We start from the raw sequence: 114,484 nt of genomic DNA, 5'->3' as shown, positions 1-114,484 counted from the left end.
TGGACGCTGCAGCGTGCCGACGACATCGCCGTCCTGAAGGCCCTCGGTGCCTCCGACGCGTCGCTCGTGGGCGATGCCCTCGGCCAGGCACTCGTCGTCCTGGCCGCGGGCGTCGGGGTCGGGATCGGTCTCGTGTCGGTCCTGGGGACGCTCGCGAACGGTGTCCTGCCGTTCCTGCTCAGCCCGCTCACCACGCTGCTGCCGGCCGCCGTGATGGTCGTCCTCGGCCTCGCCGGTGCCGCCGTCGCACTCCGCACTGTCACCAAGGCCGACCCCCTCACCGCACTCGGGAGCAACCGATGATCACCCTCGACGACGTCACCCTCACCTTCCCCGACGGCGACTCCCGCATCACGGCGGTGGACCGCGTGTCCCTGACCGCTCCGAGCGGGGTCGTCACGGGCCTCACCGGGCCCTCCGGCTCCGGGAAGTCCTCACTCCTCGCGGTCGCGGCGACCCTGATCCGCCCGGACTCCGGGCACGTGTGGATCAACGACGTCGACGCAGCGACCCTGAGCCGGAACGAGGCGACGACGCTCCGCCGCGGACAGGTCGGCATCGTGTTCCAGCAGTCGAACCTCATCGAGTCGCTCACCGCTCGCGAACAGCTGCTCGTCATGGCGGAGCTCGGCGGCGGCCACCGAGACCGGACCGCGGTGCGCACCCGCGCCGATGCGCTGCTGGCAGCGGTCGGTCTCGCCGAGCACCGCGGCAAGCGACCCGCGCAGCTCTCCGGCGGCCAGCGGCAACGGGTCGCAATCGCCCGAGCCCTGGTGAACACCCCGTCCGTCCTGCTCGTCGACGAACCCACCAGCGCGCTCGACCAGGAGCGAGGCGCCGAGATCATGGCGCTGATCGCGCGCCTCACGCACGAGCAGGGCACGGCGACGATGCTCGTCACGCACGATCTCGTCCACCGCGACGCGCTCGACCGCCTGGTCACCGTCGTCGACGGCCGCCTGACCGATGCCTGAGCGTTCGTCCCCCGAAATTCCCAACTGTGACGTATTCGAGACCTCAGGACGGGCAACGGGTGTCGATCTTCCATCGGTTTATCTCATGAGCGTGTTAGCGTGGCGCGCATGACCGACACCACCACCGTCGTCTCGCCGGCATCTCCGGCGACCGCAGCACCCCTCCGTGAGGTCGGCGCCCTGATCCGGGGCGCCCGCAAGGGCCGCAGCATGACGCAGGCCCAGCTCGCCGAACGCGTCGGCACCAGCCAGAGCGCGATCAACCGCATCGAGCAGGGCGGGCAGAACCTGTCCCTCGAGATGCTCACCCGCATCAGCGACGCCCTCGACCAGCAGATCGTCTCGATCGGCGGTGCCCCGCAGCGGGCCCACCTGCGCGTGCAGGGCGGCCGGAAGCTCAGCGGCTCCATCGCGGTGAACTCGAGCAAGAACGCCGCCGTGGCGCTGCTCTGCGCCTCGCTGCTCAACCGCGGCGTGACCCGTCTGCACAAGGTCGCCCGGATCGTCGAGGTCGACCGCATCATCGACGTGCTCCGCAGCCTCGGCGCGAGCGTCACCTGGTCGGAGGACGGCGAGACCCTCGAGATCGTCGCCCCCGACGACCTGCACCTCGACGCGATCGACGCCGACGCCGCCCGCCGCACCCGCAGCGTGCTCATGTTCCTCGGCCCGCTCAGCGGCCGGTACGAGTCCTTCCGCCTGCCCTACGCCGGCGGCTGCGACCTCGGCACCCGCACGGTCGAGCCGCACCTCATCGCGCTGCGTCCGTTCGGCGTGGACGTCGAGGCGACCTCCGGCTGGTACGAGGTCGACGTCGCGAACCAGGCCGTCCCCACCAAGTCGGTCGTGCTCACCGAGCGCGGCGACACCGTGACCGAGAACGCGATCCTGGCCGCCGCGGCCCGCGACGGCGAGACCGTCATCCGGAACGCCAGCCCCAATTACATGGTGCAGGACCTCTGCTTCTTCCTCGAGCTGCTCGGGGTGCAGATCGAGGGCATCGGCACCACCACGCTCCGCATCACCGGCAAGAGCAAGATCGACGAGGTCGTGGACTACTGGCCGAGCGAGGACCCGGTCGAGGCGATGAGCCTGCTGACCGCCGGCATCGTCACCGCGTCGACCCTCACCGTGACGCGTGCGCCGATCGAGTTCCTGGAGATCGAGCTCGCGACCCTGGCCGAGATGGGCCTGCGCTTCGACGTCAGCGAGGAGTACGCAGCCGCCAACGGCCGTACCCGCCTCGTCGACATCACGGTGCACCCGTCCGAGCTGCACGCGCCGATCGACAAGATCCACGCGATGCCGTTCCCCGGCCTGAACATCGACAACCTGCCGTTCTTCGTCGTCATCGCGGCCATGGCCGAGGGCACCACGCTCGTGCACGACTGGGTGTACGAGGGACGGGCGATCCACCTGCTCGACCTCACTCGCCTGGGCGCGAGCGTCACCCTGCGTGACCCGCACCGCCTCGACGTCACCGGCCCGACGCACTTCTCCGGGGCCGAGATCAGCTGCCCGCCAGCACTGCGGCCTGCCGTGGTGATCCTGCTGGCGATGCTCGCGGCGAAGGGCGAGAGCGTCCTGCGCAACGTCGGCATCATCGCCCGTGGCTACGAGCAGCTGCAGGAGCGGCTCAACTCGCTCGGTGCGTCCATCGAGACGTTCCACGACTGACGCTGAACCCCCGCAAGACACCGGTGTTCGCCGGTTGAACACGCGCAGACCGCGGTTCAACACGCGAACACCGGTGTTTTTCGTTCCCGCGCGACCCGACGGCCCGTCCCCGCAAGTGGGGACGGGCCGTCACCCGAGTGGCGGAGTCCCCACGGGCCTCCAGGCCGATGCCCAGGAGCGCTCCATGCGCCGCCCAGGCCGACCGTGCTGGATGGGCAGATGGCCACGAGATCACTCCTGACCGTCCCCCTGCTCATCACCGTCGCGGCCGCCGCGGCGGCCTGGCTGGTGCTCGGCCCCGCCGCAGCGCTCGCCTTCGTGGCCCTCGCGTTCCTCGAGATCGCGATGGCCGCGGACTCGTCCGTGCCGATGGCCGGCATCGCCGGCCGACTGCACTCCCCCGCCCGGCGGCTGTTCCTGTCGCTCGGCATCGTCGCGGGCGTGCTCGCGATGCGCCTGCTCCTGCCGCCGGCCGCCGTCGCGGTCGGTGACGCGACCGACCCGGCGAGCTCGGTGGAGGAAGCCGTCTTCGCACCCGGCTCGTTCTCCGCGCACCTGGCCGAGGTGCGTCCCGCACTCGCCGCCTTCGGCGCCGCGTTCATCTGGCAGGTCTTCGCCGAGTACCTGTTCAACACCGACCGCGCGTCCCGCAGGTCGTGGCTGGGCAGCCTGGAGGCGCGGCTCGCCTCCGTCGCGCGACCCCGCGTCTGGTCGCTGGTCACCGCTGCGACCGGGGTCGTGGTGACCTCCGTGCTCGTCGGGTCGCGTTCCGGGTGGGCCGCCGGTGCGCTGCTGCCGGTCGCACTCGGCGGGGTGGCCGGCATCGCCGCGTACCTCGTGTCGAAGCGGACCGCGTCGTGGGCGCTGCGCAGCGGCCCCGTCGGCGGCGGGTCGGACACGGCGTCGATCGGGGTCGGCCGCGGAGCCTGGCGCATCCACCTGTACGCGTCGACCGTCGTGTTCGAGCGGGGGCTCGTCGTGTTCATGCTGTTCGAGATCCTCGACGGCGTGTACAGCCTGTCGGGGTCCGGGCCGCTCGGATCGGACGGGCTCGGGGCCCTCGAACAGGCCGCCGTCGCCATCGGGGCGATCGGGGTGGGCGCGGTGTTCCTGGCCCGCCTGACCTCGCGGGTCGACCAGGCTGCGGGGCTCAAGCGGCTGCGGTACCTGAAGGCCGGGGCGGCGTACGTGCTCGGGGTGCTGTCGGTGCTGCTGTGGGCGAGTCTGCTCGTGCCGATCCCGGGCGTCGTCGTGGGGTGGTTCGGGACCGTCGTGATCGGGTCGGCGCTGGTGAGCTCCCTGCCGTGGCGCGCGTGGTGGCGGCGGGTGGTGCGGCGGCCGCGGGCGGTTTGACTCGTCGGCTCGTGACGCGTCGTGCGGCGCGGTGCGGCGCGTCGTCCGGGTGTGGTGCGGCGCGTCGTCCGGCTGTTCTGGAAGGATCCACCGTGGATCGGCGTTGACTGGCGGGTCGGACGACGATCGGAGTGCACGTGCTGGGACCGGAACTGGTGGTCGTGCTCGGCCTCGCCATCGCACTGACGGCGGCCGTGGCCGACCGGATCCGGATCGCACCACCCGTGCTGCTCCTGGTCTTCGGCGCGCTGCTCGGGCTCGTGCCGGAGTTCGCGGACGTCGAGCTCCCTGCCGAGGCCGTGCTGCTGCTGTTCCTGCCGGCGCTGCTCTACTGGGAGAGCCTGACGACGTCGCTCCGCGAGATCCGGAAGAACCTGCGCGGCATCGTCCTGATGGGCACCCTGCTCGTCGTGGTGACCGCCGGTGCCGTCGCCGTGCTGCTGCACCTGCTCGGGATGCCGTGGGGGCCGGCCTGGGTGCTCGGCGCCGCGGTCGCCCCGACGGACGCGACCGCGGTCGGCGTCCTCACGAAGATGCTGCCGCGGCGGAACGTCACGGTGCTCCGCGCCGAGAGCCTGGTGAACGACGGCACCACCCTCGTCGTCTACGGCATCGCGGTGGCCGTCACCGTCGGCACGCAGGAGCTCACGTTCTGGGGCGTGTCCGGCATGCTCGTCCTGTCCTACATCGGCGGGGTCGCCGCCGGGCTCGCCGCCGCCTGGATCGGGACGATGGTGCTGCGGCGCGTCGACACCGTCGTGCTCGAGAACCTCGTCACCCTGCTCGTGCCCTTCGCAGCCTTCCTGGCCGCCGAGGCCATCGGCGCCTCCGGCGTGCTCGCCGTCGTGGCGGCCGGCATCGTCGTCAGCCAGGTCGGCCCCAAGCTCGACCGCGCCGAGACCCGCCAGCAGGTGCGCGCGTTCTGGTCGTTCCTGACCTTCCTGCTCAACGGCGCGCTGTTCGTCCTGGTCGGCATCGAGGCGATGGTCGCCGCACGTGCACTCGACCCGGCCGACCTGCTGCGCGGGACCGGCATCGTCTTCGCCGTCGCGGTGCTGCTCGTGATCGTGCGGTTCGCGTTCCTGAACGCCGCGGGCGGGACCATCTGGCTCGTCACCCGACGCACCGGCGGGAAACCCCGCGAAGGGCACCGCGACCGGCTCGTCAGCGGGTTCGCCGGGTTCCGGGGCGCGGTGTCGCTCGCCATGGCCGTCGCCGTGCCGCGCACCCTGGAGTCCGGTGGCGATTTCCCCGAGCGGGACCTCATCGTCTTCGTCACCGCCGGCGTGGTCATCGTCACGATCGTCGGCCAGGCCCTCGTGCTGCCGGCCGTCCTGCGTCGCGCCGCGCTGCCCGAGGACGAGTCCGTCAGCGAGGAACGTCGCTACGCCGAACGCACCGCGATCGAGGAGGCGCTCGATGCGCTCCCCCGCCTCGCGCGGTCGACCGGAGCCGATCGTGCGACCGTCGATCGCCTGCGGAAGGACTACGAGGCGCACCTCGACGTGATCGAGGCCCGCGAAGGGGACGACGACGACCACCCCGCGCTGCAGCGGCACGACAACGCGGTCGCCCTCGAGCTCGCACTCGTCCAGCACAAGGCGAGGACCCTGTTGCGCCTGCGCGACGCCGACGAGATCGACGACCTGGTGCTGCGTCAGGTGCGCGCCGGGTACGACGCGGAAGAGGCGCGGCTGGACGGCATCGAATCGGTGGCGTCACCGCCCACGTCGTCGTAGGGCGACTCCGGGCACACCTGGTCGAAACGGGCGTACCCGGTCTGTCGTTCTGACCGGGTACGCCCGATTCCCGTTCCCGCCGCACCGGCAACGCTAGCCTGGCCGCAGTGATCCTCCGTCTCTCTCGGTGACCCACCGGTCACCCAGCACCACCGGTTCGCCCCGCCGACGCGCGGGGGTGGTCTCGTGCGCCCGGAGGGGGAACTCCACCAGGAGTTCCCCCGCACCCGGCACACCATCCAGACCACCAGAGGAAGACCACTCCATGACGACCACCGACCGGTCCGCCCTGCGCGCGGACTGCGGCAGCTGCTTCGCGCTCTGCTGCACCGCCTTCGGGTTCCAGCGCTCCGCCGACTTCCCGATCGACAAACCCGCCGGCACCCCTTGCGGCAACCTCGCTGACGACTTCTCCTGCTCCATCCACCAGGCGCTGCGGCCGCGCGGGTTCCGGGGCTGCACCGTCTTCGACTGCTCCGGTGCTGGCCAGTACGTGTCCCAGACCCTCTACGACGGGGTCAGTTGGCGTGACCACCCGGACTCCCGCGCGGAGATGTTCCGGGTGTTCCCGATCGTCCGCAGGTTGCACGAGATGCTCTGGCACCTCGCCGAGGCACAGGACCGCGCGGTGACCCCGGACTCAGCAGGCGACGCTGCCCTCCTCGCGGAGGAGATCCGGCGAAGCCTCGACGCTGGCCGGCCGATGCTCCTCGCGCTGGACGTGGAGCCACTGCACGCTCGAGTGCGCGATGTCCTCGTCGAGGTGAGCGCCGAGGTACGGGGCCGGTACATCGCCGGTGCGGACGACGCACCGGACGGCCTGCTGCGACCGGGGGCGGACCTCGCCGGTTCCGACCTCCGCGCACGCTCGCTGCGCGGGGCCGACCTGCGGGGAGCCACGCTGATCGCGGCGGACCTGCGCGGTGCCGACCTGTCCGGAGTCGACCTGCTCGGCGTCGACCTGCGGGATGCACGGGTCGACGGAGCGGACCTGTCCACGGCGGTGTTCCTCACACAGGCGCAGGTGAACGCGGCACGCGGTGACTCCGCCACTCTGGTGCCCGACGGGATCGACCCACCGTCGCAGTGGTCGTCGACGGCGATCGAGCGCTGAGCGAGCTCGGTCCCGGAGTTGACACCGGTTCTCATCTATAAATGTATTGCTACTTCTGCATATGTGATCTACGCTGAGGGCATCCCAACCGACGATCAGCAGGAGGTCACCATGGCCGAGCACGAGAACAGCGCAGAGCACACCGTCGCCGAGCACACCCACCAGGACGGCTGCGGCCACGAGACGGTCCAGCACGAGGACCACGTCGACTTCGTCCACGACGGACACAAGCACGCCCAGCACGGCGACCACTACGACGAGCACTGATCTCCTGATCAGCGCAGGCCCGTGATCAGCACCGATCGACGGACCTGCACGACGGCCCCGACGCACCGCGCCGGGGCCGTCGTGTTGCATGCACGTATGCGCGTGCGCTTACATGAGTCCATGTCAGACGGGATCGAAGCAGCAGCCGAACTCTTCAAGGCGCTGTCCTCGCCCGCCCGACTCCGGATCCTGTCCGCGCTGATTCCCCAGCCTTCCGACGTCGGCTCCCTCGCCGAAGCGACCGAGCTGTCGCAGCCCCTGGTGTCCCAGCACCTCCGCACGCTGCGGCTCGCGGGCATCGTGCAGGTCGAGCGCATCGGGCGGAACGCCGTCTACTCGCTGCACGACGAGCACATCGCCCACATCGTCGGTGACGCGGTCAGCCACGTCAGCGAGTCCGAAGCCGGCTGAACCGCCGGCCACAGGCAGACTCCGTTCAGCAGCAGTGGCAACCCTCGCGCTCGCGCTCCCCGGTCAGTGCCGACACCGGCTGCTTGCACGCGTCACCGCGCCAGGCTTCGAGACCCTCGCGCACGGCGAACACGACCACGACGAGTCCTGCGAGCGGATCGGCCCACCACCAGCCGAACAGGCTGTTCGCCAGCAGGCCGAGCAGCACCGCCGCCGACAGGTAGCTGCAGATCAGCGTCTGCTTCGAGTCGGCGATCGCCGACGCCGAGCCGAGTTCGCGTCCGGTCCGCCGTTCGACGAAGCTCAGGAACGGCATGACCGCCAGGCTCACCGCGGCCAGGCCGATGCCGACCGGACTGTGCTCCGGCGACCGGAGGCCCGTGAAGGTCAGGACGGCATCGACACTCACCACGACGGCGAGCCCGAGGAACGAGACCGCGATCACTCGCAGTGCCGTTCGTTCCCGGGCCTCTGGGTCACGCCCGGCGAACTGCCACGCGACGGCCGCTGCCGACAGGACCTCGACGATCGAGTCGAGCCCGAAGCCGATCAGCGCGGTGGAGGACGCCACTGAACCGGCGGCGATCGCCACGACGGCCTCGATCACGTTGTAGGCGATGGTCGCCGCGACGATCCACCTGACCCGTCGCCGGAGCGCGCCAACACGAGCCGGTGCGAGCGACACCGCGGTCGTGGTCACCGCTCGACCTCGCATCCGTCGTCGTCGGCGACGTCCACCTCCAGCACCACGTCGACCAGGGACTCGAGCGCACGGGTGAGGTTGCGGTCGGCGATCTCGTAGCGGGTCCGACGGCCCTCGGGGACGGCGACGACGATCCCGCAGCCGCGCAGGCACGCCAGGTGGTTCGACACGTTCGTCCGCGTCAGCTCGAGTTCCTCGGCGAGGCGCGCCGGGTAGCCGGGTTCGTCGAGCAGCCGGAGCAGGATCCGCGCACGCGTGGGGTCGGAGAGCGCCCGCCCGAGACGGTTCAGCACGTCGTGCCGCGAGGCAATGGTCAGCATCTGCTGACCATACGCGTGCCGTGCCCTGGACGCCACCGCTCCGGACGACGCGTGCCGCACCCGGACACCGCTCCGGCTCAGACGTCCGAGAGTCGACGCCCCGTCAGCGCGTCGTTCCAGCTCGTGCGGCTGCCGGGAGCACGCGACTCGTGCACGCCGTCGTGGCCGCGTGGTCGATCACACCGCCAGCGGTCGAAGATGCTGCAGCAGCGGTGGTCGGACTGGTGGTCGGTGTCGGGGTTCTCGCGCATCGCACCGATGAGACGTCACGACGCGCCGTTTCGTCACGGACCGTCGCCGAACTCCCCGCACCACGGACGATGGTGAGCAGGAACGGTCGAGTCCCCCTTCAGCACCCGACCATTCCTGCTCACCAAGCGCCCGGCGACGCAAGCGCCCGCGACGCGAGCCCCGCGCCTAGCGCTTCAGGTTGGTGAGCTCCTGCAGCACCTCGTCCGAGGTGGTGATGATGCGAGCGTTCGCCTGGAACCCACGCTGCGCCACGATCAGGTTCGTGAACTCCTGCGACAGGTCGACGTTCGACATCTCGAGCGTCCCCGCAGCGAGCGAACCGACGCCCGCCGAGCCGGGACCGCCGACCGTCGCACCGCCCGAGTTCGCGGTGGCGCGGTAGCCCGACGCCCCGGTCTTCTCGAGGCCGGCCGGGTTGGCGAACGTGGCGAGGGCGATGCGGCCGAGCGCGAGCGACGCGCCGTTCGAGAACGTGCCGGTGACGGTGCCGTCCTTCGAGATCGAGTAGCCCTGCAGCGCGCCGGCCTCGCGGCCGTTCTGCGAGCCGATCGCCGCGGTGTTGAGCGAGGCGAACCCGGTCAGGTCGCCCATGTCGACCCGGATGCCACCGACGGCGAGGGTGCCGCCGGCGGTCAGCTTGCCGTCGGTGCCGAAGGTCAGCGAGGTCGTCGCCGTGGTGCCCTGGCCGTTGCGCCCGGTGACGTCCCAGCCGTCGGCGGTGCGCGTGTAGGCGAGCGACATCGTGTGCTTGGCACCCGAGGCGTCGTACACGGTGGCCTCGCGCGTGATGGTCTGGCCGACCGCGGTCTCGGACGGCATGTTGCCGGCGACGGTGGCGGCGGTGGTGCGGACCGCCGGGGCCGCTGCTTCGAGCGGCAGCGTGATGTCGGACAGCTGGCCGTTCTCGTTGACGACGCCGTTCGTGGCCGGGTAGCCCTGCACGATCTTGCCGTCGGCGGTGACCAGGCGGCCGTCCGCGTCGAAGTCGAACGCTCCGGCGCGGGTGTAGACGGTGTCGTTGCCCAGGCGGGTGACGAAGAAGCCGTCGCCCGAGATCATCAGGTCGGTCGCCTTGCCGGTGGCCTGCGCCGAGCCCTGCGAGAAGTTCGTGGAGACTCCGGCGACCTGCACGCCCAGGCCGATCTGGGCCGGGTTCGTGCCGCCGATGCCGGTCTGCGGTCCGCCGGCACCCTGCGTCATCTGCGACAGGGTGTCCTGGAACACGGTGGTCGACGACTTGAAACCGACGGTGTTGACGTTGGCGATGTTGTTGCCGGTGACGTCGAGCATCTGCTGGTGGGAGCGGAGGCCGGAGATCCCGGAGTAGAGCGAGCGGAGCATGGTGCGTCCTTTCGGAGAGGCAGGAAGAGCGAGGAAGAACGAGGGAGTACGAGGAAGAACGAGGAAGGAACGAGCGGGCGTCAGGAAGCCGGAGCGGTGGTGGTGATGCCGGAGATCACGTCGAGAGCGACCTCCTTCCCGTTCACGGTGACCGTGGGAACGCTCTTCGCGTACGACACGGCCGAGGCGGCCCCGGTGACGGACTTGCCCGAGTCGGCGTCGGTGTAGCTGACCTGCTTGCCGACGAGGTTCGCTGCGGCGATGCGCATCTGGAGCGAGAAGTTCTCGTTCCCCGTCGTGGTCTGGTTGGTGATCTGCTCCATCATCGCGAGCTGCGTCTGTTGGCTGATCATCTGGTTGGTGTCCATCGGCGAGGACGGGTCCTGGTTGCGCAGCTGCGTGACGAGCAGCTTCATGAAGACCTCGGAGTCCATCGTCTGGGACTTCTGGGCCGTCGAGTTGGCGGCCAGGGCCGCTGCCTGCGCGGTCGGGTCCACGCTGCCGGTGATGCCGTCGATGGGCATGGTGAGTTCCTGTTCGTGAGCCGGATCAGGCGAGGACGTCGAGTCCCGCGGTGCGGATGGAGGGCGTGTGGGCGGTGGGCTGCGCGCGCGGGGTGACCCGCGCCTCCAGGCCGGGTTCGCCAGGCAGGGCACGCGCGGCCGGACGCTCGTCGCGACCCGGCGCGTCCTGCGGCTGGTTCTGCGACGACAGGTCGAGCGTGGTGCTCACACCGGTGCCGGCCGCGTCCCGCCGCAGGTCCGGCAGGACCTGGCGGACGGCCTCACGGCCGGCGTCCGACGCGGCGAACAGCTCGACGTGCATGCCGTGCGCGGTGACGTGCGCGCGGACCGTGACCGGGCCGAGGCTGTCCGGTACGACCTGCACGGTGACGACGTGCTCGCCGGGGCCGGCCTGTGCGAGCGAGAACACCGGTCGCGCCAGCTGCTGGGCGAGCGGGGCCGGGGCCGGCGCGGTCGCCGCGGCGGCCGCGGTGGTCGGCGTCGTCGACATGACGAACGGCGTCTCGCCACCGCGGCTGGGGGCGACGGCCGGGAGGCCCGGATCACCCGGCGTCGACGCCTGCTGCTCCGTCCCGTGGCCGGCTCGGGAGCCGGTGCCGGCCACCGGGGCGGCCGTGACGACCGGCGCCTGGCCCGGGGCCACGGTGGCGGTGTCGCCGTCGGCGGTGCGGGTCGCGGCGGGGGCCACGATCGCGGCAGCGGCCGTCGGGGCGGTGGTCGCGACGTCGGTCGCGGCGGTGGTCGTCGAGACAGCGGTCGTCGCGGCTGTGGTGGTCGCGGGGGTGGCGCCCGCGACGATCGTCGCGGCGGCGGCCGGAGACGCGGTGCCGGCGGGCGGCACGGCGGGGGTCGTCGTGGCTTTGGTCGCCGTGCCCGTCGTCGCTCCGGCAGCGTTCTGGCGTGCACCGCCCGATGCCGGTGTCTGCTGCGGGGCCGCCGTGGCGGAGGCGGTGGTCGGCGCCGGGGTCGACGGGACCGGCGTCGAGGTGTGCTCGTTGACCGACGCCGGTGTCGCGGTCGTTCCGGAGGTCACCCCCGTGGCCACGGCGACGTGCTGGTCGCCAGCGGGCGTCTCGGCGGCGCCGGTGGCCGACTGGTCCTCCGGGCCACTCGTGAGGCCCGCCGGAGCGGTCGGTGCGGCCACGGTCACGAGTCCGGCGGCGAGCAGCGCCTGCGCGTCGACCGACGGGGAACCGGTCGCGAGCACCGACTGGTCCGACGCGGACGCGGACGCGGACGGCGTGGCGGCGGTGCTCGGCGTCGCGGCCGAGCCGTCCGCCGTGCGGCCGTCGGTGTCGTCCCGCCCGGCGGCACCGTCTCCTGGGCGCCGCTCGGTCGCGACGGCGGCGGTCAGTGCCGCGCCGAAGGACCCGGCAGCAGCGGGGTCGGACGAAGCACCCCGGGTGGAGCCCGGTGCGGTGGCCACGGACGGCTGGGGGGCGATGGTCAGGCTCATGCGGCGCTCCCGGACTGCATCATGGACAGCAGCGCGGCGGTCTGCAGGTCGGTCGCGGAACGCGCTGTCGAGGCGGTCGGCGCGGCGACGGCCGCCGGGGCCGCCTGTGCGGGGACGATCCGGCGGATGGTCGCGATGTCGCCCTGGGAGTACCAGTTGTCGACGATCCGGACGTCCTTGCCGGGGCGCGGCGCGTGCAGCACCTTGCCGTCGCCGACGTAGATGACGACGTGGCCCTCGCCCTTCGGGATGATCAGGTCGCCGGGCTGCGCGTCCTTCAGGGAGCCGACCTCGACGCCCATCTTCGCCTGGTCCGGCACGACCCGGGGCATCGTGACCCCGAGGTCCTTGAAGACCGTCTGCACCAGGCCCGAGCAGTCCATGCCCGCGGTCGTCTCCCCGCCGAACACGTACGGCACACCGAGGTACTTCTTCGCGTCGGCCACCACGTCGGCGCCGGTCGCGCCGCTGCCGGTGGCGAGGGTTCCGGCCCCGGCGTCGACCGAGGTCGCGGGGGCACGGGTGCCCGTCGCGGAGGCTGCGGCGGTCGCACCGGCAGCGGTCGCCGCGCCGGTCGTGCCGTCGGCGGTGGCGAGGGCGTCGGCGAAGGCCGAGGACCCCGCGGCACCACCGGTGGTGGAGGCGCTCGGGGCAGCCGTGGCCGTCCCGCCGCGCAGCGTGTCGATCTGGGACCGGATCTCCGAGATCCGGGAGAGCACCGCTTCGACGCTCATCGGGCACCACCTTCCGTGCGGCGTCGTGCCGCGATCTCGTCGAGGGCGTTCTGTTCGGTCCGGAGTTCCTCGGCCGCCTGCTGCTCGGTGTGCTTGCCCTCGAGCTTCTCGAGGCCGACGGCGGCGCGACGGGCGGCGGTGTAGTCATGCTGTGCCCGGTCGGCGTCGGCACGGCGGTTCTGCACCACGGCGTCGAGCTCCTCGAGCATCCCGCGGGTCGCGGCACGTGCTGCGGCGACGGCGCTCAGGGTGGCGGCGTCCTGGATGGGCTGGGCGTCCTCGCTGTCGGCGAGGCTCCGGCGTGCGGCGATCCGGGCGTCGGCTGCGTCACGGACGCGCTCGTTCGCGGTGGCCAGCGTGGCGGCGGCACGGTCCTGTTCGGTGTGACGCAGGCGCAGGAGTCCGGCGAGCGGGAAGCGGCGGGCCATCACGACACCCCCAGCTGCTGCACGAGGCCGCCGAGGCGCTGCCAGGACGCGTCGGCGGTCGCCCGCTCGTCCATGCCCTGGCGCAGGAACGCGTCGATCGATCCCTGGTGGTCGACGGCGGCGTCCACGAGCGGGTTCGACCCGCGCTGGTACGCACCGACGTCGAGCAGGTCCTGGGCGCCGGCACGGGCGGCCATGACCTTCCGCAGCACGGTGGCGGCGGCACGCTGCTCGGGTCGGGTGACCTTCGAGGCGACGCGGGACACCGAGCCGAGGGCGTCGACCGACGGGAAGTGCCCGGTGATCGCGAGCTTGCGGTCGAGCACGACGTGGCCGTCGAGGATGCTGCGGGCCGCGTCGGCGATCGGCTCGTTGTGGTCGTCGCCGTCGACCAGCACGGTGTACATGCCCGTGATGCTGCCGACGCGGTCGGTCCCGGCGCGCTCGAGCAGTCCCGCGAGCACCGAGAACGTCGACGGCGGGTAGCCCCGGGTGGCCGGCGGTTCCCCCACCGACAGCCCGATCTCACGCTGCGCCATCGCGACGCGGGTGAGCGAGTCCATCATGAGCACGACGTCCTGGCCGGCGTCGCGGAACGACTCGGCGATGCGGGTGGCCACGAACGCGGCACGCAGGCGCATGAGCGCCGGCTCGTCGGAGGTCGACACGACGACGATCGAGCGGGCGAGCCCCTCGGGTCCCAGGTCGTCCTCCAGGAACTCGCGCACCTCGCGGCCGCGCTCCCCCACCAGGGCGATGACGTTGACGGCCGCGTCGCTCCCGCGCGCGATCATCGACAGCAGCGACGACTTGCCCACGCCGGAGCCGGCGAACAGGCCCATGCGCTGCCCGCGGCCGACGGTGGTCAGGGTGTCGAGCACACGGACGCCGAGCTGCATCGGGGTGTCGATGCGGGTCCGGGCCATCGCGCTCGGGGTGTCGTGGTCGAGCGGGACCCAGGTCACCGGTTCGCCGCCGGGGCCCTGGAGCGGGCCGCGGTCGTCGATCGGTCGGCCGAGTCCGTCGAGCACGCGGCCGAACAGACCGGATCCGGTCGGCACGAGCACCGGGCGGCCGGTCGGACGCGCCGGCGTGCCCGCGGTCACGCCGGTCAGACGGCCGAGCGGCATGCAGCGGACGCCCGAGGCATCGGTGGCGACGACCTCGACCGCGGTCTGTTCGCCGTCCTCGGCGCCGACCGTGACGACCTCGCCGACGCGGGCGTCGAGCCCGGCGATCGTCAGCCCCAGGCCGACGGCGCTCGTGACGACACCGACCCGCTGGGGTGCGGCACGCAGGAGCGCCTCGTCGAGACCGCGCGGACGGAGCAGCGTGGCGGTCACCGGTCGACTCCCGTCGCGTCGACACCGAGGGCCGTGCGGGCGCGGTCGAGCGCCGTGGCGATGCGCGCATCGAGCATGCCGTCCGGCAGGTCGACGACGGCGTCGCCGTCGCGCAGGGCGCCGTCGGCGACGACCGGCACCGGCAGGTCGAGGCCGGCGACGCGCGCGGTGTCCGCCGGGCTCAGCCGGACGGCCACCGGGACCGCGCGGTCCACGGACGCGAGCGCCCGCCGGACGGTGGCCTCCGCGCCGGACGCGATCCGGGCCTCCCGGCTGCCCTGTCCGTCCGGACCGACGGCGACGGTCGCGTCGTGTGCGAGCCTGGAGGCGCGGACCACGTTCCCGACGATCGCCTCGGCCAGGTCGACTGCCGCGCTCGCGACCGACGCCTCGGCGTCCGCCAGGACGGGTGCGACCGTGGAGAGCATGGCGTTCGTGGCGGCATCGAGGACCGCGATCCGGCGTGCCGTGTCGGCCTGCAGCGCGGTGACGCGCGCGGCGTGCTCGGCCTCGAGTCGGTTGCGCAGGGCGTCGGTCTCGGCCTGAGCGGCCCGCAGGCCGGCGGTGTACCCGGCCGCGTGCCCGCGGACGTCCGCGCTCGACGCGCGCTCGCGTCCGGCGGGGTCGGCGAGCACCGGGAACGCGACGCGGTGCACGACGGTGTCAGTCAACGAGCTCGTCCTCCTCGGCGCGGTGCACGGTGACGACGCCCTGGGCCTCGAGCTCGCGCACGGAGCGGACGACCTCGGCACGGGCTTCCTCGACCTGCGAGACGCGGACCGGGCCCATGGCCTGCAGTTCGTCGTCGAGGAGTTCGCGGTTGCGCTCGGACACGTTCGCGCGGATGGTCTCGACGACGGGTCCGGCTGCGCCCTTCATGGCGGTCGCGAGGATCTTCGAGTCGATGCCGCGCAGCACCTGCTGGATGTCGCGGGACTCGAGCTTCACGATGTCCTCGAAGGTCAGCATGCGGGAGCGGATGTCCTCGGCGAGCTCCGGGTCGCGGGCTTCGAGCCCCTCGAGCACGGCCTTCTCGGTCGCGACGTCCGAGCGGTTGATGATGTCGACCAGGGGTGCGATGCCACCGACGACCTCGACGCTCTCGCGCGGCGACACGACGGCCCCGGCGCGCTGGCGCAGCACACCGGCGACGATGCCGACGGCCTCGGGGGTCGCACTGCCCATGGTCGCGAAGGCCTGTGCGACGTCGGTGCGGACGCGCTCGTCGATCCCGGCGAGCACGGCACTGGCCTGCCCGGGGCCCAGGTGGGCGAGCACGAGCGCGATCGTCTGCGGCAGCTCGCCCTCGAGCAGGGAGATGACCTGGCCGGGTTCGGCGTCGTCGAGGAAGTCGAACGACTGGCCGGCGAGGTTCGAGGCCAGACGGTCCATCACGCCTGCGGCCCGCTCGGCACCGAACGACGCCTCGAGCAGCCCGAGGGCGGTCTCCTTGCCGCCGCGCTTCTGCAGCCGGCCGCTCATCGTGATCCGGTGGAACTCCGACAGCGTCTGGTCGACGACGGTGTCCTCGACGCGGCGCATCCGGACGATCTCGGCGGAGATCTCCTCGGCCTCCATCTCGGTGAACTGCTTCATCACCTCGGCGGCGCGGTCGGTCTCCATCTGCATGAGGATGAGCGCGACCTTCTGCGCACCGGTCAGGGCACGGTCGCTCGGACCGGAACCGCCGCCGGGGCTCGGCATCAGCGCGCTCACACCGGTGCCCGGTCGTCGAGGAGCCCGCGCAGGAGCTCGGCGGTGCGCTTCGGGTCGCGCTCGGCCAGGGCGGAGATGTCCTGACGGCGGCGCTCGGCGGTGATCTCCTCGGTCGTCAGCACCTCGGTGGGGGCGTCCCCGCCGGGCATCGCCGACAGCACCGCGGTCGGGGCGTCACCGGCACCGAGCGTCGCCCGGTCGTCGACGCCGTCCATCGCGAGGGGCAGCTGGAACGTCTCGCCGGCGAAGGCGTCGAGCTCGCCGAGGTCGACGGCCTCGCGCTCCTGCTTCCGGTTGCGGCGGGCGACGAAGAACATGATCGCGATGACGGCGAGGACGATGCCGATCACGATGCCCGCGGTGCGGATCGACGACCACAGTGCTTCCTGCTGGTCGGCCTTCTGCTGGGCCTCGAGGGCCTTCGCGGCCTGGTCGGAGGCGCTCGTGTCGAAGTCCATCATCGCGACCTTGACCTGGTCGCCACGGTTCTGGTCGACACCCGCGGCGGCGGACACCAGGTCGTTGATGCTCTGCAGGTTCGCGTTCTGCACGGCGTCGGCCTTCGAGTTCAGCGCGACCGAGATGGTCTGCCGGTCGAGCCCGCCCGAGGGGATCTGCGTGGTCTCGGTGGTGTGGTCGACGGCGTTGTTCTTCGTCGCCGATTCGTTCTTGTACCCGTCGTCGCCGGTGCCGCTCGTCGCGGTGCCGTTCGGGACGGCGATGTTGTCCGGACCGAGGACCCCGGTCGCGCCGGACCCGGCGCCGGCGCCGGCGCCGTACTCCTCGGTGGTGCTCGACTCGTTCAGCGCGACCGGGCCCGACGTGGGAGACGTGTAGCTCTCGGACGTCCGGGTGCCGGACTCCTGGTTCATGGTGCCGGAGACCACGACGGTCGCGTTGCCGACGCCGAGCGTGGTGTCGAGCAGGTCCTGGATCTTCTTGCTCGTCGCCGCGTCGTAGTCCGCAGCCTGGTCGGCGCCGCTGCCGGTCGCGCCGGTGCCGACGGCGGACAGGGTCTGGCCCTTCGCATCGACGACCGAGACGTCGGTGGGCTGCATGCCCTCGACCGAGGCGCTCGTCAGGTGCACGATGGCCTGCACCTGGTCGGTGCTCAGCTGCGTGCCGTTCTCGGTCGCGATGAACACCGACGCGGTCGGGTCCTTCTCCTCGGAGACGAACACCGACTTCTCCGGGATCGCGAGCTGCACGGTGGCGGTCTGCACGCCGTCCATCGCACCGATGGTCTTGGCGAGCTCGCCCTCCATCGCGCGCTTGTAGGTGACGTCCTGCTGGAACTCCGAGCTCGTCACGCCCATCTTGTCGAGCAGCGAGTAGCCACCCTCGTTCGACGACGGCAGGCCGTTCGACGCCGCCTTGAGCCGCTCCGAGTACACCTGCGCCTGCGGCACGAGGATCGTCGCGCCGCCGTCGGTGAGCTGGAACGGCACACCGTCGGTCTGCAGCTGGTCCGTGATGGAGCTCGCGTCGGCCGCGGCGAGCCCGGTGAAGAGCGGGGCGTAGGACGCCTTGCCGAGCCAGGACGCGAGGGCGATCCCGCCGAGCACGAGCGCCGCGATCGCCAGGATCGCGATGGTGCGCTGGGCGGCGGAGAAGCCCTTCACGTAGGCGCTGAGGCGCGCGAAGACGTTCTTGACGGCGACGGGCATCAGGCCTGCATCCTCATGATCTCGTTGAAGGCGTCGACGCCCTTGTTGCGGACGGCGGAGACGAGCTCGAGCGTGACCTGCGCGCGGGTGGCGGCGATCGTGGCGTCGTGGATGTCGTCGAGGTTGCCGGTCACGGCCTTGAGCGCGAGGGTCTTCGAGTCGCTCTGCAGCGACTGCAGCCCGTCGACGGCGTTGCCGAGGCTCGCGGCGAACCCGCTGCCGTCGGTCGTCGCGCCGGCGGCTGCGGTGGCGTTCGTGCTGTCGCTGGACGTCCCCGAGACACTCGTCAGGGCGTTCGTCATCGCGTTGGTGGTCACACCGTTCACGGCGTCGATGGGCATCAGTTCTTCCCGATCTGCAGTGCCGCCTCGTAGGCGGTCTTGGCACGGTCGACCACGGCGGCGTTCGCCTGGTAGCCGCGCTGGGCCATGATGAGGTCCGCCATCTGCGTGCCGAGGTCGATGTCGGGCATGCGGACGTAGCCCTCCTCGTTCGCGAGCGGGTTGTCCGGGTCGTAGGTCACACGGCCGGCGGCGCTGCCGAACGCCGCGCCCTTGACGTAGGCGCCGGAGACGCCGTTGCCCTCCTGCACCTCGACGTAGCGCGCTTGGAACGCGGTGTCGTCCATCGACTTCACGGTGTTCGCGTTGGCGATGTTGTCCGAGACGGCGTCGAGCCACTTCCGGTGCACGGTCAGGCCGGTGCTCGCGATGCCGATCGCGTCGAAGGTCGTCACGAGTTCGTCCGCATCGCCGCACGGACGCTGGTGAGCTCGGAGTTCATCGCCTGCGTGGCGAACTGGTACCGCAGCACGGTGTCGATGTTCGACAGCGTCTCCTCGTCGAGGTTGACGTTGTTGCCGTTCGTGTTCGTCGGCTCGAGGCTGCGCGCCATCGTCGGCGTGGTGGCACCGTCGCCGTCCACGATCGACTTCGCCAGGGCGTCCTCGAACTGGACCTTCTCGGCGTGGTAGTTCGTCGTGTTGATGTTCGCGATGTTGTTCGCGATCACCTTCTGGCGCATCGACAGACCGTCGAGTGCGCTCTGCAGCGCGACGCTCGTCACGGAATCGAACACGAAGGGTCCCCTCGTCAGGCGTCGTCGGTGCGACGTCGCCGTGCGGTGGTGGCCGATCCCTGGCCGAACTGGTGAGCGATCCGTGCTCGAGTGGCGCTATCGGAGTCCGTCGTCCGCCGCGTTAGGCGTCGCCCCGAACGGGGGGCGGTGGGTGCGGGTGCGGCGTCGGTGTGCGGTGTCGCCCGTTGCGCGCGCTGACAGTTGCACGCGCACGGGAGCGACACCGTCGACGTCGTACGACATCGACATCGTCGCCCCGTGCACGCGCCACCAGTTGCACGCGCTCGGAAGCGACGGAGCCGACGTCGTACGACGACGACATCGTCGCTCCGTGCAGACGCCGCCAGTTGCGCACGCCGGCAGTTGCACGGGCGCGGAAGCGACAGGGTCGCCGTCGTACGACGACGACATCGTCGCTCGGGGCGCGGGTCAGGCGGAAGCGTCGAGGTACACGGAGCCGCGGGGCTCGCGCGTGGCGTCGACGGCGCGCAGGGCACCGAGGTGCTCCAGCGTCGAGCGGCGGTCCGCCTCGAGCACCGTCATCCGGTCCCGCTGCGCGGCGAGCAGCCGGGAGGCCCGTCCCACCAGGTCCCGCGGCAGCGGTCCCAGCCCGGCCGGCTCCGACCACCCGGCCACGGCCGTGGAGTCGGCCGCCTGCCCGGCGGCGTCGTGCTCCAGGGAGGTGAGCAGGGCCTCCCATGCGGCTCGTCCGTCCGGCTGCTCAGGCGACAGCTCTGCGGACGGCTCAGGCGACACCGAGGGCTCCCCCGGTCGGCTGCTGCGTGGTGGGCGTCGCGGGCAGCGACGCGGCTGCCTCGTGCCACGACTGACGCAGCGGCTCGAGGATCCGGATGCAGTCGCGGGTGGCCTGCACGTCGCGGTGCACGTTCGCCGTGATGAGCGAGGTGGAGGCGTAGTTGTAGACGGCGAGCAGACCCTCGCCGCCGTCCCAGACGTCGATCCGGAGTGTGCTGGAGAGCTCACCGACGATCGCCTGGGCGTGCAGGAGCTGCTCGCGGGCCGCCTCCCAGTCGGCGGCGACCTGCGCGGCCTCGGCACGGTGCAGGTCGAGCAGCAGCCGGTCGTAGAGCATCGTCACGAGCTGGGCCGGCGTCGCCGACAGCACGGCCTCGTTCGTGTACTGGGCACGACGCTGGTCGGTGACGGTGCGCGGCTGGGCGGCCTGGCGGAAGGCGGCTGCCTGGAAGTCGAAGGTCATGGTCGTTCCCGTCAGCTCGACGTCGAGGCCAGCTGGCCGGCGAGCCAGCTCGACTGCGACTGGAGCTTGCTGAGGCTGGTCTCGAGGGATGAGTAGAGGGTCTGCAGCGCGGCCCGGCGCCTCGTCAGCCGGTCGGTCCAGCTGTCGATCTGGGTGTTGAGGTCCTTGGCGACGGCCTGCTGCCCGGTGATGGACGTGGTGATTGAGCCGTCGTACTTGTCGGAGGCGGCGCTGGCCGCGGCACCGACGTTCGCGGCGACGCCGGAGAGCATCGCCTGGGTGGCCTTCGGATCGGCGGCGAGTGCCTTCTGGAAGACCTCCGGGTCGAAGGTGAAGCTGCCGTCCCTCGTGATCACGATCCCGATCGTCGACGGCGACTTGCCGTCGACCGGGGCGGACATCGTGCTCGTGAGCCGCTGCACGGCGTCGCGGGACGCACCGTCGCCGAGCAGGACGCCGGCCTTCGTCGTCGTGGTGCCGGACGTCGCGCTGGTCGAGCTCGACACCGCGGTGTTCGTCTTGTAGTAGGCGGCGACCGCGTTCATCGCGTCGACGAGCCCGGAGGCCACGGACTGGGCCTTGGTGGTGTCCTGCGCGACCGTCACGGTGACGGGTTCGGTGGTGGCCTTCGACACGGTGACGTCGAGCCCGGGGACGAGCCCGGTGAAGGTGTTCGTCGCGCTCGTGACCGTCTGCGCGGCGGCGGTGCCGGCCCAGAGCGTGACGCTGGCGTCGGTCGCCGTGGTGACGACGGCGGCACCGGTCTCGGTGAGGACGTTCGTCGCGGTGCCCGCTGCCACGTCGTCGGCGCCGCCCCGGTACACCCGGAAGCCGCCGGCCGCCCCGGTCGTGGCGGACGTGAGCTGCAGGCGGTAGAGCTTGCTGCCGTCGGCGTCGGTGCCGGCGGAGACCTTCGTCGCGGTGACGCCCGCACCGGACTTGTTCAGGGCGGACACGGCGTCGTCGAGCGAACCGGACGCCGGCGTCACGGTGGTCGACTTGCCGTCCGCGCCGACGATCGTGATCGGCTGCGCACCGGTCGACCACGTCGACATCGCGGCCGTGACCCCGACCTGTGCCGAGGCGGTCGAACCGACGGTGAAGCTGATGGAGCCGGCGGTCGCCCCGGTACCGGTGACGGCGGTGACGGTCGGCGCGGTGCTCGTCGCGGCAAAGAGGTCGAGCGACGAGGCCTTCGCGGCATCCGTGGCCTTCGTGGCGAGCCCCTGGATCAACCCGTTGAGCGTCTGCAGTGACGAGATGAACGAGTTGGTGGTGATGAGCTTGTTCTTGAGCAGGGTCTGCGGGACCCCCTCGACGCTCATCAGCGAGTTGATGAGGTCGGTCGTCTTGAGACCGCTGACCAGACCGTCGATCGCGAGGCTGCTGCTCGAGGACACGGACGAGGACATCGTCGACACTCCCTGGCGTCGTGGAGGTGGTCAGGATGGTGGCGTCCGTCCTCCGGGACACCCGATCGGGCCCGGAGGACGGACGTCGTGATGGCTAGCGCAGGAGCGAGAGCACGCCCTGGGTGCTCTGGTTCGCCTGCGCGAGCATCGAGGTGCCGGCCTGGCTGAGGATGTTGTCGCGCGTGTACTTGACCATCTCCTGCGCCATGTCGACGTCGGTGATGCGCGAACCGGCAGCGGTGAGGTTCTCCTTGGCCACGTTCGTCACGTTGATGGCGTGGTCGAAGCGGTTCTGGACCGCACCGAGGTTGGAACGAGCCTCCGAGACCGACTTGATCTGCGCGTCGAGCTCGGTCACCGCGAGGCGAGCGTTGTCGCCCGTGGTGAAGTCGAGCGCCTTGACCGCCGTGGCGACCTTCGAGACGTCCGCGCCGGTGAGGTCGACGTCGATCTTGCTGGCGTCGGAGCCGTCCGCGCCGACCTGGAAGGTCAGCTTGCCGGTACCGGGACCGGCAGCCGTGGTGGAGGCCTTGCCGTCGAGCAGCTTGATCCCGTTGAAGTTGGTCGAGTCCGAGATGCGCTGCAGCTCCTCCTGGAGCTGACCGACCTCGGTCGTGATCGCCTTCCGCGAGTCCTCGTTGTTCGAGTCGTTGCCGGCCTGGACAGCCAGGTCGCGCATGCGCTGGAGGATCGAGTGGGTCTCGGTGAGGCCACCTTCAGCGGTCTGCACGACGGAGATGCCGTCCTGCGCGTTGCGGGCGGCGACCGTGAGGCCACCGACCTGGGACTTCAGCCCCTCGGAGATCGACAGACCGGCAGCGTCGTCGGCAGCACGGTTGATGCGGAGGCCGGTCGAGAGCTTCTCGAGGGACTTCGACAGGTCGTTCTGCGTCGCGTTGAGGTTCCGGTACGTGTTGAGTGCCGAGAGGTTGGTGTTGATGGACATACCCATGGTGGTTTCCTCCGTGAATGTGGGTCGTGCGTCGGCCCGTCCGTGGGCTGACATGGATGACTCTCGGCCGGTTGCCGGGAGTCGTTAGGGGATCGGCGGAGAACTTTCCGCCGACGTCTCAACTCGCCGCGACGGCCGGGCCGGACGCGGCGTCGTGCACGGCACGGGCGACACCGGCGGCGGCGTTCGTGGCGACACGGGCGAGGTAGGCGCTGCGGCGGGCCGCGGTGGTGCGGCTCGCGGGCTCGACGGTGGTGCCGTCGCCGTAGTGGGCGGCGAGACCGTCGTGGAGCAGGCGCATCGCCTCGGAGCGCTGCTGCGAGACGGCCGAGTGCGTGATGCCGAGCTCGGCGGCGACGTCGGTGACCGAGCGGTCGCCGAAGTACACGGCCTCGACGATGAAGCGCATCCGCTCCGGCAGGGCCTCGACCGCGGCGCGGAGGTACCGGCGCTTCTCGGTCTCGAGCAGGCCGTCCCCGGGGAGCGGCAGGTCCGCGGGGACGAGGTCGTGCACGGTCTCGTCCAGCGGCGCGACGGTCCGGGCGGCGTCGCTCATCGCGTCGACGGCGGTCTGCTTGTCGACGCCCATGGCATCGGCGATCTCCTGGGCACCGACGCTCCGACCGAGGCGTGCGGACAGGGCCTCCTGCGTTGCCAGGGTCTCGCGGATCCGCTTCCGGGTGCCGCGGGAGGCCCAGTCGGCCGAACGCATGTCGTCGGCCAGCGCACCGGCGATCCGGGTGCGGGCGTAGGCGCCGAACGGCACGCCGAGGGTGGGGTCGAAGGCCTCGGCGGCTGCGACGAGTGCGAGCGATCCGACGGCGGCGAGGTCGTCGCGGTCCAGGTGCGTCGCCCGGGAGCGGACGTCGGCCACGATGTAGCCCACGAGCGGGAGGTGCTCCACGATCATCGCGTTGCGTTCGGTGCGGTCCATGCTGTTCCCCTGGTCGACCTGACGTGTGTCGGCTCACCCGTCCGTGGGCGCGACGGACGCCGGCCTCGGATGGCCGGTGCGTACGCCGAAGACCCGCCCGGGTCCCTCCGAGCGGTGCACCCCGCATCGTTCCCGAGCGGTTCCGGGTGTCCCCCGGGGTGCGTTCTGAATGTATCGGCTGGCAATGCGCTGAACAGGTGCACAACCGTCCCCAGTGCGGGGGTGTCAGGCCCCGTTTCGGGTCGGCATTTGGGGGGACCCGGGGTCGGGAACGCCCGTTCTTGTCCCCCGACGGGGGTCATCGGGTCACAGAGTCGACGAGTACGGGGGACGGCACTCGGCCGCCGGGGCTTACGGTCGCGGTCACGGAGTCGATAGGTCCGGGTGTCCGCAGGATGACGGACCGGGGACCACCCCGACGAACCACCACCTGGGAGGAGCTGATGAGCGTGAACGACCTGTCCGCCGTGCTCTGGCGCGAACGCGAGCTGCTCGAACTGCTCACCTTCAAGCTCGAGGAGGAACAGCTCCTGCTCACCGCGGGCCGCTCCCGCTGGGTGTCGCACGCCAGCCGTGAGGTCGAGCAGGTCCTCGACCGGCTCCGCAGCACCGGTCTCGAGCGTGCCGCGCAGAGCGCCGAGGTCGCCGAGGAGTGGGGCGTGGCCGCCGACGCTCCCCTGCGCGACGTCGTCGCCGCGGCACCGAACGGGCCGTGGGGCGAGATCTTGTCGTCACACCTCACTGCGATGGTCGAACTGACCACCCAGATCGGTGCCCTGCGCGACGAGAACGACCGGTTCCTCCGTGCCGCCGCCCAGGCCACCGAGGAGACCCTGGCGGGGACCGTCACCGGCGCCGCCACCTACGACGCCAGTGGCACGTCCGGCCCAGGCCAGGACGGCGCCCGCCTGTTCGAGGGGACGCTGTAACACCGTGGTCAGCACCTTCGGATCCCTCGCGACCGCCTACTCCGGCCTCGCAGCCGCCCGTGCCGGCATCGACGTCACCGGCCAGAACATCGCGAACGCCGGCACCGCGGGCTACACGCGGCAGCGCGTCACGCAGAACTCGATCCCCGCGACCCAGACCGGGTTCATGCGGGGCACCGCGGCCCTCGCCGGCCAGGGCGTCTCGGTCGACGGCATCGCCCGCCTGGCGTCCCTGACGCTCGACGCCGGTGTCCGCGTCGCCGCCGGTTCGTCGGCCTACGCCGATGCCCGCGCCACGGCGCTCTCCGCCCTCGAGACCGGGTTGCACGAGCCCGGCAAGGACGGCCTGAGCGCCAAGCTCGACGCGTTCTGGTCGTCCTGGAGCGAGCTCGCCAGCCACCCCGACGACCCGGGTGCCGCCAGTGCCGTGCTCGGGGCCGCCGGCACCGTCGTCGCCGCCCTGGCTGCCGGCTCGAAGGCCGTCGACGCGCAGTGGTCCTCGGTGCGCGGCACCCTGACCGGGCAGGTCGCCCAGCTGAACGGCGCCGCGGAGCAGGTCGCCGACCTGAACGGCCAGATCCGCACCGCGCTCGCCTCGGGCGGCAACGCCAACGAGCTGCTCGACCAGCGCGACCAGCTCACGCAGCAGATCGCCACGCTCGCCGGCGGCACCACCCGGACGAACGCCGACGGCACGGTCGACGTGCTCCTCGGCGGCAACCCGCTCGTGCAGGGCACCGACGCCCGCTCGGTCGCCCTCGGTGGCGGCGAACGTCTCGCCGACGGCACCGCGGTCACCCTGACCTGGACCACCGGCACGGCCGGGGCGGTCGGACTGGGCGGCGGGTCGATCGGTGGCGCCCTCGCGGTCCTCGCACCCGCGTCCGGCACCGGCACGGGCGGCGCACTCGCCGAGGCCTCCGCGTCCTACGACGCCGTGGCCACGCGGCTCGCCACGACCGTGAACGCCCTGCACGCCGCCGGGACCACCCCGGCCGGCACCACCGGCGCCCCCTTCTTCTCCCTGGCGGCCGGCGTCCCCGCCGCCCAGGCACTCGGCGTCGTCCCCACGGACGCCGGTGGGCTGGCGACGCGGAACGCGGCGGGGGAACTCGACGACTCGTTCGCCGACGCGCTCGCGCGACTCGGGGCGTCGTCGGACGGCGCCGACCAGGTCTGGGCGACGTTCGTGGCGGGGGTGGGCACCGCCTCCAGGTCGGCCACGTCGGAATCGACGATGACCGGACTCGCGCTCACCAACGCGCGCAACCAGCAGCAGTCCAGCGCCGGCGTCGACCTCGACGAGGAGAACGTCAACCTGCTGAGCTACCAGCACGCGTACCAGGGCGCGGCGCGCGTCCTGACCGCGGTCGACGAGATGCTCGACACCATCATCAACCGCGTCGGACTCGTCGGGAGGGGCTGATCGTGATCACCCGTGTGACCACCCAGATGTCGATGGCGGCCGCCTCGGCCCGGCTGCAGGCCGGTGCCGCGCGGGTCGCCGAGCTCACCGACCAGGCCACGACGCTGCGTGCGATCCAGAAGCCCTCGGACGACCCGGTCGGCACCGCGTCGTCGATGCAGGTGCGCAAGGAGCAGGCCGCAGCCGCGCAGTACTCGCGGAACGCGAACGACGCCGCGGCGTGGCTCGCGACCACCGACAGTGCGCTGTCCGGCGTGTACTCGGTGCTCAACAACGTCCGCGACCTCACGGTGCGGGCCGCGAACTCCGGCACCATGAGCGACACCGACCGCGACGCGTTCGTCACGCAGTTCCGGTCGCTCAAGGCCGACCTCGAGGCACGCGCCAACACGACCTACGGCACCCGTTCGGTGTTCGCGGGCTCGTCGACCGCCGCTGTCGCCTACCACCCCGCGACGGGCTGGGCGGCCTCGGGCACCGACGTGTCGCGTCGGGTCGGCGACGGCACCACGGTGCGGGTCGACACCTCCGGCGCCGCGGTCTTCGGCTCCGGCGACGACTCGGTGTTCGGCATGATCGACTCCATCGTCAGCGACCTGCAGAACGGGGTGAACGTGAACGCTCGCATCGGGGACGTCGACACGGCGCTCGGGACCGTCCGCGGCGCCCAGGCCGACGTCGGCGTCCGGCACGCCGCTGCACTCGCGGCGCAGGACTCGCTGAAGTCCGCGACCGTCTCGCTCGAGAGCCGCCGCGCCGACATCGAGGACGTCGACCTCGCGAAGGCCGTCCTCGACCTGCAGGTGCAGCAGACCAACTACCAGGCAGCCCTCGCCGTCACCGCGAAGGTCCTGCAGCCGACCCTGATGGACTACCTCCGATGAGCATCTCCCTGACCTTCGCCGTCCCGCCGTTCGGGCTCGCTCCCGCCGCGGCCTTCGAGCTCTCGCCGGTCGACGGCGCCGAGGGGCTGTTCACGCTCGTCGGCGACGACGCACGGCTGTTCCTGCTCGACGCCGCGGTGCACCTGCCGTCGTACGCGCCGGAGCTCACCGACGAGCAGGCCGCCGGGCTCGGGTTGACCGACCCGGCCGATGCGATGCTGCTCGTGGTCGCGAACCCCGGAGCGTCCGGCACCACGGTGAACCTGCTCGCGCCGATCGTCGTGAACGCCCGGACGGCCGTGGGCGCGCAGGTCATCCTCGAGGAGCAGGACCTGCCGCTGCGGGCGGAGCTCGCGCGGGTGTAGGTGGGGGGCTTCGGGCCGGGCCGGGGCCGGTCGACGCGGAACGACGCTGTCGACGTCGTACGACATCGGTGCTGTCGCACCTCCGCGTCTGCAACTGTTGCGCACGCGTGACAGCGACCGAGTCGCCGTCGTACGACATCGACATCGACATCGTCGCAAGTTGCTTCCGCCTCATCCCTCCACAGCCTGGAGGCGCGGCTCGTCATCCACAGATCGGCTCACCGTCGCCCCGTGGTCGGTCCCGGCGATCGATGGTTGATCCATGGACGACCGCGCACGCACCATCCCCCTCATCCGCACGACCGGCAAGCCCAGCGCCGAACGCCGGACCCTGCAACGCCGTGTCCGTCGGGGCGAGTTGGTCGCGGTACGTCCCGGGGTCCTGGTCTCCCCGTCGTCGGTCGTCGGACTCCGGCCCGAGGGCCACCTGTTGCTCCTGGTGCGCGCAACCGCGCCGATGATCCACGCGCCGAGGGCCTTCGCGCGCTCGGCTGCGGCTGCCGTGCACGGACTCCCCTTCGTCCATGCCCCACCGACGAAGGTCGACGTGGTCGATCCGCGCCGCGAACGCTCCGACACGTCAGCACATCTGCGGCTCCATCCCGGACCGCTCGTCCGCGAGCCGACGCCGGACGCACGGTGGGCCGGCCTGCCCGCGACCACCCCCGCGGAGATCGACGGAGCGCCCGTCACGTCATTGGCACGGACCCTCGTCGACATCGCGGGTTCGTCCACCCTCGAGTTCGCGCTGCCGATGATCGACCAGGCGCTCCACGATCGGCATCTCCTGCCCGAGGTCCTGCTCGACGAACTCGCCGCGACGGGGCCCACGGGCCACGACAAGGCGGGGATCGCCGTGGGGATGGGCTCGGCGCTGTCGGGGTCACCGGCGGAGTCAGTGTGCCGCGTGCGCTTCCGCGAGATCGGGGTGCCGGAGCCGGTGCAGCAGCACGTGTTCGCCCGGGCCGGATCGGCCACGGCGATCGTGGACTTCTGGTTCCCCGACCAGGGCGTCGTGGTCGAGGTCGACGGCCGCGCGAAGTACGAGGACCCGGCGCTGATCGACGGGCGATCCACCGCGGACGCGCACTGGCGCGAGAAACGTCGTGAGGACTTCATCCGGTCGTTCCCCGAGGTCCGTGTGGTCGTCCGGCTCTCGTGGTCCGACCTGATGCAGCCCGACCGGGTGCGGGCTGCCCTCCGGCGCGCGGGTGTGCCGTGCTGAGGCTGCGTGTTCGACGATCAGCGCGGACGACGCGGCGCGTCCGGGTGGTACGTGCGCTGACGCTCGATCCGCGGCCGACCGGACGCTTCACCGGCGTGCGCCACCCCACCGACCACGACCTCACCGAGTCCCACGCGCACACCACGGACCGGCCCGGTGCCCTTGACCACCCCGCCGCGGTGGTCGGGGTCGGGCTCCCGGTGGTCGCCGCCGTCCGCCAGTTCGACGTCTCGCAACGAGACCGGCCCGAGCACCTGCGCGCCCTCGCCGATCCGCGCCGGCCCCTCGACGAGACACCCTGCCGTCAGGCGAGCCCGACCACCGATGACGACGTCGGACCCGTCAGCCACGATGGTCACCGGGCCCGGGCCGAGTTCGGCACCCTCGCCGATGTGCACGGCCGACGCCGACGCGACGACGGTCACGGGTCCGGGGCCCAGGCGGGCACCGGCGGCCAGCGTGATCACCCCACCGTGACGGGTCTCGAGCGTCGTGGACGGGTACAGCTCCACGCCGGGCAGGACCGACACGCCCACCCCGATCAGGACGGACGCGGGATCGAGCACCCGGACCTCGGGCGCGAGGGCGGCCACCTGCCGGACGGTCAGGAACCCGGCCGCACGACGGGCGGCGTCGAGGGGTCCCTGCCCCGGATCGGTGTCCACCCAGCGAGCCTCTCACGTGCCCGGCGTACGGTGAACGCATGGCCCGTGCCCCGAAGGACCAGTCGATCGTGCCCCTGCCGACCGCACCGGTCTCCCCCACCTCTTCCGACCCCCGAACGCAGCAGGTCCAGCCCTCGGGCTGGGCCAAGTGGCTCGATCGGGTCATCAGCGTGCAACGTCCCGTCGTGGTCGCGCACGTCAACGCGATCCGTCGCCGCAAGCCCGACGCGACACCCGCCGAGGTGATCCAGATCCTCGAGCGGCAGTACCTTGCCGCCGTCACGACCGGCGGTGCCGCGGTCGGTGCGAGTGCGGTGATCCCCGGGGTCGGGATGGCCGCTGCGCTCGGACTGAGCGGCGCCGAGACGGTCGGGTTCCTCGAGACCACCGCGCTGTTCGCACAGTCGGTGACCGAGGTGCACGGCATCGCGCTGGACGACCCGGAGCGCGCCCGCACGCTGGTGATGGCGATGATCCTCGGCGCACCGGGCACGCAGCTCATCAAGCAGCTCGCCGGACAGGCCGCTGGCGGTCAGGCCCGGACGGCGTTCTGGGGCGAGATGGTGACGTCCTCGCTGCCGAAGCAGGTCGTCAACGGCATCGGCGGACAGGTCCGTGACCAGTTCATCAAGCGCTTCGCCATCCGACAGGGCGGCTCGGTCCTCGGCCGCGCGCTCCCGTTCGGCATCGGAGCGGCCGTCGGCGGTCTGGGGAACCACGCCCTGGGGCGCAAGGTGATCCAGGCGTCGCGGACGGGGTTCGGCATGCCGCCGGCGGAGTTCCCGATCGTGTTGACGGTCACGCCGACTGCCGAGAAGACCCGGCGCGCGCTGCCGTGGAAGCGCGGCGCGGGCAACGACCAGGACCTCTGGACCGAGCCGGGCCAGGACGCCCCCCGCTCGAAGCGCTAGCGGGACGACCGAGCAGGGCCCGGGCACGGTTGCTCAGCAGCCGAGCCCGGGCCGTTCGTGCAACTGCGCCTCAGAAGGACCGCACCGGCGTCGTCACGACCTGCCCGGCGTGGGCGAACCCACCACCGAACCCGAACAGCAGCGCCGGCACCCCCTCTGGCAGATCGCCACGCTCCCACGCCTTCGACAGCCCGAGCGGCACACTCGCGGCCGAGGTGTTCCCGGACTCGACGACGTCGCGGATGACGAACTTCGACTCGCCGCCGAGCGCGGTGACGAGCGGCTCGATGATCCGCAGGTTCGCCTGGTGGAACGCGAACACCTCGATGTCGTCCATCGAGAGCCCGGCGGCCTCGACGACCTTGCGGGCGTGCCCCTCGGCCTCGGTGATGGCCCACCGGTAGATCGAACGGCCCTCCTGGTTGAACCGCCCGGGCGACCCCTCGACACGGACGGCGTCGAGCAGGTGCGGCACGCTCCCCCACGACACCGGGCCGATCTCGGGCGTCTCGGCGACCCCGAGCACGGCGGCACCGGCCCCGTCACCGACGAGCACGCAGGTCGACCGGTCGGTCCAGTCGGCGATGCCGGACAGCACCTCGGACCCGATGACGAGCGCGACGTCGGCCGAACCGGTGCGGATGGACTGGTCGGCGAGCCCGAGCGCGTACTCGAACCCGCTGCACGCGGTGTTGATGTCGATCGGCGCCGGACCGTTCGTCATGCCGAGAGCGGCGGCGACCCGACCTGCCGTGTACGGCGCGCGGTCCTGGTGGGTGGTGGAGGCGACGATGACGAGTCCGACGGCCGAGGGTGACACCCCGGCGTCGGCGAGGGCGCGGCGTCCGGCCTCGATCGCCATCGACGTCACGGTGTCGTCGGGCCCGGCGATCCGACGCGTCTGGATCCCGGTGCGGGTGCGGATCCACTCGTCGTTCGTGTCGACCATCGTCGAGAGCTCATCGTTGGTCAGGACGCGTTCGGGCTGGTGGTGTCCGAACCCGAGGATCCGGCTGCCGCGGAGTGCTGGGATGTTCATCGTCGGCACGTTACCCCCTCACTCCACCGCCGCATGCCGATCGGGGAATGGAGAGCACCGCACCCGCGGTCACTTCCGCGCCGCTGCAGTCGCGCGGTCGTTCGCCTTGCCGATCGCGTCGACCAGCTCGTCCTTGGTCATCTTCGAGCGGCCGCTGACGTCGAGCCGCTTCGCGACGTCCATCAGATGCGCCTTCGAGGCGTTCGCGTCGACGCCGCCCTCGGTCTTCCCCGAAGAACGCGATCCGGAACCGCGGGAGCCAGCGGCGCCGGAGTCGGACGGCCCGAAGGACTCCTTCTCCTCCCAGTGGTCGCCGACCTTCTCGTACTCGTGCTTCACGGCGGCGAACGCCGTGCGGTGCGCCCGCTCGCCCGGGCCGTACGTCTCGTTCGCCGAGTCCAGTGTCTTCTCGAAGACCTCCTGCGCGTGCTCCGGTGACCGCTGCAGGGTGCTGGGGATCTCGTCCTTGGCTGGCATGACTGCTCCTCTCGAGTGGTACCCCCTGACTACTCCCAACCCCTCGACCGGTACTCCCAGGGCCTGGCGTCCGCAGCGCGTCACGAGTAGACCCGTCTCATGGACTACACACACCTCGGACGGACAGGGCTGTCGGTCTCGCGCGCCGTGCTCGGCACGATGAACTTCGGCCCGGAGACCAGCGAGGACGACTCGCACGCGATCATGGACCGGGCCCACGAGCTCGGCGTCAACTTCTTCGACACCGCCAACGGCTACGGCGGCTCGGTGGGCAAGGGCGCCACCGAGGAGATCATCGGCCGCTGGTTCGCCAAGGGCGGCGGACGTCGCGAGAAGACGGTCCTTGCCACCAAGGTCTACGGCGAGATGATCGACTGGCCGAACGGCGGCAAGCTCTCGGCGTACAACATCCGCCAGTCGCTCGACGCTTCGCTGCGCCGCCTGCAGACCGACCACATCGACCTGTACCAGATGCACCACGTCGACCGGGACACCCCGTGGGACGAGATCTGGCAGGCCATGGAACTCGCGGTCGCCCAGGGCAAGGTGCTCTACGTCGGCTCGTCGAACTTCGCCGGCTGGCACATCGCCCAGGCGCAGGAGGCCGCGAAGCACCGCAACTTCCTCGGCCTCGTCAGCGAGCAGTCGATCTACAACCTCGTCGTCCGGGACGTCGAGCGCGAGGTCCTGCCCGCCGCCCGCCACTACGGCCTCGGCGTGATCCCGTGGTCCCCGTTGCAGGGCGGCCTCCTCGGCGGCGTGATCGAGAAGACCGAGAACAGCTCGCGTCGCCTCTCCGGCCGCAGCGCCGAGTACGTCGACTCGCACCGTGACCAGCTCCAGGCCTACGAGTCCTTCGCGAAGGAGCTCGGCCACACTCCCGGCGAGCTCGCCCTCGCGTGGCTGCTGCACCAGCCCGGCGTCACCGCGCCGATCACCGGCCCGCGCACGATGGAGCAGTGGGAGTCCGCGGTCCGGGCCGTCGACATCCGCCTCGACCAGCGTGCGCTGGACCGGCTCGACGAGATCTTCCCGGGGCACAAGACCTCGCCGGAGGACTACGCCTGGTGACGTCGCCGACGGAACCAACGGGTCGCTGACGCGACCATCTGCCTGGAGGCGCGGTGCGGGTCGGACCCGCACCGCGCCTCCAGTGCGTGGTCACGTCCAGAACGCGACCAGCGTCGCGATCAGAGGCGCGCGATCTCGTCGTCCTGCAGGCCGATCGCCCGCAGGTACGCATCGACCGAACCCCAGCGACGCTCGACGTGGTCGATGACCGTGGTCATGATCGCCGGCACGCACCGTTGCGCGATCGCGGTGGCCTCGGGGTCGGCGCTCGCTGCGCGTTCCCGCGCGAAGCGGTCGACGAGCCGCTCCGCACTCATGGCGTAGTCCTCACCGATCGCGTCGATGTCCGCGCCCCAGTGCCGTGCGAGCAGCGCGCTGACGATCCCGGTGCGGTCCTTCCCGGCCGAGCAGCACACCAGCACGTCACCGTCGGTCGCCGCGACGGCGCGAAGTGCTTCGGCGATCCCGGTGCGGTGCCGGTCGAGCCAGTCGATGTACTGGTCCTCGAGGGCGATGGCCTCGGCTGCCGACTCCAGGTCCGACGACGGATCGAACATCGGGACACCTCGGTAGCCGGGCGACGCCGCGAGCGGATGCGGCACGGCGGCGGTCTCGTCGACCCGGCGGAGGTCGATCACTTCGGCGAGACCGGGCGGGTAGGCGTCCGGCCCCACCGGTTCGGTGTTCGCCCGGTACACGGTGCGGGGGTGGTCGGCCTGGAGGGCGGTACCGCCGACGGGGCGGAGGTTGGTGAGGATGTTCGACGTCGTGGTCATGCTTCCAATCTGCCGGGGACGAGCCGTCTGCGAGGATCGAACCATGAGTGAACACACCGAACTCATCGTCGCCCTCGACATCGCCGAGCGTGATCAGCGACGAATGGCTGCCGACGTGAACGATTGGCTCCGCGCGTCCGGCTGGAGCGTCCGATCGGCGTCCGCGAACGGGCCGGATGCTCTCGGTGCGCACGCGGACTCGTTCCGTGAGTCGACGTGGAGCAGCGCACCGTCAAGCGCGATCCTCTGCTCCGTCGAGGACTCGATGTGGGACGCGGTCAGCGACATGGAAGGTCCGCGCTGCTGGCAGTGCGACAGCGAAATCGCCGACGAGGACGTCTCGCACCTCGGCGACTGGATGTCCGGCCCAGAACCGGTGTTCACGTGCGGCCAGTGTGGAGCAGTCGCCCTCGCCGGCGACATGAACGTGGCGAGCAGTGTCGTGTTCGGGAACCCAGGAATCACGATCGAGTGTTTCGGGTACGACGGCATTGCCCTCGCGCGGCGGCTGCTGACCGAGGTCCGTGGATCATTCGCGAACCGATGGGCTTATGTGCACCGCCAGCGGTGACCTCATCTCGAAACTGGCGAGGCCCTGTCGTCCCGGCGCTCACGCGGAGGGCGGTAGCGCTCCTCGCCGCCCCCGTGACCGTCGGAGCGCCGTGATGGCAACGGACAGCTCAATGCCTGAGAACGTCGCCAGTACGAAGGGGAGGTCCTGTTCGGAACTCGGTCGAGTCCGAGTGCTCACCATTCAGTCGAAGACCTTTGGAACCGCGCCGTCGGCGAGCTCCTCTACTCGCTTGCCAACTTCGCGCAACAACGCCCGACCTGACCCGGAACCAAGGCGGTAGTTCGCGTTCATCCGACGAAGAAATGCGTCCACCTCCCGACCCTCGGCGCCGTCAGCACCCAGCGAGACGAACTCCTTCGACATTCCAGCAAGCTCTTCGCGGCTGAACCCGTCGATGTAGAAGTCGACGTAGTCGGCAACGGACGAGTAGTCGTCCCACCAGTATTGGTAGAGGTTCTCCAGGAAGCCCCCAAGGAGAGGAATCGCTTCGGAGTAGTTCTCGTACCCGATCTCGGTCAATCCAGTCATGTCACCCTCCGAGCCGTGTCGGGTACGCGGTCCGGACCACGAAACCGCCTGAACTGTTCTTGTCCCACAACAACTGCATCCACATCTGCTCCTCGTCTGCGAAGACCCCATCACCGAACCGCCGTCCGATCGCCTGATCGAACGTCGCGGTGATGTGAAGATCCTGGGTTTGGGTTTGGGCTTGGGCTTGGGCTTGGGCTTGGGCTTGGGCTTGGGCTTGGGCTCCATGTTCAACCGGTTCGAGGTCTTGTCGACTCAGCTGTCCCGGGTGCGGCCGATCAAACGGTTGAGATCGTCCCCAGGGAGACGGAATCCGTCCCGTCGGGCTCGGCGTCAACACTCGAAGCTCGGCCGCCCGCTGATCAGGATGCCGACTGCACGTTGAGGAGTTCTTGACTGGCAAGAGCTACGAGCGGACGCATCAGGGCCTCGACATTGACCCGGACGACCTCGTCATCGTCGAGCGCCGCGCTCGTTGGCTCCGCTGCATCCGCAGTCGACCCCGGTCTGAACTCGATCAGTCCGCCCTCGGACGCCTCACGACAGAGGCGCAAGACCTGCCCGACATGCGTCGAGCCGGCGAGTTCGCTGGAGACGACCTCAGCAACTTGATCTGCTTCCACTGCAACACCGTCGTCATCGCTACCGGCCTGGATGGCGTCGCGGATCATGTCTCGAACGATCATCCAGTTCTCGCTGCTCGCGAGCGGCGCGAGCACTGGCTGCCAAGCATCCACGAAACGAAGCGGATTGGCTGCGAGGCGCTGGACGAGCCACTCCGGCGTGGTCTTGGCATCCCGCGGGTACTGCTTGAGATCTTCGCGAAACTGCGTGGTCTCGACGCGCTCAGATTGCACGATGCTGCCATCGAGGTCGACCTGGACAGGCCACTGCGGCTCAGTGTCCCAGTCGAAATCGAACCGATAGGCTCCGGAGCTCTCGACCTGGAGTCGCCCCGTGAACCAAGCGCCATGGTCCGCGTCAGACATGAAGGCTCGAAGATCCTTCCAGGCTTGCCACTCCGCCAGGTCGGCGGGAGGGCCGAAAGTCATTCCGCTCGCGGTGAGCACCGCCCGCTGCAGTCGCGACGAGACACCGACGTTCACAAAGACTGAAGTCGCGCGCGACCATGCGCTCGGCATGCGGTCGAAGGTCAAGAGCGCAAGGCGATTCTGCAAGCCGTGCAGATCTTCCACTGAGTTCAACCTTTCAGTCCTCAGGCGCACGGTCGGAAACCTTGATGCCCTCTGCCTCCCAGAGCACCTCGAGAGACTTTGCGAGGTCAACGAATGCTTTGAAACTCGGATCCGACGTGCTCTGGGTCACAGGCTCGCCGAATTCCTCGGAAGAAAAGTCCACTGAGACCGAGTTCGGTGCCACCCGTCGCGTTTGATGTGTGGCACCGGCACGCACGCGGATGGCCGCATAGGTGCCGTCAACCACTGGCGAGAGCAACAAGAAGCTGACCCCCCGAGCCGGATCCGGCTCACCGTCGACACGCAGCACGCTCGATCGCACGAGTTCGGGCGCTCCGCTGTCCCTGTAGTCGACCGAGCCGACCTCGCTGCTCACCTTCCAAGCTCCCTCGAACTCCGGGAACGCTCGGACGAACCGATCGCGACTCTGCGATGCGAGATCCGCGATCTCGTCAGCGGACTGCTGCCGCGCCGCCCACTGCACTTTCATCTGCCAACCCGAAACGTCGATGACGCTGCTCACCATCCTGCAAACTCATCCGGTAGAGGCCGGCATTCCACGACCAGTCCATCGTAGTCGGCGGCGAGTCGAGCGAACTGTGGTGCTCACCACCGAACGGAACTGAATCACTCCTTGATCTTCCTTCATGAAATCGGGTAGTCGCCCGTCGTGTCCACGAAGAACCGCTGACCGTCCTCGACGCGGAAGCCGTCGAGCGCGGTCTATCGGCCGTGTTCGGTGCGGATGACCAGCTCGGGGACCGTGCCGTCACTCGCTGGTTGAATACCCGTAAAGTACTGCTGCTCGGCCATCCCGGCATTGTTGCGCTTCACCAGTTCCCACGTCGCGGTGGCGTGGTCAGACTGCAGTTCGACGTGTCCGATCACCGGCTGGTCCCCGGGAGCGAACGCAAGCAGTTGTTGTTACCGCGGCTGAAACGGATGTCGCTAGGCCGACGACCGGAACACGTGAGTTACGACTTCGTTCGCGATTTTCTTGAGGAACGCCCGCCCGCCCAAGCCGGTGTGGGCCATCGGGTCGACGCTGGCGTTCAGCTTGAGGATGAGAGCCGACACAGCCGCATCGTCCATGTCGGTACTGAGTACTGAGTTGATCTCTGCTCGTACATCAGTCGCGGACTGCACAGAAACTCCTTCAAGAGCATCATCGAATGCTTCAGAAGCATCACGATAGTCCATCTCCCAGGTGGGGTAGAAAATTGCAGGGAGAAGAGACGAAAGCGCAGGAAAGGTTCGACGAATTTCCACTGTACCTAGATCTTCGATGTCAGCCATCTATCACACCTCCGGAGGCGTTAGGACTGCGGTCTTGATGAAGAAGCCCTGCGGTGCAGAAGCGTCGCGTCTGAGGATCACTGTGACCGTGTGGCTATCGACGACTTCATGGAGGTAGTACCGACCAATCGGGTCCCGGAACGTCGCGGTGAACGCTTTAACCTTGTCGGGTCCCGCCAACCACCCACCCACGGAGCCCTTGTTCGCATCGAGCGTCTCACCGAGAACTCTATTGAGATCGTCGGCAGTCAGCCGGAACTCGCCGTGACCGTTCTTCGGCATTGGGTCTCTACCCATGATCGATGAAGCATCACAGCGGGTTGCACCCGGGGAGCTCGGAACCGTACGGCGTCGCTACGAAGCCCGGACCGAGCAAGTCAGCGGGGACTGCGACTCCACGTGCTTCGTGGAGCGAACCGGCGGTCTCGGAACCTCTTGCGAAGACGCTCCGCCGTGGCCTGCGCGTCATCGGGCGTGACGTCGAGCGCGAGGATCTGCTGCCGGTCTTCAGTCACGATCCACCCCCGGAGAGCGATCCCCCATCCACGCCGGGCAAACGCACCACGCTGCGCTCGAACCCGACCAGCCCCTCGAGCGCGTCGCGGAATTGGGCGATCTGCGGTGATAGCTGCGGATACTCAATCAGTGCCTGGCCCGCGTTGACAGAAGGGTCGATTCCACTCCACACGTGATCTTGAGTGGTTCCCTCGCTCGGAATCACCGACACGATGGATCGAAGCCGGCCCACATCGACTTGGTTTAAGACGTCCTGGAGGAGGCCATCGGCAACCTCATCGTCATCCAGCAGGTCGAGTTCATCGTCGAGGATCGCTTCACGTAGAAGCCGCTTCACGCCTTCAGCGATGACCATCCAGTCGGAATTCTCCTGCATCTTCAGCATCGCGCTCGGCCACACGGCGTCTCGGAATTCCGGACCCGGCAGCGACTGCAATTCCTCGAGCCATCGCGGCGTCATCTCCGGAGTTCGCGGGTACCGAAGGAGATCAGCAAGCAACGCGGAGCGCTCGATGTCTCGGCCCTGCTGAACTGCCCCACCCGTACCCACACTGCTCGGCCAGACAGGGCGCTCATCCCACTCGAAATCCATGCTGTAACGACCGTCGCTCGACACCTTCAGGTGACCCGTCAACCATGCTCCGCGGTCGGCACCGGCCATGACGCCGCGAAGCCGCGACCAAGCACCATAGAGCTCGATTGCGGGCGTGGGACGCTGCACAGACTGACCGTCAAAAGTCGAAAGAATGCCGTTGAGCTGCTGGGTGTTCGCGACCTCGACGAAAACGTCATGACAGGTCGCCCAACCTTCACCAAGCGTTCGCATCGTCAGCGCAGCTACTTCATTCTGCGCAGCGAGTTCAGCTTCAATCGATCCCAAGAATCGGCCTCCGTGTCAAAAACTTAAGAAGTTGTTGTTACCGATGATTTGCACCTCGGGCTCTTCACCAAGCTTACCCCAGGTGATTCGGAATTGCGACGGTCGATGGGAGGCAGCGTCGTAGACAATGTCCGTTTCCATGCGAATCGGAGAGTCGGGATCAGCCTTGAGCATCCGACGGATGTCGCGCTCGATCTTCGCGAAAGCCCTCAGGTTCACCGTCCCACCATGCTGAGCGACCAGATTGGCCCCGAACGGTGAACCACCGTGCGCCGTCGCCACGACGTGCCCGCCGTGGTCTCCAGGTAGTCGATCCGCACGCCCAGCGAGGAGTTGCTCGGAGGAGGATCGGACACGCTCACCTTGCGGCACGATCTCGCTGACGATCGAATCTGCGTGGACGGTGCGACCCAACGCATCCGTATCGAGCACGAACGAACGGTCCGTCATGACGTAGCGCGTCGAGGGCTGCAGGTTCTTCTCACGGAGCGCGTCGTCGATGTAGGACACGTGACGCACTTCGTGCGGGTCGTGACGCTCTGACGGGTAGGAGGTCTCCCACGAATCGCGTGACGGTGCGGATGTACCAACGTGCGCAGGACCGACAGACGCTCCTGATGCAGAATCTCCGATGTGACTCGAGGATCGCCCATCCACCCGATCCGCCACCGAGTGCAACCAGTGCCCACCCGACCCCGGGTTTCCCACCTCGATGTGCGGCCGCCCGAGCCCCACTCCGAACCCGTCCGGCGTCGCCATGGCGTGCTCGACGCTGACCTTCACGGTCGGGATCTTGTCCCCGAGCCCTCGGAGCGCATCCGCGAACCCGCCACGCCCCCGCGCCAGCAGGTCCGAGACTCCCGACAACGCCTTGCCCGGCAGGCTCGACAGCGCATCCCCGACCCGCACGATCGTGGTGCCGGTGGCAGCGACCTTGGACCCGATGAGCGCGAGCTTGCTGCCGTCGGCCCCGAGCACCGCGAGCCGCGACCCGAGCGCCGCGACCTTCGCGCCGGCGCCGACCTCGCCCGCGCCGGGGATGAACAGCGTGCCGATGTTGAACGCGGCACCACCGGCGGCGTGCGCGGGGTCGTCCCGCCAGTCCTCCGGCGACCCGACGAAGCCCTCGACGAGGGTCTTCTGCTGATCCATGATGCTGCGGGCGGTGTCGCCGACGACATCCGGCAGGACGCCCTTGGGGAGCGCCGCGGCGATCAGCAGCGGCGGGCTGCCAAGCAGGACGATCAGTCCGAGGGACTCCGCGAAGCCCTTCCAGGACTGCGCCGCCCAGTCGCCGTCGCCCCACTCGCCGGTCTGCGAGTTGTACCCGATCAGTCCGCCGAGTCCCTCGACCGTGCCCTTCGCGGCGTCGTACACGCCGGAGTCGAACGATTCTTGGCACGACTGGTCACCGCGCCCGGTGCTCCCCCACGGCATCGGTTCGTTCGCCTTGACGGCGGCCGTGTAGTCGACGGCCCGCACCGGGGCCAGGCACATGTCGGTGCGCAGCCCGTTGATCGCGTTGACACACTCAGCGGACGCGGCGGAGAGCTTCGTCTCCTGCTCGGCGACCTTGGTGAGCAGCTCGTTGTTCTCGTCGACGTACGGCGTGTACTGGTCCCACGGCAGGTGCACGTCGTCGAGCACCTCGCCGAAGTTCTGGACGAGCCCGACGATGCCCTGGTTGGCCGGGTGCTCGGGGTCCCACGGGCCGACGGTCTTGCCCTTCAGCGCCTTCTCGACGAACGTCGCGGCCTCGGCCTTCAGCTCGACGAGCCGCTTCGCGATGGGCGCGACCGCGGTCGCGTAGTCGCCGATGAACGTCGACGCCTTCTGCAGGGTCGCGGCGAGTGCGGCGGTGTCGGTCTCGACGCCGTCCATGACCGCGAGCAGTTCGGTGGAGTCCGGCGTGGTGTAGCTGCTGCCGAGCTTCGCCCAGGCGGTCTTCACCTCGCCGCCGCGCGTCTCGACGTCGGTGGCCGACGTCGAGAACGCCGTGCCGGCGGTCTCGACCTTCGCCGCGTCGATGTTCGCGCCGGGGATCGCGTCCGGGTCGATCAGGCCGTCGGCGCGGCACTGGCCGCTCACTGGTCACCACCCAGGTCGAAGGCCGAGAAATCACCGGTACTGGAGGCCCGGATCGCGTTGGTCTGCGCCGTCGCGGCCATCTCCTCGTCACCGTGGTAGTAGGCGAGGGTCGCGGTGGCAGCGCCGGCCAGACCGGCGGTGATGTGGTTGCCCACGCGGGTCAGGAGGGCCGAGTGGCTCTCGATGAGTGCCGCGACGGCGCCGGCAACCGCCTGGTCGTCGCCGACGGCGGTCGTGAGCGCCGCGTGCGCGTCGGCGAGACCGTCGAACGCGGTCGAGAGGTTCGTCGCCGCGGTCTCGGTGTCGGTGAGCGTCGTCTGCACGCCCGCGGGCTCGATCTGCCAGCCGTTCCCCATGGCTCCCCCTGGTCGTCGTCCCGCTCGGTCAGAGCGATCGCGTGGTCAGTGCACGGCTCGGGACGCAGCCGTTCCCCCGGCGGCGTCCGCGATGCTGTGCACGATCCGCTCGGCCGTCCCCCGGAACGGGGGTTGCGCGGCCGTGTGGATCTCGGTCCACCATAGCCGATCACCCGCCACCGACAAGGGTCCGGCGAGCAGCCGCTCCGCGTCGGTGACGCTGTCGAGCCGGCGGGACTGGAAGAGCGTGAGGAGCACCACTCCGTCGTCCGACACGAGCTGTAGCGCATCGCCCAGCCAGAGCTGGCGGATGCCGAGCGTCGGGTCGACCGCAGCAGCCCCGGTCAGCACGGCTGCAGCGTCCACGTGGTCGGCGCTGAGGATCGTCCACTCGGCGCTCATCGGTCTGCCCCGAACCCGAGCAGTTCGACGGCACGGGGGCCGAGCGCGGTGCCGAGCTCGGCGAGCCGCCGCCAGCGGGCCTCCACCTCGGCGCCCCCGGTCAGCCCTGCGGTCGGCGGCGAGAAGTCGAGCAGCAGCGACGGCACGCGCGGCGTCCCGACCGGCGTGGCACCCACCGGCACCGAACCGGTGTCGACGCCGAGGTCCCGCACGGCGGCGGCACCCACGACCGCTCCGAGGGGGACGGGCATGCCGCGCTGCCGAGCGGCGAGGGTCGCGTCCGGGTGCCCGCCCGATCGCCAGGCCGTGCCGAGCAGCACTCGCTGTCGACGCGCGAGGTCGGCCAGGACGTCGACGACCGGACCGTCCACCGGAGGCGAGTCGTTCCCGTGGACCGGCACCGTGCCTCCCGGCCGTGGCAGTGCCAACCGTGTCTCCTCGGTGACGCCCGTCGCGGACCGTTCGATGCGGAGTTGCACCGCAGCGAACCCGCCGTCGACCGGGGCGACGGCGACGAGCCGGGTCGGACGGGGCGCGCGCCCGCGGGCGAAGTCGGTGACGGCGCCGACGCTCCAGGCGAGCGTGGCCGGCTCGACCGTGCCCCAGGCCGTGGGCGCACTGCCGGCGAGTCCCTCGAGCAGGAGCTCAGCGGTGCGACCGATGCCGGCCTGCTCGGTGGCGGGGTGGTGGACGGACACGATCAGCTCGACCCAGGGGACCTCGTCGGCGCCGAGCCGGGTGGTGCGCTGGGAGGCCTGCGGGGCGAACATCGCGGTCGCGACGTCGTCGACGACCTCGGTGGAGCCGGCGGCGCGGTAGCGGTCGCCCTCGCGGACGACCCACGCGCTGCTCGTGCGCCGGAGCATCGCGAGCATCGCCGGGGTGAGGCGGCTGGTGGGCGGGGTGAGCAGCACGAACGCGAGGTCGGCGGCCCGTGTCTCGAGCACGAGCCCCATCCGGGCGGAGGAGAGCGACACGATCGCGGCGCCGGTCTCGGAGACGACGAAGCCGGGCCCGACCGCGTCGACGAGCGGGTGCGCGAGGGTGACGTCGTCCACGCCGGAACCCTACCGGCCGGGGATGGTCCCGCACACGACGACGGGCCCCGCGCTGCTGTGTGCGCGGGGCCCGTCGTCGTGCGGTGGTGGAGCGTGTCTAGCGGACGCTGACCGGGCTGTCGTCGGTCTGCTCGTAGAGGACGTAGCCCTCTTCGCCGTGGACCGCGGTGTCGATGCCCGCGACCTCGTCCTCGGTCTTGACGCGGAAGCCCATCGTCTTCTCGATGATCCAACCGATGACGAAGGCCAGGACGAACGAGTACGCGCCGACGGCACCCGCTGCAGCCGCCTGCTTGCCGAGCTGCTCGAACGAGCCGGAGTAGATCAGGCCGGTGTCGTTGGCGAAGAAGCCGAGGAACAGCGTGCCGAAGATGCCGCCGACCAGGTGGACGCCGACCACGTCGAGCGAGTCGTCGAAGCCCAGGCGGTACTTCCAGTCGATGGCGAAGCAGCAGACGATGCCGGCGAGGAAGCCGAGCAGGATGCCCCAGCCCGGGGTGAGGTTGGCGCAGGCCGGGGTGATCGCGACGAGGCCGGTGACGGCTCCCGAGGCGGCACCGACGGAGGTCGCCTTGCCGTCCTTGAGCTTCTCGACGAGCAGCCAGCCGAGGACCGCGGCTGCGGGAGCGGCGAGCGTGTTGATCCAGGCGAGCGACGCGACGCCGTTCGCGGCACCGGCGGAGCCGGCGTTGAAGCCGAACCAGCCGAACCACAGGATGGCGGCGCCGAGCAGGACGAAGGGCGGGTTGTGCGGCTTGTGCGCGCCCTTGGCGAAGCCGACACGCTTGCCGAGGACGATCGCCAGGGCGAGACCCGCCGCACCGGCGTTGATGTGCACCGCGGTGCCACCGGCGAAGTCGATGACGCCCCACGTGGCGGCCCAGCCGGAGGTCAGGTTGAAGACCCACGAGGCGACCGGGAAGTAGACGACCGTGACCCAGATGCCGGCGAAGACCATCCACGCGCCGAACTTGGCGCGGTCGGCGATGGCGCCGGAGATGAGCGCGACGGTGATGATCGCGAACGTCGCCTGGAAGCCGACGAACGCGAGGTCGGGGTAGGTGGCGGCGAGCGTGGTGGCCTGGGACTGTTCGAACGCCTGGCCGAGGCCGATCTGGTTCCAGTCGATGCTGAAGAACCCGACCACGCCGCTGACGGCCGTGTGCGGCCCCGTGTTGGCGAAGGCGATCGCGTAGCCGTACAGCACCCAGAGGACGCCGACGAGCGCGATCGCACCGAAGGACATCATCATCATGCTGATGACGGACTTCGCCTTCACCAAACCGCCGTAGAAGAAGGCCAGGCCGGGTGTCATGAACAACACCAGCGCAGCCATGATCATGATGAAGCCTGTCTGGCCCTGATCAAGCATCTGTTCACCTCTCGATTGCACGAGCGGCTCTTGGACCGCCTCGGGTGTCACCGAGTCTGGCGAGGCGAGGTTTCACGAGGGAGCACGAACTGTTTCGCGGATGTAACGCGACCGCGCCGTTTGTAAACGTCGTGTTTCCGCCGGCCCGATGTCCCCTGCGCGAGGGGCAGGAGACCGCCGTGGACAGATCGGTCTGACGGCGAGGGGTCCTCAGGCGCGGGTGAGCGCCACCACGCGGGACGCCGCGCGCAGGTACTTCTTGCGGTAGCCGCCCTCGAGCATCGCGTCGGGGTACACCTGGTCGAGCGGGGTGCCCGAGGCGACGATCCGCACCTGCGCGTCGTACAGCCGGTCCACCAGGGCGACCCAGCGCAGCGCGTCGGTCTGGTCGGTGAACGCCCGGACGTCGGTGAGTCCGACGGCGTCGAGGTCCTCGACCAGCGCGACGTACTTCGAGGGGTGCACGGAACCCAGGTGTGCGACCACCGCGCCGAAGTCGTCGAGCGTCACGGAGCCGGACGGCAGCGCGGCGGGCACGTCGGACACCACCTGCGCCGACTCGTCCACGGCACGTCGGCGGTAGTCGAGGCCGTCGATGCGCATCGTGTCGAAGCGGTCCGACATCGCCTGGATCTCGCGCAGGAAGTCCTGCGCGGCGAAGCGTCCCTCGCCCAGGGCTCCCGGTGGCGTGTTCGACGTCGCGGCGAAGCGGGTGCCGGTCTCGGTCAGTTCCTTGATGAGCCGGGTCATCACCATCGTGTCGCCCGGGTCGTCGAGCTCGAACTCGTCGATGCACACCAGTGCGGTGCCGCGGAGCAGGTCGACCGTCCCCTGGAACCCCAGGGCGCCCACGAGCGCGGTGTACTCGATGAAGGTGCCGAACGTCTTCCGGCCGGTGGCCGCGTGGTAGGCGGCTGCGAGCAGGTGGGTCTTGCCCACGCCGAACCCGCCGTCCAAGTACACGCCGGACTTCGCCGCGGGTTCCGCCGACTGCTTCCGGCGCCCGAACAGCCCGCGCCGCGGGGCGTCCACGGGACCGGCGGCCACGAACGCGGCGACGGCATCGCGGACCGAGGCCTGCGAGTCGTAGTCCGGGTCCGGCCGGTACGAGTCGAACGACGCGTCCGTGAACTGGGGCGGGGGCACGAGCGCCGCGGCCATCTGCTGCGGGGTCACCCGGGGATCACGGTCGACGAGGTGAGCGGGCAATCGGGGAACCCTTCCGGGAAGCATGTCGTGGGGTGTCACGTTGCGTCAGGGGCACGGTACGTCCGCGTACCGTTGCCCACAGGCACCGACGCCCGATCCTAGTCCGGCGCCAGCAGCACGCTCCCCAGCACCACGCTCCCCCGCACCCCCTGGAGGTACCCCCGATGACCGCACCGGTCGACCCGTCCGAGAAGTTCGCCGCCTACGCGCACCCGGAGCGCCTCGTCTCCACCGACTGGCTGCAGGAGCAACTCGACGCCGGGGCCGGCGCGCCCGACCTGGTGGTCGTCGAGTCCGACGAGGACGTCCTGCTCTACGAGACGGGGCACATCCCGGGCGCCGTGAAGATCGACTGGCACACCGACCTCAACGACCCGGTGCAGCGCGACTACATCGACGGTGCCGCCTTCGCCGAGCTCCTCGGCGGCAAGGGCATCGGCCGCGACACCACGGTCGTGATATACGGCGACAAGAACAACTGGTGGGCGGCGTACGCCCTCTGGGTGTTCACCCTGTTCGGCCACGAAGACGTCCGCCTGCTCGACGGTGGTCGCGGCAAGTGGATCGCCGAGGACCGCGCCCTGACCACCGACGAGACCCCGGTCACGCCCGTCGAGTACCCCGTCGTCGAGCGCCACGACGAGCCCGTCCGCGCGTTCAAGGACGACGTCCTCGCGCACCTCGGCAAGCCGCTCATCGACGTCCGCAGCGCCCCGGAGTACAGCGGGGAGCGCACGACGGCGCCCGACTACCCCGAAGAGGGCGCGCTGCGCGGCGGCCACGTCCCCACCGCCGTGAACATCCCCTGGGCGACGGCCGCAGCCCCCGACGGCACCTTCAAGTCACGCGACGAGCTCGACGCCGTCTACCGCGACGGTGCCGGCATCGGTGACGCCGACGAGGTCATCGCCTACTGCCGCATCGGTGAGCGCTCGAGCCACACCTGGTTCGTCCTGCAGCACCTGCTCGGCTACGACAACGTCCGCAACTACGACGGCTCGTGGACCGAGTGGGGCAGCGCCGTCCGCGTCCCCATCGTGCAGGGATCCGAGCCGGGTACTGTTCCGAACCGATGAACGCCAGCACCGACGCACCACTCCCCGCCACCCTCGCCGAGATCCGCGACGACTTCCTCGCCCTGGGCCAGAAGGACCGCCTGCAGCTCCTGCTCGAGTTCTCGAACGAGCTGCCCGCACTGCCCGAACGCCTGCAGGGGCACGAGGACGAGCTCGAACGCGTCGAGGAGTGCCAGTCCCCCGTCTTCATCACCGTGACGGTGGGCGAGGACGGCGATGCCCCGGACGTGGTCCGGATGCACGCCACCGCCCCGCGCGAGGCGCCGACCACCCGCGGCTTCGCCTCGATCCTGGCGCAGGGACTGTCCGGCCTGACCGTCGAGCAGGTGCTCGCCGTGCCGACGGACTACCCGCTGACCATCGGTCTGTCCGAGGCGGTCAGCCCGCTGCGGATCCGCGGCATGGTGGGCATGCTCGGACGCGTCCAGCGTCAGGTGCAGGCGGCGGTCGCGTAGACGCGACCCGTTGACGGACAGGAGGCGCGGTGCCAGGTGGCACCGCGCCTCCTGTCCGTTGCTCGTTTCGGATGCATGCGGTCCTCTGGCATTTCAGTCGCCGGCCGTGACAGGATGGGCCGGTCAGCACCATGGGGGGAATTGACGATGGCGAAGATCCACGGGAACGATCCGACCGGCTACTCGTACAGCGCGGCGGACACGCTCAAATCGGCTTCGACGGCGCTCGCGTCGTCGATCGGCGGCCAGGCCGGATCGCGGTCGTCGTCGGTGACGACCGCGACTGCGGAGTTCCGGGGGTACTTCTCCGAGGTCTTCGCGGACAACGCCGACATCGGTGCGCGCAGCGCGACGAAGCTCGTCGAGTCGTTGCAGAGCCTGTCGGGGTTCGTGCAGGAACTCCGCGACGCCGCGAAGGACGAGGACGACCGGCGGAAGCAGGCGAAGGCGTGGGACGCCCGCAAGCGTGAACGCGAGGAGAACTTCTTCGTCGGCGCCGGACACGAGATCTCGACGTGGTTCGGCGGCGGTGACGACCCGAAGCCCCCGGAGCCGGAACCGGAGCCGCGGCTGCAGGCGGACGAGGTCAGCGTCAAGGGGCGCGAGATCCCCGCGGGTGGTGGGACCAGCGGTGGGACGTCGTCGGCCGTCCCCGAAGACCTCCGCTCCTTCGAGGCGAACACCCGCACGCTCGACTCCGACCTGTCGGGTGCCGTCTCCACGTTCCGCAACGCCCTGAGCGACTACGAGGCCGAGTGCAACCCCTGCTGGGGCACGCTGAACGCCCAGTCGCTGCTGACCGCCGTCAACGACTGGCTCACCGCGAACGGGCAGGACGCCGACTGGGCGGGCACCGTCGCCGCGCAGTTCGAAGCCGCCGGTGGTGGTGCCGGGCCCGCGACGCTGTCGGACGCGGCGATCGCGGCGGCCCTGTCCGCGGCGGGCATCGACGCCGGACGTGACGACTTCACCATCGGACCGTTCTCGGCGATGGGGACGCCCCCGACGAACGGGTTCGCCGACGATCCCGTCAACACCGCCACGGGCAACTTCCTGGAGCCCGAGACCGACCTGTCGTTCGCCGGGCAGGCGGCGTTGCTCCGGCTCACCCGGATGTACAACTCGCTCGACGGCCGTGCCGGGGTGTTCGGGCTCGGGTGGTCCTCGATCCTCGACACCCGGCTGGAGATCACCGACGACGCCGCGTCGGTCGTGCTCGACGACGGCCGGCAGGTCGACTTCCCGCGGCAGGGCGACGGCTGGGACCGCGCGGTCGGCGAGGACCTGTGGCTCCGGGCCGAGGGGGACGCCCTCGTCGTCCAGGACAACGCCGGTGGTCGCTGGGCGTTCACGCGGTCCGGGCTGTGGTCGAACTTCGGTCGCGGAGCCGGCACCACGGTGACCGTGCGGCGTGACCAGCAGGACCGCATCACCCGCCTGTCGCACGTGTTCGGACGGTTCATCGACGTCGAGCACGGGGGCGACCGCGTGGCGTCGACGAGCGCCTCCGACGGACGCCGCGTGGAGTACCACTACGACGATGCTCGTCGACTCGTCCGTGCGACGGACGCCGTCGGCAGCCGTCGGTACCGCTGGAACGACGACGGGCTGATCGACCGCGTGACCGCTGCCACGGGTGTGGTCGAGTGCGAGAACACCTACGACGCCCGTGGCCGTGTCGTCGAGCAGCGCACGCCGTTCGGACGGCGCGTGCGGTTCGCGTACCTGCCGGGCCGCGTCACCTCGGTCTCCGACGTCGACGGCGACCACACCAACACGTGGATCGCCGACCGCAAGGGCCGGGTCGTCGGGATCATCGACACCGACGGGCGGCGTCAGTCGATGTCGTACGACCCGCACGGCAACCTCGTCTCGGTGACCGAGCGCGACGGGCAGGTGACCGTCCACGGGTACGACGAGCGGGGACGGCGCGTCCGGACCGTGACACCGGAGGGCGCCGACCTGACCTTCGGGTACGACGAGCAGGACCGCATGACCACGGTGGTCACCGCGAACGGCGGGGTCGTCGAGTACGAGTACGCGGGCGACGACCGGAACCCGTCGACCATCGTCGACCCCGTCGGCGGTCGCACCGTGCTCGAGTGGCGGGACGGCCTGTTGGTCCGGACCACCGATCCGACGGGCGTCGTCGTCGTCTTCCACCACGACGCCTCCGGCGAGGTCGTCGGCGTCGAGAACGCCGTCGGTGACACCGCACGTCTGATCCGCGACCCCGGTGGCCGGATCATCGAGGCGGTCACACCGCTCGGCAACCGGACCCGGTACCGCTACGACGCCGCCGGCCTGCTCACCGCGCGTGAGGACCCGGACGGCGGGCTGTGGCGGTTCGAGCACGGCGACGGCGGTCGGGTCACGGCGACGATCGATCCGACCGGTGCCCGCACCGAGGTCGCCTACGGCCAGCACGGCGAGATCGTGTCCACCACGGATCCCCTCGGTCGCGTCGTGACGAAGGACTTCGACGCCATCGGCAACGTCTCGTCGATGACCCTGCCCGACGGTGCCGAGTGGGCGTTCGTGCACGACGCGCTCTCCCGACTCGAAGCCGTGGTCGACCCGGCCGGCGGCACCTGGACACGCGAGCACGACGCGGTCGGAGCCCTCGGCGCGACGGTCGACCCCACCGGTGTCCGCACCGAGGTGGGGCGCTCGCGCGCTGACGGCGTCTCCACGGTCCGGGACGCCTTCGATGCCGTGTCCGTCACGACCGACGAGTTCGGGCGCCCGACCCGGCTCGAGCACACAGACGCCTCCGCCGAACTCACGACGTACGACGCCTGCGGCCGACCGGTCGAACTCGTCGACGCGGACGGTGGACTCACCAGGATCGAGCGTGACCTGGCCGGACGAGTCGTCGGTGTGACCACTCCGGCGGGCCGCACCACCCGGTACGAGTACGACGCGTGCGGCCGCCCGGTCAGCGCGATCGACCCCGCCGGCGCACCCACCACGCTGACCTACGACGCCGATTCACGGGTCGTCGCGCGCACTCTGCCGACCGGCGAGGTCGCCCGGACCGAGTACGACCGCCAGGGTCGGGTCGTCCACGCCGACGTGCCCGGGGTCGGCACCGCCCGGTACCGGTACGACCGCGTGGGTCGGGTCGTGTCGGCGCGCGACACCCGTTTCGGCCAGCGGACCTTCCGCTACGACGCCGCCGGACAACTCATCGCCGCGGTGAACGGGCTCGGCGGCACCACCCGGTACGAGTACGACCAGCGTGGGCGCCTCGTCCGCACCGTCGATCCGCTGGGTGGGGTGACTCTCCGCACGTACACGCAGCTCGACAAGGTGGCCTCGTCCACCGATCAGCTCGGTCGCACGACGACGGCGACCTACGATGCGGCCGGGCGCCAGCTCACCCAGACCGACCCGGACGGGAGCGTCCTTCGGTGGGAGTACGACGCGGCCGGTCGTGAATCCGCGCAGTACGCCGGTGACCGGTTGATCGGCCGCATCGACCGCGATGCGCGTGCTCGCACGGTGACGATCACCGACGAGACCCGTCCCGACTCCCCCGCCACCCACGTCCTCGAGTTCAGCCGACTGGGCCAGCTCGTCCGCCGTGCCACCGGCGCGCGCGAGACCCGGTGGACCCACGATGCCGACGGACTCCGCACCTCGGTGCAGTCCCCTGACGGGTCCACGACCCGGTACGAGCACGACGACACCGGACGGGTCGTCCGCGTCGACCACTCCGCATTCGGCGAGGTCCGGTACGAGCACGACGCGGCGGGGCGGCTCCTGCAGGCCCGCGGCGGCGATCAGCTGCAGACCTGGGAGTACGCGAACGGACAGGTGGTCCGGCACACGCGCATCGACGCGGACGGCACGCACGCCAGCACGATCGAACGCGACGCCGACGGGCGCATCACCCGGGTCGACGGACCCGGTGGGAGCACCACCTACGAGCACGACGATGCCGCGCAGCTGGTGGCGTCCGTCCAGGAAGCCCGTCGCACCGACTGGGTCTACGACGTCGCTGGTCGTCTGGCCGAGGAACGGACGGACTCCGGGGCCCGACGGTTCCGGCACGACGCCGCCGGTCAGCTGATCGGCGTCGACGCCGTGGACGGGTCGCCCGAGGTGGAGTACGCCTACGACGGCGCTGGTCGTCGGGTGCAGGCGCTCCGAGGCGACGGCGTGACGACCACGTACGGCTGGACCCCGCAGAGTCACCTCACCGGGGTGGCGGAGACCACCGCGGCAGGCAGCACCACGACCGACCTGCACGTCGACGCCCTCGGTGAACTCGCCGATGTCGACGGCGTCCAGATCGACTGGGACACCGCCGCGTTCGCGCCGACGCTCCTGGCCGTCGGTGACGAGCCGGTGATCCACGCTCCCGGCGGCCTGACGGGGGTCGACGACGGTTGGACCACCAGCGGTCGGCGCACCACGAGAGCAGCCGACGACGCCGACCCGTGGCAGACGCTCGTCGACCTCGGCGGCTCCGGCCTGCCCGGCGGCATCGCACTCGGCGCCGACGGTTCGCTGCAGGTCGCCGGCCTGGAGTGGATGGGTGCCCGCGCCTACGACCCGTCGTCGCGCGGTTTCCTGTCCGTCGACCCGGTCACCGCGCCCGCCGGAGCAGCCTGGGCCGGCAACCCGTACTCGTTCGCCGGCAACGACCCCCTGCACGCCGTCGATCCACTCGGACTCGCGCCGGTCACCGACGCCGAGCTCGAGGCCTACGCGGCGGCCGAGCAGGGTCCGCTCGCGCGCGCCGCTGCAGCCACCGGTGACTGGTTCGCGGACAACTGGGAGTACGTCGCCGGCGGTGCCATGGTCGTCGCCGGAGGGGTGCTCTTCGCCACCGGGGTGGGTGGTCCGGTCGGCGCGATGCTCATCAGCGCCGGTGCCGACACCATCATCCAGAAGGCCACCACCGGCGAGGTGAACTGGGGCCAGGTCGCCGTCAGCGGGGCCTTCGGTGCCGTCGGTGGTGGTGCCGGAGCCCTGATCGGCAAGCAGCTGGTCAAGAACGCAGCTGAAGGTGCGGCCGAGAACGTCGCGAACTACGCGGTGAGCGGCCAGCCGGTGACCCCCGGTGGCCTGCTCCGGAACGCTGCCGAGGGTGCGGCGACGTCGGCGGCCACCGGCGGCACGATGTCGAAGGTGCACCTGCCGACAGCGGTGAACAAGCTCGGCGACGAGCTCCCGACGCCCTTCGAAGGTCAGAAGATCTACCGTGTCTACGGCGGAGATGCTCAGGCGACCGGTGCCTCATGGTCGCCGTCCCACCCTGGTTCTGTTGCCAACTACCGCGACGTCGCAGGACTACCTTCAGGGAAGACTGAGCCCGATTACAGCGTGAACTCGGGGCGGTTCCTGCTCGAAGGGACGTTGCGCGACCCCAGCGCGGTGGTGAAGACGAGGGCAGCTCTTCCCTTGGACGGCAACCGAGGCGGAATTGACGAGTACATCATCCCGAACGGCATCGAGAAGGGCGCGATCCAGCTCGATCGCGTCAGCGGCATCAATCCGGAGTTCTGACATGCAAGAAGTCTTCTTTCTCTCGTCCATGGACAGCAAGCGGTTCTCGTCTGTCTTCCGGTGCGAAGTGGAACGACCGATCGAGCTACCGAACGGTCACCATGCGCTGATGGTCAGCTGCGATCCGCCGCTGAACGGTCAGGAGCTCGGCCACCCGCTGGGCGTCGAGGAGCTGTTGCTCTGGAGTCGCTTCGAAGACGAAGACCTCTGGACCTTCCCCACTTTCCCGCACTTCGTGCAGATCTGTCTCCCTGACGTCGATCTGCCTGTCCATGTCATGCCTCCGAGCATCGCATGGGGCGAGATCTACAAGACCGAGGCAGACGCGCACGCCCACGAGATGAGCTCTCGCCCGCGCTCCTCGACGAAGTGAACGATTTGGTCGGCAAGCTCCGGCAGACTCGCGAACCGCCCTACGAGCTTGAAGATTGGGACAACATGAAGACAGAAGACGAATCACGTCTGCACGATCTCATCCGCACTTGCTTGGATCACCTACTCCTACCTGAATCAGGACCATTGCAGGACCAAGCGCGAGCAATTCGAGGATTCCGAGCGACTGGTCCACGGATCTGGCAGATAGACCTTGACGACTCACCCGCCGTCAGTTTGCCGGACCAGCCCCTTCCGATCGAAGCCTCTTATGCAGATGAATCTTCTGAGGTTGTCGGCGAAGTTCTCATTTGGACGAAGAACGGGAGGATTGACAGTCTAGAGCTTCCATGGTTCACGGATTCGATGCCAAGAAACATTCCCAGCGCTCAACAACTGCTATTTGACGAATGATGGCCAGCGTCTTCAACCGGAGGACAAGGCGAGGTTGAATCGGATCCTATGCTGCGACTTTATACCCGTGAATCTGAACAGGGCGATAGCGAATGGTTCGACCTCGCCGACGTCGTGTCCTCCCTTCATCTGCCGCAGCTTTCATGGACGGCCGAGGACATATTCGTGAACGTGTCGAGAGATCCCGGACTGGACGTTGCCGAACTGGAGCAGCTCTCGAGCGCGCCCCACTTGCCCAATCCGGTGCTCGACAATGCCTCGTTCATGCGACTCACCGAAACCACGCAGCAGTTCATCGATGGCGAGTTCGTCGGATTCAACCCATCCGAAGTCGGTGATATCGACAGAGCAGTCATCCGCCTCGACATGAGTGACGGCTCGTTGTGGACGATCATCATCGACACAAATCGGGTCGAGATTCGGGACGGATTTGCCCGGGCATTCGGGCCGGGAACGCGAGTGCCGGCGATGACCACCCGCACCACCGGGCCTTCGACCGAAATGCCACCGTGAACACCGCACGGTCGCGAGCCTTGAGCAGAAACAGAGCAACCGGCCCACGAGAACGAAACGTGCTCTCTAGAGTCCACCGATCCACGCGGGGATGGCTCCCCCATCCGTGGACAGCATCACCCGTCAGGCTCGAGCCGCCCGCCGAAGTTTGGGGCGAAGCACCCCCGCGATCGCAATTGTGACGTGTGCAACCGACACCTGAGAGGACCAGGTTGAGTTCACAGCAACAGATCTACCCAGTTGCGGTCGGTGACGTGTTCACCGTGCCGCTCAACGACAGCAAGGTGGTGCTCGGACAGGTGATCGGCAAGTACACGAAGGCGCTCTACATCATCATCTTCGGCCTCGTCGCGCCCGTCAGCTCAGTGCAGAGCCTCCACCTCAGCGAGGTGACCGCAGCGACTCCCATTCTCGCGCGGATGACGTTCGATGCGCGATTCCGACCGGGCATGTGGCAGATCGTGGGCAACAGCATTCCCGACCAACGCCGGTTCCTGCCCGCGTTCAGCCACGGATCGGAGGACTACGACGGGGTGCACGTCACGAACTTCGACAGGTCGAGGATGAGGAGGGCGACGGCTGACGAGGCCCGCCGTGTTCCGCATCTGACCGTCGACTCCCCGATGGTCGTGGAGAAAGCGGTTCGTGCCCACCACGGCTTGGAACCGTGGCGGCCGGTGTACGACGACCTCCGGTACCGCCCCACTCCGACGTCATGGGAACTCTTCGGAGAACCTCGATCTGCTCGAGCAGACTCAGCGAGGGCAGCTCCTGAACAGCAATCCGTACAAGGGAACGATCATGGTCGCTGACACCGCTGACCCCACCGGGGACGCGATGACCGTCGAGCGCGCGGGCACGCTCGACCTCATCGGCGTCGACTTCCGGCTCGAGCTGGGGTTCGGCAACGGCTACCGCGTCCAGCTCGAATCCGAGTGCACCGTCACCGACCGGTCCGGAAGCACCGCGGTCGTCGATCCCGACCGCAAGGACTCACTGCTCCCGGTCCTGCGGCTGTTCGGTGCCGAGCTCGTTCGGAGTTCGACCGAGAACGGCGTACTGACGCTGATCTTCGACGGCGGGGACACCCTCGTCGCCGGTCCCGATGCCGAGTTCGAGTCCTGGCAGGTCTCCGGGCCGAAGGGTCGCCCGGCCCGCACCGAGCCGCCGACCGGAAGCACGGGCACGGGCACGGAAGGAGATCGAGGATGAGCGGCGTTCCGCGCCAGCCCTTCGCGCTGGACATCGCCGGCGACACCGTCGACCTCATCAGCATCGGACCAGACGTGACGATCCGCTTCTCGAGCGGTGCTTCGCTCCGGTTCGAGACCGACTTCGCGCTGAGCTCTGACGGGGAGCACGCGTTCCTCGATCCCGGCGACAAACCGTCCCTGCTCGACCTCCTTGCCCTGCACAACAAGGTCGTCTCGGACGGTGCAGTCACGGGCGGGCGAATCACCATCCGGTTCGCCTCGGGTGCGTTGCTCGAGGGCTGGTCGAACCGCCGAGGTCCGTCCTGGCACTACAGCGAACCGGGCCGCGCACGGGTCGACATCGACGTCCTGCCCGACGGCGAGGTCCGGTACCGACAGGGCCCGTCGTCCGCGGAGATCCGACGGTGACGGACGCGCCCCCGGCCATCTCGATCCACCATCTCCGAGCGGTCACCGATGAATCGACCGTGGAGCTCCCGGACCGTGTCGTCGAGGTCCTCGCCACTGTCGGGCCGGACACGGATGTGCTCGTCTCCGACGTGTCCGCACGCTCGTTCGCAGCGGTCATCCGGCAGTCCTCCTCGAAGCAGGAGCCGAACCTCGTACCGTTCATCGACCCACTCGAAGCCCTCGGAGACGAGCTCGTCCTGATCTGTCAGGTCGAGCACGGCGATGAACTCGTGACGGTCGTGTTGCGCGCGACGGACCGGACGCTCGTGGCTGCCACGGCGGTCGACCGCTCCGTCGGACTCGTCCACATCACCGTCCAGGAGCTGTGCTCGCGCCTGCGCACATCAGACGCCCCGGGGGCCGAACTGGCGCTCGAGGTGGCATCGCAGTGCGCGGCCGAGGAACGGCTCCGTGTCTTCGATCAGGGCGCGCCGGCGACGGCACGGACCTTCCTGACGAAGTACACGATGGCCGCCGAGAAGGGCTTCGACGTCCGCGGACTCGACGGGTTCGCCCGTGCGCTCGTGCCGCTCGGCGACGAGCAGCCGGGGCTCTCCACCGTGCAGGCTGACACCGCAGTCGCGATCATCGCGTTCACGCCGGGCAGGACCGACGTCCTCGCTGCCATGAGCGTGGGCGGCTTCTCGCCACAGGTCGAGACAACAGAGGAGACCGGATGACCACGACGTTGCCGAACGACCTCGAGATGGTCACGTACACGATCCCCGCTGATCACATCGTGCTGCCCGATCTGGTCCAGTTCTTCTCAGAGCTCGATTCACCAGAGCTCGTCTGGGTCCTCACGACCCTGTACGCCGTCACGTCCCCTGACAAGCCGGTCCAAGCGCTCCCACTCGAACGCCGCGTCGACGCGGCGGCGGAACCCGGGCTCATCCTGAGCCATGCCGAGGCGATGGAGATCGCTGACAGCATGCGGCAGCTCATCGACGGCGAGTTCCTCGGCTACCTCCCCGGCTCGGACCTGACCGACGAGTCGAACCTGGTCGTCCGGATCGACGCGTTCGACAGTGGCGAATGGACCGTGACGGTCCGACCGCCGCTCACGACGATGAGCGATGCCTTCGACCGGACGCACGGCCCAGCGCAGCTCGGCCGACCGGCGACTCGTCTCGAGGAGTTCGGGCCGCGACAGCAGACGACGAACGGAACGAATGCCGGACCACCCGCTTCGTGAGCAGGAATGGTCGGGTGTCGGACGGTGACCCGACCATTTCTGCTCACGATGCGACCGAACGGACGCAAGGACGGACGGGAGGCGCGGTGCCAGCTGACACCGCGCCTCCCGTCCGCCCTTCGGTCGCATCTACCGCGCGCTGGTCGCCCCGCGCCGCTGGACCACCTCGGTGAGCCACGCGAGGATGCGGGCGTCGAACCAGTCGGCGTCGTGGTTCCAGAGCTTGGTGTGCCGGGCCGTGGTCTGGATCTCGAGCCGCACCAGATCGGGCCGTGCGCGGGCCAGGTCGTGCGAGGCCGAGGACGGCACGAACCCGTCGTCGTCGCTGTGCAGCAGCAGGATCGGCACCGTGAGCTCGTCGGAGCGCGTGACCATGTCGAGCTCGCGCAGGTCCACAGGGGCCTGGAGCCCGGCGAGCCGGTGCAGCACCGGCGTCCGGAGCAGGCGCTGCGCGACCTTGCGGACCGGACGCGGCAGGCGCAGGAGCTGGCTCTGCGACTTCAGGACGGCGTGCCAGTCGACCACCGGGGACTCGAGCACCACCCCGTCGACCAGGCCGGCGAAGCGCGAGCGGAGCAGGGTCTGCAGCACGACGGCGCCACCCATCGACCAGCCCATGAGCACGACGCTCTGGGCGTCCTGCGCGGTGAGCCAGCGGAGGACGGAGTCGACGTCCTCCCACTCGGTGCTGCCGAGGCCGTAGCGGCCGTCGACGCTCGGCGGGGCGACGCCGTCGTTCCGCCACGAGGCGAGCACCACCGAGTACCCGGCGGCGCGGAAGACGGGGACGGCGCGGATCGTCTCGGCACGCGTGACGCCACGGCCGTGCACCAGGACGGCCCACGGCGCTGCCGGGTCGTCGGCGCGGACGACCCAGGCGGGAGCCGGGCCGTTCGGGGTGGGGATGTCGACGTCCTCGACGGGCACGTCGAGTTCGCCGGGGGTCAGGTAGAACCAGCCGCCCCAGCGACCGCGACGGGCGGCGGTCGGGTCGCCGGCGTCGATCGCGATGATGCGGCGCGTGACGGTGGTGTCGGTCGTGCCGAGGACCTCTCCGACGCGCATGTGGCCGGTGCCGCCGCCGAACCAGAGCGAGTACCGGCCCTGCAGCTCGGTGTCGGCCGTCCGCTCGATCGTGACGGTCTTCCGGACGGGATCGACGGCGTGGATCGGGACGCGCTCGTTGCGCTTGCGGTCGGGCGTGACCACGGCGCGGGCGACGGCGGCGACGAAGCCACCGATGACGGCGGTCCCCACCGCGGCAGCTGCCAGACCGGCGCCGAGTGCGATGAACCCGGCCGATCGAGCGGTCTCCTGGACGACGTCCTCGGCGGGTCGCGCGGATCGGGACATGGCCCGGAGCCTAGTCTGCATGTGTGTCCGAAACCCGAGAGCCCGACGCCTTCGCGCGGCTCCGCGCGTTCGTGTCCGGCGGCAGCGGCCGTGCCGAGACCACCGTCACCGAGATCCCCTCGCCGACCCGGATCGCACCGTTCTCGATCGCCCTGGCGGCGGACGTGTCCGGCACCGCGCACGGCGTCGAGTCGGACCTGGGCACCGGCCGGTTCATCGCCCTGTACGACCCGGAAGAACCCGAGGGCTGGGGCGGCGCGTTCCGCGTCGTCTCGTTCGCCCAGGCACCGCTCGAGCCGGAGATCGGCGTCGACGAGTTCGTCGCCGACGTGACCTGGAGCTGGCTCGTCGACGCGCTCGAGTCGCACGGTGCGACGTACGACCACGCCTCGGGCACGGCCACCAAGATCATCTCGCGCGGGTACGGCGACCTCGCCGCACAGGGCGACGGCGCCCAGCTGGAACTCCGCGCGTCGTGGACACCACGCGGCGACGACCTCACCGCACACGTCCGGGCCTGGCAGGACATCGTCGCCATGCTCGCCGGTCTGCCGCCCGCATCGGACGGCGTGACCCTGCTGGCCCCGAGGAGGCTCGCCAAGTGACCGACCCCGCTCCCCAGGAAGCCGCTGGATCGACCGGCCCGGCTGCGTCCGCAGCCACGGCTGCCGGCTCGACTGCTCCGGCTGCCGCTGCTGGCTCGGCCGCTCCGGCCGCCGCCGCCAGCCCCGCCTTCGAGGCATCGCACGACGCCGTCAAGGTGATCGACACGCACGAGGACTACCTCGAGGCGGTCGCCGCCATCGCCGCCGGCCACGGCCCCGTCGCGGTCGACGCCGAGCGCGCCAGCGGCTACCGCTACTCGCAGCGCGCGTACCTGATCCAGGTGTTCCGCCGTGGTGCCGGTGCGTTCCTGTTCGACCCGATCCCGATCGGCGACTTCTCGGAGCTCCAGGCCGCCATCGTCGACGAGGAGTGGCTGTTCCACGCCGCCTCGCAGGACCTGCCGTGCCTGCAGGAGGTCGGCCTCGTCCCGACGCGCATCTTCGACACCGAACTCGGCGCCCGCATCGCCGGGTTCCCCCGTGTCGGCCTCGGCGCCGTCGTCGAGCAGCTGCTCGGCATCACCCTGGCGAAGGCGCACTCGGCCGCCGACTGGTCGACCCGTCCCCTGCCGCAGTCGTGGCTCGTCTACGCGTCGCTCGACGTCGAGCTGCTGCCCGACCTCCGCGACGCCCTCGCCGAGAAGCTCGACGAGGCGGGCAAGACCCGGATCGCCCAGGAGGAGTTCGACGCGGTCCTGCACCGCGCCCCGAAGCCCGCCCGCGCCGAGCCCTGGCGTCGGCTGTCCGGCATGCACGCGCTCCGTGGTGCTCGAGCACTGGCGATCGCCCGGTCGCTCTGGCTTGCCCGCGACGAGTACGCCCGACAGGCGGACATCGCCCCGGGACGCACGATCCCCGACTCGGCGATCATCGCCGCCGCGGCCGCCGCACCCGAGTCCCGCGCCGAACTCGGTGCGCTGAAGACCTTCACGGGCCGCGCCAGCCGTTCCGAGCTCGACCGCTGGTGGGCCGCCGTCGAGGAAGGCCGCACCACCGAGGACCTCCCCCGTCTCCGCGGTGCCGGCGAGGCCACCCTGCCCCCGCCCCGCGCCTGGGCGGACCGCAACCCGGCCGCCGACCGCCGGTACAAGGCCGCGCGCGCCGCGGTCACGAAGCGTGCCGAGGAGCTCGACATCCCGCTCGAGAACCTGCTCACGCCGGAGACGCTCCGGCTCGTGTCGTGGGCACCGCCGTCGCCGCCGTCGACCGAGCTGGTCGGCGCCGCCCTCGCCGAGCACGATGCCCGTCCGTGGCAGGTCGAGGAACTCGCGTCGATCATCGCGTCGGCCTTTGTCGCTGCTGCACAGCGGCCCGCGGCGACGGACGACGACGAGTCGTAGGAACTGCCCAACCGGCATGCGGCCGCCCAGGCTGGGGGCATAGCGTCGGGAGGGTCGCCGGGCGAGGCCCGGCCAGGCCGGAGCGACCTGCGTTCCGGCCCGATCGATGAGGATCTGGGAGGCCCGGATTGCCAAAGGCATCAGACGTCGTGTTCGTGGACGGCGTTCGCACACCGTTCGGACGAGCCGGCGAGAAGGGGGTGTTCTGGAAGACCCGGTCCGACGACCTCGCGGTGCACGCGATGCGCGGACTGCTCGACCGGAACGCCTTCGACACCGCAGCCGTGGACGACGTCGCCGTCGCGGCGACCACGCAGCAGGGTGACCAGGGGCTGACGCTCGGCCGCACGGTCGGCATGCTCGCGGGTCTGCCGAAGTCGGTGCCCGGCTACGCGATCGACCGCATGTGCGCCGGTGCCATGACGAGCGTCACGACGCTCGCGGGTGCCATCGCCTTCGGCGCCGCCGACATCGCGATCGCCGGTGGTGTCGAGCACATGGGCCGGCACCCGATGGGCTTCAACGCCGACCCGAACCCGCGCTTCGTCGCGGAGCGCATGGTCTCGAGCGACGCCCTCGTCATGGGTGCCACCGCCGAGCGCCTGCACGACCGCTTCCCCGCGATCACGAAGGACCGCACGGACGCCTACGCCGTCCAGTCCCAGCAGCGCTACGCCGCCGCCTGGGCGAACGGCAAGCTCCAGCCGGACGTGATCCCGGTCGAGGTCAACAAGGGCGACGGCTGGGACGTCGTCAGCACCGACGAGCCGCCGCGGCCGGGGACGACCCTGGAGGCGCTGGCCGCGTTGAAGACGCCGTTCCGGCCCCACGGACGGGTCACCGCCGGCAACGCCGCCGGTCTGAACGACGGCGCCACCATGAGCCTGCTCGCGTCCGAGGACGGCGCGAAGCAGCACGGACTGTCGACGAAGATGCGCATGGTCTCGTTCGCCTTCGCCGGCGTCGAGCCCGAGGTCATGGGCGTCGGCCCGGTCCCCGCGACCGACAAGGCCCTGTCGAAGGCCGGCCTGTCGATCGACGACATCGGCCTGTTCGAGATCAACGAGGCGTTCGCCGTCCAGGTGCTCGCGTTCCTCGACAACTACGGCATCGCCCAGGACTCCCCGAACGTGAACGCCTGGGGCGGCGCGATCGCCGTGGGCCACCCGCTCGCGTCGAGTGGCGTCCGGCTGATGAACCAGCTCGCCGCGCAGTTCGCCGAGCGACCGGACGTCAAGTACGGCATCACCACGATGTGCATCGGGCTCGGCCAGGGCGGCACCGTCATCTGGGAGAACCCGAACCACAGCAAGTCGGCCGAGCGTTCGGCTCGGAAGGGGGCGTGACCATGACCATCGTCGACAACGACCGACTGGCCGAACTCAGCGAGGACGAGGTGGTCACGCACTCGTTCGTCAAGCACGTCACGATGCCCTCGGGTGGCACGCTGGCGCTCATCACGCTCGACAACGGCAAGGACTACAAGCGGCCGAACACCCTCGGGCCCCGCACGCTCCGTGAGCTGTCCGGCGTGCTCGACACCCTGAAGACGGAGGCCGCCGCGGGCACGATCCAGGGCGTCGCCATTACCGGCAAGGAGTACTGCTTCGCCGCCGGGGCCGACCTGTCCCAGGCAGCGGCGGTCCCGTCGCGCGAGGCCGCCCACGACCTGGCCGCCCTCGGGCACGCCACGCTCAAGAAGTTCGCCGACCTCGGGGTGCCGTCGTTCGCGTTCGTGAACACCCTGGCGCTCGGCGGTGGGCTCGAGATCGCCCTGCACTGCACCTACCGGGCGTTCTCGTCCGCGGCGCAGGGCATCGGGCTCCCCGAGGTGTTCCTCGGCATCATCCCCGGCTGGGGCGGCGCGACGCTGCTCCCCCGCCTGATCGGGCCGGAGCGCGCGCTCCGCGTCATCGTCGAGAACCCGCTCAAGAACAACCGCCTGATGGACGGTCCGGCCGCGGTCGAGATCGGCATCGGTGACGTGCTCGTCCCGTCCGTCACGTTCCTGCCCTCGGCCGTGGCGTGGGCGGACGGCGTCATCACCGGAACGACCAAGGTGGTGCGGAAGAACGAGCCCGGCATGCTCGAGAAGGCCGCATGGGGCACCGTCGTCAAGGTCGCCCGCGGACAGGTCGCGTCGAAGATCGGCACCGTGCCGGAGTCGCCGTTCCGGGCGCTCGACCTCGTCGCCGCCGCCAAGTCGGGTTCGCTCGACGAACGCTTCGCCGACGAGGACGAGGCCCTCGCCGACCTCATCTCGGGCGACCAGTTCGCCGCGTCGATGTACGCCTTCGACCTCGTGCAGAAGCGTGCGAAGAAGCCCGTCGGCGCTCCCGAGGGCGTCGACGCGAAGAAGATCACGAAGGTCGGCGTCCTCGGCGCCGGGCTGATGGCGTCGCAGTTCGCGCTGCTGTTCGCCCGACGCCTGGGCGTCCCCGTCGTCATCACCGACGTCGACCAGTCCCGTGTGGACGCCGGCGTCGAGCGGATCCGCGGCGAGGTCGCGAAGCTGCTCGACAAGGGCCGGATCTCCCCCGACGACGCGAACCGCATCACGGCACTCGTCAGCGGGTCGGTGTCCTACGACGCCTTCGCCGACGCCGACTGGGTGATCGAGGCGGTCTTCGAGGAGATGACCGTCAAGCAGGAGGTCCTCCGGAAGATCGAGCAGGTCATCGCGCCGGACGCCATCCTCGCCACGAACACGTCGTCGCTCTCCGTCGACGAGATGGCGTCGGTGCTCACCAACCCGGAGCGACTCGTCGGCTTCCACTTCTTCAACCCGGTCGCGGTCATGCCGCTGCTCGAGGTGGTGCGCGCGGCGAAGACCTCGGACGAGGCCCTCGTCACCGCACTCGCCGTCGCGAAGACCCTGAAGAAGACCGCGATCATCACCGCGGACCAGCCGGGCTTCGTCGTCAACCGGGTGCTCGCCCGGGTGCTCGGCGAGGCGATGCGCGGCGTGGAAGAGGGCACCTCGTTCGACACCGTCGCCCAGGGTGCCGCCCCGCTCGGCCTGCCGATGTCACCGTTCGAGCTGCTCGAGCTCGTCGGGCTGCCGGTCGGTGCGCACGTGCTCGACTCGCACCACGCGGCCTGGCCCGAGCGCTTCTACCCCGGCGACGGCCTGAAGAGGATCGCCGAGCACGGGACGATCCTGACCCGCGACAAGAAGGGCAACGCGACCGGGTACGACCCCGCCGCCGTGAAGCTCGTCGCGCCGTCCAAGAAGGACGCGAAGCCGGTCGACGCCGCCGAGATGCAGCGCCGGTTCGAGGACGCCCTGGCCGACGAGCTGCACCGCATGCTCGAGGACCGGGTCGTCGAGCACGTCGAGGAGATCGACCTCGGGCTCATCCTCGGTGCGGGTTACCCGTTCCAGGCCGGTGGGATCAGCCCGTACCTCGACCGTTCCGGCGCGTCGGAGCGAGTCTTCGGCGGCACGTTCCACGAGCCGCGGATCGTCGGCCCCGCTTCCCGCTAGAGCCGACTCGGTCTCGAAGGCCGCACCGCCGCACAACCAAAGTCACCCCGAACCGCGGATCGCCGTGGTTCGGGGTGACTTTGGTTGTGCGAGACGCTCGCGGACCGCGCGGTCAGCGGTCGGACGCCGCGGACTCGCGGGACCGCGCGGGCTTCGCCTGCGGCAGCTTCGTCCCGACGACCTGGTCGATGACGTCGCGGGCGATGGCCTGCGCCGTCAGCCCCGCGTCGGTGAGGATCTGCGACCGGGTCGCGTGGTCGATGAACGCGTCGGGCAGCCCGAGCTCGTTCACCCCGGTGTCCACCCCGGCAGCGCGCAGGTCCTGCCGCAACCGGGTCCCGACGCCGCCGACCCGCACGCCGTCCTCGATGGTGATCACGAGCCGGTGCGTCCGTGACAGCTCGATCAGCGACACCGGGATCGGCACCACCCAGCGCGGGTCGACGACGGTGACGCCGATGCCCTGCGCCTCGAGCAGCGCCGCGGCCTCGAGTGCCACCGGCACCATCGACCCGACGGCGACGAAGAGCACGTCCTCGACGTCGTCCGCGGCGGCATGCAGGACGTCCACACCATCGGAGAGACGACGGACCGCGGGGATGTCCGGTCCGACCTGCCCCTTCGACCACCGCAGCACGGTGGGGGCGTCGTCGACGGCGATCGCCTCGCGGAACTCCTCGCGCAGCGTCGGGGCATCGCGAGGCGCGGCGATCCGGATCCCCGGCACGACCTGCAGCAGCGCGAGGTCCCACATGCCGTGGTGCGAGGGGCCGTCCGGGCCGGTGATGCCGGCACGGTCGAGCACGAACGTCACACCGGCCCTGTGCAGGGCGACGTCCATCAGCACCTGGTCGAACGCGCGGTTCAGGAACGTCGCGTAGAGCGCCACGACCGGGTGGAGTCCCCCGTAGGCCAGGCCCGCGGCGGTCGTCACGGCGTGCTGCTCGGCGATGCCGACGTCGTAGACCCGGTCGGGGTGCTGCTCCTGGAACAGGTGGAGCCCCGTCGGCCGGAGCATCGCCGCCGTGATGGCGACGATCCGAGGATCCGAGGCGCCGGCATCGGCCAGGGAAGACGCGAACACCGACGTCCACGACGGCCCCGATGCGGCGTCGAGCGACTCCCCGGTCTCCGGGTCGATGTGCCCGACGGCGTGGAACTGGTCGGCCTGGTCGCGCAGGGCGGGCTCGAAGCCGTGGCCCTTCTCGGTGATCGCGTGCACGATCACGGGAGCGCCGTACTCCTTGGCCTGCCGGAGCGCTGCCTCCATCGCCTGCTGGTCGTGGCCGTTCACCGGGCCGATGTACTTGATGTCGAGGTTCGAGTACAGCGCCTCGTTGTTCGTCAACCGCGACAGGAAGCCGTGCAGGCCCCCGCGCATGCCTCGGTACACCGCACGACCCGGAGCGCCGAAGCGGGCCGCCACGGCCTGCGTGCCCTCGTACAGGGCCCGGTACTCGCGGCGGGTGCGCACGGAGCTCAGGAACCGCGCCATGCCACCGATCGTCGGGGCGTACGAGCGGCCGTTGTCGTTGACGACGATGACCAGGCGACGGTCGTTGTCGTCGGAGATGTTGTTGAGCGCCTCCCACGTCATGCCGCCGGTGAGCGCACCGTCCCCCACCACCGCGACGACGGTGCGGTCGGTCTGCCCGGTCTGCCCGAACGCGCGGGAGATGCCGTCGGCCCACGACAGCGACGACGACGCGTGCGAGGACTCGACGATGTCGTGCTCGGACTCGCTCCGCTGCGGGTAGCCGGCGATGCCACCGCGTTCGCGCAGCTTCGAGAAGTCCTGGCGCCCGGTGACGAGCTTGTGCACGTACGACTGGTGCCCGGTGTCGAAGACGAACGGGTCGTTCGGCGAGTCGAACACGCGGTGCATCGCGAGCGTCAGCTCCACGACGCCCAGGTTCGGCCCGAGGTGCCCACCGGTCTTCGCGACCTCGGCGACCAGGAAGCGCCGGATCTCGGCGGCGAGGTCGGTCATCTGCGCGTCGGAGAGACGCTTCAGGTCGCGCGGCGACGTGATGCTGGCGAGCAGGCTCACGGGCGCTCCTTTCGTGGGGCTGTCGGCCCACTCTATTCTCGCTACCAGGTGACGGACTGGAGGCCCGTGGCGGTGTCGCCACGGGCCTCCGGTCCGATCTGTGGTCGCGTCAGCGACCCGTGCGTACGACGCTCCTGTCGTTCAAGGGACTCAGACGAGCGAGCGGAGCACGTACTGCAGGATGCCGCCGTTGCGGTAGTAGTCGGCCTCGCCGGGGGTGTCGATGCGGACGACCGCGTCGAACTCGATCGGCTGCTTGCCGGCCGGCGAGTGCTCGCTCGGCGTCGCGGTGACGTGCACCGTCTTCGGGGTGCGGCCCTCGTTCAGCTCGGTCAGCCCGGAGATCGACACGACCTCGGTGCCGTCGAGCCCGAGGGACTCGACCGTCTCGCCCGCCGGGAACTGCAGCGGGACGACGCCCATGCCGATGAGGTTGGAGCGGTGGATCCGCTCGAAGCTCTCGGTGATGACCGCGCGGACACCGAGCAGGTTCGTGCCCTTGGCCGCCCAGTCACGGGACGAGCCGGAGCCGTACTCCTTGCCACCGAAGATGACGAGCGGGATGCCCTGCTCCTGGTAGTGCTGCGAGGCGTCGTAGATGAACGACTGCGCACCGTCCGGCGTCGTGAAGTCACGGGTGTAGCCGCCCTCCACGCCGTCGAGCAGCTGGTTGCGCAGACGGATGTTCGCGAACGTGCCGCGGATCATGACCTCGTGGTTGCCGCGACGCGAGCCGTAGGAGTTGAAGTCCTTACGGTCGACGCCGTGCTCGGCGAGGTACTGGCCGGCGGGGCTGTCGGCCTTGATCGAACCGGCCGGCGAGATGTGGTCGGTCGTGACCGAGTCGCCCAGCTTCGCGAGCACCCGGGCGCCGGAGATGTCCGACACCGCGTCGGGCTGCATCGTCATGCCCTCGAAGTACGGGGGCTTCCGGACGTAGGTCGACTCCTGGTCCCACTCGAAGGTGTCGCCGGTCGGGGTCGGCAGGTTCTTCCAGCGGTCGTCGCCCTCGAACACGGAGCCGTACTCGTGGGTGAACATCTCGGTGTCGATCGACTCGTCGATGACCTGCTGCACCTCGGCCGCGTCGGGCCAGATGTCGGTCAGGTAGACGTCGTTGCCGTCCTGGTCCGTGCCGAGGGCGTCCTTGTCGAAGTCGAAGTGCATCGACCCGGCGAGGGCGTAGGCGATGACCAGCGGCGGGGACGCCAGGTAGTTCATCTTGACGTCGGGGTTGATCCGGCCCTCGAAGTTGCGGTTGCCCGAGAGCACCGCGGTGACGGCGAGGTCGTTGTCCTGCACGGCCTGCGAGATCTCCTCGGGCAGCGGGCCCGAGTTGCCGATGCAGGTGGTGCACCCGTAGCCGACCGTGTAGAAGCCGAGCTGCTCGAGGTAGGTGGTGAGACCGGCCTTCTCGTAGTAGTCGGTGACGACCTTCGACCCGGGCGCGAGGGTGGTCTTCACCCAGGGCTTCGCGGTGAGGCCCTTCTTCGCGGCGTTCCGGGCGAGGATGCCGGCGGCCATCATGACCGACGGGTTCGACGTGTTCGTGCACGAGGTGATCGCGGCGATCGCGACGGCACCGTGATCGATCGTGAACGGGTCGGCCCCGTCCATCGCGACCTTCGTCGGCGCCGAGGCGGTCGACGGTGCGCTCGACACGTGCACGTGCTCGTGCAGCGCCGTGTCCTCGTTGGTCGAACCGGCGGCGATCGGGTCGGAGGCCGGGAACGTCTCCTCGACCGCGTCGTCGAGGTCGGTCTGCTCGGACGGCGTCGTGTAGTTGTTCAGGTCGAGCTCGAACTGGCTCTTCGCGTTCGTGAGCTCGATGCGGTCCTGCGGACGCTTCGGGCCCGAGATGGACGGCACGACCGTGGAGAGGTCGAGCTCCATGTACTCGGAGTAGTTCGGCTCGACCGAGGCGTCGTGCCACAGGCCCTGGGCCTTGGAGTACGCCTCGACCAGCGCGATCTGCGCCTCGTCGCGACCGGTCAGCCGCAGGTAGTCCAGCGTGACGTCGTCGACCGGGAAGATCGCCGCCGTCGAACCGAACTCGGGCGACATGTTGCCGATGGTGGCGCGGTTGGCGAGCGGGACGGCGCCGACGCCCTCGCCGTAGAACTCGACGAACTTGCCGACGACGCCGTGCTTGCGGAGCTCCTGCGTGATGGTGAGCACCACGTCGGTCGCGGTCACGCCGGCCGGGATCTCACCGGAGAGCTTGAAGCCGACGACCTTCGGGATGAGCATCGACACGGGCTGGCCGAGCATCGCGGCCTCGGCCTCGATGCCGCCGACGCCCCAGCCGAGCACGCCGAGGCCGTTCACCATCGTGGTGTGCGAGTCGGTGCCGACCAGGGTGTCCGGGTACGCGTAGGTCTCGCCGTCGAAGTCACGCGTGTAGGTGACCTTCGCCAGGTACTCGATGTTCACCTGGTGGACGATGCCGGTGCCCGGCGGGACGACCTTGAAGTCCTCGAACGCGGTCTGGCCCCAGCGGAGGAACTGGTAGCGCTCACCGTTCCGCTCGTACTCCAGGTCCGTGTTGCGCTGCAGGGCGTCCGTGCTGCCGAACAGGTCGGCGATGACGGAGTGGTCGATGACCATCTCGGCCGGGGACAGCGGGTTGATCTTGTTCGGGTCGCCGCCGATGTCCGCCATGGCCTCGCGCATGGTGGCGAGGTCGACGATGCACGGCACACCCGTGAAGTCCTGCATGACGACGCGCGCCGGCGAGAACTGGATCTCGGTGTCGGGCTCCGCGTCGGGCCGCCAGGAGCCGAGCGCCCGGATCTGTCCCTCGGTGACGTTCTTGCCGTCCTCGGTGCGGAGGAGGTTCTCGAGCAGCACCTTCAGGCTGTAGGGCAACTTCTCGTGCCCGGGAACCGAGTCGATCCGGTGGATCGCGTAGTCGACACCCCCAACCGACAGTGTGTCCTTCGAGCCGAAGCTATTGACTGCAGCCACCGTGCCGCCTCCCTACTGATCGGTTTGCCCTCATCCTCGCGGGCCGTGGACCGTCCCACCAGCAAGGCAAACCTAATCCCGAGGACGCGTGCGCGCCCTGCGAGAACTATCTTGATGTCGAGAGAACTCTACACCGGGGCGACGTCGTCGCGTCGGACGAACACGGTGCGGACCAGCAGCCAGGTCACCCAGAGCACCGCCGCGTACAGCGGCACGCCGAGGATGAGCTTCAGCCCGGCGAGCAGTTCGACCTGCGCCGTCAGGTACAGCGGGACCTCCACCGCGAGCCGGACCGCGAACAGTCCGACCCAGATCCAGGTGGCGACCGTCAGCACCCGGCGCTTGACGGGGTCGGCGCGCCAGTCGACGTGCGAGCCGTCCTCGTTCGCCGGCAGCAGGAAGCCGACGACGAGCCCGATGAGCGGCCAGCGGATCGCCAGCGTGATCAGCAGCCCGACGAGCCAGACGGCGTTGATGACGATCCCGGGGATGAAGTTGCTCTCCGCACGGCCGGTGATGAGCGCGAGGCCGGCCGAGACCGCGACGCCGAGGATGCCCGCGAACGACATCGTCACCGACTGCCGCTGCAGCAGCCGGAGCACCACGAACACCAGGCCGACTGCCACCGGGATCACGACGCTCGGCACGAGCTCCTTCGTGATCGCGTAGACGACCAGGAACGCGAACCCGGGCAGCACCGACTCGGCGAGGCCGCGCACCCCGCCGACCGCGCCGAGCAGCGCCCTGCCGGACGGCGCCTCACCGGGCGCGACGCGAGCGATGCCGGCGTTCTGCACGGCGTCGCGGAACTGCGCGGAGAAGGACGGCGCGACCGACGGCTCGGCCGCCGGTGCCACGGTCGGCACCGCCGACGGCTCGGCCGCCGGTGCAGCGGGGTCGGAGCCAGCCGTCTCGGGTCGTGGGGTGTCGTCGTGGTCCGGCACCGTGCCTCCAGGCGGGGTTGGTCGTCAGTCGGTCAGATCGCGGTCTGCGTCGACTTGGGCATGTGCAGCGGGATGAGGTCGCGCGGCGGCATCGGCGTCGTGCCGCGCACGACGACGACGCTGCGGAACAGCTCCTCGATCTCGCTGGCGTCGTCGGGCTGCTCGGCGGCCTTGCCGGCGATCACGCCGCGCAGGAACCAGCGTGGGCCGTCGACGCCGACGAAGCGGGCCGGACGGGAGCCGGCGGTGCCGCCGTCGCCGTCCACGGCGACCGGGACGGACGCGCGGAGCTCGGGGCCGAACGGGCCGTCGACCTCGGTCACGACACCGCCCTGGCGTTCGATCTGCTCGGCGATCTGGGCGCGGATCTCGTGCCACAGGCCGGTGGACCGGGGCGCCGCGAACGGCTGGACCTGCAGCGTGGACTCGTCGTAGTCGAGCCCGACCGCGACGACGCGCTGCGAGCCCTCCTCGACCTCGAGACGCAGGTGCAGGCCCTCGCGCGGGAGCACCTTCACCCCGCCCAGGTCGACGTAGGGGCGGACCAGGTTCGCCTCGGTCTCGTCGTGGGGGCCGTTCTCGGCCCGGTCCTCCGGAGCGGACTTGTCCGTCGGGGCGACCGCGTCGACCTCGTCGAGGTCCGCGTCGGCATCCGTCGCGATGTCGACCTCGGGGGACGTGTCCGCGACCTCGATGTCGTCGGTGACGGCGTCCGCCACCTCGACCTCGTCCCGCTTGCGTCGGCCGAACTTCATGCGCGCGTTCCTTCCTGAGCGTCTGCGGCGGCACCGGTCACGGCGTCGCTCCGGTCACCGTAGCCCGACGAGCCGAACCCGCCCTGTCCGCGGACGCTGTCCGGCAGGTCGTCGACCCGGGTGTAGGTCACCTGCGGCACCGGCATCACGATCAACTGGGCGATGCGGTCGCCGGCGTGCACCTCGTACGGTTCCGTCTGGTCGGTGTTGAGCAGGGCGACCTTGATCTCCCCGCGGTAGCCGGAGTCGACGGTGCCTGGGCTGTTCACGATCGTGATGCCGTGCTTCGCCGCCAGGCCGCTCCGCGGGACCACGAACGCGGCGTAGCCCTCGGGCAGCGCGATGCGCAGACCCGTGGCGGCCAGGTGTCGTTCCCCCGGCTGCAGCACGAAGGCCTCGGTGGAGACGAGATCGGCACCCGCGTCGCCGGGGTGGGCGTGGCCGGGAGCGTGCTCCCCGGTCCAGAGGACGTCGACTGGTTCGGTCACGTGACGAGGGTAGTGCAGCCGTGACCGTTCCGTGACCTCGCTCGCTCGTGATCGAATGGACCCGTGACCCTGTACCGCGAACGACTCTGGGCCCCGCCCGCCCTCTACCTGGCGACGGCGCTCGTCATCCCCGCCACCCTGCTCGTCTTCCTCCCCATCAGCGTCCTGGCCGGCGTCCTCGTGGCGATCGGGATGGAGCTCGGGGTGCTGGTCCTCCTGTGGGCACTCGCACCCACCATCGAGGTCACCGACACCGAGTTCCGCGCGGGCAAGGCACACCTCCCCCGCACGCTCGTCGGCACGACCGAGGCGTTCGAGGGCGCAGCGGCCACCGAGCAGCGCGGGCCGGCACTCGACGCCCGCGCGTGGACGCTCTTCCGCGGCTACCTGCGCGGGGTCGTCAAGGTCGAGGTGCGCGACGACGCGGACCCGACGCCCTACTGGCTGGTGAGCGTCCGGCACCCGGGCAAGGTCGTCGAGGCGCTGCGGTCCTGACGGACCACGGTCCACGGCCTGGAGGCGCGGCTCGGCCCCGCCTCGCAGCACACGACGAAGGCCCCGCATCCCTGGAGGATGCGGGGCCTTCGCTGATCGTTGCGTCGAGGACGACGCGGCTGTGTTCGCTAGAGCGACGCGCACTCCGCGCAGACCGGTCCGAGCTTCGACTCGTGGTCGAGCTGGGAGCGGTGCTTCACGAGGAAGCACTCGACGCAGGTGAACTCGTCGACCTGCGGGGGCAGCACCACGACGTCGAGGTCGACGTCGCTGAGGTCCTGCCCGGCGAGTTCGAAACTGCCGGGGTTGTCGGAATCATCGTCGACGACCCCCGACATCTTGTCGGGAACGCGCTCCTTGAGGGCCTCGATCGACTCCGAGTCGGAGTTGTCGTCGGTCTTCCGGGGGGCGTCGTAATCGGTGGCCATGCCCATCCATTTCTCGTATCGAGAGGTCGTCGCCGGGTGATCGGCGGCGACAGTTTGCACCACGCCCCGCCAGAGCGCAAACCGAGTGCTGCGGCGGGTCGTGCTGGCGGTGCAACCCACGACCGGAACCGGACATTCCCGACACCCGTTGCCGGAGGGCCGCGTGCCCGGGATCGGCCGCGCGGATGTCCGCGGCACGCCCGTGCGCCTCCCCGGAAACCGCCCGTCGTCCCTGCATACTCACGGGGTACGACAGCAGGACCGTACGCGACGCTGGGAAGGCGGAACCATGCAAGACGTGAGAGTCATCGGAGTCGAGTCCGGCGCACTCCTCCTGGCGACCGACGGCGGCACCGAGTTCCGGTTGCCCGTCACGTCGTCGCTGGCAGGCCAGGTGCGCCAGGCGAACCCCGACGCCGGTCCGCAGAAGCGGGTCTCCCCCAAGGACGTCCAGGCACGCATCCGTGGCGGCGCAGACGCCGCCGACGTGGCCGCTGCGCTCGACGTCGACGTCGAGTACGTCCGTCGCTTCGAGGGGCCGGTCCTCGCCGAGCGCGCCTTCATCCTCGACGCCTCGCACCGTGTGCCGGTCACCCCGGTCGACGACGAGTCCCCCGACACCTTCGGCCCCGCGATCACCGCGAAGCTCGAGGCCGGCGAGGCCACCGCGATCACCTGGGGCTCGTGGAAGCACCCGGAGAGCGGGTGGCAGGTCCGCGTCCGCTACACCGCGGGCGAGGTCGAGCACGACGCCCAGTGGCACTTCGACCCGAAGACCTCGACCCTCGCGCCGGACAACGGTGACGCTCACCGGCTCTCGCACACCGACGACGAGGGCATCGCACCGCGCCTGCGTGCGGTCGAGTTCGAGCAGCAGGACGACGACGGCACCCGCTTCGACTCCGGCGCCTTCCGCGTCGACGAGCCGGAGCAGCCGGCCGCCGAGCCCGAGCCGTCCCAGCACGCGCCGCTCCGTGCACCGCTGCCCCGCATCGGCCAGGCCGCCGTGGAAGAACGTGCTCCCGGCAACGAGACCGCGGACCTGCTCGAGGCGCTCCGCCGTCGCCGCGGTGAACGCGAAGCAGCGTCCTTCGGCGAACAGCGCGACGAGCCCGCCCGCGGGACCTCGATCAGCGTCGTCGACATCCCGCTGCAGGGCTTCGAGGACGGCGGCGCACACGACACAGCACCCCAGTCCTCCGACGTCCGTCCGGCCTCGGCGCCGGAGTCCGAGAGCCGTGGCGAACGCAAGAAGCGCAACCGTCGCTCGATGCCGAGCTGGGACGAGATCGTCTTCGGCACCCGTCCGGACGACGACCCCGCCTGATCGGCACGTGCACCGACCGTCGGCGCCGACGTCCTAGTGGGCGAACGCGCCGGCGAGTCGGAGCGGCACGATCGTCTCCTCGTCGGTCATGGCACCGTGCTGGCCGATCATGCGCTTCGGCGTCTCGTCCTCGCGCAGGGCACGGTCGTCGTTGAACGCCCACGAACCGCGCGCCACGAGGAGCACGTCGCCGATGCGCGGCACCACCTGGTCGGACACGTGCCCGAACCACCCGGCCTCGATCGCCTCGGCACGGCTGGCGACGTACGCCTTCTTGCCGTAGCGGGCCCGGAACGCGCCGACGAGGGCGCGCACGTCGGTGCCCGGTGCGACGGTGAGCTGGCGGCAGCGCGGGTCACCCGCGACGCCGACCACGTCGGTGAGCAGCAGCGGGTCGATGGCGATGTTCGCGTGGTCCGGCACGTCGAGCACACCGTGGTCCGCCGTCACCAGGACCCCCACGTCGTCGGCGCTGCGGGCGTCGAGGCGGGTGAGTTCGCCGTCGAGCAGCTCGAGGGCGGCCGTCCACCGGTCGGACTGCCAGCCGTACTTGTGCCCGATCGAGTCGAGCTCCGGCACGTACAGGTAGACGAGCGAGCGGCCGCTGGTGGTCTCGGCCAGTGCGGCGTCGACGCGCTGCGCAATGGTGTCCGCCGACACGTACCGGGCGCCGCCGAGCACGTTCGCGGTCATCCCGGACGAGCGGTACCGGTCCGGCCCGACGACGACGGGGTCGAGTCCGAGCTCCGCCGCCCGGGTGAACAGGGTCCGGGTCAGGAACCAGTCCGCGGGCACCTCGGTGTCCCAGCCGCCAAGCAGGTTCATCACGGCACCGGTGTCCGGGTTCCAGCCGCTGTACCCGACGACGCCGTGGGTGCCGGGCGACCGGCCGGTGGTCAGGGTGCTCAGGGCGGCCGCGGTCGTCGTCGGGAACCCGCTCCGCAGCTTCTTCGCGGTGCCGGTGCCCTTCGCGCCGGTCAACCAGCGGGCGTGCCCGGCGCGCGCCGCCAACGCGGCGGAACCGAGGCCGTCGACCAGCACGACGATCGCCGAGCGGGCGGGGCGGAGGGTGATCCGGGCCTCCAGGCCGTCGTTCCGCAACCACGCGTCGTCCGCAGCGCCGAGCGCCACGAGGCAACTCGGGAAGACGTCGGCGAGGTTCGCGACGGCGTCGGGGGCCGTCGGTACGCTTGTTCCCATCCCACGAGTCTCCCAGACGACTCCGGTTCTCCAGAAAGGTGCCATGGCACGCACGGACGTAGTCGGCCTGCCCGACGGTGAGCGCATCGAGGACGTCGACGTCTCCGAGGAGATGCAGGGCTCCTTCCTCGAGTACGCGTACTCCGTCATCTACTCGCGGGCGCTGCCCGACGCCCGCGACGGCCTGAAGCCGGTGCAGCGTCGCATCCTGTACCAGATGGCCGAGATGGGGCTGCGACCCGACCGCGGACACGTCAAGAGCGCCCGCGTCACGGGCGAGGTGATGGGCAAGCTGCACCCGCACGGCGACGGCGCGATCTACGACGCGCTGGTCCGCATGGCCCAGCCGTTCACGATGCGCGTGCCGCTCGTCGACGGCCACGGCAACTTCGGCTCCCTCGACGACGGCCCCGCTGCCGCCCGGTACACCGAGGCACGGCTCGCCGAACCGTCGATGGCGATGACCGAGGGCCTGGGCGAGGACGTCGTCGACTTCGTCCCGAACTACGACAACCAGATCATGCAGCCGGGCGTGCTGCCGGCGGCGTTCCCGAACCTGCTCGTCAACGGCGCCTCCGGCATCGCGGTCGGCATGGCGACGAACATGGCACCGCACAACCTCGGCGAGGTCGTCGAGGCCGCGAAGCACCTGCTCATGAACCCGCAGGCCACCCTCGAAGAACTCATGGAGTTCGTGCCCGGCCCCGACCTGCCGTCCGGCGGCACGATCGTCGGCCTCTCCGGGGTCCGCGACGCCTACGCCACCGGCCGTGGTTCGTTCCGCACCCGCGCGAAGGTGAGCGTCGAGAACCTCACCCCGCGCAAGGTCGGGCTCGTCGTCACCGAGCTGCCCTACCTGGTCGGCCCCGAGCGTGTGATCGAGAAGATCAAGGACGGCGTCCAGTCCAAGAAGCTCGTCGGCATCTCCGACGTCAACGACCTGACCGACCGCAACCACGGGCTCCGGCTCGTCATCGGCATCAAGAGCGGCTTCAACCCCACCGCCGTGCTCGAGCAGCTCTACAAGCACACCCCGCTCGAGGACGGCTTCGGCATCAACAACGTCGCGCTGGTCGGCGGGTCACCGCGCACCCTCGGGCTCCGCGAGCTGCTCGACGTCTACGTGCAGCACCGCCTCGACGTCGTCACCCGCCGATCGCAGTACCGGCTGGCGCGACGCAAGGAACGGCTGCACCTGGTCGAGGGCCTGCTCATCGCGATCCTCGACATCGACGAGGTCATCCAGGTCATCCGCACCTCCGACGACTCCGAGGCAGCGCGCAACCGCCTGCGCGACGTCTTCGACCTGTCCGAGGTGCAGGCCGAGTACATCCTCGAGCTGCGCCTGCGCCGTCTGACGAAGTTCTCGCGGATGGAGCTCGAGGCCGAGCGCGACCAGCTGCTCGCCGACATCGCCGCCCTCGAAGAACTGCTGGCGTCCGACGAACGGCTCCGCGCGCAGGTCGCCCTCGAGCTGACCGAGGTGTCCGACAAGTTCGCGACCCCGCGCCGCACGCTGCTCACCGAGGCCGACGCCCCGGTGAAGGGCGGTCGGAAGGCCGCGGTCGACCCGGAGTCCCTGCAGATCGCCGACTCCCCCTGCCGCGTGCTGCTCTCGACCACCGGACGGCTCATCCGCGTCGACATCCCGACGTCGGAGCTCGGCATCGTCCGCGTGCCGAAGCGCTCGAAGCACGACGCCGTCCGCTCCGCCGTGGTGAGCACGGTGCGGGGGCAGATCGGCGCGATCACCTCGACCGGGCGGGTCCTCCGGCTCTCCCCCGTCGACGTCCCCGCCGTGCCGCCAGCCGCGGTCCGGCTCGACGCCGGCGTCCGGGTCACCGACTTCCTGGCGCTCACCAAGGGCGAGACCGTCGTGGCGATCGTCGACCTGTCCGGTGCGTCGTCGGACTCGCTGGCGATCGGCACCGCGCAGGGCGTCGTGAAGCGCGTCGTGGCGGGTGCGTGGCCCGACAAGCCGGAGTTCGTCGCGATCGGCCTGAAGCCCGGCGACCACGTGGTCGGTGCCGCGCAGGCGCCCGAGTCCGACGACCTGGTGTTCATCAGCTCGAACGCGCAGCTGCTGCGGTTCCCGGCGTCCGTCGTCCGGGCGCAGGGGCTGCCCGCCGGTGGTGTGGCCGGCATGGCCCTCGCCGACGGCGCCTCGGTGATCTGGTTCGGCTCGGTCGCACGCTCCGACGACGCCGTGGTCGCCACGGTGTCCACCACCTCGACAGCACTGCCCGGCACCGACGCCGGTCGCGCCAAGGTCTCCGCGCTGTCGGAGTTCCCGGCGAAGGGCCGTGCCACCCAGGGTGTCCGGGCGCACGCGTTCCTGAAGGGCGAGGACGGGCTCACGGTGGGATGGGCGGGAATCGCGCCGCCACACGCCGTCGGCACGGACGGCGCCGCACGGACCCTGCCCGACTGGCTGTCGAAGCGTGACGGGTCGGGCGCCCCGCTCGAGGCGGTCATCGGCTCGATCGGTGGCAGCGCCGCGACGCTCGACGGCACCGCCGGCGAGGCGTAGGCGCGCGCTGGCGTCCGCCGCCGGTGTCGCTGACACGGCGCCGTTTCGCGTCTGGCGACACCTCACGGCCTGGGAGCCCCGTGAGGTGTCGCCCATCGCGTGAGAACGCAGGGCGCACGGACTGGAGGCGCGGGGCGGCGCCGCCACGGGCCTCCCGTCCGCCGTCACCGTGTCGCGGACGCGGCGCGGTTTCGCGCTGAGCGACAGCTCACGGGCCGCGGGCCGCGTGAGGTGTCGCTCAGCGCGTGAGCACGCCAGGCCGCTGCGCGGCCCGGCGTGAAGGCGCGCTACGCGTCGATGCGGTCGCGGTCCAGGCCCTCGCCGGCCAGGATGAACTCCTTGCGCGGCGCGACGTCGTTGCCCATGAGCAGCTCGAACACCTTCGCGGCACCCTCGGCATGGGTCACGTTCACCCGGCGCAGGGTGCGGTGCGCGCGGTCCATCGTGGTCTCCGCCAGCTGGTCGGCGTCCATCTCGCCGAGGCCCTTGTACCGCTGGATCGGCTCCTGGTACTTCTTGCCCGTCTTCTCGAGCTTCTTCAGCACCGTCTGGAGCTCCTGTTCGGAGTACGTGTAGAGCGTGTCGTTCGGCTTGCCGCGGTTCACCACGACGACCCGGTGCAGCGGCGGCACGGCGGCGAAGACCCGGCCCTGCTCGATCATCGGCCGCATGTACCGGAAGAACAGCGTCAGCAGCAGCGTGCGGATGTGGGCGCCGTCGACGTCGGCGTCCGACATGATGATGATCTTGCCGTAGCGGGCCTGGTCGATGTCGAACGTACGGCCCGAACCGGCGCCGATGACCTGGATGATCGACGCGCACTCGACGTTCGAGAGCATGTCCGACACGGACGCCTTCTGCACGTTGAGGATCTTGCCGCGGATCGGCAGCAGCGCCTGGTACTCGCTGTTGCGGGCGAGCTTCGCGGTGCCCAGCGCCGAGTCACCCTCGACGATGAAGAGCTCCGTGCCCTCGGTCTCCTGCGAGCGGCAGTCGGCGAGCTTCGTCGGCAGCGAGGAGTTCTCGAGCGCGTTCTTGCGGCGCTGCGTCTCCTTGTGGGCCCGCGCCGAGATGCGGGTCTTCATCTCGGACACGACCTTCTCGAGCAGGGCCGCCGACTGTGCCTTCTCGGTGCGCTGCGTCGAAGTGAGGATCTCGGTGATGCGCTTCGACACCACCTGGTCGACGATCTTCCGGACCGCCGGGGTGCCGAGGATCTCCTTCGTCTGCCCCTCGAACTGCGGCTCGGGCAACCGCACGGTCAGCACGGCGGTCATGCCGGCGAGGACGTCGTCCTTGTCGAGCTTGTCCTGCCCGACCTTGAGCTTGCGTGCGTTCGCCTCGACCTGGGCACGGACCGCCTTGACGACGCCCGACTCGAACCCGGCCTGGTGCGTGCCGCCCTTCGGCGTCGCGATGATGTTGACGAAGCTGCGGAACACGGTCTCGTAACCACTGCCCCAGCGGAGCGCCAGGTCGACCTCGCACTCGCGCTCGACCGAGGTGGAGACCATGTGGCCCTTGTCGTCGAGCATCGGCACGGTCTCGGTGAAGGTGCCGGTCCCCTGCACGCGCCAGACGTCGGTGAGGGGGCTGTCGACGGCAAGGTGCTCGACGAACTCGCCGATCCCGCCCTCGTACCGGAAGCGCTCGACCACCGGCCCCGCGGCCACGGTGGTGCCCGTCGCCTCGGCCCGGGCGGCAGCGGCGTCGATCGACGCCGCGCGCTCGTCGGTGATGGTGATGCCGAGCCCGGGCACGAGGAACGCGGTCTGCCGTGCACGGGTGACCAGGTCGTCGGTGCTGAACCGAGCGTCGGCGGTGAAGATCTGACGGTCCGCCCAGTAGCGGATCCGGGAGCCGGTGACGCCCTTCTTGACCTTGCCCACCACACGCAGCTCGCTGCCCGAGGTGAAGGGCGCGAACGGAGCGTCCGGGCCGATGCCCTTGCTGTCGTCGAAGATGCCCGGCTCGCCGCGGTGGAACGACATGGCGTAGGTCTTGCCGCCCCGGTCGACCTCGACGTCGAGGCGCTCCGACAGCGCGTTCACGACCGAGGCGCCGACGCCGTGCAGGCCACCCGAGGCCGCGTACGACCCCGAGCCGAACTTGCCGCCGGCGTGCAGCTTGGTGAACACGACCTCGACCCCGGTGAGGCCGGTCTTCGGTTCGACGTCGACGGGGATGCCCCGGGCGGTGTCCCGGACCTCGACCGAGCCGTCGGCGTGCAGCACGACACCGATCTCGTCACCGTGCCCCGCGAGGGCTTCGTCGACCGAGTTGTCGATGATCTCCCACAGACAGTGCATGAGGCCCCGGGAGTCCGTCGAGCCGATGTACATGCCCGGCCGCTTCCGGACCGCCTCGAGCCCTTCGAGGACGGAGAGATGGCGTGCGGAGTAGTCGGAGCTCACCGTCGGAGTTTACCGAGCGGCACCGACAGCACCGTGTGGACACTCGCACTGGGGCCAAGCGATCCGCGCTGAGCGAAACAGGGCCCGACAATGCGTCGCTCTCAGGCATCACGTGTTGAAATGGTGCAACCACCCGGCACCACCTGCGATCCGTGAGGAGCACAGCAATGACCCAGACCGTGCAGGACCCCTCCATCGACGAAGTCAGCAACCACCAGCTGACCGCCGCCGACCGTTGCGACAGCTGCGGGGCGCAGGCCTACATCCGAGCCACCATGTCGAGCGGCGAGCTCTACTTCTGCGCCCACCACGGCGCCGAGTTCAAGGACAAGCTCGCGGCGACCGCTATCGAGTGGCACGACGAGAGCAGCCGACTCTACGAGTCGAAGTAGTCGCGACCGACACACGGACAGGAGGCGCGGTGCCAGCTGGCACCGCGCCTCCTTTCTGTCTGCAGTCCGTCCTAGAACTCGCGGTTCAGCGCCCAGGCGGCGCCCCGGTAGCTGTTCGGTCCCCACACACCGTCGATGGGGCCGCTGTAGCGGCCGTGGGCAGCCGCCCAACGCTGCAGTGCTGCGATGGTCAGGGGGTGCTCAGTTCCGTAGAAGTTCCCTGACTGGTAGTACCCGCCGACCGCGAGGCGCTTCGCGACGAAGAACCAAGCGGGCGAAGTCATACGACCATCGATGTCACCCGAGTACCCGGCCCTGCTGGCCAGGCACTGCAGCCGCTTGTAGAAGATCGGCCCCGGGACGCCGTCGGACTCGGTCGTCGTCGTCGGCACTGAACTGCACGCGGAGCTGATCCGCGTCGTCGCGGCCTCCGCCGGAGCCGTCTGGGCGACCGTGCCGGCAGTGGTCAGGGTCACGATGAGTCCACCGACCAGGGCGAGGACGAGTTTGTTGTGGTGCATGGAGCCTCCTTTGTCGGCCTTCAACATTTCAGATGTTGAATCCGAGTGGACGCTTTTGGCAACTGTTGCCATTCTGCGCATGCAGAAGGCCGGGCCCCGTCGGGACCCGGCCTTCTGCTTCGTGCATCAGGCGATGCGCTTGAACGCCTTGTCGACGTAACGGTCGACCGTGGCGCGCGCTTCACGTGCGTAGCGGTCGATGGTCGCCGTCTGCTCCGCGTCCGGCGCGTACTCCCGGCCCAGCCGTGCGGTGGCCGCAGCGAGGACGCCGTCGGTCAGCTGCGGGTTGAGCGGCAGGATCGGGCCCTGCGTGTGCGTGCCGAACGACGTCCCGACGATCGCACCCTCGACCGGGGCTCCCGCCTGGTTGCCACCACCGGACACGACGTCGGCGAACGGGCTGACCCCGGCCGCGAGCTCGATCGTGGTGGCGTGGTCCTCGAAGCCGGCGAGACGCTTCGGTGCTCCGGCGAGCAGCGGGTACCGGGTCTCGAGCACGAAGTAGTTCACCCGGCGCTCGGCACCGCGGACGGCCCGGGCGTCGAACACGCCGAATCCGGCAACCGGCGCACCCTCGGTCGGCACGACCTCGTTCGTCGCCAGGTCGAACCCACCGCCGACCGCGATGACCGGTACACCGTCGGTCGCGAACGCACGGAGCGCGCCGCCGATGCGGGTGACGTCGTCGCCCAGGGAACGCATCGCGCTGAGCGGTCCGTTGCCGATCACGACGACGTCCGCCGCGGTCGGGAGCTCGTCGCCGGGCGCGTACTCGAGGACCTGTGTCTCGATGCCCGCAGCGGCCGCACGGCGGACCAGGGCCGCGACGTTGCCACGGTCGCCCGAGACGCCCATCTGCCGGGGGTAGACGTGCAGGATGGTCAGCCGGTCGGCCGTCATGCGGTCTTCTCCATGTCCGGGTGGCCCAGGGCCTTGCGGGCGATCATCATGATCTCGTAGTTGACGATGAAGTTCTTCGTCCCGCGGGTCGTCGAGCCGAGCTGCTCCATGTGCTTGATGGCTGCTTCGACGTCGGGCTCGACCCGGCCGATGCGGACACCGGCGTGCTCGAGCGCGATCGCGATCTGCCAGGCCTTGTCACCGGAGACGACGTCCACGTGGTCGAGCTTCGAGAAGTCGATGTCGTAGATCCAGGAGATGTCGGGCGTGCCCTCGTCGATCGCCATGAGGACCTGTTCGGGCTGGTCCGGCAGGGCGTCGAGGTTGAGCTGCAAGCTCGCGGCGTTCTTGAACATCGTGAACTCGGCGGACTCGCCCGCGATGGGCAGACGCTCTCCGCGGCCGTACGCGGGCTTCATCGTGCCGAAGGCCTTGGTCACGGCGTCGGCACGGAACTGCGCACCGAGGGCCGCACTCGCCGTCGCGGTGGCCGCAGCGGCGTCGACCGCGTAGTGCAGGCCGCGGGCGGGCAGCCGGACCGGGATCTCGGCACCGTCGAAGCGGATCGTCGCGCCGTCGCCCGTGTGGGCCACGACCTCGGCGTCGGCGGTGTGCTGGGCACGGTCACCGGCGTCGAACGAGTCGGCGTTCTGCAGACCGTTCGGTGCCGCAGCGATGACCTCGTCGCTCGCACCGAACCGCAGGACGCGCTGCCCGGGGGCGCCGGAGTAGCCGTCGAGGAACTGGTCGTCGTGGTTCGTGATGACGTTCGCCGTCGACAGCGCGGCGGTGTCGAGCATCATCGTCGCCACGCGCTCGGTCTCGAAGAACCGGTACAGCTGGTCGACCTGCACGTTGAGCATGGTCACCGTCGAGGGCGACAGGATGCCGGCGAGCTCGACCGCGAAGGCCTCGTCGACCTCGAGGATGCCGATGTCGGCCTTGAGCCGGCCGGTCAGCGAGACCTCGGACAGCAGGGCCGACGCGATGCCCTGCGGCAGGTTCGCGCCGGACGGGTTCGTGAAGACCCGCAGCCCGTGTGCGCGGACGATGTCGGAGATCATGTGCGTCGTCGTCGACTTGCCGTTCGAGCCGAGCACGAAGACGACGCCGTTCGGGAACTGCTTCGTCACGTGCTGCAGGAAGTCCGGCACGAGCTTCAGGACGATGTACCCGGGGTAGGCGGACCCGCCGCCCCTCGCACGGGCAAGGGCACGGAGGATCCGCCCGATCAGGATCGGGATGAAGAAGCGCATGCCGGCTTACTCGAGGTAGTCGCGCAGCGACTGCGACCGCGACGGGTGGCGGAGCTTCGCCATCGTCTTGGACTCGATCTGACGGATGCGCTCACGCGTCACGCCGAACGTGTCACCGATCTGGTCGAGGGTCTTCGGCTGGCCGTCACCGAGGCCGAAGCGCATGCGGATGACGCCCGCCTCGCGCTCGGACAGGGAGTCGAGCAGGCTCTCGAGCTGCTTCTGCAGCATCGTGAAGCCCACCGCGTCGGCTGGCACGACCGCCTCGGTGTCCTCGATGAGGTCACCGAACTCCGAGTCGCCGTCCTCGCCCAGGGGCGTGTGCAGCGAGATCGGCTCGCGGCCGTACTTCTGGACCTCGACGACCTTCTCCGGGGTCATGTCGAGCTCGCGCGCGAGCTCTTCCGGAGTGGGTTCGCGACCGAGGTCCTGCAGCATCTGCCGCTGCACGCGGGCGAGCTTGTTGATGACCTCGACCATGTGCACCGGGATGCGGATGGTTCGGGCCTGGTCGGCCATGGCACGGGTGATGGCCTGACGGATCCACCACGTCGCGTAGGTCGAGAACTTGAAGCCCTTGGTGTAGTCGAACTTCTCGACCGCACGGATCAGGCCCAGGTTGCCCTCCTGGATGAGGTCCAGGAACTGCATGCCACGACCGGTGTAGCGCTTCGCGAGCGAGACGACCAGGCGGAGGTTCGCGCCGAGCAGGTGCGACTTCGCACGCTGACCATCACGGGCGACCCAGCGCAGTTCACGCTCGGCGGGCTTCGAGAGCCCCGTCGCGTGCTGCAGCTTGTCCTCGGCGAACAGGCCGGCCTCGATGCGCATCGCGAGCTCGACCTCCTGCTCGGCGTTGAGCAGGGCGACCTTGCCGATCTGCTTCAGGTAGTCCTTCACCGGGTCGGCGGTGGCACCCGTGATGGTCGTCGAGTAGACCGGCGCCTCGTCGTCGTCGGTCTGCGAGATGACGAGCGCACCGGCGGCGACCGCGGCAGCGGCGTCCGGCTTGGCCGTCTTGTCGTCGGTGTCGTCGGCCTCGTCGGTCGGCTCCTCGACGGGCTCGTCGGAGGCGATCGCCTCGTCGACGGCGTCGGTCTTCTTCGCCTTGGGCGCCGCCTTCTTGGCGGGCGCCTTCTTGGCGGGGGCCTTCGTGGCGCGCTTCTTCGGCGCTGCGGTGCCCTCGGTGTCCGTGGCGTCCTCTGCCACAGCGCCCTCGGGCTCGGTGTCCTTCGTGGGATCGATCGTCGTGCTCCGGGCAGCCATGCGATCACCTCTCTCGTCGTGCCACGTTCGTGGGGTCGTGGCCTCCCTCGCCGCCCAGGTCCCGCGCCGCAGTCCCCCGCGTCGTACGAGTCCTACCGTTCCGGGCAGCACTAGGACCCATGTCAAGTCCCCCGAGTTCACCGGCGCACCGAAGTGCTCCGACAGACAGGGGTCCCGAACGGGTCCGTGATCATTATTGCACGTGCCGCTTCCGCAGGCGTGCAACGAGTGCAACCCAGAGTGGCCCGACGCGTATTCCCTCTTCCGAGTGCAGCACGCGGCGGGTCCGACGGCGGGCGTGCAGGAGCATCCCGACGCCGAAACCGACCACGACGTACTGCACCGTGAGGGCGATCCGGAAGTTCTCCCAGGCGAACACCGTGGTGCCGGTGGCCCGCGCCGACGCGTCGAGGACGACGCCGATCAGGTACATCATCACGAAGGCCGCCAGGAACCCGCCGACGTTCACCACGCCGTTCGCCGAGCCGAGCGAGCCGACCGGGTTGAAGGTCCGGGCGAAGTCGAAGCCGATCAGGGAACCGGGCCCGCCGATCCCCATCGCGACGACGAGCAGCACGAGCAACCACGTCGGCGGGTGCCCGGGCCAGAGCAGGATCGCCGTCCAGAGCACCGCGAGCAGGACGACCACGCCGAGCACCAGGTTGGACCGGCGCATCGGGAACCGCGCGCAGAGCACGCCGAGCACCGGGCCGGCGACGAACCCGACGACCACGATGATCGTGAGGAACCCCGCCGCCTCACCCGGGGAGTACCCGAGCCCCCGGAGCATCGGGACACCCCACAGCAGCGAGAACACCGTGCCCGACGACTGCGTGACGTAGTGCGACCAGAACCCGAGCTGCGTGCCCGGGCGGCGGAGCGCGTGCCCGAACGTGCTGAACGCGGCACCCCACGAGTGCGGCAGCGGGATCGTGTCCGTCCGCACCGGCACGGGACCGTTCCGCACGAAGACCGCGGCGAGCACGAGACCGACGGCACTGGCCGCGGCCGCGATGCCGAACGCCGGGGTCCAGCCCACCGTGTGCAGGAGCACCGCGAACGGGAACGCCGACAGGATCTGGCCGATCTGCCCGAGGTTGCCGGTCCACTGCGAGATCTGCGGCAGGATCCGGCCGCTGAACCACATCGGCACCAGGCGGATCACCGAGATGAAGGTCATCGCGTCACCGGCGCCGACGAGCACCCGCCCCACGATGGCCGGACCGATCGACGGGGACACGGCGACGATCGCCTGTCCGACGACCAGCAGCGCGGCGCCGAGGAGCACCAGCCGGCGGGGGCCGACGCGGTCGAGGGCGATCCCCACCGGGATCTGCAGCCCCGCGTAGACGGCGATCTGCACGACGGCGAGGGTGGACAGGACGGCGGCGGAGACGGCGAACCGGTCCTGCGCATCGACACCGGAGACCCCGAGCGAGGACCGCTGCACCACGGCGAGGACGTACGCGAGCACCGCGACGCCCCAGATCAGGAAGGCACGACGGGAGTTCACCGGACCAGGTTACCGACGCGTCCCCGCGTCGATACGCGACGAGCGTCGTCGAGGTGCGTCACGTCGTGCGGGCGACCGGAGGACGGCCTGGAGGAGCGGTGCGGGGCCGCCACGGGCCTCCAGACCGTCCTGTCGGGACGTCCGGATCCCGCGACGGTCAGTCGGTCGCGTCGCCCTGGGTGCGCCGGTCGGCCAGGAAGCGCTCGAGCTCGGCCGCGATCGCGTCCGCGGTCGGCACCTCGCCGTCGACGCCGGTCAGCGGCGATGCAACGGGGTTGCCCTCCATGTACGTGTCGTGCCGCTCCTCGAGCACGGAGACCAGGCGCTGCAGCTCGGGGTTGCCGGCCACCTGCTCCTCGACGCGGGTCAGGAACTCGCGACCCGACTCGCGCAGGGCGTCGGTCGGGAAGATGAGCCCGGTCGCGGCGGCGATGCCGGACAGCGCCGCGACGGCGGCGTCGGGGAACTCGGTGTCGGACAGGTAGTGGGGCACGAGCAGCACGAGCCCCGTGACCTGCGCGCCCGTCTCGGCGAGGCGGTGCTCGACCAGGTGCAGGACGTTCGCCGGCGCCTGGGTCTCGGGCTTCCAGACGCTCATCTGCTCGACGAGGTCGGCCCGGGTGCCGGAGACGGTGAGGCTGATCGGACGGGTGTGCGGGACCGGCATCGGGATGGACTGCACCCACGTGGTGTCGGCCACCTGCAGGTCGGCGGCGAGCCCGGTGACGGCCCGGACGAAGCGGTTCCACTGGAAGTCCGGCTCGTAGCCCGACAGGAACAGGAACGGCTGGCCGATCTCGTCGCGCACCAGGTGCAGGGCCAGACGGGGCGGCTCGACGGCGCTGATGTGGTCGTGCTCGAAGGTGATGACCGGCCGACGGGCCCGCCAGTCGAGCAGCACGTCCGGGTCGAACTCGGCGACGAGCTCGGTGTCGAGGTCCTCGAGGATCGAGTTCGTCACCTGCGCGACGGCCGATCCGGCATCGGCGAAACCGGTCAGCCCGGCGATCAGGTGCAACCCTGCTGGCACGGTCGGGGCGTCCGCGTCGAACGTGTAGAGCTCCTCGGGGTGGTTCACCGTCCCCATGCTAGGCGGGGCCTCCGACGTCCCCGGTGCGCGACGACCACGCCGACAGCGAACAGGCCCTCGGTAGGGTTGGAGCATGGTCCGACCGACGCTCTCCACCACCAGTTCACCCCCCGAGACCACCACCGCCGACGTGCTCGTCGTCGGGGTCCGCCCGGGCTCGTCCGGCGAGGCCGACAGCACCGCCGTGCTCGCTCCCACCGCCCTGGGCACGCTCGACGCCCTCGCCGGCCTCGACCTCGCCGCGATCGGGGTGACCGGCGCGAAGGACCAGCTCGTCCGCCTGCCCGCCACCGGCGTCGGTGCGAAGTCGGTCGCGCTGATCGGGCTCGGCTCCGCCACGGGTGCCGCGGCGATCCGCGCGGCCGCCGGCAGTGCCGTGCGACAGCTCCCCCGCGTCGACTCGATCACGCTCGCCCTGCCCACCGACTCGGCCGAGCTCGTCGACGCCGCCCTCGAGGGCGCGGCGCTCGGCGCGTACGCCTTCACCCGGCACAAGGGCACCGGCACCAAGGCCCCGGCCCGCGGTGACCAGCGCATCGAGGTCGTCGCGCCCGCCGACGTCGCAGCCGACGCCGCCGTGCGCCCCGCGATCGTCGCCGACGCCGCGTCGCTCGTGCGCGACCTCGTGAACACCGCCGCGGGCGACCTCGGACCGCAGGACGTCGCCGACGTCGCGACCGGGTTCGCCTCGGACCTGCCGCTCACCGTCGAGGTCCTCGACGAGCAGGCGCTCGAGGAGCAGGGCTTCGGCGGCATCCTCGGTGTCGGCCGCGGTTCGGCGCGTCCCCCGCGTTTGGTCGTCGTCCGGTACGCACCCGAGTCCGCCACGAAGCACCTCGCCCTCGTGGGCAAGGGCATCACCTTCGACTCGGGCGGCCTCTCGCTCAAGCCCGCGGCGTCCATGCTCGGCATGAAGACCGACATGACCGGTGCCGCCACGGTGCTCGCCGCGACCGTCGCCGCCGCCCGCCTGGGGCTGAACGTGCGCGTGACCGCGTGGCTCGCCCTCGCCGAGAACATGCCCTCCGGCACCGCGACCCGCCCGGGCGACGTCCTGACGCTGAAGAACGGCACCACGGTCGAGGTCACGAACACCGACGCCGAGGGCCGCCTGGTGCTGGGCGACGGGATGGCCGCCGCGTCGCTCGAACAGCCCGACGCGCTCGTCGACGTCGCCACGCTGACCGGCGCCCAGGTCGTCGCGCTCGGCGACCGCACCACCGGCCTGATGGGCAGCGACGACCTCGTCGCGAAGGTCCGTGCCGTCGCCGAGGGCGTCTCGGAGCCGATCTGGCCGATGCCGCTGCCCGAGGAGCTCGAGGCCCGGCTGTCCAGCGACGTCGCCGACATCGTCAACGCCACGGTCGGCAACCCGGCCGGCGGCATGCTGCTCGCGGGCAAGTTCCTCGAGCGCTTCGCCGGCGAGGGTGTCCCCTGGGCGCACCTCGACATCGCGGGTCCGTCGGAGAACAAGGGCGGCGGGTACGCCTGGTTGGGCAAGGGTGCGACGGGCGTGATGGTCCGGACGCTCATCGCTCTCGCAGAAGACCTCCAGTCCGAGTAGTAGGTTTGGTACCGGTGGGAACGGCGCACCGACGCGCCTCCCACCGGTACTGCACGGGACGGGACCGGAACCACGCGGTCCGACCGTCGGACGCCGCCCTCCGCGGTGTCCACGTAGGGCCCGATCGGCCCGACACGCACGAGGGAGTTGCACCAGGTGACGGAACAGACTTACGACGTCGTTGTCCTCGGTGGCGGGAGTGGTGGGTACGCCGCTGCGCTCCGGGCCGCCGAACTCGGCATGAGCGTCGCGCTCATCGAGGGCGACAAGCTCGGAGGGACGTGCCTGCACCGCGGCTGCATCCCGACCAAGGCGCTGCTGCACGCCGCCGAGATCGCCGACGGCACGCGTGACGCCGAGAAGTACGGCGTGATCGCGGAGTTCGCCGGTGTCGACGTGCCCAAGGTGATCGACTACCAGCAGGGCGTCATCAACTCCAAGTACAAGGGCCTGCAGGGCCTGATCAAGGCCCGCGGCATCACCGTGGTCGAGGGCTGGGGACGTCTGACCTCGCAGAACACCGTGCAGGTCGGCGACCAGACCGTCACCGGCAAGAACATCGTGCTCGCGACCGGCTCCTACTCGAAGTCCCTGCCCGGGCTCGAGATCGGCGGCCGCGTGATCACCTCCGAGACCGCACTCCGCATGGACTACGTCCCGAACAAGGTCGTCATCCTGGGCGGCGGCGTCATCGGTGTCGAGTTCGCCAGCGTCTGGAAGTCCTTCGGCGCCGAGGTCACCATCGTCGAGGGCCTGCCGCACCTGGTCCCCGCCGAGGACGAGTCGATGTCGAAGCAGCTCGAGCGCGCGTTCCGCAAGCGCGGCATCGAGTTCTCGCTCGGTGTCCGGTTCCAGGGCGTCGAGCAGCACGAGAACGGCGTCGTCGTCACGCTGGAGGACGGCAAGACCTTCGACGGTGACGTCCTGCTCGTCGCCGTCGGCCGTGGCCCCGTCACGCAGAACGTCGGCTACGACGAGGTCGGCGTGGCGATGGACCGCGGGTTCGTCACCACGAACGAGCGTCTCGCCACGAACATCCCGAACGTCTACGCCGTCGGCGACATCGTCCCCGGCCTGCAGCTCGCGCACCGCGGCTTCCAGCAGGGCATCTTCGTCGCCGAGGAGATCGCCGGCCTCAACCCGGTGGTCATCGAGGACAAGAACATCCCGAAGATCACCTACTCCGACCCCGAGGTCGCGTCGGTCGGGCTCTCGCAGGCCAAGGCCGAAGAGCAGTACGGCGCCGACAAGGTCGACTCGTACGAGTACAACCTGGCCGGCAACGGCAAGAGCCACATCATCGGGACCTCCGGCTCCGTCAAGGTCGTGCGCGTCGTGGACGGCCCCGTCGTCGGGGTCAGCATGATCGGTGCCCGCGTCGGCGAGCTCATCGGCGAAGCCCAGCTCGCCGTGAACTGGGAGGCCTACCCGGAGGACATCGCTCCCCTGGTGCACGGTCACCCGACCCAGAACGAAGCCCTCGGCGAGGCGTTCCTGCACCTCGCGGGCAAGCCGCTGCACGCGCTGTGACCGGCACCGGTCACCGCACTGTGACAATGACACCAACAACCACTGCAATCCCCCGCGAAGAGGAGTCCACCCGATGAGCGAATCCGTCAACCTCCCGGCGCTCGGCGAGAGCGTCACCGAGGGCACGGTGACCCGATGGCTGAAGAACGTCGGTGACCGGGTCGAGGTCGACGAGCCGCTGCTCGAGGTCTCGACCGACAAGGTCGACACCGAGATCCCGTCGCCGATCGCCGGCGTCGTCGAGGAGATCCTGGTCCAAGAGGACGAGACCGTCGAGGTCGGCACCGCCCTCGTGAAGATCGGTGACGGCTCCAGCTCGTCCGACGGCGGTTCGGACTCGTCCGACTCCGGTGCCGACGACGCGAACGCCGCCGCTGCCGACGCCGAGGAGCCCGAGGCCGCTCCGAGCACGGAGCAGGAGGCCGAGACCCCCGCCCCCGAGCCCACCGAGCCCGAGCCCGCCCCCGCCGGTCAGACGCAGCCCGCCGCCCCGCAGGCACCGTCCGCCCCGCCCGCGGCAGCGCCGGTCCCGGCCGCCGCTCCGGTCCCGCCGCCCGCAGCCGCACCGCCGGCAGCCGTGCCGGCCCAGGCCGCTCCGGCAGCCGCACCGGCTCCGGCGTCCGCGCCGAGTGCCACGGCCGCCGCCGCGGTGCCGAACCCCACGCAGGACGGCGCAGCCTCCGGCTACGTCACCCCGCTGGTGCGCAAGCTCGCGAACGAGCAGGGTGTCGACCTGTCCACGGTCACGGGCTCCGGTGTCGGGGGGCGCATCCGCAAGGAGGACGTCCTCGCCGCCGCCGCGAAGGCCCCGGCCGCCTCGGCTGCAGCAGCACCCGCCGCCGCTTCAGGCCCGTTCGTCGCCGAGGTCTCGCCGCTGCGCGGAACCCGCGAGAAGATGACCCGCCTGCGCAAGGTCGTCGCCGAGCGTGCCGTGCAGTCGATGACCTCGACCGCACAGCTCACGAGCGTCGTCGAGGTCGACGTCACGAAGGTGGCGCAGTTCCGCGACGCCCACAAGGCGGAGTTCCTCGAGAAGACCGGCTCGAAGCTCTCCTTCATGCCGTTCTTCGCCCTCGCGGCGTCCGAGGCGCTGAAGGCCCACCCGAAGATCAACTCCACGGTCGAGGGTGACGAGATCGTCTACCCGGAGACCGAGAACGTCTCGATCGCGGTGGACACCGAGCGCGGGCTGCTGACCCCGGTCATCAAGGACGCGGCCTCGCTGGACCTGGCGCAGTTCTCGAAGTCCATCGCGGACCTCGCCGAGCGCACCCGGAACAACCAGCTGAAGCCCGACGAGCTCGCAGGCGGCACGTTCACGCTGACCAACACCGGTTCGCGTGGCGCGCTGTTCGACACCCCCGTGGTGTTCCTGCCGCAGTCGGCGATCCTCGGCACCGGCATCGTCACGAAGCGTCCGGCGGTCGTGAAGGTCGACGGCCAGGAGGCCATCGCCATCCGCTCGTTCGTCTACCTGGCGCTGTCGTACGACCACCGGATCATCGACGGTGCGGACGCCTCGCGGTACCTCGTCGCGGTGAAGAACCGTCTCGAAGAGGGCAACTTCGCCCCGAACCTCGGGTACTGATCACCAGCAGCACGGCCGACGGCCCCGGTTCCCCTCGTGGGAGCCGGGGCCGTTCCCGTTCCCGTTCACGTTCCCGGTCGGGTTCGGCGTCACCCGCCGCCGAGCAGGGTCAGCGCGGCGACCGCCGACCCGACGGTGACGACGAGCCCCACGAGGACACGGCGGAGCGGGAGTCGTCGTCCGGCTCCGAGTGGGACGCCGTGCTCGACCACGTCCCGCAGACGATCGAGCAGTCCGTTCTGCCCGTCCAGTGTCGGCGGTTCGGCGAACACGAGGTCGCTCGGCACGGGGGTCCACCGGAACGGGCGGGGCGCGGCGGCGGCACGGACGACGTCGAGTGCTGCTCGTGCGCTCGGCCCGTCACCGTCGAGGGCGTCCTGCAGCGCTCCGAGCACCTGGGCCTGGGCGGGGTCGGCCGGGTCGACGCGGTCCCACACGCTCCGGGCTGCGAGCACGAGGGTCCGGGTCGCATCGATCGCGTGCGCGGTGCGCGTCGGGGTCGTCGCGTTGGTCGGGTTGATCGGGCTCGCCGCGTTCGTCGGGCGGTCGCAGAGGACGACCGCACCGGAGTCGTCCACCAGCACGTCGTCGATGCCGGCGGTACCGAGCAGGACCGCGCCGTCGTGCACGGACACCAGGAGCTCCAGGAGCGGGACCGTCAGGGTCACCGCGACCCCGGTGGTCGGGGTGCCGAGCCGGTCGAGCGCCGGCACGAGCGGCGTGCCCGTGGGCCGGTCGAGGTCGACCACGAGACGCCCCGTCGGCGTCCGACCGACCGCGGCCACCGGGACAAGGTGGCGCTCGGCGGCCGCGGAGCGGTCGGCGACCCACGTGAGCACGTCGCGCTCGTCATGCCCGTCGTGCCGTCGTGCCCGGCGTGCTCCTCGTGCTCGTCGCGCTCGTTGCCGGTCGCGATCCAGCGATCCGGGTGGTGGTCGGTGCTCATCTCCATGGTGACCAGCGTGGCGGTGGCGCGGCGGGCCTCCAGGCTCTCCCGCACCATCTGTGGACAAGACGTGTTCGCGCACAGCCGGACACGCGACGGTCTCCCCCGGCGCACGGAGGCCGTATCCTGTTCGCATGGCACGCAGCTCTTCCACAGACAAGAAGGCGAAGGAGCCGGGGCGTCTCAAGCAGATGTTCCAGGTCTTCCAGATGACCCGAAAGGCCGACCCGTCGTCGGTCTGGTGGTTCGCCCTCGCCTTCGTCGGTCCGGTCGTCCTCGGTGTCCTGCTGGCGCTGCTCCTGCCGGGGCAGAACTGGCTCGCGATCGTTCTGTGGATCGTCGCCGGTGTGCTGCTCGGTGTGCTGCTCTTCCTCATCGTGCTCGGTCGTCTGGCCGAACGTGCCGCGTACTCGCAGATCGAAGGCCAGCCCGGCGCCGTCGGTGCAGTGCTGTCGAACTCGCTCCGTCGCCAGTGGCGCTCGAGCGAGATGCCGGTCGCGGTGCACGGTCGCTCGCAGGCAGCGGTCTACCGCGCCGTGGGTCGCCCGGGTGTCGTCCTGATCACCGAGGGCCAGCGCGGCAACCTCAACCGCCAGGTCGACGAGGAGCGCCGCAAGGTCCAGCGCATCGTCCCGAACGTCGCCGTGCACGTGCTGCACGTGGGTGACGGTACCGGTGAGAGCCTGACGCTGCACAAGCTGCCCCGCGCCATGAACAAGCTCAAGAAGTCACTCAACCGCAACGAGGTCCTGGCGGTCGCGAACCGTCTCGACTCGCTGACGCAGAGCCCCGCGGCCTCGATCCCGAAGGGCATGGACCCGATGCGGGCCCGCGCCGGACGGCCGCGCTGACCGAACCCCCACACACGACACGAGAACGCCCCCGACCACCTGGTCGGGGGCGTTCTCGTGCGTGCGGGTGCGTGCCTCGCTCGAAGCCGGTCTTGCACGGTGCGAGGTTCCGTACTCGGTGCGGGAAGCGCAGGCGGGCACCGAGTACGGAACCTCGCACCACACAGCCCGGCTCAGCGCCGGACGAGCACCGTCCCGGCGATGCGGTCGTGCGCACCCCGACTGTCGCGGTCGATGATGAGCGCCGGGACCACCAGGCAGAGCAGCACCGTCCGGAGGATCGGCCGCCACACCCCCACGTAGCCCCCGCGCATCGGGACGACCCGCAGTCCGACGCAGATGTGGCCGAACGACCCGGACAACAGGCAGATGAACACGATCTGCAGCACGGCGAAGATGGCGATCTGCACCCAGGAGTGCGCGATGTCGCCCGAACCGTTCACCGGCGACCACACGCCGGTGACGTAGGCGACCAGGTCGGCCAGCGCGCCGTCGATCAACAGCGCCACGACCCGCCGGCCGATCCGCCCGACACTCCGGGGTCCGGACTCCGGCAGACCGAGGTCCTTGCCCGGCCACCCGTCCGGGTGCTCGGAGGGCGCGGACGGACTGGGAGTGCTGCGGGCCATGGTCCCCAGCGTAGGCGACGGCCCGGGCGTAACACGCCCGAAACAAACCAGTCATGTCCGGGAAACCCCGTGTCAATAGCCTCGTCGGAGGTGCCTTGACCGGTGCCTCCGACATCACCCAACCCATTGGAGATCGGCCCCATGTTCAGCGATTCCTCCGAGGTCCTGGCCTTCATCAAGGACACCGACGTCAAGTTCCTCGACATCCGCTTCACGGACCTGCCCGGTGTGCAGCAGCACTTCAACATCCCGGCATCCACCGTCGACGAGGACTTCTTCTCGGTCGGCCAGCTGTTCGACGGCTCCTCGATCCGTGGGTTCGCGTCGATCCACGAGTCCGACATGCAGCTGATCCCCGATGTCACCACGGCGTACGTCGACCAGTTCCGCGCCGAGCGCACGCTCATCATGATCTTCGACATCTACAACCCTCGGAACGGCGAGATCTACGGCCGTGACCCGCGCCAGGTGGCGAAGAAGGCCGAGAAGTACCTCGCGTCGACGGGCATCGCGGACACCGCGTTCTTCGCCCCCGAGGCCGAGTTCTACATCTTCGACGACGTCCGCTACTCGGTCACGCAGAACGAGTCCTTCTACGCGGTCGACTCCGAAGAGGGCGCCTGGAACACCGGTCGCGACGAAGAGGGCGGCAACCTCGCCAACAAGACCCCGTACAAGGGCGGCTACTTCCCCGTGTCGCCGGTCGACAAGACCGCCGACCTGCGCGACGACATCACCCTCAAGCTGATCGACGCCGGCTTCGAGCTCGAGCGCTCGCACCACGAGGTGGGCACGGGCGGCCAGCAGGAGATCAACTACAAGTTCGACACGATGGTCCACGCCGCGGACGACATCCTGAAGTTCAAGTACATCGTCAAGAACACCGCTGACCAGTGGGGCAAGGTCGCCACGTTCATGCCGAAGCCGCTCTTCGGCGACAACGGCTCGGGCATGCACACCCACCAGTCGCTCTGGTCGGACGGCAAGCCGCTCTTCTACGACGAGAACGGCTACGGCGGGCTGTCGGACCTCGCCCGCTGGTACATCGGCGGCATCCTGAAGCACGCCTCGGCGCTGCTCGCCTTCACCAACCCGTCGATCAACTCGTACCACCGACTGGTCAAGGGCTTCGAGGCGCCGGTCAACCTGGTCTACTCGGCCGGCAACCGCTCGGCGGCGATCCGCATCCCGATCACGGGCACCAACCCGAAGGCCAAGCGCATCGAGTTCCGCGCGCCCGACGCCTCCGGCAACCCGTACCTGGCCTTCGCCGCGCAGCTGATGGCGGGCCTCGACGGCATCCAGAACCGCATCGAGCCGCACGAGCCGGTCGACAAGGACCTCTACGAGCTCCCGCCGGAAGAGGCGAAGGGCATCCCCCAGGTCCCCGGCTCCCTCGACGAGGCGCTCGACGCGCTCGAGGCGGACCACGAGTTCCTCACGAAGGGCAACGTCTTCACCGAGGACCTCATCCAGACCTGGATCGACTACAAGCGCGAGAACGAGATCCTCCCGCTGGCCCAGCGCCCGCACCCGTTCGAGTACGAGCTGTACTTCGGCGTCTGAGTTCCGCTGACACCACACGAAGGGCCCCGCACCGTCAGGTGCGGGGCCCTTCGTCGTGCCGGCCACGTTTCGGGGTGGGCGACACCTCACGGGCTGCGCCGCCCGTGAGGTGTCGCCCAGCGCGCGAGGCCGCGGCCACCGTCAGCGCGGGGTGCTGACGCGACCGCCTGGAGGCCCGGTGCCGGTCCGGCGGGCGGGCGCCGGGCCTCCAGGCGGTCGCGACGCACGTTCCTTCCCATCGCAGCTGGACTGGAAAGCGGAATCGGGCGTACCTGGTCAGAACTTCCGACCCGGTACGCCCGATTCGACCAGGTACGCCCGATTCGACCAGGTACGCCCAGTCGGACCAGGTACGGCCCCGGGCGCACGGGAACGGGGCCCGCGCCGCCCGGCACGGACCCCGTCTCGGGAACGGTGACTAGCGGCTCGTGGCCAACGCGTCGTTCGTCCCCGCTGCGACGCTCACGGGTGCACCCGTGACCGGCGTGGGACGTCCCAGGGAACGGACGGTCCACCCCGCTTTCACCCAGTCGGAGACCGGGAGGCAGTTGCGCGCGTCGATGACGACGCGGCGCCCGACGAGGTCACCGAGGGCGACCGGGTCGGCGGTGATGATGTCGTCCCACTCGGTGAGCACGAGGACGACGTCGGCGCCCTCGATCGCGTCCGTCATCGAGGCGGCGTAGCTCAGCGTCGGGAACGAGCGCTTCGCGGGTTCCATCGCCTCGGGGTCCCAGAGCGTCACCTGTGCGCCGCGGAGGTGCAGCGCAGCGGCGACGTTGAGCGCCGGGGAGTCCCGGACGTCGTCGGTCAGGGGCTTGAACGCGGCACCGATGACGGCCACGCGGCGGTTGAGCACCGATCCCCCGGCCGAGTCGATCGCCATGTCGATGACCCGCTGGCGCTGCCCCATGTTGATCTCGTCGACCTGCTGCATGAGGCCGACGACCTGGCCCGCGCCGATCTCGTTCGCGCGGTACATGAGCGCCCGGATGTCCTTCGGCAGGCAGCCGCCGCCGAAGCCGAGTCCGGCGTTCAGGAACTTCCGGCCGATGCGGGCGTCGTGGCCGAGGGCGTCGGCGAGCGTGGAGACGTCGGCACCGGTGATCGCGCACATCTCGGAGATCGCGTTGATGAACGAGATCTTCGTGGCGAGGAACGCGTTGGCGCTCACCTTGACGAGCTCCGCGGTGGCGAGGTCGGTGGTGATGACCGGGGTGCCCTCGCTGATCGGTGCGGCGTAGACCTCGCGGATCACGGCGTCGGCGGCCTCGGAGGCTCCGCCCCAGACCAGACGGTCCGGGTGCAGCGTGTCCTCGACGGCCTTGCCCTCGCGCAGGAACTCGGGGTTCCAGATGAGTTCCGCGTCGATGCCGGCGGGGGCGAACTCGCGGACGATGCCACGGAGACGCGATGCCGTGCCCACCGGGACCGTCGACTTGCCGACGATGAGGCCCGGGTGGGTGAGGTTCTCGGCGACGCCACGGGTGGCGCTCTCCACGTAGGCGAGGTTCGCGGCGTGCGATCCGGCCTTCTGCGGGGTGCCGACGCAGACGAAGTGGACGTCCGCAGCGGCCACGGCCGAGGCGATGTCGGAGGTGAAGCGGAGCTTGCCGCTGGCGACGTGCTTCGTGATGAGCTCCGGCAGCCCGGGCTCGAAGAACGGGACCTCACCGGCGGACAGCGCGGCGAGCTTCGACGGGTCGATGTCGACGCCGATGGTCTCGAAGCCCATCTCGGCCATGGCGGCCGCGTGGGTGGCACCGAGGTAGCCGGTGCCGATGACGCTGATGACGGGTGCGGGACGGGTGTCGGCCGATGCGGTCGACTTCTTGGACTCGCTCATTGCGTGACCTCCTGCAGGTCGTAGTCGATGTCGTTGCGCTTGATGCCCTCGGCGAAGGCCTTGAGGGAATCGGCGCGGGAGTTGAGACGCCAGTCGTTCGTGGTGCGCTTGCCGTCGATGATGGTGGTCGCGGTCTCGCTGAAGTACGCGAAGCCGACGATGTCCTTGTTGGCGGGGTCCGCCAGCGCATCGAAGAGCGAGTTGATCCACTGCGTCTTCTGCGGGTTCGCGACACTCGTGCCGGTCTCGGTCGCCCCGATCTCGTTGAGCATGATGCCCTTGCCCGGCGCGATCTGCCGGAGCTGCGCGAGCGTCGCTCCGAAGGTCGTGGCGAACGTCGGCTGCTCGGTGGCATCGCGGTAGTAGCCGCTCATGCCGACCCAGTCCACGTAGTCCGCACCCGGGTAGTACTGCTGCATGTACTCGAGCGTCTGGTACTTCGTGTTGCCGAGCTTGTCGATGCGGCTCGGGGACCAGTCCCAGATGACGTACTTGTTCGCGCCGTTCGCCTGGAAGACGTCGTGCACGTGCTTCCACATCTTCTTGTAGGAGCCGACGGGGTTCTTCTGGGCGTCACCCTCGGACCAGTTGTACCAGGAGCCGTTCATCTCGTGGTCGAGACGGATGACCATCGGCTGCCCGTTGGCCGCAAGCGCCTTGGCGTACTTCGTCAGGTAGGCGTCGAACGACCCACCGGAGATGTCGTCGTTCGTGTACCCGGGGACGTACTTCTGGTCGTTGCCGGTCTGCGCCGGCACCGTCTCCCACGTCATGAGGGGGACGCGGCCGTTGGCCCAGGAGCGCTGCACCGCGGTGGCGTTGAACTCCTGGTCGAAGCCCTGGAAGAAGCCGGTCATGTTCGACGCGGTGCCGACCTGACGGGAGACCTCGTCGTACTCGGCCCAGTTGAACGGGGACTGCGCGGTGTACAGGCCGTACCAGCGCGACTGCTGGCCGAGGATCTCGGCCTTCGTCGGTGTGACGACCGGGGTGGCACCCGGGTCGGTCGAGGGGCCGGGGTTCGGCTTCGACCCACCGCCGTTGCCCGAACCCGAACCCGAACCGCTGCCCGACCCGTTGTCCGACGAACCCGAACCGGACCCGCCGGCGGAACCAGCACCGGCCCCGCCGGAACCCGAGCCACCGCTGCCGGAGCCCGCGGCGTTGACGTTGGACGAGCCTCCCGAGCTCTTCGCGGCACCGAGCTGGGACTGCAGCGACGCGATCTGCGCCTTGAGCTCCGAGATCTGGTCGCCGCGCGACCCGGCCTGGGCCGTGCGGGAGTCGAGCTTGCCCTCGAGCGACCAGATGCGCTCCTGGGCGGCGTCGAGCTGCGTCTGCAGCTCGGCGGCGGACACCTTCTTGGCCTTCGGCGCCTCGACGCCGAGCGCCTGGTGCACGGCGGTCGAGACGGGGCCGGTGGGCGAGATCCACACCGACCAGGTGATGAGGCCGAGCGCCAGCACGATGGCCGTCGTGCCGATGGCCGTCCGGCGGGCGTGCTTGCTGGACTGCGCCCACCAAGCACTCGAGGAACGGATGATGTCAGACAATGAGGAACGCCTCCAGGGCGAAGATCGCGATGCCGATCACGTACGGGATCGCTGCGTACGGGTTGTACCGGCGGGCTCGGGCGGGGGCCGGCGCGGCTGCTCGCTGGGCCTCCTGCTGCGCGACCGCGGCTGCGGCCTCGCGGCGGGTGGCGAGGACGGTGGTGGTGGAGTTGGTCGCCGCGTCGGCGCCGAAGAGCTCGTCGAACGCGCGGTCGACGGCTACCTGGTCGACGGTGTCGAGCGGAGCGGACAAGCCCGAACCCGAGGCCGCCGAGCCTGCGTCCGCGCCGTTCATCCGGGCACGTTCGGCGTCGATCGGGCTGACCGGGATCTGCGCGGTGGCGGACTGCGGCTGGACGGCGTCCGCCGGGTCCTCCTGCATCGGACCACCGGCGTAGGCGCCGGCTCGGGTCCCCCAGCCGGACGCGTGCGCCAGGCGGAAGAAGCCGATGAGCCGGATCGGCATCAGGAAGAACGTCGACACGATGATGAACATCGGCAGGCGGAAGAAGTCGCTCGGCTTCTCCGACAGGTGCCGCATCTGGCGGATCGCCATGCTCAGCACGCTCGAGATCACCATGAGCGCCGCGACGTAGACGAAGCCGGTCGAGAAGCCGTACTGCGACAGGATGCCCTGGTACAGGTTCTCGCCCTGGCCGGTGAAGGCGCGGTAGATCCAGCCCGCGATCACGCCGAAGAGCATGAACGGCAGGATGATGTCGGTGATGAAGAACGCCGCCAGGATCGGGGCGTGGCCGAGCATCCACGGCAGCATCCGCAGCGTGTTGTACTGCGAGCCGCGGGCCCAGCGGAGCTGCTGCTTGAACAGCTTCTTCACCTGCAGCGGGGCGTCCGTGTAGACCAGCGACGTGTACTGGTAGACGGTCCGGTACCCCTCCTTGAGCGTGAGGTTCGTCAGCGTCCGGTCGTCGGAGACCTCGAGGAACACGCCCATGAACTTCTCGTGCATGAACCGGTCCATCACCCGCATGAGGATGCTCCGGCGGAACGCGATGGTGCGCCCGGGCAGGCAGCCGATCTGCCCGAGGACACTCTGTGCCGGCATCGAGTAGAGCGCCCGCGAGTTCTCGAGCCAGTCGGCCCAGCGGGTGATCCAGCTGCGCTCCGGCTCGAGGATGCGCTGCCGGGTCGTGACGCCACCGACGGACTCGTCGGCGAACGGCCGGAGGAGTTCCTCGAGCGCGCCGGGGGTCCAGACGGTGTCGGAGTCGACCAGCACGGTGATGTCGCCGTTGGACATCTCGGTGCCGACCTTGACGGCGTTGCGCTTGCCCGGGATGGGCGTGTGGGTCCAGCGGACGAGCGGGGCGAACTCGTCGCAGACCTCTTCGAGCGCCTCGTTGCGAGCACCGTTGATGACGACGATGATCTCGCCGGGCTGCTGCTCGACCATGCGGCCGATGACGTCGCGGAACAGGTCGAGCGGTTCGTCCACGACGGGGACGACGACGCTGGTGGTACCGACGAAGGTGCCGGTGAAGGGGCGGTAGCGGGCGGAGATGACGACCTTGAGCAACCAGAGCAACCAGATCACCGCGGAGTACACGGCGAACAGGTAGAACTCGGGGTGCCCTTCGACCATCTGCCTGATCTGCAGAATGAAGGTGAACACTGATCCCTGCTTCAACGTTCGAGGTGGAGATTCCGCTTCATCGGGGAATCAGGGCCGGTTCGGGTGATGCCATTGATGCAGAACCTGAACGCGCGCGCAACGCGGCCCCCGTCCGGGGGCGTTACGGGCGCGTTACGGGGTACACACTGGTCCCCCTCTCGGCCGGTCGGAGCGGTCCCCCGTCGTGCTGACAGCACTCCTGCGGACCGCGCGACCGCGGAGCCTCAACTCGATGGGCGACAGGTGCGGCCTGGAGGCACGGGTCGGGCCCGGTGGAAAGCCCTGGTCAGCAGGTGGTCACGTGGCGTGTCGGGGGGGCACCGGAAATGGTCCCCTGGAGGTCCGGTGGGAGTTCGGTCACGGCACGGTAACGAGCTGGGCTCTGTTTCGAACAGGGGTACGAACGGGGTGCCGTCGGGGGACGCCCCTCGACACGGAGAATTAACCTTCGACGGCTGCTCAGGTCGGGCCCGTCCGGAGACGTCCGGGCGTGTCGCAGGCGACGCAGCGTCCTGTCGCAGGCGACGCAGCGTCCTGTCGCGGGCGGGTCAGGCGCCGTAGAACTCGCGCTCGAACACCTGTCGGGCGCGCCGCGTGACGCCGAGGTAGTCGTCTTCGAGGCGACTCGCGGAGCCCGGCGGGTACTCCATCAGACGGGCGACACCCTCGAGCTGGACGCGGTCGACGGGCAGGACGTCGGTGGTCTTCCCCGACCACAGCACGAGGGCACTCCGGGTGCGCGATGCGAAGCGCCAGGCGGCCCCGAGCCGCTCGCCGTCCTCGGCGCCGACGAGTCCGGCGTCGACCGCGGCGTCGAGCGCCTCGAGCGTCGACGTGGTGCGGAGCGACGGGATCTCGAGCGCGTGCTGCAGCTGCAGGAGCTGCACGAACCACTCGACGTCGCTGAGCGATCCCCGGCCGAGCTTGAGGTGCCGGGCGGGGTCGGCACCGCGCGGCAGCCGTTCCGACTCCACGCGGGCCTTGATGCGGCGGACCTCGCGCACCTGGTGGTCGTCGATCCGCTCGGGGTACCGGGTACGGTCGGCGAGGTGCTCGAAGTCACGCAGGAGTTGTGCGTCGCCGACGGCCCCGCGGGCGCGGAGGAGCGCCTGCGCCTCCCACGTGAGCGACCAGCGGGCGTAGTAGGCGCCGTAGGACTCGAGTGTCCGCACGACGGGACCGTTCTTGCCCTCGGGGCGCAGGTCGATGTCGAGGTCGAGCGGGTGGATCGTGTCCTCGGTCAGGCGGTTGAGCTCGCGCACGATGGTCTGGGCGGTCCGGGAAGCGACCTCCGGGGCCAGGTCGGGTGCGCGGTACACGTACAGCACGTCGGCGTCCGAGCCGAAGCCGAGTTCCCGCCCGCCGTACCGGCCCATCGCGATGATCCCGAACTCGAAGCCCTCGGGGGCGTCACGGCGGGCGAGCGCGAGGGCACCGGCCAGGGTCGCCTCGGTGACGTCGCTCAGGGCCGGGCCGAGGCCGTCGACGTCGAGCGAGCCGAGCACGGCGGCCATGCCGAGCCGCAGGGTCTCCCGACGTCGGGTCGACCGGAGCAGCGCCGCGGAGCCGTCGACGTCGTCGCCGTGCCGGGCGGTGGTCGCGGTCATCTCGGCGAGCAGGGCGTCGATCGGCCGCGGACGCAGCAGGGCCTCGGGTTCGTCGAGCCAGGCGACCGCCTCGGGGAACCGCTCGAGCAGCCCGGACAGGAACGCCGACTCGGACAGCACGGTGGTGAGCGAGTGCGCGGCACCGGACGAGTCGCGCAGCATGCGGAGGAACCAGCTCGACTCCCCCAGGCCGTCGCTCAGCCGCCGGAAGGCCAGCAGCGCACGATCCGGTGCCGGCCCCTCGGCCATCCAGCGCAGGAGCACCGGGAGCAGGTTCCGCTGGATCGCCGCACGCCGGCTCGTGCCCTGCGTCAGGGCGCGGATGTGGCCGACGGCTCCGGCGGGGTCGACGAACCCGACGCCCGCGAGCCGGTCGACGACCTGGTCGTTGGTCAGGACGATCTCGTCCTCGGTCGAGGCCACGGCGGACAGCAGCGGCCGGTAGAACAGGCGCTCGTGCAGCCCGCGGACCTCGAGCTTCACGGCACGCCAGCGGGCCTCGAGCGCCGGGGCCGACGCGGCGACACCGCTCGACCGGGCGAGCACCCGTAGTTCCTCTTCGTCGGAGGGCATCAGGTGCGTCCGCTGCAGGCGCCGGAGCTGGATGCGGTGCTCGAGCACCCGGAGCAGGGCGTAGTCCGGCCCGAACCGAGCGGCCTCGGCACGGCCGACGTACCCGGCGTCGGTCAGGGCGTCCATCGCCTCGAGCGTCGACCGGACCCGCACGGACGGGTCGTCGCGGCCGTGCACGAGCTGCAGGAGCTGCACGGTGAACTCGACGTCCCGCAGGCCGCCGGGGCCGAGCTTGAGCTGCCGGTCGACGTCGGCGTCGGGGATGTGCTCGGTCACCCGCTCGCGCATCCGTTGCACCGACTCGACGAAGCCCGGCCGGGTGGAGGAGTTCCACACGAACGACGCGACGGCCTCGGCGTACCGGGCACCGAGGTCTGCGGACCCGGCGATCGGCCGGGCCTTGAGCAGCGCCTGGAACTCCCACCCCTTCGCCCAGCGCTCGTAGTACGCCACGTGCGAGTCGAGGGTGCGGACGAGTGCGCCGTCCTTGCCCTCGGGCCGGAGGTTCGCGTCGACCTCCCACAGGGCGGGCTCGGCGGCGAGGTCGGTGATCGCGTGCATGGCGGCGATCGCGATGCGGGTGGAGACCAGCACGGCACGGTCGGTGGGGACGTCGTCGGTGGGCTCGGTGACGAAGATGACGTCGACGTCGCTGACGTAGTTGAGCTCGCGGGCACCGGCCTTGCCCATCGCGATCACGGCGAGCGGCGTGGCCGCGACGTCGGCCGCGGGGAACGGCACCTCGCGCCGCGCGATGTCCACCGCGGCGTCGAGGGTGGCTCCCGCCAGGTCGGCGAGTCCGGCAGCCACGGCCGGGAACGCGTCCGTCGGCACGGGGTGCAGCACGTCGAACAGGGCGATCTGGGCCAGGTGCCGGCGGTAGCGCACGCGCAGGCGCATCCGGGCGTCCTCACCCGTGGCGCCGTCGACGGCCTCGGTCAGCGACGCCGTGTACCGCTCCTGCGACCATGGTTCGCCGACCGGTTCGAGCAGCAGGGCGAGCTCCGCAGGACGTCGGTGCAGGAACTCCCCGAGACCGATCGAGGCGCCGAGCAGGCGGACCAGGCGCTCGGTCGCCGCGTCGTCCGTCAGGACGGGGCGGAGCTCGTCCGGCGCGCGCTCGAGCAGCCGTTCGAGCATCCGCAGGGCGCCGTCCGGATCAGCGGTGCCGCCCCAGAGCGCGGCAGACCCGGCGACCGGCAGCGGCAGGTCGGGGCCGAACCGGGCCTCCAGGTCGGCAGCCCGCTCGAGGCTCTCCGACAGCTCCGCGAACCCCAGACGGGCCAGCTCCGAACGTGACGTCGTCGTCCGACCGGTCATGTGGAACGTGCTCCCGAGGGGTCAGGGCGCTCGGCTCTAGAGCGCGCCGAGGTTGGTGTCGAGCTCGAACGGGGTGACCTGGTCGCGGTAGCGCTTCCACTCCTGCCGCTTGTTGAGCAGCACGAAGTTGAACACCTGCTCGCCGAGGGTCTCGGCCACCAGCTCGGAGTCCTCCATGAGGCTCAGGGCGTGGTCGAGGCTCGCGGGCAACTGGCTGTAGCCCAGGGCCCGGCGTTCGGAGTCGCTGAGGCTCCAGACGTTGTCCTCGGCCTCGGCGGGGAGATCGTATTCTTCCTCGATGCCCTTGAGGCCGGCGGCGAGCAGCAGCGAGTACGCCAGGTACGGGTTCGCCGCCGAGTCGATGCCGCGGTACTCGATGCGCGAGGACTGGCCCTTGTTCGGCTTGTAGAGCGGCACGCGCACCAGGGCCGAGCGGTTGTTGTGGCCCCAGGTCACGAAGGACGGGGCCTCGTCGCCACCCCAGAGCCGCTTGTACGAGTTGACGAACTGGTTCGTGACCGCGGTGATCTCCGGCGCGTGCTTGAGCACGCCGGCGATGAAGTGCTTGGCCGTCTGCGACAGCTGGTACTGGCCACCGGCCTCGTAGAAGGCGTTCTGGTCGCCCTCGAACAGCGACACGTGGGTGTGCATGCCGGACCCGGGCTGGCCCGAGATCGGCTTCGGCATGAACGTCGCGTAGACGCCCTGCTCGATCGCGACTTCCTTCACCACGGTGCGGAACGTCATGATGTTGTCCGCCATCGTCAGTGCGTCGGCGTAGCGGAGGTCGATCTCGTTCTGCCCGGGACCGGCCTCGTGGTGCGAGAACTCGACCGAGATGCCGAGGTCCTCGAGCATCCGGACCGACCGGCGACGGAAGTCGTGCGCGCTGCCGCCGGGGACGTTGTCGAAGTAGCCGGCCTGGTCGACGGGCTGCGGGCCGCCGTCCTTCCACTCGCGGCTCTTCAGCAGGTAGAACTCGATCTCGGGGTGCGTGTAGAACGTGAACCCGCGGTCGCTCGCCCGCGCCAGGGTGCGCTTCAGCACGTTGCGGGGGTCGGCCACGGCGGGCTGCCCGTCCGGCGTCGTGATGTCGCAGAACATCCGCGCGGTGGGGTCGATCTCGCCGCGCCACGGCAGGATCTGGAAGGTCGAGGGGTCCGGGTGCGCCAGGACGTCGGCCTCGTACGAACGGGTGAGGCCCTCGATCGCGGAGCCGTCGAACCCGATGCCCTCGGCGAACGCGCCCTCGACCTCGGCCGGGGCGATCGCCACCGACTTCAGCGTCCCGATGACGTCCGTGAACCAGAGTCGGATGAACTTGATGCCGCGCTCCTCGATGGTGCGGAGCACGAAGTCCGTCTGCTTGTCCATGCACGACCTTTCCGTGTATCGGGTGGCCGCTGGCGGGCCTCGTCCCAGGCTAGTGGTCCGGCGGTGTGCGCGGGGCCGTGCGACGCGCCGTCACCGGGGCGCCGCCCGCGGTGCTCAGCGGTCCTCGGCGTCCCACTTCTCGTTGTTCGCGGCGATGCGGTCGAGCGCGTGCTGCGCCTCTTCTCGCGTCGCGAACGGACCGATCCGGTCACGCTGCGGGGACTGCGGGCCCTGCTCGACCTGGCCGGTCTTGTCGTTGAACCACCACTGGGACTCGATGCGGTCTTCGCTCATGCCGCCCACCGTACCCACGCAACCGTCTGGAGGCCCGGTGCCGGTCCGGCGGACCGGCACCGTGCCTCCAGGCAGTCACGTTCACCCCGTCGGGCCGCACCTCGTGGCGGTTGCGTTCGGCGCGTCGCGCCGCGGCTAGAGTGGTCCGCATGCCCCGGGACGAACACGGACACCTGACCGCCGGCCGCATCTCCCCGCACCGCGCCGTCCCGAAGGACATCGAGCGTCCGGAGTACGTCGGGAAGGTCGAGCCCCACGAGCACGGTCTCGGTGACACCTACACACCGGACGAGGTCGAGCGCATCCGGGTCGCCGGACGCATCGCGTCGCAGGCCATCGACGCCGTCGGCAAGGCCATCCGCCCCGGCGTGACCACCGACGAGCTGGACCGCATCGGGCACGAGTTCGTCGTCGCGCATGGCGCCTACCCCTCCACGCTCGGGTACCGCGGCTACCCGAAGTCGCTCTGCTCGAGCCTCAACGAGGTCATCTGCCACGGCATCCCCGACGACACCGTCCTGCAGGAGGGCGACCTCGTCAACATCGACATCACCGCCTACAAGGACGGCATGCACGGCGACACGAACCGCACGTTCGTCGTCGGGCAGGCAGCACCCGAGGTGTCGGACCTGGTGACCCGCACCGAAGAGGCACTGCGTCGCGGCATCAGGGCCGTCGCCCCGGGCCGACAGGTCAACGTGATCGGTCGTGCCATCGAGGCGTACGCGAAGCGCTTCGGCTACGGCGTCGTCCGCGACTACACCGGACACGGCGTCGGTCGGGCCTTCCACTCCGGCCTGATCATCCCCCACTACGACGCACCGCAGTACGACACGGTGATCGAACCCGGCATGGTGTTCACCATCGAACCCATGCTCACCCTCGGCGGCATCGAGGCCGACATCTGGTCCGACGACTGGACGGTCTCGACCCGTGACAAGTCGTGGACCGCGCAGTTCGAGCACACCCTCGTCGTCACCGAACGCGGCGCGGAGCTCCTCACCGTCTCCTGACCGGACACCTCCGGCAGGCAACCGAAAGGCACGACAACCTCATGACCTCCCTCGCAGTCGGCGTCGACATCGGTGGTACGGGCATCAAGGGCGCGATCGTCGACGTCGCGTCCGGCGCCCTCACCACGGACCGCATCAAGAAGGCCACGCCCGAGGGCGGGAAGCCCCAGGACATCACGGCGGTGGTCAAGGAGATCATCGGCGAGCTCGCCCCCGGTGACGACGTCCCCGTCGGCGTCTGCTTCCCGGCGATCGTGCGGGACGGCAAGACGATGTCCGCCGCGAACGTGTCGAAGAAGTGGATCGGCTTCGAAGCCGAGGCACTGTTCGAGAAGGAACTCGGCCGCTCCATCCACTTCGTCAACGACGCCGACGCCGCCGGGTTCGCCGAGCAGCAGTTCGGCGCGGCCAAGGGCAAGGACGGCCTGGTCATCGTGACGACGCTCGGCACCGGCATCGGCACCGCGCTCATCAACGACGGCGTGCTCATCGTCAACTCGGAGCTCGGGCACCTGGAGATCGAGGGGCACGACGCCGAGTCGCGCGCCTCGTTCGCCGCCAAGGAGCGCGACGACCTGTCGTGGAAGCACTGGGCGAAGCGTCTGCAGAAGTACTACTCGACGCTCGAGGCCCTGCTCTCCCCCGAGCTCTTCGTCGTCGGCGGCGGGGTCTCGAAGCAGTACGAGGAGTTCCTCCCGCTGCTCGACCTGCAGGCCGACATCATCCCCGCGACGCTCCGCAACAACGCCGGCATCATCGGCGCCGCGACCCTGGCGGCGCGCAGCGTCTAGTCCTCGTTGCGGGCGTGCCTGGTCGCGGGAGTACCTGGTCGAATCGGGCGTACCTGGTCGCGGGAGTACCTGGTCGAATCGGGCGTACCTGGTCGGAACTCCCGACCAGGTACGCCCGTTCTCATCAGGTACGCGTGTGGGTGCGGCTCCCCTCGCATCGGGCACCGCGGAGCCGGGTAGACTCGCTCCAGCGAATGGGTCGGTGAGACGGTCGCGTCGCTCCCCCGGGAGCGCCGAGGAACGTCCGGGCTCCACAGAGCAGGGCGGTGGGTAACACCCACCCGGAGCAATCCGCGAGACAGTGCCACAGAAAGCAGACCGCCGGCGGAGACGTCGGTAAGGGTGAAACGGTGGTGTAAGAGACCACCAGGGGTCCGGGTGACCGGATCCGCTCGGTAAACCTCGCCCGGAGCAAGGTCAGACAGAGGACGTTGAGGCTGCTCGCCGAGTCCTCGGGTAGACCGCTGGAGGCCGACGGCAACGTCGGTCCGAGAGAGATGGCCGTCACCGCCGCGCAAGTGGCGGGACAGAACCCGGCGTACGGCCGGCCCATTCGCCCCCTTCCCCGTGCCGCGTTGACCCGTGTTGGCCCGTGCGCGCGGCGCTCGGCGCGCGCGGTCACGACTCCCCGCTCAGGTCCGCCGAGTGGTCACCAACTGTCGACCGGCGGGACCGCAGCCGACAGTCCGTGACCTCTCGGCGGCACGCACCCGACGCGTTGCCACCAGCGCACGACGGTCAGGAGGCGCGGTGCTGCGCCGCCACGGGCCTCCCGTCAGACGGCGCGCGCGCCGCGCGCGGTCACGACTCCCCGCTCAGGTCCGCCGAGTGGTCATCAACGGTCGGTTGGCACGGCCGCAGCCGACGGTTCGCGACCCCTCGGCGGCACGCACCCGACGCGTTGCGACCAGCCCACGACGGACAGGAGGCGCGGTGCGGCGCCGCCACGGGCCTCCCGTCAGGCGGCACGGGCGGCGCGCGCGGTCACGACTCCCCGCTCAGGTCCGCCGAGCGGTCACCAACTGTCGGCCGGCGGGACCGCAGCCGACAGTTCGTGACCTCTCGGCGGCACGCCCCCGACGCGTTGCGACCACTCCACGACGGACAGGAGGCGCGGTGCCAGCCGGCACCGCGCCTCCGCCACGGACGTCGCTCGCGACTACAGCCCGGACTCGGCCGTCCGCACCAGGATCGCGTCGCTGTCGGGGCACAGCACCACGTCGTCGGGCGCAGCCCGGCGGATGGTCTGCAGGTCGGAGTTGTTGAGCGCCACGCCCGAGGCCGTCGACACGCCACCCTGCAGCAGCGAGGCACCGAAGCCGTAGCGCGCACGCTGCCGGTCGTACAGGGCGAGCAGCTCGGCCGGCACCTTGGCAGCGACGTCGGCGCGGGCCTGCTCGGCCGACTCGCGGTCGGCCGTGAGCCGGGCGATCTCCGCGTCGCGCTCGGCGACCAGACCACCGCGGGCGGCCTCGACGTCGGCGAGCTTCGCCTCGATGTCGCCGACCCGGGCGCGGAGCCCGTCGAGGTTCTCCATGATCTCGAGCTCGGCGGTCTCGAGGCCGCCGATGCGCCGCTGCAGCGAGTCGAGCTCACTCTGCAGTCCGGCGGCGTCCTTCGCGTTCGCGACGTTCTGCAGCATCGTGGTGTCGCGTTCGACACGGGCCTGCGCAACTGCGGTGTCGGACTCCAGGCGGGCGAGGTCGCGCTCGGCGTCCTCGACCTCGCCGGTGGCGGCGACGAGTTCGCTGCGGAGCGCCGCGGCCTGCTTGCTCAGCTCGGTCAGCTGGTCGCCCTTCTGCAACGACGTGATGCGGTGCGCGATGCGGGTGACGTCGTTGTCGAGACGCTGGACGTCGAGGAGGATGACCTGGTCCTCGGGTGCTGCCTTCATGGTCAGGCTCCTTCTGTGGGGGTGGTGGGTTCGGCGGCCGGCAGGACGGCGAAGTCCCACGGGTCGGTGCGGAGGTCGCTCACGGTGACGCGGACCCCGGCCCGGGTGCGCAGCTGCTCGGCGGCGACGTCGAGCCAGAGCCACTCGGTGGCCCAGTGCGAGGTGTCGATGAGCGCCGGCCCGCCGCCGAGCAGCGCCTGCTCGCGGAACTCCGAGGCCGGGTGGTGCCGCAGGTCGCTCGTGATGTAGACGTCGGCGTCGAGCACGGCGGGGTGGCCGAGCAGCGAGTCCCCCGCACCCGCGCAGAGCGCCACGGTGCGGACGGGCTGGTCGAAGTCACCGGAGACGCGGACGCCGGTGGCCGTGGGCGGCAGCAGGTCGACGAGCTTCCGGGCGAGGGCGCCGAGGGTCGTCCCCTCGGGCAGCACCCCGACTCGACCGATGCCCGTGTCGGGGTCGGCTCCGGCGTCGAGCGGTCGCTGCTCGGTGAGACCGAGTCGGTCGGCGAGGACGGCCGAGGTGCCCGTAGTCACGACGTCGGCGTTGGTGTGCGCCGCGAGCAGGGCGCTGCCGCCACGCACGAGGGTCGCGAGGACGCTGCCCTTGTAGGTCGACTCCGCGATCGTCGTCACCCCGCGGAGCAGCAGCGGGTGGTGCGTGAGCAGGAGCCCGGCACCGAGTTCGACGGCTTCACGGGCGGTGGCCGGAACAGCGTCGACGGCGAGGTGCACGTGCTCGACGGTGGCGGCGGGATCACCCGCGACGAGCCCGACGGAGTCCCACGACTCGGCACCGGCGGCGGGCCACAGGTCCTCGATCACGGCCTGGAGTTCGCGGAGCGTCGGCATCCCGTCAGTGTACCGAGGCGACCGCCCCGCACGGGGCAGCCGGTCCGTGTGGGGTGATCCGGGCCTCCAGGCAGTGCAGCCGACGGCAGTGCAGCCGGAGGCAGTGCAGCCGACGGCGTCGTGGCCGCAAGCCGTCAGCGACGACCGAGCAGACCGAGCAGGCGGTCGACGAGTCGCGACCACCAGCCGGCCGGGGCCGGCGCTGCCGCCGTGGCGGTGTCGGCGTCCGCTGCCTGCGCGACGGGGGCCGGGACCACGGGTGCGGCGACGGCGTCCGGCAGGACGACCGGCGTGCTGGCGGTGACGCCCTGGTGCGCGGTGAGCGCGGCGGCGAAGGCCGCGCGGTCGATGACCGTCGGCCCGGTGGCGGGCAGGACGAGCGGGGTGGGTCGCGTGGCCGCGGACACCGGGGACACGGCCGGGAGGCCCAGCACCGGTCGGACGGGTTCGTCGCGTTCCGGGGTGACGAGTTCCACCACCGGTGCGGCTTCCGGTGCGGGTGCCTGCTCTGCTGCGGGGACGCTCCGTGCTGCGCGGGTCGGCACGGGGGCCGCCCGGGTGACGGGCGCCACGGGAGCGGTCGCTGCGCGGCGGGCTGCGGCGCGGTCGCGGCGGTCCGCCTCGGCGGCGGCATCGGTCAGCAGGTCGGCGAAGACGGTGTGGGCGAAGGCGCGGGCGGCCGTCACCTCGGGGTCCTCCGAGCCGGCGACGGTGGCCTCCCACGCGGCGAGGCGAGCGAGGTCCTCGTCACGGCGGCGGACCTCGTCCTCGAGCAGGACGATGCGCTCGATGCTGCTGCGGCCGGTGGACGACGAGACCTTGACCGCGAGGTCCTCGATGCGCAGGGCCAGACGCTCCGGCGGCTCCGGGAACGACGGGGCGCAGACCGCGGCGTGGCGGGCGCGGTCGCGGCGGAACGCGGGGGCGGCGGGTGCCGACGGGGTGGTCTCATCGGCCGGGGTCGTCTCGTCAGCCGGGGCCGGGGTGGCGACGTGCGCCGGGGCGGTCGTCGGGTCGACGGTCGCTTCGTCGGCGGTCGAGGTGCTGATCGCGGCGTGTCCGGGGCGCTGCACGGGGCCGGTGACGGGCGGGACGACGAGGTCCGGCACGTACGGGGCGCGGGTCGCCGGTGCGTCGCGGAGCCACTCCTCGAGCTCGCGGCCGAACGGGTCCACGAGCGGGGTGCGTGCGCCGGACTGGGTCTCCATGCTCGAAGGATAAATATCGCGCGGGCCGAAATGCGGGACATCCGCGGAGTGTCGCTGCACCGCCTGCCATATCGGAGCGGAGTTGAGCGGCGTGTCGCGCCCGGTGGTCACCGGGGTGGGCGGAGGCCGTCCTCGAACGCTCGCAGCAGTTCCCGTCCAGCCGACCATGCACCGACACCACTGGCGACGTTCACGTGCCCGAGGGGACCGACACGGACGACGTCCGCGCCCATGACGTCGGCGAACACGACGCCCCGGTCGGCGCTGCAGTACGGGTCGTCGTCGCTCACGACGAGGCGCGTCGGGACCTGCTGGGCCGCGGGTACCGGGCGCGGTGCCACGAAGCCCGAGGCCTCGGCCGGGAACGCGGCACCGAGCGGGTCGGGCGGGGCGACGAGGAAGGCACCGGCGACGAGCGCGGGAGCGTCCGCCGTGGTGGCGAGCCAGTCGGCGACGGCCAGGACGCCGAGGCTGTGGGCGATGAGGACCGGGGGCTCTGTGCACGAGGCCACGGCCGCGGAGATCGCGGCGCGCCAGTCGTCGGGCTCCGGGTCGCTCCACGAGGTGGGGGCGATGCGGACGGCGGCGCGCTGAGGGTGACGCTCGTGCTGGTCGTGCTCGTCCTGCTGGCCGTGCTCGTCCTGCTGGCCGTGCTGGCCGTGCTGGCCGTTCTCGTCCTGCTGCTCCCGCTCCCAGACGGACTGCCAGTGGTCCGGGCCCGAGTTCCAGATGCCGGGGACGATCACCCACGGTCGCGGTCTGCTCACCCGGGCAGCGTAGCGAACCGGCGAGGCCCCGATCCGGAGTGTGACGTGCGTCAGGGCTGCAGGACAGCGCCCCGGGGCTGCTGCAGCGTGTCGCGCGGGTACTGCCCGAAGCGCGACGCGTACGCCGCCGAGAACCGGCCGAGGTGCGCGAAGCCCCAGCGCAACGCCACGCTCGCCACCGTCAGGTCGCCCGCCGACGCACGCCGGAGTTCCTCGTGCACGCGGTCCAGGCGGATCCCCCGCAGCAGCGCGTTCGGCGCTGTGCCGACCTGCCGCTGGAACGCCTGCTGCAGCCCCCGGACGCTCAGGCCGACGTGCTGGGCGACGTCGGTCGTGGTCACGGGTGTGTGGGCGAAGGCGTGCATGAACTCCACGGCCTCGCGGACGCGACCAGTGGCTCCCTGTGGCAGCGTGACATCCGGGGCGATGGACTCGTGCGGGAACGTGTCGAGGAACGCCAGCGCGGTCTCACGAACGGTCTCGGCGAGAGCCAGCGCGGTGAGTGGTGCCGGGCCGAGCACGATCGCTGCGGCTCGTTGCACCCGGGCGTTCCAGGCGCGGAGGTCCTCCGGCCGGGGCGCGGCGGTGTGGTCGAACACCAGGGGGCCGGGCCGGGTGCCGTGCACCTCGGCGGCGACGCGCTCCAGGTACGTGCGGTCGAACTGCACGAGGCTCTGGCGGATCTCCTGCAGGTCGAAGGCGAAGGGGCGCCGTGTCGGGAACACCCGGGGCGTTCCCGGTGCGAAGTCGACCTCCTGGCGACCGACGTCGACGCGGCCACCGCCGTCCGAGGTCCACATCACGACGTACTCGTCGGGGACCTCGACCTCGCCCTGCATCCGCCCGTCGAACCGGGTGGAGCGGAACGTCATCGATCCGTCGCCCACGACCTGGAACCGGTACGCGAACGGACGATCGGTCCGGGACGCCGAGAACCCCGTGCTCTCGTAGGCCTCTTCGTACAGTTGCACGGCCGCGTCGAGTCCGGCGCCGGACGTCTCGAACCGGATCCGGGGATCAGGCTCGACAGTCATCGCGCGAATCGTGACACGGTGTCCGGGAAACGCGACAATCGGCGATCCGTCATTGCGGTTTACGGCCCACGGAGTGCGCTGGGCGGACGACCGGTGCGGCTCCGTCGATGCGTGACGGCCGTGCTCCCGCTCAGTGCCGGGAGCGCAGCACCGTCCAGCGGTTCCGGTCGGCCACGCGTTCGTACCGCAGGTCGTCGACGACCATCCGGACGAGGGCGAGCCCGCGACCACCCTCGGCGAAGTCGTCGGGCAGCACGGCGGCGTCGGGATCCACCGTCGCTGCGACCCCGTCGTCGGACAGCAGCGCCTGGAAGCGCTCGTCGCCGATCTCGAGCCGGAGTTCGCACGAGACGCCGTCCGGCCGGGCGCCGTGCTCGATGACGTTCGAGGTGAGTTCGACCAGGGCGAGCTCGAGGGCCATCCGGTCCTCGGCGGCGACGGACGGCTCGTGCTGCCACACGCCCGCGAGGAAGTCGTGCACGGCGGAGACGTCGTCCGGAGGGCACGCCAGTGCGAGCATGTGCTCGGCGACGGGGGCGGTCATCACCAGTCGGTCACCGCGGCGTCCCCGTCGGGGTACGTCCGCAGGATCTTGTCGATGTTCGAGAGCTTGAGCACCATCTGGACCTGTTCCGACGGCGCCGCGATGCGGAGGTCGCCGCCGGCCTGCCGCGCGGTCTTGAGGCTGCCGACCAGGGCACCGAGGCCGGAGGAGTCCATGAACTCGACCCCGGAGAGCTCGACCACGAGCCGCGAACGCCCGTTGCCGACGATCTGGGCGACGGTCTCGCGGAACGTGGGCGCGGAGACCATGTTGAGCCGGCCGCTGCACTCCAGGACGGCGGTGTCGGTCTCCGCCTCGTGTACGACGATGTCCATCTCGGTGGGTCTCCTCAGATCGGTTCGCCTTGCAACCAGCAACCTACCGGCTCAGACCGTCAGTTGTGGGACCGGTTTCGCCGCGTCGCCGTCGCCTGGACCACCACGGCCGCGGCCATCAGCGCTGCCATCACCCCGCCCATCGCCAGTGCCGTGCCGCCGAGGGCGCCGGCGAGCGGGGTGCCGAGACCGCCGATGCCGAAGGTCAGCCCGCCCTGCAGGGCGGCCGCGGTCCCCGGGTGCGCCGCGCCGACGTGCTGGGTTCGGGTCATCGCCGCCGGGAGGACGAAGCCCCACGCGGCCGTCACGACCGCGAGTGCGCACCACACCGGCACGGGCCCGAGTCCGAGGAGCGCCGACACGAGCACGGCCGTGGCCCCGACCGTCCCGACGACCAGGCCCAGGGTCAGCAGGGCGTCTTCGGTGAACCGTCCGACGAGCCGACCGAACAGCAGCGTCGTGACGATCATCATCGACGCGTTCGTGGCGAAGACGAGCGTGTACAGCCCCTCGGAGAACCCGAACTCCGACTGGAACACGAACGAGCTCGTCGCGATGTACGCGAAGAACCCCACCGTCGACAGCACCCCGCTCAGCACGTAGGCCCGGAACCGCGGGATCGCCAGGAGCTCGCGGATGCGCCGCCCGTTGGCCGCGAACCCGACACCACCACGACGCTCCGGCGGCAGGGTCTCGCGGAACCGCAGCACCACCGCCACGAAGAACACGGCACCGAGCACGGCCAGCACGACGAACATGAGCCGCCACGTGCCGACCGTGAGCACCGCTCCCCCGGCGAGCGGTGCCACCACGGGCCCGATCGCGTTGATGGCCGCGAGCGTGCCGAACACCTTGGCCATCCGGGTGCCGCTCGTCACGTCGGACACCATCGCCCGACCGGCCACGGCGCCCGCGGCACCGGCGAGTCCCTGCGCGACGCGGGCCACCACCAGCGTCACGACGTCGGGCGCGAGCGCGCAGCCGACCGACGCCAGGGCGAACAGGGCGGTCCCGACGACGAGCATCGGCCGACGACCGATCCCGTCACTCACCGGTCCGACGAGCAGCTGGCCGACCGCGAAGGCCACGAGGAACGCCGTGAGCGACAGCTGCACCGCGCCCGGCGTGGTGTCGAGGTCACGCGCGATGGCCGGGAGTGCGGGGATGTACATGTCCGTCGCGAACGGCGAGACCCCGACGATGAGCGCCAGCGGCACGATCGGGGGCAGCACGGTCGTCGTCGGTCCCCGGCTGCGCTCCGTCGTCACCTCGGACACGCTACGCGTCCCCGAATCGATTCGACAGGCACTTCGTGAGCAGCAACGGTCGGGTCGAGGTGCCGGACGCGACCGTTGCTGCGCACGGAACGCGGGCCTTGCGACGTGCGCGCGGACGGACGGGAGGCCCGGTGCGGGCCCGCCACGGGCCTCCCGTCCGGTGCCGCGAGCGGTCACGACACCCCGCTCACGTCCGCCGAGTGGTCGCGTTCCGTCGCCCGGCGATGGCGCAGCCGACGCTTCGTGACCACTCGACCGGGGCAACCCGACGTGTCCTGACCACTCGGGCGGAGCGGTGGCGCGAAGCGCGAGCGGTCACGACACCCCGCTCACGTCCGCCGAGCGGTCGCGTTCCGTCGCCCGGCGACGGCGCAGCCGACGCTTCGTGACCGCCCGACGGGCGCCACCCGACGAGTCCTGACCACTCGGGCCGACCGACGGCGCGAGGCGCAGCCGACCCTTCGTGACCACTGGGCGGGGCTGCCCGGGACGTGCGCGCGGACGGACGGGAGGCCC

At 70.5% G+C, this 114,484-nt stretch carries 109 protein-coding genes and 1 other RNA gene (1 of these 110 cut by a window edge); 42 read left to right on the top strand and 68 right to left on the bottom strand.

Features of this window, described 5'->3' with window-relative positions; all coding sequences use genetic code 11:
* The 8 genes from BIU89_RS02155 to BIU89_RS02120 form a co-directional block, all read left to right on the top strand.
* Positions 1–303, top strand: partial view of an ABC transporter permease gene (locus tag BIU89_RS02155; protein ID WP_071244612.1) — the 3' portion only. It extends 783 nt beyond the left edge of the window; the window shows 303 of its 1,086 coding nt (coding positions 784–1,086); its start codon lies off the left edge, out of view; its stop codon occupies positions 301–303.
* Positions 300–974, top strand: a complete 675-nt coding sequence (locus BIU89_RS02150; protein WP_071244611.1) for an ABC transporter ATP-binding protein — start codon at positions 300–302, stop codon at positions 972–974. Before BIU89_RS02155 ends, BIU89_RS02150 begins: the two co-directional genes overlap by 4 nt.
* Before the next feature lie 108 nt (positions 975–1,082).
* Positions 1,083–2,651: a helix-turn-helix domain-containing protein gene (locus BIU89_RS02145; protein WP_027465528.1), complete on the top strand. Its 1,569-nt coding sequence runs from the start codon at positions 1,083–1,085 to the stop codon at positions 2,649–2,651.
* A gap of 219 nt (positions 2,652–2,870) precedes the next feature.
* Positions 2,871–4,004 (top strand): DUF475 domain-containing protein, encoded by a 1,134-nt coding sequence (locus BIU89_RS02140; protein WP_071244610.1) that lies wholly within the window; start codon positions 2,871–2,873, stop codon positions 4,002–4,004.
* A gap of 137 nt (positions 4,005–4,141) precedes the next feature.
* Positions 4,142–5,743, top strand: coding sequence for a Na+/H+ antiporter (locus tag BIU89_RS02135; protein ID WP_071244892.1), 1,602 nt, complete (start codon positions 4,142–4,144; stop codon positions 5,741–5,743).
* Positions 5,744–6,008: 265 nt separating this feature from the next.
* The gene (locus BIU89_RS02130) at positions 6,009–6,857 is read left to right on the top strand and encodes a pentapeptide repeat-containing protein (protein WP_071244609.1); all 849 of its coding nucleotides are present in this window, start codon (positions 6,009–6,011) and stop codon (positions 6,855–6,857) included.
* A gap of 18 nt (positions 6,858–6,875) precedes the next feature.
* On the top strand, positions 6,876–7,124 hold the full coding sequence (locus BIU89_RS18845; RefSeq protein ID WP_254791459.1) for a hypothetical protein: 249 nt from the start codon (positions 6,876–6,878) through the stop codon (positions 7,122–7,124).
* 120 nt (positions 7,125–7,244) lie between these two features.
* Entirely contained in the window at positions 7,245–7,535 is a 291-nt protein-coding gene (locus BIU89_RS02120) for an ArsR/SmtB family transcription factor (protein WP_071244608.1), read from the top strand.
* Positions 7,536–7,560: 25 nt separating this feature from the next.
* Here BIU89_RS02120 and BIU89_RS02115 read toward each other — a convergent pair whose 3' ends face one another.
* From BIU89_RS02115 to BIU89_RS02025, 20 genes are all read right to left on the bottom strand, one after another.
* Complete coding sequence (locus BIU89_RS02115) at positions 7,561–8,250, bottom strand: cation diffusion facilitator family transporter (protein ID WP_071244607.1); 690 nt, start codon at positions 8,248–8,250, stop codon at positions 7,561–7,563.
* Positions 8,232–8,558: a Cd(II)/Pb(II)-sensing metalloregulatory transcriptional regulator CmtR gene (gene cmtR / locus BIU89_RS02110; RefSeq protein ID WP_071244606.1), complete on the bottom strand. Its 327-nt coding sequence runs from the start codon at positions 8,556–8,558 to the stop codon at positions 8,232–8,234. The genes BIU89_RS02115 and cmtR overlap by 19 nt, the downstream gene beginning before the upstream one ends.
* A 77-nt stretch (positions 8,559–8,635) precedes the next feature.
* Complete coding sequence (locus BIU89_RS18345; protein ID WP_175474956.1) at positions 8,636–8,809, bottom strand: hypothetical protein; 174 nt, start codon at positions 8,807–8,809, stop codon at positions 8,636–8,638.
* Between the two features lie 166 nt (positions 8,810–8,975).
* Complete coding sequence (locus tag BIU89_RS02105) at positions 8,976–10,151, bottom strand: flagellar hook protein FlgE (protein ID WP_071244605.1); 1,176 nt, start codon at positions 10,149–10,151, stop codon at positions 8,976–8,978.
* 80 nt (positions 10,152–10,231) lie between these two features.
* On the bottom strand, positions 10,232–10,675 hold the full coding sequence (locus tag BIU89_RS02100; protein WP_071244604.1) for a flagellar hook assembly protein FlgD: 444 nt from the start codon (positions 10,673–10,675) through the stop codon (positions 10,232–10,234).
* Positions 10,676–10,700: 25 nt separating this feature from the next.
* Positions 10,701–12,131: a flagellar hook-length control protein FliK gene (locus BIU89_RS02095; protein WP_071244603.1), complete on the bottom strand. Its 1,431-nt coding sequence runs from the start codon at positions 12,129–12,131 to the stop codon at positions 10,701–10,703.
* Positions 12,128–12,865, bottom strand: coding sequence for a C40 family peptidase (locus tag BIU89_RS02090; RefSeq protein WP_071244602.1), 738 nt, complete (start codon positions 12,863–12,865; stop codon positions 12,128–12,130). The genes BIU89_RS02095 and BIU89_RS02090 overlap by 4 nt, the downstream gene beginning before the upstream one ends.
* Positions 12,862–13,293 carry a flagellar FliJ family protein gene (locus BIU89_RS02085; RefSeq protein WP_071244601.1) on the bottom strand — a complete coding sequence of 144 codons (432 nt, stop codon included), beginning with the start codon at positions 13,291–13,293 and terminating at the stop codon, positions 12,862–12,864. The genes BIU89_RS02090 and BIU89_RS02085 overlap by 4 nt, the downstream gene beginning before the upstream one ends.
* Entirely contained in the window at positions 13,293–14,636 is a 1,344-nt protein-coding gene (locus tag BIU89_RS02080) for a FliI/YscN family ATPase (protein WP_071244600.1), read from the bottom strand. The genes BIU89_RS02085 and BIU89_RS02080 overlap by 1 nt, the downstream gene beginning before the upstream one ends.
* Positions 14,633–15,307 carry a FliH/SctL family protein gene (locus BIU89_RS02075; RefSeq protein WP_071244599.1) on the bottom strand — a complete coding sequence of 225 codons (675 nt, stop codon included), beginning with the start codon at positions 15,305–15,307 and terminating at the stop codon, positions 14,633–14,635. Before BIU89_RS02075 ends, BIU89_RS02080 begins: the two co-directional genes overlap by 4 nt.
* Positions 15,300–16,340 (bottom strand): flagellar motor switch protein FliG, encoded by a 1,041-nt coding sequence (gene fliG, locus BIU89_RS02070; protein ID WP_071244891.1) that lies wholly within the window; start codon positions 16,338–16,340, stop codon positions 15,300–15,302. Before fliG ends, BIU89_RS02075 begins: the two co-directional genes overlap by 8 nt.
* An 8-nt stretch (positions 16,341–16,348) precedes the next feature.
* Entirely contained in the window at positions 16,349–18,019 is a 1,671-nt protein-coding gene (gene fliF / locus BIU89_RS02065) for a flagellar basal-body MS-ring/collar protein FliF (protein WP_071244598.1), read from the bottom strand.
* Positions 18,019–18,360 (bottom strand): flagellar hook-basal body complex protein FliE, encoded by a 342-nt coding sequence (fliE, locus tag BIU89_RS02060; RefSeq protein ID WP_071244597.1) that lies wholly within the window; start codon positions 18,358–18,360, stop codon positions 18,019–18,021. The genes fliF and fliE overlap by 1 nt, the downstream gene beginning before the upstream one ends.
* On the bottom strand, positions 18,360–18,755 hold the full coding sequence (locus BIU89_RS02055) for a flagellar basal body rod protein FlgC (protein WP_071244596.1): 396 nt from the start codon (positions 18,753–18,755) through the stop codon (positions 18,360–18,362). Before BIU89_RS02055 ends, fliE begins: the two co-directional genes overlap by 1 nt.
* Positions 18,752–19,096 carry a flagellar basal body protein gene (locus tag BIU89_RS02050; RefSeq protein ID WP_017886135.1) on the bottom strand — a complete coding sequence of 115 codons (345 nt, stop codon included), beginning with the start codon at positions 19,094–19,096 and terminating at the stop codon, positions 18,752–18,754. The genes BIU89_RS02055 and BIU89_RS02050 overlap by 4 nt, the downstream gene beginning before the upstream one ends.
* 429 nt (positions 19,097–19,525) lie before the next feature.
* Entirely contained in the window at positions 19,526–19,852 is a 327-nt protein-coding gene (locus BIU89_RS02045) for a hypothetical protein (protein ID WP_071244595.1), read from the bottom strand.
* Complete coding sequence (gene fliS, locus BIU89_RS02040) at positions 19,842–20,315, bottom strand: flagellar export chaperone FliS (RefSeq protein WP_027465510.1); 474 nt, start codon at positions 20,313–20,315, stop codon at positions 19,842–19,844. The genes BIU89_RS02045 and fliS overlap by 11 nt, the downstream gene beginning before the upstream one ends.
* Positions 20,316–20,326: 11 nt before the next feature.
* Positions 20,327–21,715, bottom strand: coding sequence for a flagellar filament capping protein FliD (fliD, locus tag BIU89_RS02035; protein ID WP_254791456.1), 1,389 nt, complete (start codon positions 21,713–21,715; stop codon positions 20,327–20,329).
* 106 nt (positions 21,716–21,821) lie between these two features.
* Positions 21,822–22,679, bottom strand: coding sequence for a flagellin N-terminal helical domain-containing protein (locus tag BIU89_RS02030; RefSeq protein ID WP_027465508.1), 858 nt, complete (start codon positions 22,677–22,679; stop codon positions 21,822–21,824).
* Positions 22,680–22,797: 118 nt separating this feature from the next.
* A complete protein-coding gene (locus tag BIU89_RS02025) occupies positions 22,798–23,613 on the bottom strand; it encodes a sigma-70 family RNA polymerase sigma factor (RefSeq protein ID WP_071244594.1) in 816 nt (271 codons plus the stop codon).
* Between the two features lie 443 nt (positions 23,614–24,056).
* Here BIU89_RS02025 and BIU89_RS02020 point away from each other — a divergent pair, with 443 nt between their 5' ends.
* The 5 genes from BIU89_RS02020 (at position 24,057) to BIU89_RS02000 (ending at position 28,442) form a co-directional block, all read left to right on the top strand.
* Entirely contained in the window at positions 24,057–24,542 is a 486-nt protein-coding gene (locus BIU89_RS02020) for a flagellar protein FlgN (RefSeq protein ID WP_071244593.1), read from the top strand.
* 4 nt (positions 24,543–24,546) lie between these two features.
* The gene (flgK, locus tag BIU89_RS02015; RefSeq protein WP_071244592.1) at positions 24,547–25,968 is read left to right on the top strand and encodes a flagellar hook-associated protein FlgK; all 1,422 of its coding nucleotides are present in this window, start codon (positions 24,547–24,549) and stop codon (positions 25,966–25,968) included.
* A 2-nt stretch (positions 25,969–25,970) separates the two neighbouring features.
* Complete coding sequence (locus tag BIU89_RS02010) at positions 25,971–26,852, top strand: flagellin N-terminal helical domain-containing protein (protein ID WP_071244591.1); 882 nt, start codon at positions 25,971–25,973, stop codon at positions 26,850–26,852.
* Positions 26,849–27,217, top strand: a complete 369-nt coding sequence (fliW, locus tag BIU89_RS02005) for a flagellar assembly protein FliW (RefSeq protein WP_027465503.1) — start codon at positions 26,849–26,851, stop codon at positions 27,215–27,217. Before BIU89_RS02010 ends, fliW begins: the two co-directional genes overlap by 4 nt.
* Before the next feature lie 262 nt (positions 27,218–27,479).
* Positions 27,480–28,442, top strand: a complete 963-nt coding sequence (locus tag BIU89_RS02000; protein WP_071244590.1) for a hypothetical protein — start codon at positions 27,480–27,482, stop codon at positions 28,440–28,442.
* A gap of 17 nt (positions 28,443–28,459) precedes the next feature.
* Here the strand turns inward: BIU89_RS02000 and BIU89_RS01995 are convergent, their stop codons facing one another.
* Positions 28,460–29,107: a hypothetical protein gene (locus BIU89_RS01995; RefSeq protein ID WP_071244589.1), complete on the bottom strand. Its 648-nt coding sequence runs from the start codon at positions 29,105–29,107 to the stop codon at positions 28,460–28,462.
* Between the two features lie 38 nt (positions 29,108–29,145).
* Here BIU89_RS01995 and BIU89_RS01990 point away from each other — a divergent pair, with 38 nt between their 5' ends.
* Positions 29,146–30,018 (top strand): hypothetical protein, encoded by an 873-nt coding sequence (locus BIU89_RS01990; RefSeq protein WP_175474955.1) that lies wholly within the window; start codon positions 29,146–29,148, stop codon positions 30,016–30,018.
* Between the two features lie 70 nt (positions 30,019–30,088).
* Here the strand turns inward: BIU89_RS01990 and BIU89_RS01985 are convergent, their stop codons facing one another.
* Both BIU89_RS01985 and BIU89_RS01980 read right to left on the bottom strand, forming a co-directional pair.
* Positions 30,089–31,057, bottom strand: coding sequence for a beta-ketoacyl-ACP synthase III (locus BIU89_RS01985; RefSeq protein WP_027465501.1), 969 nt, complete (start codon positions 31,055–31,057; stop codon positions 30,089–30,091).
* A gap of 69 nt (positions 31,058–31,126) precedes the next feature.
* Positions 31,127–31,534, bottom strand: a complete 408-nt coding sequence (locus tag BIU89_RS01980) for a ChaB family protein (RefSeq protein WP_071244588.1) — start codon at positions 31,532–31,534, stop codon at positions 31,127–31,129.
* 99 nt (positions 31,535–31,633) lie between these two features.
* On the opposite strand from BIU89_RS01980, the gene BIU89_RS01975 reads away from it, so the two are divergent.
* Positions 31,634–32,605, top strand: a complete 972-nt coding sequence (locus tag BIU89_RS01975; protein ID WP_071244587.1) for an aldo/keto reductase — start codon at positions 31,634–31,636, stop codon at positions 32,603–32,605.
* A 119-nt stretch (positions 32,606–32,724) separates the two neighbouring features.
* Here BIU89_RS01975 and BIU89_RS01970 read toward each other — a convergent pair whose 3' ends face one another.
* Complete coding sequence (locus tag BIU89_RS01970; RefSeq protein ID WP_071244586.1) at positions 32,725–33,381, bottom strand: tyrosine-protein phosphatase; 657 nt, start codon at positions 33,379–33,381, stop codon at positions 32,725–32,727.
* Between BIU89_RS01970 and BIU89_RS01965 the strand changes: the two genes are divergently transcribed.
* On the top strand, positions 33,362–33,952 hold the full coding sequence (locus BIU89_RS01965; protein WP_175474954.1) for a hypothetical protein: 591 nt from the start codon (positions 33,362–33,364) through the stop codon (positions 33,950–33,952). The genes BIU89_RS01970 and BIU89_RS01965 overlap by 20 nt on opposite strands.
* A gap of 183 nt (positions 33,953–34,135) precedes the next feature.
* On the opposite strand, the gene BIU89_RS01960 is transcribed toward BIU89_RS01965, so the two are convergent.
* From BIU89_RS01960 to zapE, 13 genes are all read right to left on the bottom strand, one after another.
* A complete protein-coding gene (locus BIU89_RS01960) occupies positions 34,136–34,483 on the bottom strand; it encodes a hypothetical protein (RefSeq protein WP_071244584.1) in 348 nt (115 codons plus the stop codon).
* A gap of 362 nt (positions 34,484–34,845) precedes the next feature.
* The gene (locus BIU89_RS01955; RefSeq protein WP_139178746.1) at positions 34,846–35,679 is read right to left on the bottom strand and encodes a hypothetical protein; all 834 of its coding nucleotides are present in this window, start codon (positions 35,677–35,679) and stop codon (positions 34,846–34,848) included.
* Positions 35,680–35,692: 13 nt separating this feature from the next.
* Complete coding sequence (locus tag BIU89_RS01950) at positions 35,693–36,202, bottom strand: hypothetical protein (protein ID WP_139178744.1); 510 nt, start codon at positions 36,200–36,202, stop codon at positions 35,693–35,695.
* A gap of 200 nt (positions 36,203–36,402) precedes the next feature.
* Entirely contained in the window at positions 36,403–36,567 is a 165-nt protein-coding gene (locus BIU89_RS18340) for a hypothetical protein (protein WP_175474953.1), read from the bottom strand.
* A gap of 60 nt (positions 36,568–36,627) precedes the next feature.
* Positions 36,628–36,975 (bottom strand): hypothetical protein, encoded by a 348-nt coding sequence (locus BIU89_RS17945; protein ID WP_139178742.1) that lies wholly within the window; start codon positions 36,973–36,975, stop codon positions 36,628–36,630.
* A gap of 3 nt (positions 36,976–36,978) precedes the next feature.
* Positions 36,979–37,257, bottom strand: a complete 279-nt coding sequence (locus BIU89_RS01945; RefSeq protein WP_071244581.1) for an RNase A-like domain-containing protein — start codon at positions 37,255–37,257, stop codon at positions 36,979–36,981.
* 229 nt (positions 37,258–37,486) lie between these two features.
* A complete protein-coding gene (locus tag BIU89_RS01940; protein WP_139178739.1) occupies positions 37,487–38,371 on the bottom strand; it encodes a hypothetical protein in 885 nt (294 codons plus the stop codon).
* A gap of 15 nt (positions 38,372–38,386) precedes the next feature.
* Entirely contained in the window at positions 38,387–40,459 is a 2,073-nt protein-coding gene (locus tag BIU89_RS01935; protein ID WP_071244579.1) for a DNA/RNA non-specific endonuclease, read from the bottom strand.
* On the bottom strand, positions 40,456–40,815 hold the full coding sequence (locus BIU89_RS01930; protein ID WP_027465489.1) for a DUF6507 family protein: 360 nt from the start codon (positions 40,813–40,815) through the stop codon (positions 40,456–40,458). Before BIU89_RS01930 ends, BIU89_RS01935 begins: the two co-directional genes overlap by 4 nt.
* 45 nt (positions 40,816–40,860) lie before the next feature.
* Complete coding sequence (locus BIU89_RS01925) at positions 40,861–41,217, bottom strand: hypothetical protein (RefSeq protein WP_071244578.1); 357 nt, start codon at positions 41,215–41,217, stop codon at positions 40,861–40,863.
* Complete coding sequence (locus tag BIU89_RS01920; RefSeq protein WP_071244577.1) at positions 41,214–42,275, bottom strand: DUF6177 family protein; 1,062 nt, start codon at positions 42,273–42,275, stop codon at positions 41,214–41,216. Before BIU89_RS01920 ends, BIU89_RS01925 begins: the two co-directional genes overlap by 4 nt.
* 97 nt (positions 42,276–42,372) lie before the next feature.
* Positions 42,373–43,647 carry an ammonium transporter gene (locus BIU89_RS01915; RefSeq protein WP_071244576.1) on the bottom strand — a complete coding sequence of 425 codons (1,275 nt, stop codon included), beginning with the start codon at positions 43,645–43,647 and terminating at the stop codon, positions 42,373–42,375.
* A 210-nt stretch (positions 43,648–43,857) separates the two neighbouring features.
* Positions 43,858–44,880, bottom strand: coding sequence for a cell division protein ZapE (gene zapE / locus BIU89_RS01910; protein ID WP_071244575.1), 1,023 nt, complete (start codon positions 44,878–44,880; stop codon positions 43,858–43,860).
* A 140-nt stretch (positions 44,881–45,020) separates the two neighbouring features.
* Between zapE and BIU89_RS01905 the strand changes: the two genes are divergently transcribed.
* The 10 genes from BIU89_RS01905 (at position 45,021) to BIU89_RS01860 (ending at position 56,062) form a co-directional block, all read left to right on the top strand.
* Positions 45,021–45,932, top strand: a complete 912-nt coding sequence (locus tag BIU89_RS01905; protein ID WP_071244574.1) for a sulfurtransferase — start codon at positions 45,021–45,023, stop codon at positions 45,930–45,932.
* Positions 45,929–46,387 (top strand): SufE family protein, encoded by a 459-nt coding sequence (locus BIU89_RS01900; RefSeq protein ID WP_027465483.1) that lies wholly within the window; start codon positions 45,929–45,931, stop codon positions 46,385–46,387. The genes BIU89_RS01905 and BIU89_RS01900 overlap by 4 nt, the downstream gene beginning before the upstream one ends.
* Before the next feature lie 147 nt (positions 46,388–46,534).
* Positions 46,535–51,904, top strand: a complete 5,370-nt coding sequence (locus BIU89_RS01895) for a DUF6531 domain-containing protein (RefSeq protein ID WP_071244573.1) — start codon at positions 46,535–46,537, stop codon at positions 51,902–51,904.
* A gap of 1 nt (position 51,905) precedes the next feature.
* Positions 51,906–52,277: a hypothetical protein gene (locus BIU89_RS01890; RefSeq protein WP_071244572.1), complete on the top strand. Its 372-nt coding sequence runs from the start codon at positions 51,906–51,908 to the stop codon at positions 52,275–52,277.
* A 461-nt stretch (positions 52,278–52,738) separates the two neighbouring features.
* Positions 52,739–53,203 (top strand): hypothetical protein, encoded by a 465-nt coding sequence (locus BIU89_RS01885; RefSeq protein ID WP_071244571.1) that lies wholly within the window; start codon positions 52,739–52,741, stop codon positions 53,201–53,203.
* 254 nt (positions 53,204–53,457) lie between these two features.
* A complete protein-coding gene (locus tag BIU89_RS01880; protein WP_071244570.1) occupies positions 53,458–54,015 on the top strand; it encodes a hypothetical protein in 558 nt (185 codons plus the stop codon).
* Complete coding sequence (locus BIU89_RS01875) at positions 54,005–54,415, top strand: DUF6188 family protein (RefSeq protein WP_071244569.1); 411 nt, start codon at positions 54,005–54,007, stop codon at positions 54,413–54,415. Before BIU89_RS01880 ends, BIU89_RS01875 begins: the two co-directional genes overlap by 11 nt.
* On the top strand, positions 54,412–54,825 hold the full coding sequence (locus BIU89_RS01870) for a DUF6188 family protein (RefSeq protein ID WP_071244568.1): 414 nt from the start codon (positions 54,412–54,414) through the stop codon (positions 54,823–54,825). The genes BIU89_RS01875 and BIU89_RS01870 overlap by 4 nt, the downstream gene beginning before the upstream one ends.
* 59 nt (positions 54,826–54,884) lie before the next feature.
* The gene (locus BIU89_RS01865) at positions 54,885–55,547 is read left to right on the top strand and encodes a hypothetical protein (RefSeq protein ID WP_139178737.1); all 663 of its coding nucleotides are present in this window, start codon (positions 54,885–54,887) and stop codon (positions 55,545–55,547) included.
* Entirely contained in the window at positions 55,544–56,062 is a 519-nt protein-coding gene (locus tag BIU89_RS01860) for a hypothetical protein (protein ID WP_071244566.1), read from the top strand. The genes BIU89_RS01865 and BIU89_RS01860 overlap by 4 nt, the downstream gene beginning before the upstream one ends.
* A 129-nt stretch (positions 56,063–56,191) precedes the next feature.
* On the opposite strand, the gene BIU89_RS01855 is transcribed toward BIU89_RS01860, so the two are convergent.
* A complete protein-coding gene (locus BIU89_RS01855) occupies positions 56,192–57,415 on the bottom strand; it encodes an alpha/beta fold hydrolase (protein ID WP_071244565.1) in 1,224 nt (407 codons plus the stop codon).
* A 23-nt stretch (positions 57,416–57,438) separates the two neighbouring features.
* Here BIU89_RS01855 and BIU89_RS01850 point away from each other — a divergent pair, with 23 nt between their 5' ends.
* The 4 genes from BIU89_RS01850 (at position 57,439) to BIU89_RS01835 (ending at position 62,847) form a co-directional block, all read left to right on the top strand.
* Positions 57,439–58,020 (top strand): DUF3000 domain-containing protein, encoded by a 582-nt coding sequence (locus tag BIU89_RS01850; RefSeq protein WP_017886108.1) that lies wholly within the window; start codon positions 57,439–57,441, stop codon positions 58,018–58,020.
* Positions 58,017–59,360 (top strand): HRDC domain-containing protein, encoded by a 1,344-nt coding sequence (locus tag BIU89_RS01845; protein WP_441294447.1) that lies wholly within the window; start codon positions 58,017–58,019, stop codon positions 59,358–59,360. The genes BIU89_RS01850 and BIU89_RS01845 overlap by 4 nt, the downstream gene beginning before the upstream one ends.
* Positions 59,361–59,488: 128 nt before the next feature.
* A complete protein-coding gene (locus BIU89_RS01840) occupies positions 59,489–60,706 on the top strand; it encodes a thiolase family protein (RefSeq protein ID WP_027465475.1) in 1,218 nt (405 codons plus the stop codon).
* 2 nt (positions 60,707–60,708) lie between these two features.
* Positions 60,709–62,847: a 3-hydroxyacyl-CoA dehydrogenase NAD-binding domain-containing protein gene (locus BIU89_RS01835; RefSeq protein ID WP_071244564.1), complete on the top strand. Its 2,139-nt coding sequence runs from the start codon at positions 60,709–60,711 to the stop codon at positions 62,845–62,847.
* 112 nt (positions 62,848–62,959) lie between these two features.
* On the opposite strand, the gene dxs is transcribed toward BIU89_RS01835, so the two are convergent.
* The 5 genes from dxs to dut form a co-directional block, all read right to left on the bottom strand.
* Positions 62,960–64,897: a 1-deoxy-D-xylulose-5-phosphate synthase gene (dxs, locus tag BIU89_RS01830; protein WP_071244563.1), complete on the bottom strand. Its 1,938-nt coding sequence runs from the start codon at positions 64,895–64,897 to the stop codon at positions 62,960–62,962.
* Between the two features lie 150 nt (positions 64,898–65,047).
* The gene (acnA, locus tag BIU89_RS01825; protein WP_027465472.1) at positions 65,048–67,864 is read right to left on the bottom strand and encodes an aconitate hydratase AcnA; all 2,817 of its coding nucleotides are present in this window, start codon (positions 67,862–67,864) and stop codon (positions 65,048–65,050) included.
* A gap of 128 nt (positions 67,865–67,992) precedes the next feature.
* Positions 67,993–68,808: a DUF3159 domain-containing protein gene (locus BIU89_RS01820; RefSeq protein ID WP_071244562.1), complete on the bottom strand. Its 816-nt coding sequence runs from the start codon at positions 68,806–68,808 to the stop codon at positions 67,993–67,995.
* Between the two features lie 32 nt (positions 68,809–68,840).
* Positions 68,841–69,563, bottom strand: a complete 723-nt coding sequence (locus BIU89_RS01815) for a DUF3710 domain-containing protein (RefSeq protein ID WP_232536646.1) — start codon at positions 69,561–69,563, stop codon at positions 68,841–68,843.
* Complete coding sequence (gene dut / locus BIU89_RS01810) at positions 69,560–70,051, bottom strand: dUTP diphosphatase (protein ID WP_071244561.1); 492 nt, start codon at positions 70,049–70,051, stop codon at positions 69,560–69,562. Before dut ends, BIU89_RS01815 begins: the two co-directional genes overlap by 4 nt.
* A 63-nt stretch (positions 70,052–70,114) precedes the next feature.
* On the opposite strand from dut, the gene BIU89_RS01805 reads away from it, so the two are divergent.
* On the top strand, positions 70,115–70,546 hold the full coding sequence (locus BIU89_RS01805; RefSeq protein WP_071244560.1) for a DUF3093 domain-containing protein: 432 nt from the start codon (positions 70,115–70,117) through the stop codon (positions 70,544–70,546).
* 128 nt (positions 70,547–70,674) lie between these two features.
* Here the strand turns inward: BIU89_RS01805 and BIU89_RS01800 are convergent, their stop codons facing one another.
* Positions 70,675–70,974 (bottom strand): DUF4193 domain-containing protein, encoded by a 300-nt coding sequence (locus BIU89_RS01800; protein WP_017886098.1) that lies wholly within the window; start codon positions 70,972–70,974, stop codon positions 70,675–70,677.
* Positions 70,975–71,272: 298 nt separating this feature from the next.
* Between BIU89_RS01800 and sepH the strand changes: the two genes are divergently transcribed.
* Positions 71,273–72,301, top strand: coding sequence for a septation protein SepH (gene sepH / locus BIU89_RS01795; RefSeq protein ID WP_173033640.1), 1,029 nt, complete (start codon positions 71,273–71,275; stop codon positions 72,299–72,301).
* Positions 72,302–72,334: 33 nt separating this feature from the next.
* On the opposite strand, the gene BIU89_RS01790 is transcribed toward sepH, so the two are convergent.
* Positions 72,335–73,501 carry an alkaline phosphatase family protein gene (locus BIU89_RS01790; protein ID WP_071244559.1) on the bottom strand — a complete coding sequence of 389 codons (1,167 nt, stop codon included), beginning with the start codon at positions 73,499–73,501 and terminating at the stop codon, positions 72,335–72,337.
* 43 nt (positions 73,502–73,544) lie between these two features.
* Between BIU89_RS01790 and BIU89_RS01785 the strand changes: the two genes are divergently transcribed.
* Positions 73,545–76,031: a DNA gyrase/topoisomerase IV subunit A gene (locus BIU89_RS01785; protein WP_071244558.1), complete on the top strand. Its 2,487-nt coding sequence runs from the start codon at positions 73,545–73,547 to the stop codon at positions 76,029–76,031.
* A gap of 287 nt (positions 76,032–76,318) precedes the next feature.
* Here the strand turns inward: BIU89_RS01785 and BIU89_RS01780 are convergent, their stop codons facing one another.
* Positions 76,319–78,445, bottom strand: coding sequence for a DNA gyrase/topoisomerase IV subunit B (locus BIU89_RS01780; RefSeq protein ID WP_071244557.1), 2,127 nt, complete (start codon positions 78,443–78,445; stop codon positions 76,319–76,321).
* A 167-nt stretch (positions 78,446–78,612) separates the two neighbouring features.
* Here BIU89_RS01780 and BIU89_RS01775 point away from each other — a divergent pair, with 167 nt between their 5' ends.
* A complete protein-coding gene (locus tag BIU89_RS01775) occupies positions 78,613–78,837 on the top strand; it encodes a DUF7455 domain-containing protein (RefSeq protein ID WP_017886093.1) in 225 nt (74 codons plus the stop codon).
* Between the two features lie 71 nt (positions 78,838–78,908).
* Here the strand turns inward: BIU89_RS01775 and BIU89_RS01770 are convergent, their stop codons facing one another.
* The 6 genes from BIU89_RS01770 to BIU89_RS01745 all read right to left on the bottom strand — a co-directional run bounded on the left by BIU89_RS01770 (position 78,909) and on the right by BIU89_RS01745 (position 85,380).
* Positions 78,909–79,358: a hypothetical protein gene (locus BIU89_RS01770; RefSeq protein WP_071244556.1), complete on the bottom strand. Its 450-nt coding sequence runs from the start codon at positions 79,356–79,358 to the stop codon at positions 78,909–78,911.
* 126 nt (positions 79,359–79,484) lie between these two features.
* Positions 79,485–80,258 (bottom strand): type 1 glutamine amidotransferase, encoded by a 774-nt coding sequence (locus tag BIU89_RS01765; RefSeq protein ID WP_071244555.1) that lies wholly within the window; start codon positions 80,256–80,258, stop codon positions 79,485–79,487.
* The gene (locus BIU89_RS01760; RefSeq protein ID WP_071244554.1) at positions 80,255–81,514 is read right to left on the bottom strand and encodes a MurT ligase domain-containing protein; all 1,260 of its coding nucleotides are present in this window, start codon (positions 81,512–81,514) and stop codon (positions 80,255–80,257) included. The genes BIU89_RS01765 and BIU89_RS01760 overlap by 4 nt, the downstream gene beginning before the upstream one ends.
* A gap of 6 nt (positions 81,515–81,520) precedes the next feature.
* Entirely contained in the window at positions 81,521–82,780 is a 1,260-nt protein-coding gene (locus BIU89_RS01755) for an RNA polymerase sigma factor (RefSeq protein WP_027465462.1), read from the bottom strand.
* A 193-nt stretch (positions 82,781–82,973) separates the two neighbouring features.
* Complete coding sequence (locus BIU89_RS01750) at positions 82,974–84,293, bottom strand: MFS transporter (protein ID WP_071244553.1); 1,320 nt, start codon at positions 84,291–84,293, stop codon at positions 82,974–82,976.
* A 157-nt stretch (positions 84,294–84,450) separates the two neighbouring features.
* A complete protein-coding gene (locus BIU89_RS01745; protein ID WP_027465460.1) occupies positions 84,451–85,380 on the bottom strand; it encodes a proteasome assembly chaperone family protein in 930 nt (309 codons plus the stop codon).
* 76 nt (positions 85,381–85,456) lie between these two features.
* Between BIU89_RS01745 and BIU89_RS01740 the strand changes: the two genes are divergently transcribed.
* The 3 genes from BIU89_RS01740 to sucB all read left to right on the top strand — a co-directional run bounded on the left by BIU89_RS01740 (position 85,457) and on the right by sucB (position 90,065).
* Positions 85,457–86,947, top strand: a complete 1,491-nt coding sequence (locus tag BIU89_RS01740) for a leucyl aminopeptidase (RefSeq protein WP_071244552.1) — start codon at positions 85,457–85,459, stop codon at positions 86,945–86,947.
* Between the two features lie 156 nt (positions 86,948–87,103).
* On the top strand, positions 87,104–88,477 hold the full coding sequence (lpdA, locus tag BIU89_RS01735; protein WP_027465458.1) for a dihydrolipoyl dehydrogenase: 1,374 nt from the start codon (positions 87,104–87,106) through the stop codon (positions 88,475–88,477).
* A gap of 73 nt (positions 88,478–88,550) precedes the next feature.
* Positions 88,551–90,065, top strand: a complete 1,515-nt coding sequence (gene sucB, locus BIU89_RS01730; RefSeq protein ID WP_071244551.1) for a 2-oxoglutarate dehydrogenase, E2 component, dihydrolipoamide succinyltransferase — start codon at positions 88,551–88,553, stop codon at positions 90,063–90,065.
* A gap of 89 nt (positions 90,066–90,154) precedes the next feature.
* On the opposite strand, the gene BIU89_RS01725 is transcribed toward sucB, so the two are convergent.
* Positions 90,155–90,904 carry a hypothetical protein gene (locus BIU89_RS01725; protein WP_071244550.1) on the bottom strand — a complete coding sequence of 250 codons (750 nt, stop codon included), beginning with the start codon at positions 90,902–90,904 and terminating at the stop codon, positions 90,155–90,157.
* Positions 90,905–91,145: 241 nt separating this feature from the next.
* Here BIU89_RS01725 and BIU89_RS01720 point away from each other — a divergent pair, with 241 nt between their 5' ends.
* The gene (locus BIU89_RS01720; RefSeq protein WP_027465455.1) at positions 91,146–91,862 is read left to right on the top strand and encodes a DUF4191 domain-containing protein; all 717 of its coding nucleotides are present in this window, start codon (positions 91,146–91,148) and stop codon (positions 91,860–91,862) included.
* Between the two features lie 173 nt (positions 91,863–92,035).
* Here the strand turns inward: BIU89_RS01720 and BIU89_RS01715 are convergent, their stop codons facing one another.
* Positions 92,036–92,491, bottom strand: a complete 456-nt coding sequence (locus BIU89_RS01715; protein ID WP_071244549.1) for an RDD family protein — start codon at positions 92,489–92,491, stop codon at positions 92,036–92,038.
* A 141-nt stretch (positions 92,492–92,632) separates the two neighbouring features.
* Here BIU89_RS01715 and glnA (BIU89_RS01710) point away from each other — a divergent pair, with 141 nt between their 5' ends.
* Complete coding sequence (glnA, locus tag BIU89_RS01710) at positions 92,633–94,057, top strand: type I glutamate--ammonia ligase (RefSeq protein WP_027465453.1); 1,425 nt, start codon at positions 92,633–92,635, stop codon at positions 94,055–94,057.
* A 418-nt stretch (positions 94,058–94,475) separates the two neighbouring features.
* Here glnA (BIU89_RS01710) and BIU89_RS01705 read toward each other — a convergent pair whose 3' ends face one another.
* From BIU89_RS01705 to BIU89_RS01680, 6 genes are all read right to left on the bottom strand, one after another.
* Positions 94,476–95,903, bottom strand: coding sequence for a UDP-glucose dehydrogenase family protein (locus tag BIU89_RS01705; RefSeq protein ID WP_071244548.1), 1,428 nt, complete (start codon positions 95,901–95,903; stop codon positions 94,476–94,478).
* The gene (locus BIU89_RS01700; RefSeq protein ID WP_071244547.1) at positions 95,900–97,456 is read right to left on the bottom strand and encodes a glycosyl hydrolase; all 1,557 of its coding nucleotides are present in this window, start codon (positions 97,454–97,456) and stop codon (positions 95,900–95,902) included. The genes BIU89_RS01705 and BIU89_RS01700 overlap by 4 nt, the downstream gene beginning before the upstream one ends.
* On the bottom strand, positions 97,449–99,089 hold the full coding sequence (locus tag BIU89_RS01695; protein ID WP_071244546.1) for a glycosyltransferase family 2 protein: 1,641 nt from the start codon (positions 99,087–99,089) through the stop codon (positions 97,449–97,451). The genes BIU89_RS01700 and BIU89_RS01695 overlap by 8 nt, the downstream gene beginning before the upstream one ends.
* A gap of 548 nt (positions 99,090–99,637) precedes the next feature.
* A complete protein-coding gene (locus BIU89_RS01690) occupies positions 99,638–102,589 on the bottom strand; it encodes a bifunctional [glutamine synthetase] adenylyltransferase/[glutamine synthetase]-adenylyl-L-tyrosine phosphorylase (RefSeq protein WP_071244545.1) in 2,952 nt (983 codons plus the stop codon).
* A 36-nt stretch (positions 102,590–102,625) separates the two neighbouring features.
* Entirely contained in the window at positions 102,626–103,963 is a 1,338-nt protein-coding gene (gene glnA / locus BIU89_RS01685; RefSeq protein WP_071244544.1) for a type I glutamate--ammonia ligase, read from the bottom strand.
* 114 nt (positions 103,964–104,077) lie between these two features.
* Positions 104,078–104,257, bottom strand: coding sequence for an SPOR domain-containing protein (locus BIU89_RS01680; protein ID WP_027465448.1), 180 nt, complete (start codon positions 104,255–104,257; stop codon positions 104,078–104,080).
* A gap of 149 nt (positions 104,258–104,406) precedes the next feature.
* Between BIU89_RS01680 and map the strand changes: the two genes are divergently transcribed.
* The 3 genes from map (at position 104,407) to rnpB (ending at position 106,617) form a co-directional block, all read left to right on the top strand.
* Positions 104,407–105,270: a type I methionyl aminopeptidase gene (gene map, locus BIU89_RS01675; protein WP_071244887.1), complete on the top strand. Its 864-nt coding sequence runs from the start codon at positions 104,407–104,409 to the stop codon at positions 105,268–105,270.
* Positions 105,271–105,311: 41 nt separating this feature from the next.
* Positions 105,312–106,061 (top strand): polyphosphate--glucose phosphotransferase, encoded by a 750-nt coding sequence (gene ppgK, locus BIU89_RS01670; RefSeq protein ID WP_027465446.1) that lies wholly within the window; start codon positions 105,312–105,314, stop codon positions 106,059–106,061.
* 195 nt (positions 106,062–106,256) lie between these two features.
* An RNA gene (gene rnpB / locus BIU89_RS01665) (RNase P RNA component class A) lies at positions 106,257–106,617 on the top strand.
* Between the two features lie 603 nt (positions 106,618–107,220).
* On the opposite strand, the gene BIU89_RS01660 is transcribed toward rnpB, so the two are convergent.
* The 8 genes from BIU89_RS01660 to BIU89_RS01625 form a co-directional block, all read right to left on the bottom strand.
* Positions 107,221–107,955, bottom strand: a complete 735-nt coding sequence (locus tag BIU89_RS01660) for a zinc ribbon domain-containing protein (protein ID WP_027465445.1) — start codon at positions 107,953–107,955, stop codon at positions 107,221–107,223.
* Between the two features lie 2 nt (positions 107,956–107,957).
* Positions 107,958–108,803, bottom strand: a complete 846-nt coding sequence (locus BIU89_RS01655) for a Nif3-like dinuclear metal center hexameric protein (protein WP_071244543.1) — start codon at positions 108,801–108,803, stop codon at positions 107,958–107,960.
* A 134-nt stretch (positions 108,804–108,937) separates the two neighbouring features.
* The gene (locus BIU89_RS01650; protein WP_071244542.1) at positions 108,938–110,011 is read right to left on the bottom strand and encodes a hypothetical protein; all 1,074 of its coding nucleotides are present in this window, start codon (positions 110,009–110,011) and stop codon (positions 108,938–108,940) included.
* A gap of 107 nt (positions 110,012–110,118) precedes the next feature.
* Positions 110,119–110,778: an RBBP9/YdeN family alpha/beta hydrolase gene (locus BIU89_RS01645; RefSeq protein WP_217642809.1), complete on the bottom strand. Its 660-nt coding sequence runs from the start codon at positions 110,776–110,778 to the stop codon at positions 110,119–110,121.
* Between the two features lie 50 nt (positions 110,779–110,828).
* Complete coding sequence (locus tag BIU89_RS01640; RefSeq protein ID WP_071244540.1) at positions 110,829–111,812, bottom strand: helix-turn-helix transcriptional regulator; 984 nt, start codon at positions 111,810–111,812, stop codon at positions 110,829–110,831.
* A 130-nt stretch (positions 111,813–111,942) separates the two neighbouring features.
* Entirely contained in the window at positions 111,943–112,356 is a 414-nt protein-coding gene (locus tag BIU89_RS01635; protein ID WP_035808261.1) for an ATP-binding protein, read from the bottom strand.
* Positions 112,356–112,691 carry an STAS domain-containing protein gene (locus BIU89_RS01630; RefSeq protein WP_017886068.1) on the bottom strand — a complete coding sequence of 112 codons (336 nt, stop codon included), beginning with the start codon at positions 112,689–112,691 and terminating at the stop codon, positions 112,356–112,358. The genes BIU89_RS01635 and BIU89_RS01630 overlap by 1 nt, the downstream gene beginning before the upstream one ends.
* A gap of 59 nt (positions 112,692–112,750) precedes the next feature.
* A complete protein-coding gene (locus BIU89_RS01625) occupies positions 112,751–113,959 on the bottom strand; it encodes a multidrug effflux MFS transporter (RefSeq protein ID WP_254791454.1) in 1,209 nt (402 codons plus the stop codon).
* Positions 113,960–114,484 lie beyond the last annotated feature (525 nt).

This window comes from Curtobacterium sp. MCBA15_005 (genome assembly GCF_001864855.1).
GTDB lineage: Bacteria > Actinomycetota > Actinomycetes > Actinomycetales > Microbacteriaceae > Curtobacterium > Curtobacterium flaccumfaciens.
The sequence above is the reverse complement of the archived record's forward strand: the minus strand, read 5'-3'. Positions and strand labels throughout refer to the sequence as shown.

Bases quoted from the DNA above. Each gene is read 5' to 3' on its own strand.
- cmtR (WP_071244606.1), bottom strand. From the start codon at position 8,558: ATGCTGACCATTGCCTCGCGGCACGACGTGCTGAACCGTCTCGGGCGG.
- BIU89_RS17945 (WP_139178742.1), bottom strand. From the start codon at position 36,975: ATGGCTGACATCGAAGATCTAGGTACAGTGGAAATTCGTCGAACCTTT.
- BIU89_RS02085 (WP_071244601.1), bottom strand. From the start codon at position 13,293: ATGGCCCGCCGCTTCCCGCTCGCCGGACTCCTGCGCCTGCGTCACACC.
- BIU89_RS01765 (WP_071244555.1), bottom strand. From the start codon at position 80,258: ATGACGGCCGACCGGCTGACCATCCTGCACGTCTACCCCCGGCAGATG.
- BIU89_RS02030 (WP_027465508.1), bottom strand. From the start codon at position 22,679: ATGGGTATGTCCATCAACACCAACCTCTCGGCACTCAACACGTACCGG.
- BIU89_RS01925 (WP_071244578.1), bottom strand. From the start codon at position 41,217: ATGAGCGCCGAGTGGACGATCCTCAGCGCCGACCACGTGGACGCTGCA.
- BIU89_RS01905 (WP_071244574.1), top strand. From the start codon at position 45,021: ATGACCGCACCGGTCGACCCGTCCGAGAAGTTCGCCGCCTACGCGCAC.
- BIU89_RS01760 (WP_071244554.1), bottom strand. From the start codon at position 81,514: ATGCGCTTCTTCATCCCGATCCTGATCGGGCGGATCCTCCGTGCCCTT.
- BIU89_RS02025 (WP_071244594.1), bottom strand. From the start codon at position 23,613: ATGGACCGCACCGAACGCAACGCGATGATCGTGGAGCACCTCCCGCTC.
- BIU89_RS01705 (WP_071244548.1), bottom strand. From the start codon at position 95,903: ATGAGCGAGTCCAAGAAGTCGACCGCATCGGCCGACACCCGTCCCGCA.
- fliG (WP_071244891.1), bottom strand. From the start codon at position 16,340: ATGCCGAGCCCCGGCGGCGGTTCCGGTCCGAGCGACCGTGCCCTGACC.
- BIU89_RS01790 (WP_071244559.1), bottom strand. From the start codon at position 73,501: ATGGGAACAAGCGTACCGACGGCCCCCGACGCCGTCGCGAACCTCGCC.
- BIU89_RS01800 (WP_017886098.1), bottom strand. From the start codon at position 70,974: ATGGCCACCGATTACGACGCCCCCCGGAAGACCGACGACAACTCCGAC.
- BIU89_RS01640 (WP_071244540.1), bottom strand. From the start codon at position 111,812: ATGACTGTCGAGCCTGATCCCCGGATCCGGTTCGAGACGTCCGGCGCC.
- BIU89_RS01870 (WP_071244568.1), top strand. From the start codon at position 54,412: ATGAGCGGCGTTCCGCGCCAGCCCTTCGCGCTGGACATCGCCGGCGAC.
- BIU89_RS02000 (WP_071244590.1), top strand. From the start codon at position 27,480: ATGGACGACCGCGCACGCACCATCCCCCTCATCCGCACGACCGGCAAG.
- BIU89_RS01655 (WP_071244543.1), bottom strand. From the start codon at position 108,803: ATGCCGACGCTCCGCGAACTCCAGGCCGTGATCGAGGACCTGTGGCCC.
- BIU89_RS01980 (WP_071244588.1), bottom strand. From the start codon at position 31,534: ATGCCAGCCAAGGACGAGATCCCCAGCACCCTGCAGCGGTCACCGGAG.
- BIU89_RS01855 (WP_071244565.1), bottom strand. From the start codon at position 57,415: ATGTCCCGATCCGCGCGACCCGCCGAGGACGTCGTCCAGGAGACCGCT.
- BIU89_RS01630 (WP_017886068.1), bottom strand. From the start codon at position 112,691: ATGGACATCGTCGTACACGAGGCGGAGACCGACACCGCCGTCCTGGAG.
- BIU89_RS01915 (WP_071244576.1), bottom strand. From the start codon at position 43,647: ATGCTTGATCAGGGCCAGACAGGCTTCATCATGATCATGGCTGCGCTG.
- BIU89_RS01985 (WP_027465501.1), bottom strand. From the start codon at position 31,057: ATGAACATCCCAGCACTCCGCGGCAGCCGGATCCTCGGGTTCGGACAC.
- BIU89_RS02100 (WP_071244604.1), bottom strand. From the start codon at position 10,675: ATGCCCATCGACGGCATCACCGGCAGCGTGGACCCGACCGCGCAGGCA.
- BIU89_RS02145 (WP_027465528.1), top strand. From the start codon at position 1,083: ATGACCGACACCACCACCGTCGTCTCGCCGGCATCTCCGGCGACCGCA.
- zapE (WP_071244575.1), bottom strand. From the start codon at position 44,880: ATGCTTCCCGGAAGGGTTCCCCGATTGCCCGCTCACCTCGTCGACCGT.
- BIU89_RS01660 (WP_027465445.1), bottom strand. From the start codon at position 107,955: ATGAAGGCAGCACCCGAGGACCAGGTCATCCTCCTCGACGTCCAGCGT.
- BIU89_RS01635 (WP_035808261.1), bottom strand. From the start codon at position 112,356: ATGACCGCCCCCGTCGCCGAGCACATGCTCGCACTGGCGTGCCCTCCG.
- BIU89_RS01835 (WP_071244564.1), top strand. From the start codon at position 60,709: ATGACCATCGTCGACAACGACCGACTGGCCGAACTCAGCGAGGACGAG.
- BIU89_RS01860 (WP_071244566.1), top strand. From the start codon at position 55,544: ATGACCACGACGTTGCCGAACGACCTCGAGATGGTCACGTACACGATC.
- BIU89_RS01875 (WP_071244569.1), top strand. From the start codon at position 54,005: ATGGTCGCTGACACCGCTGACCCCACCGGGGACGCGATGACCGTCGAG.
- BIU89_RS01650 (WP_071244542.1), bottom strand. From the start codon at position 110,011: ATGGAGACCCAGTCCGGCGCACGCACCCCGCTCGTGGACCCGTTCGGC.
- fliF (WP_071244598.1), bottom strand. From the start codon at position 18,019: ATGCCCGTCGCCGTCAAGAACGTCTTCGCGCGCCTCAGCGCCTACGTG.
- BIU89_RS02090 (WP_071244602.1), bottom strand. From the start codon at position 12,865: ATGAGCGTCGAAGCGGTGCTCTCCCGGATCTCGGAGATCCGGTCCCAG.
- BIU89_RS01990 (WP_175474955.1), top strand. From the start codon at position 29,146: ATGGCCCGTGCCCCGAAGGACCAGTCGATCGTGCCCCTGCCGACCGCA.
- BIU89_RS01895 (WP_071244573.1), top strand. From the start codon at position 46,535: ATGGCGAAGATCCACGGGAACGATCCGACCGGCTACTCGTACAGCGCG.
- fliE (WP_071244597.1), bottom strand. From the start codon at position 18,360: ATGCCCATCGACGCCGTGAACGGTGTGACCACCAACGCGATGACGAAC.
- ppgK (WP_027465446.1), top strand. From the start codon at position 105,312: ATGACCTCCCTCGCAGTCGGCGTCGACATCGGTGGTACGGGCATCAAG.
- BIU89_RS01690 (WP_071244545.1), bottom strand. From the start codon at position 102,589: ATGACCGGTCGGACGACGACGTCACGTTCGGAGCTGGCCCGTCTGGGG.
- sucB (WP_071244551.1), top strand. From the start codon at position 88,551: ATGAGCGAATCCGTCAACCTCCCGGCGCTCGGCGAGAGCGTCACCGAG.
- fliS (WP_027465510.1), bottom strand. From the start codon at position 20,315: ATGACCTTCGACTTCCAGGCAGCCGCCTTCCGCCAGGCCGCCCAGCCG.
- BIU89_RS01965 (WP_175474954.1), top strand. From the start codon at position 33,362: ATGTTCGACGTCGTGGTCATGCTTCCAATCTGCCGGGGACGAGCCGTC.
- BIU89_RS01975 (WP_071244587.1), top strand. From the start codon at position 31,634: ATGGACTACACACACCTCGGACGGACAGGGCTGTCGGTCTCGCGCGCC.
- BIU89_RS01680 (WP_027465448.1), bottom strand. From the start codon at position 104,257: ATGAGCGAAGACCGCATCGAGTCCCAGTGGTGGTTCAACGACAAGACC.
- BIU89_RS02095 (WP_071244603.1), bottom strand. From the start codon at position 12,131: ATGAGCCTGACCATCGCCCCCCAGCCGTCCGTGGCCACCGCACCGGGC.
- BIU89_RS01970 (WP_071244586.1), bottom strand. From the start codon at position 33,381: ATGACCACGACGTCGAACATCCTCACCAACCTCCGCCCCGTCGGCGGT.
- BIU89_RS01960 (WP_071244584.1), bottom strand. From the start codon at position 34,483: ATGACTGGATTGACCGAGATCGGGTACGAGAACTACTCCGAAGCGATT.
- BIU89_RS02115 (WP_071244607.1), bottom strand. From the start codon at position 8,250: ATGCGAGGTCGAGCGGTGACCACGACCGCGGTGTCGCTCGCACCGGCT.
- BIU89_RS01745 (WP_027465460.1), bottom strand. From the start codon at position 85,380: ATGGGGACGGTGAACCACCCCGAGGAGCTCTACACGTTCGACGCGGAC.
- BIU89_RS01785 (WP_071244558.1), top strand. From the start codon at position 73,545: ATGGCACGCACGGACGTAGTCGGCCTGCCCGACGGTGAGCGCATCGAG.
- BIU89_RS01890 (WP_071244572.1), top strand. From the start codon at position 51,906: ATGCAAGAAGTCTTCTTTCTCTCGTCCATGGACAGCAAGCGGTTCTCG.
- BIU89_RS01740 (WP_071244552.1), top strand. From the start codon at position 85,457: ATGGTCCGACCGACGCTCTCCACCACCAGTTCACCCCCCGAGACCACC.
- BIU89_RS01815 (WP_232536646.1), bottom strand. From the start codon at position 69,563: ATGAAGTTCGGCCGACGCAAGCGGGACGAGGTCGAGGTGGCGGACGCC.
- BIU89_RS01775 (WP_017886093.1), top strand. From the start codon at position 78,613: ATGACCCAGACCGTGCAGGACCCCTCCATCGACGAAGTCAGCAACCAC.
- fliW (WP_027465503.1), top strand. From the start codon at position 26,849: ATGAGCATCTCCCTGACCTTCGCCGTCCCGCCGTTCGGGCTCGCTCCC.
- BIU89_RS01720 (WP_027465455.1), top strand. From the start codon at position 91,146: ATGGCACGCAGCTCTTCCACAGACAAGAAGGCGAAGGAGCCGGGGCGT.
- BIU89_RS01770 (WP_071244556.1), bottom strand. From the start codon at position 79,358: ATGCACCACAACAAACTCGTCCTCGCCCTGGTCGGTGGACTCATCGTG.
- BIU89_RS18345 (WP_175474956.1), bottom strand. From the start codon at position 8,809: ATGCGCGAGAACCCCGACACCGACCACCAGTCCGACCACCGCTGCTGC.
- map (WP_071244887.1), top strand. From the start codon at position 104,407: ATGCCCCGGGACGAACACGGACACCTGACCGCCGGCCGCATCTCCCCG.
- BIU89_RS01885 (WP_071244571.1), top strand. From the start codon at position 52,739: ATGCTGCGACTTTATACCCGTGAATCTGAACAGGGCGATAGCGAATGG.
- BIU89_RS02120 (WP_071244608.1), top strand. From the start codon at position 7,245: ATGTCAGACGGGATCGAAGCAGCAGCCGAACTCTTCAAGGCGCTGTCC.
- glnA (WP_071244544.1), bottom strand. From the start codon at position 103,963: ATGGACAAGCAGACGGACTTCGTGCTCCGCACCATCGAGGAGCGCGGC.
- BIU89_RS02130 (WP_071244609.1), top strand. From the start codon at position 6,009: ATGACGACCACCGACCGGTCCGCCCTGCGCGCGGACTGCGGCAGCTGC.
- BIU89_RS02140 (WP_071244610.1), top strand. From the start codon at position 2,871: ATGGCCACGAGATCACTCCTGACCGTCCCCCTGCTCATCACCGTCGCG.
- BIU89_RS01755 (WP_027465462.1), bottom strand. From the start codon at position 82,780: ATGGCTGCCCGGAGCACGACGATCGATCCCACGAAGGACACCGAGCCC.
- glnA (WP_027465453.1), top strand. From the start codon at position 92,633: ATGTTCAGCGATTCCTCCGAGGTCCTGGCCTTCATCAAGGACACCGAC.
- BIU89_RS02150 (WP_071244611.1), top strand. From the start codon at position 300: ATGATCACCCTCGACGACGTCACCCTCACCTTCCCCGACGGCGACTCC.
- BIU89_RS02020 (WP_071244593.1), top strand. From the start codon at position 24,057: ATGAGCGTGAACGACCTGTCCGCCGTGCTCTGGCGCGAACGCGAGCTG.
- BIU89_RS01945 (WP_071244581.1), bottom strand. From the start codon at position 37,257: ATGCCGAAGAACGGTCACGGCGAGTTCCGGCTGACTGCCGACGATCTC.
- BIU89_RS01715 (WP_071244549.1), bottom strand. From the start codon at position 92,491: ATGGCCCGCAGCACTCCCAGTCCGTCCGCGCCCTCCGAGCACCCGGAC.
- BIU89_RS02105 (WP_071244605.1), bottom strand. From the start codon at position 10,151: ATGCTCCGCTCGCTCTACTCCGGGATCTCCGGCCTCCGCTCCCACCAG.
- BIU89_RS01900 (WP_027465483.1), top strand. From the start codon at position 45,929: ATGAACGCCAGCACCGACGCACCACTCCCCGCCACCCTCGCCGAGATC.
- BIU89_RS01930 (WP_027465489.1), bottom strand. From the start codon at position 40,815: ATGGGGAACGGCTGGCAGATCGAGCCCGCGGGCGTGCAGACGACGCTC.